We start from the raw sequence: 115343 nt of genomic DNA, 5'->3' as shown, positions 1-115343 counted from the left end.
CAGGTCCCGCAAGCTTCGCCGCCCACGTTTCTCTTTCTTCTCATCTTCAATTGTCAAATAACAGACCAGAAAAACCCAGTCGAAACAGAACTTCCTTCAATCCCAGGCCAAGCCCAGAACCAACAATCAGCATCGCAGCCAATCAAGGAAACACTAGAGCGAAGGACTTCGTCGCCAGCAGCGCCGCCGCCCTCGTCAGTGATCGGGCTTATAGACCCCCCACCCCGAACTAGTCAACACTCCAACTGTAAAAATTCTGACATTTTTGTAAGTAATTGATTTATAAGATTGTTTTGTCGGAGCCGCGGAAATGATGGAGAATTTTACCTCGAAAGGCCGCAATTTCAGGATTCATTTTACGCCGACCGCCGGAATCGTCCAGATAACCCCTTATAGAGAGGTCCTCGCGCCCCCGTTACAGCACCGGACCTGCCTCTCATTGCCAGCCGGACACCCAGGACCTAATAGAAATCGAGAGATTGAAGGGAGCGGACATGGTGCTTCTCGATAGAAAGCGGGCGCAGGCAGCGCCGACCCGGCAAATGCAGGTCTTCGCCTATGAACATATATGGGGCAGGCAGGCGTGACATATAGAGTGCCTCCATTGCCGGAGCTGCCGGTCTCGCATGTGCTTGCCGATATCGGCACCGCGCTCGCCAACAAACGACGCGCGGTGCTTTCCGCGCCACCCGGCGCAGGCAAGACCACGCTCGTGCCGCCTTATCTATTAGGCGAGGCCTGGCGCGGCGATGACAGGATCATCCTTCTGGAGCCGCGGCGGCTGGCGGCAAGGGCCGCTGCTGCCCGCATGGCCTCGCTGCTCGGCGAACAGGTGGGCGATACCGTGGGATACCGCATGCGGCTCGACAACCGTATCTCCTCCAAGACCCGTATAGAAGTGGTGACGGAAGGCGTGTTCGCGCGGATGATCCTCGACGATCCCGAACTCTCCGGCATCTCCACCGTCATCTTCGACGAATTCCATGAGCGCTCGCTGGATGCCGATTTCGGCCTGGCGCTGGCGCTCGATGTGCAATCGGCGCTCAGGGAGGATCTGCGCATCGTCGTCATGTCGGCGACGCTGGATGTAGAGCGTGTCGCGACCCTGCTTAATCATCCACCCGTCATCGAGAGCATGGGCCGCAGCTTCCCGATCGATATCCGCCATCAGGATCGGCCGGCGGGCGAGCGGGTCGAGGATACGGTGACGCGGGCGATCCTAGACACGCATGCGAGCGAAAAGGGCTCGATCCTTGCCTTCCTGCCTGGGCAGGCGGAAATTACGCGGACGGCGGAAAGGCTCGAAGGGCGGTTTGGGCCGGAGACGATGATCGCACCACTTTACGGCAATCTCAGCCAGAAGGAACAGGATGCGGCGATCCGGCCCGCGCCACAGGGCACACGCAAGATCGTACTGGCCACATCGATCGCCGAAACCTCGATCACCATCGACGGCGTGCGCATCGTCATCGATAGCGGGCTGCAGCGTCTGCCGGTCTTCGAGGCCTCGACCGGAATTACGCGGCTTGAGACCGTGCGCGTGTCGCGCGCCTCGGCTGACCAGCGGGCCGGGCGCGCCGGGCGAACCGAGCCGGGCATTGCCATCCGCCTGTGGCATCCGGGCCAGACGGCGGCGCTGCCTGCCTTCACGCCACCACAGATCCTTTCGAGTGATCTTTCCGGCCTGGCTCTCGATCTGGCCCATTGGGGTGTGCAGGATCCGGCAACGCTCGCCCTTGTTGACCAACCGCCGGCAACGACGCTTGCTGAAGCACGAGCTCTGCTGCGGCAGCTGGGAGCGCTCGACGCGGACAACGGGCTGACGGCGCGCGGCCGGCTGATGCGCGAGCTTGCCTTGCCGCCGCGGCTGGCGGCGATGGTCATCTCGGCTGGCGAATTCGGCCAGGCACGCGAAGCGGCATTGCTTGCCGTGCTGCTGACGGAACAGGGGCTCGGTGGATCGAGCATCGACCTGGAAGACCGGCTGCGGCGCTTCAAGACGGAGAAAGGCGAGCGGGCCGAGGCTGCGCGTCGTCTTGCGGGGCGCCTCGCTCAGGCTGCCGATGGTAATAACGGCACTCCCTCTTCTGCCCCTCCGCTCGCCGGCACGCTGCTGCTGCATGCCTTTCCCGATCGCATCGCCCTGCAACGCGGCGGTAGAGGCCGTTTCGTCATGGCGAATGGGCGCGGCGCGGAGCTGCCGGAGACCGAACGGCTTGCCGGTGCACCGATGCTCGTCATTGCCGATCTGACCGGACGTGCGGCGCAGGCGCGTATTCTGGCGGCGGCGGAGATTTCCCGCGCCGATGTCGAAGAACACCTGCCGGGCGAGATCCGCACCGAGGATCAGAGCTTCTTCGACAAAGCGAGCCGTCAGGTACGGGCGCGCCGCGCGACAAGGCTTGGCGCCATCATCTTCGAGGAGACGCCTCTGCCCCGGCCTTCCGGCGAGCAGGCGGCGAGGGCGCTCGCCGAAGGTATTCGCGAACTCGGGATCGACATCCTGCCTTTTTCCAAGGAGGCGGCGCAGCTGAGGGACAGAATCGGCTTCTTATACAGGACGATCGGCGAGCCCTGGCCCGACATGAGCGACGAGGCGCTGCTCACACGGCTCGACGAATGGTTCTCGCCGTTTCAGACCGAGGCGCGCGGCCTCTCCGACATCTCAGCCGGCGGGCTTTCCAACGGGTTGATCTCGCTGGTGCCGCACGAGCTGCAGCGTGATCTCTCTCGGATGGCGCCGACGCATTTCGAGGCGCCGACCGGCCAGCGCCATCCCATTCAATATGACGGCGAGGAACCACTTTTGACCATTCGCGTGCAGGAGCTGTTCGGATTGAAGCAGCATCCGGCCATTGGCGGCGGCAGGTTGCCGCTGGTGCTGGAATTGACATCGCCGGCGCATCGCCCCATCCAGACGACGCGCGACCTGCCGGGCTTCTGGGCCGGATCCTGGAAGGATGTGCGCGCCGATATGCGCGGGCGATACCCGCGGCATCCCTGGCCGGAAGATCCAGCCGAGGCCCTGCCGACGACACGCGCCAAGCCAAGGGGGACCTGACGATGGCACGCTTCTTTCGAGGGCTGGAAAAACTCTCCGAAGCCGAAATGAAGGCGCAGGAGGGCCATCATACCAGCCGGCGGCTGAGACTGCAGACGCTGGTGCGCCTGCGCTGGCTTGCCGTCGGCGGCCAGACAGTGACGGTCATGATCGTCGCCTTCTGGCTGAAATTTCCGATGCCGCTGCTGCCCTGCTGCGTGCTAATTGCCTGCCTTGCCTGGATCAATTTCTTCCTGACGCTGCGCTACCCGCCGACGCACCGGCTGGAGCCACCGGCGGCCTTCGCGCTGCTCAGCCTCGATCTCCTGCAGCTCTGCGGGCTGCTGCTGATCACCGGCGGGCTTGCCAACCCCTTCTCGGCGCTGGTCTGCGTACCCGTCATCATTTCCTTCGCCTCGCAACCGATCCGCTACAGTATGCCGCTGATCGTACTGGCGATGATCTGCATCACCGGCCTTGCCTTCTCGCCCTTCCCGCTGCCCTGGTACGAGGGTGTCGCGGTCAGCGTGCATAGTGTCATGCAGCTCGGCGTCTGGTGCTCCATCGCCTCCACCATGGCCTTTGCCGCCTTCTATGCCTATCGCGTCTCCATGGAAGCCTCGCAGCTTGCCGACGCCCTTTCGGCGACGGAACTGGTGCTGCAGCGGGAAAAGCACCTGTCGCAGCTGGATGGGCTGGCGGCGGCGGCGGCGCACGAGCTCGGCACGCCGCTGGCGACGATCAGCGTCGTCGCCAAGGAGATGGAGCGGGAGCTCAGGGAGGATGACCGGTTCCGCGAAGATGTGGCGCTGCTGCGCAGCCAGAGCGAACGTTGCCGCGATATCCTGCGGCGCCTAACGACGCTCTCTTCCGAGGACGAAGCACATATGCGGCGGCTGACGCTGTCGTCGATGATGGAGGAGATCATCGCGCCACATCGCGAGTTCGGCATCAACCTGGAATTCATCGAAAAGAGCCCGCGTTCCGGCGAACCTGTGCTGTCACGCAATGCCGGCATCATGTACGGCCTCGGCAACCTCATCGAAAATGCGGTCGACTACGCCCGCAAAACGGTGACCGTCACGGTGGAATACACGACCGAAACCCTGACCATCGTCATCGAGGATGATGGCAGCGGTTATTCGCCGGAAATACTGGCGCGGATCGGCGAGCCCTATGTCACCTCACGCCAGCGCGACGACACGGCAGGCGGCCTCGGGCTCGGGCTCTTCATCGCCAAGACGCTGCTCGAGCGCTCGGGGGCGGCACTTTCCTTCGGCAATCGCGATCCGGAGACGCCGGGTGCGCGCGTCCGCGTCGAATGGCCGCGCGTGTTAATCGACAGTAATTCGACAAAATGATTTTCGCGGCTTAAAACTGCGATCGTCAAAATCGGTTGAATATGCAGGCGGATGGTCGCCGGGATAGAAGATAAAATGACGGATAAGGAAAGCGTTGCCCCGCAGGCCGGGGCCAAGGATGCCGAGGGCCATATTGGCCCCGATGCCACATTGCTGATCGTCGATGACGACGGTCCCTTTCTGCGCCGGCTGGCGCGGGCGATGGAGGCACGCGGCTTTGCAGTCGAGACGGCGGAATCGGTGGCGGAAGGCGTTGCCAAATCCAAGGCGACCCCGCCGAAATATGCCGTGGTCGACCTTCGCCTTGGCGACGGCAACGGGCTCGACGTGATCGAAGCCATCCGCCAGCGGCGTGACGACACGCATATCGTAGTGCTGACGGGCTATGGCAACATCGCGACGGCGGTGACCGCCGTCAAGCTGGGCGCGCTCGACTATCTCGCCAAGCCCGCCGATGCCGACGACGTCTATGCCGCGCTGACGCAGCGCCCCGGCGAGAAGGCCGAAGTGCCCGAAAATCCGATGTCGGCGGATCGCGTGCGCTGGGAGCATATCCAGCGTGTCTATGAAATGTGCGAGCGCAATGTTTCCGAGACGGCCCGCCGGCTCAACATGCATCGCCGGACGCTGCAGCGCATCCTTGCCAAGCGGGCGCCGAAATAGAGCAATTCCAGGAAAAGTGTGCAGCGGTTTTCCGTCCGGAATTGCGCTGGAAAATGACCTATTCGGAAGCGAAAGACTTGCCAGTCGCCCATTCGGCCAATAGCAGGCGCTGGGCGGCAGCGCGCGAGAAATTGAGCGTCACCGACTTGCGCGTCGCTGGCGGCAGGCGATGCTCCGGCGCTTCGCGGATGATGTGAGCGCCATAACCATCCGATAGAAACAGCCCGCAATCCTCGGGGAAGATATCCAGCGGCACATCCTTGTGCGTCGCGAAGAACATCCGGTCGCAATGCTGCCGGTATTCGGGCCATTTGCGGTCGACGCGGAAATCCTCGATCGAAGTCTTGATCTCGATGATCCAGATCTCGCCCTTTTCCGAGAGGCTGATGAGGTCGGCGCGGCGGCCGCTGGCGAGCGGCAGCTCCGGTAGCACGGCGTGGCGCATGTCGTGCAGTAATAGTTGCACGCCTTTGCGTACAAGCATGGCGCGTTCCGACTGCCGGCCATCTATTAACGGATTGTTATTGTAAACGTTCAAAATCGTCATGAATTGTCTCGGGGACAGGCCTGGCGTTGTTGCAAAAAAACCATGTCCTTCTAATTTGCGCGCCGGCGCTATTTTTGTAGGGCCACAGCAGCTTGCAAAGCCAAGTTTAATGGAAAATAAACTTTAGACAAAGATGGTTGATAGCCATCCGTTTCCCGCCACGAAAATTCAAGAGACTTCCATGCGCATCCGTAATGCTATGACTGCACTCGGCCTTGTCGCAATGCTCGCATCGGCTGGCTATGCCACCACTGCCGCAGCAGCGCCGGCCGCTACCGCAAATTCGGCCACCGAGACCATCAAGACCTTCGATGGCGACTATGGTGTGACGACTGACAATGGCTTTCAGCTGCCAGCGATCCCGATCCAGAAGGTGAAGCCGCAGTTCCGCCGCCAGATCGTCGAGTACAAGACGGATGAGTCTGAAGGCACGATCATCGTCAATACGCGCGAGCGTCATCTGTACTACATCCTCGGCAATGGCGAAGCGATGCGCTACGGCATCGGCGTCGGCAAGCAGGGCTTCTCCTGGTCCGGCACGGCTTACGTCGCCTGGAAGCAGGAATGGCCGAATTGGCATCCGCCGAAGGAAATGGCTGTTCGTCGTCCGGAAATCGCAAAGTATGTCGATGGCGGCATGAACCCGGGCCTTTCCAACCCGCTCGGCGCACGCGCCATGTATCTCTATAACGAGAAGGGTCAGGACACGCTGTTCCGCCTGCACGGCACGCCGGAATGGGCTTCGATCGGCACCGCTGCCTCCTCGGGCTGCATCCGCCTGATCAATCAGGACGTGATCGATCTCTACAGCCGCGTCCTTCCGGGCCGCAGCACCAAGGTCATCGTGATCCAGTAATCACTAGACATTCGGATTGAGAAAGGCCGCCGGATAGCGATCCGGTGGCCTTTTTTGTTTGGGAAACTTGGGTCGATGCTATGCCACTCCAACCCGCCCTCGTCCTTCGAGGCTTCGCCTTTGGCTGCGCACCTCAGGATGAGGGCTGATCTCCTCCCCTCGCCGTAAGGCTCTCCCCACCTCATCCTGAGGTGCCTTGCCGTCAAAGCGTCAGCGCAGACGACAAGGCCTCGAAGGATCGAGGTGGCCTCTGACGGAGAGAAGGCTCACCCTGCCTGCTTTGCCTTCAGCTCGATGCGGCGGCGATGCAGGACCGGTTCGGTATAGCCGTTCGGCTGCTCGCGTCCCTTGAGGACGAGATCGAGGGCCGCCTGGAAGGCGATCGAGCCGTCGAAATTGCCTGACATGGCGATATAATGGGGATCATCGGCATTCTGCTGATCGACCACGGCGGCCATGCGCTTCATCGTCTCCAGAATCTGCGCTTGGGTGATGACCTTGTGATGCAGCCAGTTGGCCATGTGCTGTGCCGAGATGCGCAGGGTGGCACGGTCTTCCATGAGGCCGACATTGTTGATGTCCGGAACCTTTGAGCAGCCGACGCCCTGATCGACCCAGCGGACGACGTAGCCGAGGATGCCTTGGCTGTTGTTGTCGATCTCGCGCTGGATTTCTTCCGGCGTCCAGTTCGGCCGCGAGGCGACCGGCACGGAGAGGATATCGGAGAGCTTGGCGCGGGTACGGCTCTTCAGGCTCTTCTGCACGTCGGCGACGTTGACGCGGTGATAGTGCGTGGCATGCAAGGTCGCCGCCGTCGGCGACGGCACCCAGGCGGTGTTGGCGCCCGCCTTCGGGTGGGCGATCTTCTGTTCGAGCATCGCCGCCATGAGGTCCGGCATGGCCCACATGCCTTTGCCGATCTGCGCATGGCCGGAGAGGCCACATTCGAGGCCGATGTCGACGTTCCAGTTCTCATAGGCGCCGATCCAGGCCGCCTGCTTCATGTCGCCCTTGCGGATCATCGGGCCGGCTTCCATCGAGGTATGGATTTCATCGCCGGTGCGATCGAGGAAGCCGGTATTGATGAAGACGACGCGCTCGCGGGCGGCGCGGATCGCTTCCTTGAGGTTGACCGTGGTGCGGCGCTCCTCGTCCATGATGCCCATCTTCATGGTGTTTCTGGGCATGCCGAGCAGGTCTTCGACGCGCGTGAAGATATCGACCGCGAAGGCGACCTCTTCCGGGCCGTGCATCTTCGGCTTGACGACATACATCGAGCCGGTGCGCGAATTCTGGCGGCGGCCGTTCGGACCGATGTCGTAGAGCGCGATCAGGCCGGTGATGACGGCATCCATGATGCCTTCCGGCACCTCGTTGCCATCGCGATCGAGAATGGCCGGATTGGTCATCAGGTGGCCGACATTGCGCACCAGCATGAGGGAGCGGCAATGCAGATCGAATGTGCTGCCATCCGGCGCGGTATAGGTGACATCGGGGTTCAGCCGGCGCGTGAAGGTCTTGCCGCCCTTGGCGACTACTTCGGTGAGATCGCCCTTCATCAGGCCGAGCCAGTTGCGATAGACCTCGGCCTTGTCCTCGGCATCGACGGCAGCGATCGAATCCTCGCAATCCATGATGGTCGTGATCGCCGATTCCAGACGTACGTCGGAAATGCCGGCCGGATCGGCCTTGCCGATCGCGGTGCTCGGGTCAATGGCAACTTCGATATGGATGCCGTTCTGCTTCAGCAGGATATGCGACGGGTTGGCCGCATCGCCGAGATAGCCGGCGAAATGGCTGCGATCCGCGAGCGCCGCCGAGCCCGTCTTGGTGGTGATGGCCAGGGCACCGTCCTTGACGGCAAAATCGGTGACGTCCTTCCAGCTCGCGCCGGCAAGCGGCACGGCGGAATCGAGGAAGTCCCGAGCCCAGGCGATAACCTTCTCGCCGCGCTTGGGATTATAACCCCTGCCCTTTTCGGCGCCATCGGTCTCGGGAATGGCGTCCGTGCCGTAAAGCGCATCGTAGAGCGATCCCCAGCGGGCATTGGCGGCGTTAAGGGCATAGCGGGCGTTCATGACGGGAACGACCAGCTGCGGGCCGGCAATCTGCGAGATCTCGGGATCGACATTGGCGGTCGAAACGGCAAAGGCGGCACCTTCTGGTACGATATAGCCGATGTCGCGCAGGAAGGCTTCGTAGCCGGCGAGGTCAATCGGCGCGCCATTCTTGCGATACCAGTCGTCGAGCGCTGCCTGCATCCGGTCGCGCTTGGCGAGCAGCTCGCGGTTGCGCGGCGCCAGATCGTGGACGATGTCAGAGAAACCGGCGAAGAAAGCGTCGGCATCCACGCCAGAGCCCGGAAGGGCCTCCTTGACGAGGAAATCATAAAGGACCGATTCGATCTGCAGCCCGTTTTTCTCAATGCGGCTCATGCCTAATACTCCTAAAAGCCGTGTTACGGCCCACTATTTACATGCTGCCACTTTGCTTCCGGTTTCGCTCTCCGTCAATTTGGAGATAATTCGAAAGATTTATGCCTTTCGGGAAATAATCAATCCGTGGCGATTCGCGGACGGCCGGTGGCGGTCGCCATGAACCGGGCCTCGATCAGCTTGCGACTGCCTTCTACCTCCGGCGCGTCCACCTGCTCGTCCACGGAGACCACCAGATCCACGGCGCCATTGAGCCTTGCCTGCGCCATCGCCGCCTCGATAGCGCGTGAGCGGGCATCGGCAAAACTCCGCTCCTCGTCGGTGAAGCGCAGGCTTTCGCCCGCGCCGTTCAGCACATAGATGCCATCCTCCGGCATGGTGACGAAAACGGTGACGCTCGTGCGGACCTGACCGACGACGGCACCGACGGCATTCGCCACATCCGAATCATCGGGAATAGCACTTTCGCTCGCCAGCATCTCGGCAATGGCGGGATAATAGACCGGAGCGGAAGCACCGAGCCCGACAAGCGGGCGATCGAGCGAAATGGCGAACCGGGCAATCCCCGGCGCACGGCGAAGCGCGCGATCGATGGAGATGGATTTGGCGGGATTGAGATCGGCGACACCATCCTCGGCAAGACAGGCGGCGAGGATCACATCTGCGGATTGGCGAGTGAGGCGATCGACGATTTTTTCCGCCAATTCCTCGACAGATGCAGCTATGGGGCGCCCAGACCCATCCTTCAGCCGCATCGCCAGCGCCAGGCCGAGGCGGGCCGCCTCGGCGTTCCACTGGCCCTGTCCGCCAAGCACATGCATCGCGTCGGAGGGCGTAAGACCGCTCAAATGCACGAGGCCGCGTGCGACAAGCCGATCCAGCGTCGCCTTCTGCGACGTCATCGTCAGGAGCTTGTCGAGCGCCACGGGCACATTGCCGATGCGGTCGAACAGCGCCTGCTCCGGCGCCGTCAGGCCGCTTGCCAGATGATCCGGCACGCCGGTGCGCAGCGCGAAACGGCCGGCATTGCGGGCAAGATGCGTCGCCCGCAGCTGCTGCTCCAGCACCTCAAGCACGGCAGCTCCGTGCATATGGGCGGCGAGGCTGAGCGGCAGCAGGCGGCGCGGGCCAAGCTCGAAAGCGGCGACGAGGCCACGATCGTTGATCTTCACTTCGGAATCGCCGCCGAGACCGTAGGTGCGCATGGCAACGGCCTCGACCATGGTGCGATAGCCGCCGACCACGGCGCCATCGGCATCGAGCCGCGGCCGGCCATCGTCCATGACGGCGACGTCTGTCGTGGTGCCGCCAATGTCGGAGACGACGGCATTGTCGAGTCCGGTGAGATAACGCGCGCCGACGAGGCTCGCGGCGGGACCGGACAGAATGGTTTCGATCGGCCGCAGCTTGGCCTCGGCCGCGGAAATCAGAGCGCCGTCGCCGCGCACCACCATCATCGGCGCGGAAATTCCGCGCGTTTCCAGAAATCCCTCGCAGGCGCCAACGAGACGGTCGATCATCGAGACGAGGCGGGCATTGAGCAGCGTCGTCAAGGCGCGGCGCGGGCCGCCCAGCTTCGATGAAAGCTCATGGCTGCAGGTGACGGGCAGATGTGAGATCTCGCGGATGCAATCGCGCACCCTGATTTCATGAGCCGGATTCCGCACGGCGAAATAGCCGGCAACAGCGAAGGAAGAGACCGACTTCGCCAGATCCGGCAAAGCTTCCTGCAATGCCGCCAGATCGAGCGGGTTTTCATTGCCATGCACATTGTGGCCGCCGGGAAGATAGATCACCGGATCTGACCCCAGCGCCTCCGCCAAACCATCACGCTTGAGATCCTCGGGGCCGAAACCGATCATGACCAGTCCGGCGCGGCCGCCCTGCCCTTCGACCAATGCATTGGTGGCAAGTGTTGTCGAGAGCGACACGAGGCCGATCGCCGAGACCGGAATGTTGGCCTTGGCAATGACCGCATCGACGGCGCCCGCAATGCCGACAGCCAGATCATGCCGCGTGGTCAGCGATTTCGCCTTGGCGATCACGCCATCGGTTTCATGGAAGAGAACGGCATCGGTGTAGGTTCCACCCGTATCGATGCCGAGCAGGAAGTGAGACGTCACGCTGATATAAAACCTCTGGGCCGGGTAATGACTATAAACTTCCACAACGTCTATGGAGATATGAACGAAGCGGCGAGCGCAGAGCCTATCTCGCCCTTGGCGGGCGAGAAAGCAATTTCATTGGTTTAGGAATTGCGGCATCGGAAGTTCCACACGCCCAAAACTCGGCGCAATTTCTAAATCATTGAAATTGCAAGAGAGGGGGTCTTTTCTTGCTCGAATGATGTCTGGCACGGTGCGCCCCTGCCTACCCCCGCCCTTGCAATTTCTAAGAATTAGACGAGGGACGAGCCCTCGCCTAATCCCAAGAAATTGCTTTCCCGCCTGCCAGGGGCGGGATAAAGCGCGCGCCCTATCGTCTCGTCACCCGCATCGGCAGACCACCGCGCGGCTGCGTCGTCAGCTTCTGCACCGGCCAGGGATCGGTCTCGTCAGTCAGATCGAAGCGGAAGCGATGCATCATCACGGCAAGGGCGATGACGGCTTCCTGCAGCGCGAATGTCGCGCCGATGCAGACGCGGGGACCTGCTCCGAAAGGCAGATATTGGAAGCGGTTGATCTTGGCGCGGTTTTCCGGAAGAAAGCGCTCCGGCATGAAGGCGCGCGGCTTTTCCCAGTAGAGTTCGTGGCGATGCAGCGTCCAGGGCATGATGAGGACCGTGATCCCCTTTTCCATCGTCACGCGCTCGCCCTTGGCGTTCGTCCATTCGTCATCGGCGATGGCGGCACGATTGATCGACGGTGCCGGCGGATAGAGGCGCATCGCCTCCTCGAAGGCGGCGCGGACATGCGGCATCAGGTCGAGCCAGGCGACCGGCTCGGCATCCGTCGCCAGCACCCGGTCGATTTCCTCTTCCATGGCATCACGAATATGCGGACTGTTGGCGACGCAATAGAGCGTCCAGGCGAGTGCGCGCGCCGTCGTCTCGTGACCGGCGCCGATGAAGGTGAGGATATTGTCCTCGATCTCCTCCATCGTCAGCCCGTCGGGGCCGGCCTTTTCGAGCAGCAACGTCAGGAAATCATCGGGCGCGCTGGCGCGATCCCGGCGCATCTTGTCCAGGCGCTGGTCCATAGTGTTGCGGACGATGCCGCGGAATTTGTCGAGCATGCGCTGGCCGCCGATGCGAGTGAGGCGCGGCACCCAGGCCGGCGCGCGCAAGAGATCCATGGGATCGACCCGGCCCATGCGATGCAGAAGCTCGTTGACGTCATCCGAGAAATTTGCGCTTTCGGTGACGATTTCGCCGGAAAACAAGGTTTCCGCCAGGATGACGAAGGTTAGCTCGGTCATATCGGCGGCGATATCGAAAACCGTCCCTTCGCTGCCGACATCTTCGTATTTCTTCACATAGTCGAGGCTTTGGCTGAGCATCTGGCCAGCGAAGCCCTGGGCGTGGCGCGGCGTGAACACCGGCGCGACAGCCTTGCGCGAACGCTTCCAGACAGGCCCTTCCGCCGTCAGCAGCCCATCGCGCAGGATCGGCCTCAGCACAAGCTGGCGGATATCGGCCATGCGGTAGTTGGAGGCGTTGTCGACCAGAACATGCTTGATAAGCCCGGGATCATTGACGATCAGCGTCCGCTCGTTGAAGAACTTGGTCTTGATCCAGGGCAGCGTATAGGAGGGCTCGCCCCAGAGTTCGAGCGGATTGCGCAGGATGGTGCGGATGATCGTCAAGCGCGATGGCGGCACGGTGCGCGGGATCGGCGCCGGCGGGGAGAAGGCTTCCGGAATCATGTCCATCAGATCAATTCTCCTTAAAAAGCAGCCGTCGCTTAATCTAAGCCGCTGGAACGGCGCGCTTATCCGATATGGGAAACGCCGCCGGCAAAATCCAGACGATAAAACGCCGCGCCGCTATGCTCAGAGCAGCGACTTCAGGTCGCTGAGCTTATCATTGATGAGCCAGCCATAGTAATTCTCTTCTGGCCAGACCGGCTGCGAGGAGCCGCGGTTCTTGGCGGCAAGGGCGGCGGCGCGCTTGCGGGAATTGCCAAGATTATAGAGTGTAGCGGTGATGCCCGGATTGCCCGAAATATCCATGCCGGCAATCGAGCGGTAATCGTCGATCGACTTGCGGATAGAGGCTGCGACGAAGGCAAGCGACAGATCCGGATCCATGATCGCCTTGTAGACGCCGCCGGCATCCTTCTCGCTGAGCTTGGGAATGCCCGAGGTGCGGCTGACGAGATCCGATAACTCAAGCGCCGTCAGCGGATTGACCTGGCCGAGGCCAAACGTCTGGCCGGCATAGAAGGGCTGGAAGAAGACAGCGCTGAAGCGATTGTCGGGATAGGATTTGCCGCCGACCGTCTTGCCGCGGAAATCGTCTTCCCAGACATCCTCGCGACAGGTCCAGAGGCTGTAGGAATCGCCCTTGCCCTTGCAGGCATCGAATTGCGGTCGGGCGACGAAATCGTCGACGTTTTCGCCATTATAGGCGAAGCGGAAGCTCTGGCCGGCATAGGATGCCGCCTTGACGTAATAGGACTGCAGCCCGTCATAGGCGTCGACATTATAGGTATGCTCACCGACCAGTGCGCCGATAATATGGATCGGATCGATGCCATAGGCCCGCGCCGTCGACTTGATCTTCGACATCAGCTTCGTATCGGTCGCCAGCAGCTCCCGTACCTTCTGGTACTTGCGGTCGAAGGTGGAATTGGTGCCACGCGTGCGTCGCACCGAGGCGCCAGGCACCGGCGGCTGCTCGACATTGCGGTTGCCGGGAGGCACCGAGGTCGCGGCCTCCGCATAGGCGGGGATCCAGGAGAGGCTGACAACTGCCAGAAGAAGAGTGATCAGTATCCGTCGCAAGATGGCTGTCCCGTCGAAGTTTCCACCGATGTTTCCGTGCGGCTGCCTGAAGGATAATCTTGGCCGAATAAAGCCATGCGACACAAAGAAACGGGCCCCTAACTAAAAAGTTAACGGCCCGCTGTCGAGTGTTTACTATTCTAACCCGCCTTGGAACGCCTGCTCACAGGATGAAGCGCGACAAATCGGTGTTGGTTGCGAGGTCGCCGACATGCTCGCGGACATAGGTGGCATCGATGGTTACCGATACGCCGGCGCGATCCGAGGCATTATAGGAAATCTCGTCAAGCACCCGCTCCATCACCGTCTGCAGACGACGGGCGCCGATATTCTCGACGGTCGAGTTCAGATGCACGGCGACATCGGCGAGCGCATCGATCGCATCGTCGGTGAAGTCGAGCTTCAGGTCTTCCGTTTCCATCAATGCCTTGTACTGGCGGATGAGGCTTGCCTGCGGCTCGGTGAGGATGCGGCGGAAGTCTTCCTTGGTCAGAGGACGGAGTTCGACGCGGATCGGCAGACGGCCCTGCAATTCCGGCAGCAGATCCGACGGCTTCGAGACGTGGAATGCGCCGGATGCGATGAAGAGGATATGGTCGGTCTTGACCGGGCCATACTTCGTCGAAACCGTCGTGCCTTCGACCAGCGGCAGCAGGTCGCGCTGCACGCCTTCGCGGGAGACACCGGCACCCATGCCGCCATCGCGAGCCGCGATCTTGTCGATCTCGTCAAGGAAGACGATGCCGTCATTCTCGGCCGATTGCACGGCCTCGCGCTGGATCGCCTCATTGTCGATCAACTTGTCGGATTCGTCGCGCACGAGTTCCTTGTAGGAATCCTTGACCGTGGTGCGCACCTTCTTGGTGCGGCCGCCCATGGCCTTGCCGAACATTTCCGACAGGTTGAGCACGCCGATATTGGCGCCGGGCATGCCGGGGATTTCGAAACCGCCGGGCATGCCGGAGCCGGTATCGGCAACTTCGATATCGATTTCCTTATCATCAAGCTGGCCGTCGCGCAGCTTCTTGCGGAAGCTGTCGCGCGTCGCGGGCGATGCCGTGGCACCAACCAGCGCATCAAGGACGCGCTCTTCGGCGCTCATATGCGCCTTGGCCTGCACCTCGGCGCGCTTCTTTTCGCGCACCAGACCAATGCCGACTTCGACCAGATCGCGGACGATCTGCTCGACATCGCGGCCGACATAGCCGACTTCGGTAAACTTGGTGGCTTCGACCTTGATGAAAGGCGCGCCGGCAAGCTTCGCAAGGCGGCGGGAGATTTCCGTCTTACCGACACCGGTCGGGCCGATCATCAGGATGTTCTTCGGCATGACTTCGTCGCGCAGCTCGGGCTCGAGCTGCTGGCGGCGCCAGCGATTGCGCAAGGCAATCGCCACGGCGCGCTTGGCCTCATGCTGGCCGACAATATAGCGATCGAGTTCGGAAACGATCTCGCGGGGGGAAAAAGTGGTCATTTCGCGTGTTCCCTGTCAGGGCTAGAAACTATCAAGAGAGGAACGTCTTAGGCTTCGGCATCCAGCGTTTCGACCACCACGTTATGGTTGGTGTAAACGCAGATGTCGGCAGCGATATCGAGAGCGCGGCGGGCGACATCTTCGGCAGACTTGTCGCTATCCATCAACGCGCGAGCGGCGGCGAGCGCATAATTGCCGCCGGAACCGATGGCGAGTGCGCCGTGTTCTGGCTCAAGCACATCGCCGTTGCCGGTGATGGCGAGCGTGACGCTCTTATCGGCCACCAGCATCATGGCTTCGAGGTTGCGCAGATACTTGTCGGTGCGCCAGTCCTTGGCAAGCTCGACGGCGGCACGCATCAACTGGCCGGGATATTGTTCGAGCTTCTTCTCAAGACGTTCGAGCAGGGTGAAGGCATCGGCGGTCGCGCCGGCGAAACCGGCGATGACATCGCCCTTGCCGATGCGGCGAACCTTGCGCGCATTGCCCTTCATTACCGTCTGGCCAAGGCTCACCTGGCCATCACCAGCCATCACCACCTTGCCGTTCTTGCGAATAGTCACGATTGTCGTCATGTAACACCTGTTTGCCCCCGTTTCGGCGGGCTTTCTGCCGGGCCGCTTATCGGCCCCGTCAGCACCTATGTAAGAGGGGTTTTGGCGATTGCAAATGGTGACCGCGCCCGAATAATGGCGGCAAGCCGGCTAAACGCATAAGCCTCGTGCGTAACTTCTGGATATTTCCCGATACGCCTGATAAGGAACGGCCGTATTCCGATGGAGCAGCCCATGGCAGAGACCGCAGCGAGCCGCACGGCGAGCGTTTCCCGCAAGACCAACGAGACCTCGGTCTCCGTTTCCGTCAACATCGACGGCAGCGGAAAATCGACGATTTCGACAGGGGTCGGCTTCTTCGACCATATGCTGGAACAGCTGTCGCGACATTCGCTGATCGACATGGAAATCGACACCAAGGGCGACCTGCATGTCGACGATCATCATGCCGTGGAAGACACCGGCATCGCGATCGGCCAGGCCATTGCCAAGGCGCTGGGCGATCGGCGCGGCATTACCCGCTACGCCTCGATCGACCTCGCCATGGACGAGACGATGACGAAAGCCGCCGTCGACCTCTCCGGCCGGCCTTTCCTCGTCTGGAACGTTTCGTTCAGCGCCCCGAAGATCGGCACATTCGACACCGAGCTGGTGCGCGAATTCTTCCAGGCACTGGCGCAGAATGCCGGCATCACCCTGCATATCCTCAACCATTATGGCGCCAACAATCACCATATAGCCGAGACATGCTTCAAGGCCGTTGCGCGCGCTCTGCGCACCGCAACCGAGATCGATCCGCGGCAGGCAGGCCGGGTGCCCTCGACAAAAGGCACGCTCGCCTGAGCCCCGAACTGGGGAAGTGAAGAATGGCAAGCTATCTGATTTTGACTCCGCCAGGAGCGACGAACCGATCCGAAGTATCGAATCGGTATCGCGACGAAACGCGATTCATCCGCGACGGCTTCTCATGGAAGGCGTTCGTGTTTCCGACGCTCTGGATGCTGGTTAACCGCCTCTGGCTGCATGCGATCGCCACCTTTCTGCTGCAGGGCATTGCTCTGGAGCTGATGCGCCAGCCAGGCTTTATCGCTGCCGGTGCGGCACTTCTGCTTGGTGTTCATGTTCTCGCCGCTCTCGAAGGCCCGCATGCGATCAGCGATCGCCTCATCGGTCGCGGCTGGAAGGTTGAAAACCTCGTCTCGGCACACGATTTGGCGACTGCAGAGGAAATTCATTTTTCCCACCTGAGCCAGGAACCAAACCCGGATATCCATACGAAAAATTGGGATATCTCGGCCACCAACACGAATACCAGCCGCCCAGGCCCGAGCTTCGGCCTTCCCGGCTATGACGGAGGACGCTGACCATGCGGGTCGCGATTATCGATTATGGTTCCGGCAACCTACGCTCGGCCACCAAGGCTTTCGAGCGGGCTGCCCGCGAGGCAGGCATCGACGCTGAGATCGACCTGACTGACGACGCCGAGCGCGTTGCCAGCGCAGACCGCATCGTGCTTCCCGGCGTCGGCGCCTATGCCGATTGCCGGCGTGGCCTTGATGCCGTTTCCGGCATGGCGGAAGCGGTGATCGACGTCGTCGAACACAAGGCCCATCCCTTCCTCGGCATCTGCGTCGGCATGCAGCTGATGTCGTCGCGCGGGCTGGAAAAGACTGTTACTCAGGGCTTCGGCTGGATCAAGGGCGACGTCAAGGAAATGACGCCGAGCGACCCCAACCTGAAAATTCCGCAGATCGGCTGGAACACGCTGGATATCCGCCACCCGCACCCGCTCTTCGACGGGATAGAGACCGGGCCTGACGGCCTGCATGCCTATTTCGTCCATTCCTACCATCTGGCCGCCGACCACGGCGACGATGTCATCGCGACGACGAACTATGGCGGGCCGATGACTGCTTTTGTCGGCCGCGACAACATTGCCGGCGCCCAGTTCCATCCGGAAAAGAGCCAGAAGCTCGGCCTTGCCCTGATCGCCAATTTTCTGCGCTGGAAGCCGTAAGGCTCGCGCTCCAAGGACAGACATCATGATTCTTTTTCCCGCTATCGACCTCAAGGACGGCCAGTGCGTTCGCCTCAAGCTCGGCGACATGAGCCAAGCGACCGTTTACAACCCTGATCCGGGCGCCCAGGCAAAAGCCTTTGAAGACCAGGGCTTCGAATGGCTGCATGTCGTCGACCTCAACGGCGCCTTTGCCGGCGAGACCGTGAACGGCGCTGCCGTCGACGCCATCCTCAAGGCAACGAAGAACCCGGTGCAGCTCGGCGGCGGCATCCGCACGCTCGACCATATTGAAAACTGGCTGTCACGCGGGCTTGCCCGCGTCATCCTCGGCACCGTCGCCGTGCGCGATCCGGCGCTCGTCGTCGAAGCCTGCCGGCGGTATCCGGGCCACATCGCCGTCGGCATCGATGCCAAGGGCGGCAAGGTGGCGGTCGAGGGCTGGGCCGAGGCTTCCGAACTCGGCGTCATCGAGCTCGCCAAGAAATTCGAAGGCGTCGGAGTTGCCGCGATCATCTATACCGATATCGATCGCGACGGCATTCTCACGGGTATCAACTGGGACTCGACTTTGGAACTCGCCAATGCCGTTTCCATCCCCGTCATCGCCTCGGGCGGGCTTGCCTCGCTCGACGATATCAAGCGCATGATCCAGCCAGATGCCCGCAAACTGGAAGGTGCGATTTCCGGCCGCGCGCTTTATGATGGCCGGATCGATCCGAAAGAGGCACTGGCCCTGATCAAGCAGGCCAAGGAGGCAGCGCAATGACCCTGAAAGCCCGCGTCATCCCCTGCCTCGACGTCAAGGACGGCCGCGTCGTCAAGGGCGTCAACTTTCTCAATCTCGTCGATGCTGGCGATCCCGTCGAAGCCGCCAAGGCCTATGATGCGGCCGGCGCCGACGAGCTCTGCTTCCTCGACATCACCGCCTCCTCCGACAATCGCGACACCATCTTCGACGTCGTTGCGCGCACGGCCGAGCAATGCTTCATGCCCGTCACGGTCGGCGGCGGCGTGCGCACGATCGGCGATATCCGCAAGCTGCTGCTTTGCGGCGCCGACAAGGTTTCGATCAATTCGGCGGCCGTCAACAATCCGGATTTCGTGGCCGAGGCGGCCGACAAGTTCGGCAACCAGTGCATCGTCGTATCGATCGATGCCAAGCGGCGGCGCACCGAGGCGCTCGACGGCGACAATCTGAGTGCCTGGGAGATCTATACCCACGGCGGCCGCAATGCGACCGGCATCGATGCGGTCGATTTTGCTCGCAAGATGGTCGAGCGCGGCGCCGGCGAGCTGCTCGTCACCTCCATGGATCGCGACGGCACCAAGGTCGGCTATGATCTGGAGCTGACCCGGGCGATTGCCGACGCGGTGCGCGTGCCCGTCATCGCGTCGGGCGGCGTCGGCGATCTCGACGATCTCGTTGCCGGCGTCAAGGAAGGCCATGCGACGGCCGTGCTTGCCGCCTCGATCTTCCACTTCGGCACCTATTCGGTGGGCGAAGCCAAGCGCTACATGGCCGAGCGCGGCATTCCGATGCGGCTGGATTAGGAGACAGCGAGCGATGAGCGGATTTACCCTTTCCGACCTCGAGCGAATCGTCGAGGAGCGCTCCAAGGCCTCGCCGGACGAATCCTGGACGGCGAAGCTTGTTGCCGCCGGACAGCCGAAAGCGGCCAAGAAGCTGGGCGAAGAAGCGATCGAGGCCGTGATGGCTGCGGTTACCAACGATCGCGACAATCTCACCTACGAGGCGGCCGATCTGCTATATCACCTTATGGTCGTATTGAAGATTGCGGGCATTCCGTTAGAGAATGTGATGGGTGAGCTCGAAAGGCGCACCGCCCAATCCGGCCTTCAGGAAAAGGCCAGCCGGTAAGAACGCGATGACCATAGCGACCAAGACCCAGCCCGCGCCCGAGACGCTCGATATTTTCCAGGCGAAAGCCTATTCGCCCTACTATTTCTTCTCCTCGGAAGAATGGGCGAAATTCCGGGCCGACACGCCGCTGACGCTGACCGCCGACGAAGTGACGCGGCTGCGCTCGATGGGCGACCCGATCGATCTCGACGAAGTTCGACGCATCTATCTGTCGCTGTCACGGCTTTTGTCCTCGCATGTGGAATCCTCGCAGATCCTGTTCGAGCAGCGCAATCGCTTCCTCAGCCTCTCCGATATCGCCAAGACGCCCTTCGTCATCGGCATCGCCGGCTCGGTTGCCGTCGGCAAATCCACCACGGCGCGTATCCTGAAGGAATTGCTGGGCCGCTGGCCATCGAGCCCGAAGGTCGATCTGGTCACCACGGACGGCTTTCTTTATCCGAATGCCGAGCTGCAGCGCCGCAACCTGATGCAGCGCAAGGGTTTTCCGGAAAGCTACGATACGGCGGCGCTCCTGCGCTTCCTCTCGGCGATCAAGGCCGGCCAGCCGAATGTACAGGCGCCCTCCTATTCGCACCTCGTCTATGACGTGCTGCCGAACGAATTCAAGACGGTCGATCGCCCGGACATCCTGATCTTCGAAGGCATCAACGTGCTGCAATCACGGCATTTGCCGGCCGACGGCAAGATCGTGCCGATGGTTTCGGACTTCTTCGACTTCTCGATCTATATCGATGCCGACGAGGAACTCATCCACAATTGGTATGTCGCCCGTTTCATGCGGCTGCGCGAGACCGCCTTCCGCGATCCCAACTCCTTCTTCCACCGCTACGCCTCGATCAGCGAGGAGGAAGCGCTGGCGATCGCCGAGGGGCTCTGGAAGAACATCAACCTGAAGAACCTGCGCCAGAATATCCTGCCGACGCGACCCCGCGCCGACCTTATCTTGCAGAAGGGCAAGAATCATCTGATCGAACAGGTGGCGCTGCGGAAGCTCTAGCTCGCGATCTCAGCCGTCGTCGCCATGTCCACATCTGGTGAGCGTTGATCGCGCAGGATGCGGATGAGCATGCATATAGCAAGCCCAGCCGATATCAGAGCTCCGATCGGCACCATCAGCTCCGCGACATGTTGGTTGAACACGGGATAAAGCCAGGCTACGCCGAGAAAGAGCAGGAAACCCCGATAATTGAAGAAAAAGTATGCAACGGTGACGCTTATCGGGATTGTGTCGTAGACATAGCCGTAGGGCATAGCGACGAGTGTCAGGATTGCCGTCAGGCAGACCTTGCTGCGATGGTCGACCTTCGTCGCGCTACGCCAAAGCCATAGGGTCGCAGTAGTCGCGACGACGGAAGCGATCAATTGAAACGAGTAGGACGCGGCGAGATCGAGCCCCAATGATCGTGCCAGCATAAAAAACGTCACCGCATTCATCTGGTAGCCTTGCGGAAACGGTGCTTCCAGGATCGCCGTCATCAGAGGGCGCGTCTCAGTCCAAAACAACGACCAGACCTCGAAGCCAAACAATAGGCCTATGGCGATCACCAGGAGCAGCGCCGTCGCGCCAGCTGAAAGAATGGCGCGATAGTTCCCGGCAGCAAGCAGACAAAATGGCACGAGCACGCCCAATTGCGGCTTGACGGTCAGCAAGCCCAACAAAATGCCAGCGATGACCGGCCGGCTGGGAGCAAGAAGCAGCCCGGACAGCAACAGGGCCGTCGTCAGCGCACCATTTTGTCCGAAAACAGCGTCCATGATGGCTGCGGGCGAAACAACGATGAAAAGGCGCGCCCACCACACAAGATCGAGCTGCTTTGTTGCTAAAAGTAGTAGAAAGAGCGTCCCCAAGGTCCACAGGACATATGCAATGAAAATTGGCAATCCAGCAAAGGGAATACCAATCAGAAGCATGGAGGGCGGATAGCTCCATTCTTGATTTGGCAGTAAGGGCGATAGGAGCAGCCGAAGCTCTCGCCTATAGGCCTCAGCGTCGAACAGGTAGCCCACATTACCCTTCAAAGCCATCCGTGTGCCCGCCCAGAGATTGGTAAAATCCCAATAGGGGAGACGATCTGAGATGACGGAAAACCCATCGGCCGTCAGGGTCCACAGACACTTTTGGAGATAGAGACCGCACGCCAGTCCCAATACAACGATCAGAGACGCAAAAAATAGCTCAGCTCTCGGTCTTGTCACGATCACCCCAACCGCGTTTGTCCGCAATATTTATGCGGTCACTCGCCTTAAAGTCAGGTTTATCCGCCCGCGATTCTTCAGCAATGTCGACGTTGCCGGATAGATGCGGTCGACACCGTGAAAGCACAATCTTCCTTCGCCGCCCAGAACGACGATATCGCCGCTCGCGAGCTTGAAGGATAGCGTGCGGTCATTGCGGTTGAGCCCGCCGACCCGAAAGAGACAGGTATTGCCGAGCGAGACCGACAGGACGGGCGCCTTGAGATCCTGTTCGTCGCGATCCTGATGCAGGCCCATGCGAGCATCGTCGCTATAGAAATTGACGAGGCAGGCCTCCGGCGGTTTTTCATAGCCTGCTATGTCATTCCAGAGATCGAGCAGTTGCGGCGGTATGGCTGGCCAGGGACGGCCGGTGACCGGATGCGCCGGCTGGTAACGGTAGCCGCGCTGCTTGTCCGTTACCCAGCCGAGCGGGCCGCAATTGGTCATGCGTACCGACATTTCCTTACCAGTACCGGGCATGACCGGCATGAACAGCGGCGCCTCCGCCACGACTGCGCGGATGGCCTCAACCAGCGCTTCCTGGGCGGGGCGATCGAGATATCCGGGCAGATGGCGAATTCCGTTGGGGAGCTGCATCGATATTTCCTTTGAGCATTGCTGGTCAGGTCAGCGCGCCATTGCCGTACCTTCATGCATGGCCCCTCACCCCAGCCCTCTCCCCGCAAGCGGGGCGAGGGAGCCTAATCTGCCTCAAACCTGTTACTCAAGGGAAAGCCTGTGGTTCACACTGTCGTCCCTTCTCCCCGCATGCGGGGAGAAGGTTAGGATGAGGGCCAGGCACAGAGTTACGGCAACACCGAACTTGCCTGACAAGCCTCATTTTACCCGGCCAAATCAGAACCGCAGCCCGAAAACCAAACCTAGTCGCCACCGACCTTGCCTCGCATCTTCTTGACCTCGGAACGGCCGGATTTTTCCTTCAGCCGGCGCTCGATGGAGCCTTTTGTCGGCTTGGTCTTTCTGCGCGGCGGCGGCGGCGGGGCGGCTGCTTCGAGGATCAGCTCTTTCAGGCGCTCGCGCGCATCCTCGCGATTGCGATCCTGGCTGCGGAAGCGGCTGGCTTCGATCATCAGCACGCCTTCCTTTGAGACGCGGCGGCCGGCGAGCCTGACAGCATTGGCCTTGACGCGCTCCGTCAGCGAGGGGGAATTCTGTACGTTGAAGAAAAGTTGGACTGCAGTTGCGACCTTGTTGACGTTCTGGCCGCCGGGGCCGCCTGCCAGAACGAACTGTTCCGTCAGCTCCCAGCCGGCAATCGTGATCCGGTCGTTGATGTAAAGCGCTTCGCTGGCCATGATTTTCTCCGCGCCTGTCTATCCCACATCAGTGCGCGGTTGAAAATACGGTTGTGGCGAGTTTGGGACCGTCTCGTCCTTCGAGGCATTTCCGCGCGCAGCACTAAAATGCACCTCAAGGATGAGGACGGAGTTACTGCTGCCAGGGCAGAAAAGATCAGCCCTCATGGCGAGGAGGCCTAAAGGGCCGTCTCGAACCACGAGGGCGGGTGAGTTTCACGTGAGTCATTGCTCCCGTAAGGTTATTTACTCTGCAGCGACCGGCATCCCCGGTGCCGCATCGCGGACGTTGCCGTCCACATGATCCTCGAACTTCGCGAAGTTGGTGACGAACATCTGCACCAGCTTCCTGGCCTGCGCATCATAGGCCTCACCATCGGCCCAGGTGGAGCGTGGGTCGAGGATGGCGGTATCGACGCCGTCGACCGCGACCGGAACCGCAAAGCCGAAATTCGCATCGGTGCGGAATTCGACATTGTCGAGATCGCCCTTCAGGGCGGCGGCGAGCAATGCGCGGGTTGCCTTGATCGGCATGCGACGACCGGTCCCGTAGGCGCCGCCGGTCCAGCCGGTGTTGACCAGCCAGCAACGGGCACCGTGGCGGGCGATCAGCTCCTTGAGCAGGTTGCCGTATTCGGCCGGGTGGCGCGGCATGAAAGGAGCGCCGAAGCAGGTCGAGAAGGTCGCTTCCGGCTCGACGACGCCCTTTTCCGTGCCGGCGACCTTGGCGGTGTAGCCGGACAGGAAGTGGTACATCGCCTGATCCGGCGTCAGCTTGGCGATCGGCGGCATAACGCCGAAAGCGTCTGCCGTCAGCATGATGATCGTTTCGGGGTGGCCGGTGATACCGGATTCCGAGGCATTCGGGATGAAATGCAGCGGATAGGCGCTGCGGGTGTTTTCCGTCAGCGAGCCGTCATCGAGATCCGGCCGACCATGCTCGTCGAGCACGACATTCTCAAGCACGGTGCCAAAACGGCGGGTCGTGGCATAGATTTCCGGTTCGGCTTCGGCCGACAGGCGGATGGTCTTGGCGTAGCAGCCGCCTTCGAAATTGAAGATGCCGTTTTCGCCCCAGCCATGCTCGTCGTCACCGATGAGCGTGCGGGTGGGATCGGCCGAGAGTGTCGTCTTGCCCGTGCCCGACAGTCCGAAGAAGATAGCGGCATCGCCTTCGGGACCGACATTGGCCGAGCAATGCATCGGCATGACGCCACGCTCCGGCAGCATGTAGTTCAACGCCGTGAACACCGATTTCTTCATCTCGCCGGCATAGGAGGTGCCTCCGATCAGGACGATGCCGTTGACGAAGTCGCAGGCGATCACCGTTTCCGTGCGGCAGCCATGACGTTCCGGATCAGCGCGGAAGCTAGGCAGATCGATGATCGTCAGCTGCGGCACGAAGCTTTCGAGATCAGAGCGATCGGGGCGGATCAGCAGATTGCGGATGAACAGCGAGTGCCAGGCGAATTCGGTGACGACGCGCGTCGGCAAAGCATATTCGACATCGGCGCCGCCGATCAGATCCTGCACGAACAGGTCCTTGCCGCGCGCATGCGCCAGCATGTCCTCATGCAACAGCTCGAAATGCTCCGGCGACATCGGCTTGTTGTTATCCCACCAGATCTGGTCTTCGGTGGTGGCGTTACGCACCACGAACTTGTCCTTCGGGGAACGGCCGGTGTGCTGGCCGGTCAAGGCCCTGAGCGCGCCATCGGCGGTCAGATCGGCTTCATGACGGCGAATCGCCTCTTCATAGAGATGAGCTTCCATGAGGTTATAGCGCACACTGGCGGCGGCTCCCAGGCCGATCGATCCCAGTTCAGTCGCGGGATTGCGGACGCCGAATTGCTCCATCACTTTTTCCTCTACAAAGGGGCTTGGCCGTTAGAACTAACTAAAGCGTAGAGGGCTCTTTTTAAAAGCACAAGAGCCGGAAGAGAGAAATATTTAATGATATCAGTTATTTAATCGATTTAAATAAATTTCGATAATTTTAAATCGTTTGAATAAGGAGTGGCGGGACGTTTCGTCGCACAACTATTGCGCAAGGGTTTTTCTCCGCAACAATCCTCCCCTTTATCTTTGCCACAATTTGTTCCACCTTTATCCCCATAAGCGCGCCAGGTTACCGCCGACCGAGCTGGCAGACCGCCTGGGCTGGATTCCAAATCCGGGAGACGCGCACTGATGACGGAGACGAACACCATGTTGACAATCGCGCTCGTTGACGACGACCGCAATATCCTGACTTCCGTATCGATTGCCTTGGAAGCAGAAGGATATAAGGTAGAGACCTATACGGACGGAGCTTCGGCGCTGGACGGCCTGCTTGCCCGGCCGCCGCAACTGGCGATCTTCGATATCAAGATGCCCCGCATGGACGGCATGGAGCTCCTGCGCCGCCTGCGCCAGAAGTCCGACCTGCCCGTGATCTTCCTGACCTCGAAGGATGAAGAGATCGACGAGCTTTTCGGCCTGAAGATGGGCGCCGACGACTTCATCACCAAGCCCTTCTCACAGCGCCTGCTGGTCGAACGCGTCAAGGCCGTTCTCCGCCGTGCCTCCGCCCGCGAAGCCGCAAATGCTGCCGGTGGCAGCAATGCCGCTGCAAAGCCGGGTGCTGCGCAGCAGGCCCGTTCGCTGGAACGCGGACAGCTCGTCATGGACCAGGAACGCCATACCTGCACCTGGAAGGGCGAGCCGGTTACGCTCACCGTCACCGAATTTCTCATCCTGCATTCGCTGGCGCAGCGCCCCGGCGTGGTCAAGAGCCGCGATGCCCTGATGGACGCGGCCTACGACGAGCAGGTCTATGTCGACGACCGCACGATCGACAGCCACATCAAGCGGTTGCGCAAGAAATTCAAGATGGTCGACCTCGATTTTGATATGATCGAGACGCTGTATGGCGTGGGCTATCGTTTCCGCGAAGCTGCCTAATAGTTAACTGGACCATACGGCGCCCAATGGATTAAGAGCATGCGGACGGGGTCGCCGACCCCGTTCTTCGAAAGGGCCGTAGGCTTGGCACAGCTGGTGCAGAACAGGGATATGGACGACTCGGAAAGCCCGAGCGGCGCTCGAATCGCGCGCCGGCGCTGGACTCATCCCTTCGTTCTGATCCGCCGTATCTTCGGCAACGCCGTCTTTTCGAGCCTGACGCGCCGCATCCTGTTCTTCAATCTGGCGGCGCTGGTCGTCCTCGTCGGCGGCATTCTCTACCTCAACCAGTTCCGCGAGGGCCTGATCGACGCACGCGTCGAGAGCCTGCTGACGCAGGGCGAAATCATCGCCGGCGCCGTTTCCGCCTCGGCATCGGTCGACACGAACTCCATCACCATCGATCCGCAGAAGCTGCTGGAACTGCAGGCCGGCCAGAGCATTACGCCCGTTCCGAACGATGAGGATCTGGAATTCCCGATCGATCCGGAAAAAGTCGCGCCGGTGCTGACGCGGCTGATTTCGCCGACGCGCACCCGCGCCCGCATCTTCGATGCCGATGCCAACCTGCTGCTCGACAGCCGCCATCTCTATTCGCGCGGCCAGGTGCTGCGCTACGACCTGCCGCCTGTCGACGACGAGAAGCAGAGCTGGTCTGACTGGTTCAGCGGGCTGCTCAACAAGATGCTGCAGCCGGGCAACCTGCCTGTATATAAAGAAGCGCCCGGCGGCGACGGCTCGATCTATCCGGAAGTCATGAACGCATTGACCGGCGTGCGCGGTGCTGTTGTCCGCACCACGGAGAAGGGCGAGCTGATCGTCTCGGTTGCCGTGCCGATCCAGCGCTTCCGCGCCGTGCTCGGCGTCTTGCTGCTCTCGACCCAGGCCGGCGACATCGACAAGATCGTCCATGCCGAACGTCTCGCGATCATGCGCGTCTTCGGCGTCGCAACGCTCGTCAACGTCGTGCTGTCGCTGCTCTTGTCCTCCACCATCGCCAATCCGCTGCGCCGGCTTTCGGCTGCGGCCATTCGTGTGCGCCGCGGCGGGGCGAAGGAACGCGAGGAAATTCCGGACTTTTCCGCCCGCCAAGACGAGATCGGCAATCTGTCAATCGCGCTTCGCGACATGACTTCGGCGCTTTACGACCGCATCGATGCGATCGAAAGCTTCGCGGCCGACGTCAGCCACGAACTGAAAAACCCGCTGACATCGCTGCGCAGCGCCGTCGAAACGCTACCGCTTGCCAAGAGCGACGATTCCAAGAAGCGGCTGATGGATGTGATCCAGCACGATGTGCGCCGCCTGGATCGCCTGATCAGCGATATCTCAGACGCATCGCGCCTCGATGCCGAACTCGCCCGTTCGGATGCGAAGTCGCTCGATCTGGAAGTGCTGCTGCGCGACATGATCGAGATTTCCCGGCAGGTCGGACATAGCAAGAAGGCCGTCGAGATCGAATATGTCGTCGACCGCAAGCCGGGCAACAAAGCGAAATTCTCCATCGACGGCCACGACCTGCGCATTGGCCAGATCGTGACCAATCTCATCGAAAACGCACGTTCCTTCGTTCCGACGGAAACCGGCAAGATCACCGTCCGGCTGACGCGGACGCGGACACGCTGCGTCATCTATATCGAGGATAACGGTCCAGGCATTCAGGCCGAAAACATCGACCGCATCTTCGAACGTTTCTATACCGACCGGCCCGAATCCGAAGGTTTCGGGCAGAATTCCGGCCTCGGCCTTTCGATCAGCCGGCAGATCGCCGAGGCGCATGGCGGGTCGCTGCGCGCCGAAAATATCGTCGACGGCGATGGTGCGACGCTGCTCGGCGCCCGTTTCATCCTGTCGCTGCCCGCCCAGACGACGGCGTGAGCGGCCGCATGACCGGCGATGCGACCAATATCCACGCAACGGCGATCGTCATCGGCAGGACGGGGCTGCTGTTCCTTGGCCCTTCGGGCAGCGGCAAATCCGCCCTCGCCTTCTCCTGCCTTGCGGCCGCCAAGCCGCTCGGATTGACGGCAAGCCTGGTCGCAGACGACCGTGTGCTGATTGCCGAACAGAACGGCTCCATTATTGCGAAATGCCCATCCCCGATCGCAGGGCTTATGGAAATCCGCTACACCGGCATCGTTCGCATGCCTCATATTTCCGAGGCCGAAATGCACTTCGCCGTTCGCCCTGTCGACCCGGCAACAGCGGAGAGACTACCACCCGAGGATGAGCAGATCGATATTACCGCATCCGCGCGGTTGCCCTTGATCCGCGTGGCTGCAACCTTCGCGAATCCGCTCGCCATATTAATGGCGAAAATCGGCGCGAGTTTCGATGAATCGGCCATTTAGGCCCGCACAGGCGCGCGAATCCTGTATTTTAAGCTTGCACTTCGTCTTTTCATCGCCAAGATGTCCCCCCACTGGTGGACGACATTGCTGCATTGCGATATGGGCCACCTGTTTGCGTATGCGATGGGAGCAGTAATATCATGATTGGACTTGTGCTTGTCACTCATGGCAAGCTGGCTGAAGAGTTTCGGCATGCTGTCGAGCATGTCGTTGGTCCGCAGAAGTTCATAGAAACGGTATGCATTGGTCCCGAAGACGACATGGACAAGCGGCGGCAGGATATTCTGCAGGCCGTTGCCGGTGCCGACGACGGGCACGGCGTCATCATCCTCACCGACATGTTCGGCGGCACTCCTTCCAATCTCGCAATCTCCGTCATGAACAGCGGCCACACCGAGGTCATCGCCGGCGTCAACCTGCCGATGCTGATCAAGCTCGCAGGCGTGCGCGGCGACAACAACATGGAAAGGGCTTTGGTGGAAGCATCGGAGGCCGGCCGCAAATATATCAACGTGGCCAGCCGTGTGCTCAGTGGCAAATAACGAGGCAAACACCGCCCCCATGACCGAGCTTTCCCGGGAACTCCTGATTATCAACAAGCGGGGTCTGCATGCCCGTGCGTCGGCGAAATTCGTGCAGACCGTCGAAGCTTACGACGCTGCGATCACCGTCTCGAAGGACGGCACCACGGTCGGCGGCACCTCGATCATGGGCCTGATGATGCTCGCGGCCAGCCCCGGCTGCAGCGTGCTTGTCACGGCAAGCGGCAATCAGGCAGCCGAAGCGCTCGAGGCGCTCGACCAGCTGGTTGCCAACAAGTTCGGCGAGGAAATCTAGGCTTTCCTGCCTATCGTCGCCTTGGATATAAAGACATAAAGACTTCTTTATATCATCATTGATTTCCACCCTGAAGCCTGCTACACGGCATCATCCACACGCTGTCAGCGTGCAATTCTTGTTGCATTCGGCCGAGGCGTCTGCCCGCGGCGCGACTGCATCGTTCAGGCTGGAGACCTTCATGAGCACTGAAAAGGACTACATCGTCGCGGATATCGGCCTTGCCGACTTCGGCCGCAAGGAAATCACGATCGCCGAAACCGAGATGCCGGGCCTGATGGCTTGCCGCGCCGAATTCGGCGAAGCCCAGCCGCTGAAGGGTGCACGCATCACCGGCTCGCTGCACATGACGATCCAGACGGCCGTTCTCATCGAGACGCTGGTCGCACTCGGCGCCGAAGTGCGCTGGGCATCCTGCAACATCTTCTCGACGCAGGACCATGCCGCTGCCGCGATCGCCGCCTCCGGCGTTCCGGTCTTCGCCATCAAGGGCGAAAGCCTCGAGGACTACTGGACCTACACGGACAAGATCTTCCAGTGGACCGATGGCGGTCTCTCCAACATGATCCTCGACGACGGCGGCGACGCCACGATGTACATCCTGCTCGGCGCCCGCGCCGAAGCCGGTGAGGATGTGCTCTCCAATCCGCATTCGGAAGAAGAGGAAATCCTCTTCGCTCAGATCAAGAAGCGCCTTCAGGCAACGCCTGGCTGGTTCACCAAGCAGCGCGACGCCATCAAGGGCGTGACCGAAGAAACCACCACTGGCGTCAACCGTCTGTACCAGCTCAGCCAGAAGGGCCTGCTGCCCTTCCCGGCGATCAACGTCAACGACTCGGTCACCAAGTCGAAGTTCGACAACAAGTACGGCTGCAAGGAATCGCTGGTTGACGGTATCCGCCGCGCCACCGACGTCATGATGGCCGGCAAGGTTGCCGTCGTCTGCGGTTACGGCGACGTCGGCAAGGGTTCTGCCGCTTCGCTCTCCGGCGCCGGCGCCCGCGTCAAGGTCACGGAAGTCGACCCGATCTGCGCGCTGCAGGCCGCCATGGACGGCTATGAAGTCGTTCAGCTCGAGGACGTCGTTTCCTCGGCCGACATCTTCATCACCACGACCGGCAACAAGGACGTCATCCGCATCGACCATATGCGCGCGATGAAGGATATGGCGATCGTCGGCAACATCGGCCACTTCGACAACGAGATCCAGGTTGCCGCGCTGCGGAACCAGAAGTGGACCAACATCAAGCCGCAAGTCGACATGGTCGAGTTCTCCAAGGGCAACCGCATCATCCTGCTCTCGGAAGGCCGCCTCCTGAACCTCGGCAACGCCACCGGCCATCCGTCCTTCGTGATGTCGGCTTCCTTCACCAACCAGACGCTGGCGCAGATCGAGCTCTTCACCAAGCCCGGCCACTACAAGAGCGAAGTCTATGTTCTGCCGAAGCACCTCGACGAGAAGGTCGCCCGCCTGCATCTCGCGAAGCTCGGCGTGAAGCTGACGGAGCTTTCCGGCGAACAGGCAGCGTATATCGGCGTGACGCCGCAGGGTCCGTTCAAGTCCGACCACTACAGATACTGATTACAAAAACAGTATCCACAACATCTTGTGGCCCTGGCATTGACAAATGCCGGGGCTTATTTTTTAGCCAGCTCCCTTCCCGCAGATTCCCTTAGGCAGTATTGTTTTTACACTTGATTCGTGACGAACCGGGCGTGCCCGGAGCCATGAAAATGGGATGTCTTGTCAGAATGCGGCACAGTAGAGCCGGATGATTTCAGATCGGTTCGACCTGAAATCTGAATCCACTCTACAATTAAATAAGTAGAGCATGATGTCGTCCGAAAACCGCTTGCACTTTTCGGCATCACGCTCTGAAAGACGGAGACAGACCTCTTATGTTTGAAGGGGAAGACAACCTGCATCAGCCAGCGCTACGCCAAGCGGCGGCGCGGTTGCGGCAGGGCAGTGCATATCGGCTTTCGGCAAAAACGAAGCACGGCAAAGGTCGGCTGGCGCGCCTGAGCCGCTTGCTGCGGCTCAGCGTTTTCGGCGGTCTCATGACCGGCCTGGCAGGTCCCGTTCTCGCGCAGAGCAATGATGCCGCGCAGGCGAGCATGCGCCTCTTCACCTCATCCGAAATGGCCGTCTTCTCCGTCATCATCGGCGTCATTTCCGCCGCGCTCCTCTCGACCATGTGGATGGTCCGGCAGCGCGGCAACATGGAAAGCGAAAGCCGCGAGATCCGCACGGCTCTCTCCGACGCCAATCAACGCATTTCGCAATATCAGGCACTGATCGCCGACAAAAACCGCCGCATCGTCATCTGGGACGGCCAGAATGCGCGGCCGGAGCTGCTCGGCCAGCTGCCGGTCGAGACCGGCGCGCCCCAGGACAATGAATTCCTCGCCTTCGGACGCTGGCTGAGATCATGGTCGGCCGGCGAGCTCGACAAGGCGATCGACAAGCTGCGCGGCAGCGGCCAGAGTTTTGACATGGTGGTCGAAACCAACCGCGACGAAATCCTCGAAGCGCAGGGCCGCATTTCCGGTGGCCGCGCCTTCGTCCGCTTCATCGCGCTCAACAATCTGCGCGCGGAACTCGCCGAGCTGAAGATCGAGCGCGACCGGCTGATGACCTCGATCTCCACCTTCCAGAATCTGCTTGATGCCATCGACCTGCCGGTCTGGCAGCGCGATGCGGAAGGCACGCTGACCTGGGTCAACCAGGCCTATGGCGAGGCGGTGGAAGCAGTTTCGACCGATGAGGCCGTGCGAGAGGGGCGGGAATTCCTGACGACCGTGACCCGCGAGCGTATTCGCGCCGCCGCCACGCCGGAATCGCCCTTTCATGACAAGATCTCGACCGTCGTGCACGGCAACCGCACCTTCTTCGATGTCGTCGATGTGAAGGCTCCGAACGGTTCCGCCGGCATCGCCATCGACGTCTCCGAGGCGGAAGGCGTTCGGGCGGAACTTGCACGCACACTGAAGAGCCACGCCGAAACGCTCGATCATCTGGCAACGCCGGTTGCGATCTTCGACGGCGATCGGCGGCTGCAATTCTACAATCAGGCTTTCGTCCAGCTCTGGGAACTCGACATCGCATTCCTCGAAAAGCGGCCCGACAATAGCGAGCTGCTGGACAGGCTGCGCAGCGCCAAGAAGCTACCCGAGCAGCTGAACTGGAAGACGTGGAAGGACGGCGTCCTTTCGGTCTATCGCGCCCTCGATACGCAGACCGATCTCTGGCACCTGCCCAACGGCCAGATTCTCAGGGTCTTCGCCACAGCGCATCCTCAAGGGGGAGCTACCTGGGTGTTCGAGAACCTGACCGAGCAGGTCGATCTCGAAACCCGCTACAACACGCTGGTCAAGGTCCAGGGCGAAACCATCGATCATCTCTCCGAAGGCGTCGCCGTTTTCGGTCCCGATGGCCGTATCCGCCTGTCGAATCCGGCTTTCCGCATTCTCTGGAACATCACAGAGGCGCAGGCGAAGCCCGGCACGCATATCCAGGCGCTCGCCGAAGCCTGCGTTCCCTCATATGACCGGCCGGACGGCTGGAAGCGCTTCGCCGAGCAGATCACCAGCTTCGACGACGAGCGCCCATCCTCGCAGGGCACGCTAGAGCTCTATTCCAATCTGGTGCTCGACTACGCCGTCATTCCGCTGCCGAACGCGCAGACCATGCTGACCTTCGTCAACAAAACCGACAGCGTTCGCGCCGAACGCGCCCTGACCGAGAAGAACGAAGCACTGCTGAAGGCGGACGAGCTGAAGAACGATTTCGTCCAGCATGTTTCCTACGAGCTGCGCTCGCCGCTGACCAACATCATCGGCTTTACCGACCTTCTGAAGACGCCGGGCATCGGTTCTCTGAACGAGCGGCAGGCCGAATATATCGACCATATCTCAACCTCGTCTTCCGTGTTGCTGACGCTGGTCAACGACATTCTCGACCTCGCGACGCTCGACGCCGGTATCATGCGGCTGAACTATTCCGAGATCATGCTTTCCGACCTGCTCGACGAAGTCTCGATGCAGATCGCCGACCGACTTCAGGAAAGCGGTGTGACGCTCGAAATCACCGTGCCGGCTCACCTCGGCTCTATCGTTGCCGATCAGCAGCGATTGAAGCAGATCCTGCTCAAGCTCCTGACCAATGCCGCCAATTTCGCGCCAGAGGGATCGACAATTTCGCTGAAATGCGGACGCGAAGGCGCGGATTTCGTCTTCTCGGTCGCCGACAAGGGTCCTGGCATACCGGAAGAGCTGATCCAAAGCGTCTTTAACCGCTTTGCCTCCGGCGGCAAGGGTGGCAAGCGCAGCGGCGCAGGCCTCGGCCTTTCGATCGTCGAAAGCTTCGTCAGCCTGCATGAAGGCGAGGTTTCGATCGAAAGCCAGCCGGGCAAGGGAACGACGGTCACCTGCCGGATTCCTTCGGCTGAACTGCCTCACTCCGTCGCAGCAGAATGACAGCCTCCAACAACAGCATTTCCCTTTTCCTCGCAGACGACACCGCCACGGCCCAGCTCGGCGAGGATCTGGCGCTGGCCCTGAAGGTCGGCGACTGTCTGGCACTATCAGGCGATCTCGGCGCGGGCAAATCCTCGCTGGCACGCGCGTTGCTGCGCGCCATGGCCGACGATGCAGAACTGGATGTGCCGAGCCCGACCTTCACGCTCGTGCAATCCTATGAGTTGCGCATCCCTGTCTCGCATTTCGATCTCTATCGCCTCGGCGATCCCAGCGAATTGATGGAACTCGGCTTCGACGAGGTCCTGCAGACTGGCATCTGCCTGGTCGAATGGCCCGAAATGGCCGAGGGTGAACTGCCGAAGGAGCGCGTCGACCTCAAGCTCACGCATGAAGGCGAAGGGCGGCGGGCCATCATCACGGCACCGGCCAAGCAGATGGCGCGCATCGAGCGCGTGCTTGCTATCCGCGCCTTTCTCGATTCGCATGGTTATCGCGGCGCCGTCAGACGTTTCCTTACCGGCGACGCCTCGTTGCGGGCTTACGAGTCCATTTATCCCGCCGATGGCAGCAACCGCGTGATCCTGATGGACTGGCCGCGCCTGCCGGAAGGGCCGCCGGTGCTTGACGGCAAGCCCTATCCGAAAGTCGCGCATCTCGCCTGGGATACATATCCCTTCGTGGCGATCGCCAATGTCCTCAGCAAAAACGGCTTTGCCGCCCCGGAAATCTTCGCCGCCGACTATGATCTCGGCATTCTCATGATCGAGGATCTCGGCACCGATGGCGTGCTTGATGCAGAAGGCAGGCCGATTGCCGAGCGTTATCGCGCCAGCGTCGCCTGCCTTGCGCGTCTGCACGGCCTTTCCATTCCCCGTGACATTCCGGTCACGGCTGACCACACCCATCACATTCCAGATTTCGACCGGACCGCGATGAAGATGGAAGCGCGGCTGCTGCTCGACTGGCATCTGCCGTGGAAGCGCGGCACGCCAGCAAGCGAGATCGAACGCGACGAGTATCTGGCGATCTGGGATAGGCTGATCGATCAGCTCGACGACGCGGAAAAGAACCTGCTGCTGCGCGACATGCATTCGCCGAACATCATTTGGCGCGCACACGAAGAGGGCATAAAGCGCGTCGGCATCATCGATTTCCAGGATGCGATGATCGGGCCGACTTCCTATGACGTCGCTTCGCTGGTGCAGGATGCGCGCGTGACGATCGAGCGCGATCTGCATGACCAGCTGATGGCTGATTACCTCGCACTTCGGCACGCCCAGGGCGGTTTCGACGAGGCAAAGTTCCTGAAAAGCTGGGCGATCATGTCGGCGCAGCGCAACTGCAAGCTTGCCGGCCTCTGGGTGCGGCTCCTGCAGCGCGACGGCAAGCCGGGCTATCTGAAGCATATGCCGCGCACGCTCGCCTATCTCGCCATCGCCTTCGAGCATGAAGCGCTCGCGCCCTTGCGCGACTGGTGCGAGAAGGCCGGGATCGGCCGGGCATAACAGCCAGAGACCCGGCGACGGCTTTCCTCCCCTGTGTTAAGGAAAGCAGAGGCGAATCGAAAGTTCGAGACGAGATGACCATCAAGCAAGCCATGGTATTAGCCGCGGGGCTCGGAACCCGCATGCGCCCGATCACCGACACCACCCCGAAGCCGCTGGTGAAAATCGCCGGCAAGCCGATGATCGACTATGTGCTGGATGCGCTCGTGGAAGCCGGCGTCGAGCAGGCCGTGGTCAATGTACATCACCATGCGGATCAGATGGAGGAACATCTCCACAGCTATCGCGGCCTTGAAATCCTGATCTCGGATGAACGGGATGCGCTGATGAACAATGGCGGCGGTATCGTCAAGGGTCTGAAGCTGCTGAATCGCGATCCGATCTTCGTCATGAACGCCGATCTGTTCTGGATCGGCGAAACGCCAGGCCAGCCTACGAACCTGTATCGATTAGCCGGATTCTACGACGAGAACCACATGGATATCGCCATGCTCTGCGTCGAGCTGGAGCGAACCACGGGCCATAACGGCAAGAATGACTTCAGCATGGCCGAAGACGGCCAGCTCAGACGCTATCGCGATGCGCAATATAATGGCGTCGTCTATGCTGGGGCCTTTGTCATGAACCCGTCCCTTCTGGACGATGCGCCCGATGATGCTTTCAATATCAACATCTATTTCGACAAGGCCATCGCGCGCGGCCGGCTCTATGGCACCATGCTCGACGGCCATTGGCTGACCGTGGGCACGCCAGAAGCAGTTGGCGAGGCGGAGGAAGCGATCCGGACTTACCGGGCGTTTGCGTGAGCCTATGACGGGCGGACACCGGCAGCGCATCCTGACGATTCCGACGGGCCTGCCCTTCCTGAAGACACTTGCGGCCGCTCTCTGCGACGGGCGGCTGACCGAACATTTCCACCACGATCCGAGCGATCCGCTCTCGCTCGCCAAGGTCAGCATCTTCCTGCCGACGCGGCGCGCGGCGCGCGTGCTGCGCTCGGAATTCGTCGAGCTGCTCGGCGGCCGCTCCGCCATCCTGCCCGTCATCCGCCCGCTCGGCGAGACCGATGACGACAGCGGCTATTTCGAGGAAGCCTTGCCGGAAACGGCCGATCTGGCACAGCCGCTGGCCAATACCGCCCGGCTCCTGGAACTGGCGCGGCTGATCCTTGCCTGGCGCAACAAGCTGCCGCAGATCGTGCGCGACATTCACTCCGATTCGCCGCTGGTCGCACCCGCGAGCCCGGCGGATGCCATATGGCTCGCCCGCAATCTCGCCGAACTCATCGATTCCCTTGAGACCGAGGACCGCGAGTGGAGCGAGCTTGCCAATCTCAGCGCCGAAGATCATGCGCTCTGGTGGCAGCTGACGGCGGAATTTCTAGCGATTGCCAGCGCCTTCTGGCCTGCGCGCCTCGAAGAGCTCGGCAAATCATCGCCAGCCCGCAATCGCAACGCCATTCTGCGCGCCGAGGTGCAGCGGATTTCGACCATGCGGCACCCCGGCCCCGTCATCATTGCCGGATCGACCGGCTCGGTGCCGGCAACGGCGGAGTTGATCGCGGCCGTCGCGGCGCTGTCGCAGGGGGTGATCGTACTCCCCGGCCTCGATCTGACGATGCCGGACGAAGATTGGCAGCTGGTGGCGCCGGAAACGTCGATCGGCGAACGGGCCGATCCGACCACGCGCAGCCATCCGCAATATGGCCTGTCGCTGCTCCTGAAGCGGTTGCGCGTTACCCGTCGCGATGTCGAAACCGTCGCGGAAGCGGCTGACACGATGCAAATGCGGGCGCAGATCCTGTCGCGTGCGCTGGCGCCGGCGAAGGCGACGAGCGGTTGGGGAAGTTGGCGTAAGACGCTTTCTCCCGATGCCATCTCGGATGCTTTTGGCGATGTCGCGCTCATCGAAGCTGCCAACGAGCGCGAGGAAGCGACCGCAATCGCCATTGCCCTGCGGCTGGCGCTGGACAAGCCGGGACGCGACGGCGGCGAAAGCCAGGCGGCCTTGATCACGCCCGACCGCAATCTGGCGCGACGCGTCACCGCCGAACTCGCCCGCTTCGGCATCACCGCCGACGATTCCGCTGGCACGCCGCTAAACGCCACGCCGCAAGGCACGCTGCTGCAATTGCTGCTGGAAGCAACCCTTCGCCCGGGCGATCCCGTTGCGATCGTCTCGCTACTCAAGCATCCCCTCGCCCTGCTCGGGCTGCCCGCAAATATCCGTCAACCCGGTGTCGATGCGCTGGAAATCCTGGCGCTGCGGGGCGGCGTTGCCGATGTCGAACTCGGAACATTGGAAGCTTTGCTCGACGAGCGGGTCGCCGAGCAGGCCAATGATCGGCATGCGCCGCAATGGCGCAAATCCCTGCCTCCCGAAGCGATCGAGCATGCGCGGGCGCTGGCGCGGCGGGTGACGACCGCCTGCGAGCCGCTGGTATCGGCGCTTTCCCTGCCCGCCTCGGAAGGTCTGCTGACCCTTTCGGACTGGGCCGAGCGCACCGGGCGTGCCCTCGAAGCCGCAGCCGTCGACGAACGCGGCGACCTCGCCAACATCTGGTCCGGCGAGGCCGGCGACACGCTTGCCAGCCTGCTGCGGGATGTCATCGAGACCGATGGCCAGCTCGAAGCCGATGGGGTGCAGTGGATCGACATTGTGGCGGCGCTCTGCGTGGGACAGGCGGTGAAGCCACGCGCGCTCAGCCATCCCCGCCTCTTCATCTTCGGTACGCTGGAAGCGCGTCTGCAAAGCGTCGATACGCTGATCCTCGGCGGGTTGAACGAAGGGTCCTGGCCGGGGCAGACGGCAAACAATCCCTTCATCTCCCGCAGCATGAAGACCGAGATCGGCCTGGAGCCGCCGGAGCGCCGCATCGGCCAGCTCGCCCACGATTTCGAAATGGCGAACGGCACCCGCGATCTGATCTATTCCCGCGCGCTGCGTCAGGGGTCGACACCGACGGTCGCGTCGCGTTGGCTGCAACGGCTGATCGCGCTCGGCGGCGAGGAGTTGGAAGAGGCGATGAAGGCGCGCGGCGACCAGTACCGGCATTGGGCCGCAATGATCGACGAGGGTGAAAACCAGGCTCCGGCACTACGGCCTGCGCCAAAGCCGCCTGTAGAATTGCAGCCGAAGAGTTATTCCTTCAGTGAAGTCGGCCGGCTGCGGCGCGACCCCTATTCGATCTATGCACGGCGGGTGCTGCGGCTCGATCCTGTGGAGCCGTTCAATCGCGATCCCGGCCCGGCCGAGCGCGGCACACTCTACCACAAGATCATCGACCGTTTCGTCCGCGAAGGGCACGTGGCCGGCACGCCGGATGCGGCGCTCGCCATGGATCGCATCATCGCCGAACTTTTCGATGCCGAGCGGCTGCCTATTCATATCGATAGCGTCTGGCGGCCGCGCTTTCGCCAGGTGGCACGCGCCTTCCTTGAGTGGGAAGCGGAACGGCGGCCGGAAGTTCGTAAAACCGCGACGGAAGTGCCTGCCGGCGTCGAGATCGAACCGATCGGCGTTCGTCTCACCGGTGTTGCCGACCGTATCGACATCAAGAGCGACAAGGGCGCCGATCTCATCGATTACAAGACCGGCTACAATCCCTCGCCGCCACAGGCGCGCGCACTCCTCGACCCGCAGCTGGCGCTGGAAGCCTACGCGCTGAAGGCCGGCGCCTTCCGCAATATCGGCGCGCTGATTCCTGAAAACCTGCTTTATGTTCGCTTGCGGCCCGGCGATCGCTTTAAGGTTGATCAGGTCAACAACGAGCATTCCAGCCGGGGCGGCAAGACGGAAACGAAGTCGGCTATGGATCTCGCGCAGGAGTCGATGGACCAGCTGGTGAAATTCGTCTCGCTGCTGCAATCGGGGGAGAAAGGCTTTTCCTCGCGATTGATCCCGGCGCAGCAATTCGAATATGGCGGTGACTACGATCACCTCGCCCGCGTTTCGGAATGGTCGACGGCCGAGACCGAGCAGGAAGGCGGCGGCGATGAGTGAGTTTTCCGCCGACGATATCGCCATTCTGCCCGAAAGCGACGATCCCGGCGTCTGGATCGGCTGGACGACCATCCAGCAGTCCATCGCCTCCGATCCTGAACGCTCGGCCTGGGTTTCGGCCAATGCCGGTTCCGGCAAGACGCATGTGCTGACGCAGCGCGTCATCCGCCTGCTGCTGGCCGGGGCGCGACCTTCGGCGATCCTCTGCCTGACCTATACCAAGGCTGCCGCTTCCGAAATGTCGAACCGCGTCTTCGACCGGCTCGCTGCATGGGCGACGATGCCAGACGATGAACTAAAGAAGCGCATCGCGGATATCGAAGGCAGGGAGCCCGATTTTTTCAAGCTCGCCGAGGCACGGCGGCTGTTTGCCAAGGCGCTGGAAACACCGGGTGGACTGAAGATCCAGACGATCCATGCCTTTTGCGAGGCCTTGCTGCATCAATTCCCGCTCGAGGCCAACGTCGCCGGGCATTTCTCCGTTCTCGACGATCGCGCCGCCGAAGTGCTGCTCGACGATGCCCGCCGTGCGCTGCTGGCCTCGACCACGCCCTATGGCGATGCCGAACTGGCGCGCGCTTTCGACTATGTACTCGATCTCGGTGATGAGTCGGGACTTGAAACGCTGCTCGGCGATATCGTCGCCAATCGCAATGCGATCCGCCGTTTCACGGAGGCAGCCGAGCGCAAAGGCGGCATCGAAGCTGCATTGCTTGGCCGGCTTGGCCTGTCGTCCGGTGAGACGGAAACGAGCATAGCCGAGCAATACTGGCCACTGCCTGGCCTCTCCGGCGCGACGCTGGAGCTTTATCTCACGCTCGCCGACGAGAAGGGCGGCGCGAAGGCACAGGAGGTCGCCTATGCGCTGCGCCTTGCCAAGCGCGAGGCCAATCCGATCGCCCGCGCCGAGATCCTCGAAAAGGCAGTGCTGACCGCCAAGGGCGAACCAAAATCCGACAGCCAGTTCTTCGTCAAGGCGATGCTGGCTGACGCTCCGGCGCTCGCTGATGCCGTGGCTGTAGCGCGCTCCCATGTGGTTGCCTGCCGCGACCGGCTGAAGCTGATGCGAATGTATCGCGCCACCCATGCCGCCCTCATTCTCGCGGATCGCCTGAACCGCGATTATGAGGAGCTGAAGAAGCGGCGCAGCCAGCTCGACTTCGAGGATCTCATCACCCGCACGGCCGATCTTCTGACCAAAAAGGACGTCGGCCCCTGGATTCACTACAAGCTGGACCAGGGTATCGACCATATTCTGGTGGACGAGGCGCAGGATACCAGCCCGATCCAATGGAGCGTCATCCAGTCGCTGGCGGAGGATTTCTTTTCCGGCGACAGCGCCCGGCCGACGCTCAGGACCATCTTTGCCGTCGGCGACGAGAAGCAGTCGATCTATTCGTTCCAGGGCGCTCGTCCCGAACGCTTTTCCGAGGAGAGCGACCGTACGCGGCGGCGCGTGGCGGCCAGCGGCCAGCAATTCTCGTCGATCCGCTTACCCCTCTCCTTCCGCTCGACCGCCGATGTCCTTGGCGCCGTCGACCATGTCTTCACCAGCCCGGAGAATGCCCGCGGGCTCAGTGCCGTCGACGAGCCTGTCGTGCATCGCTCCAGCCGCATCGGCCACCTCGGCGCCGTCGATCTCTGGGAGATGATCGCGCCGGAACCGGCGGCCAAGGAGGAGGACTGGACGGCACCTTTCGATTCAACGCCGGAAAGCGCGCCGGCTGCGATCCTCGCGCGGCGGATGGCGCACACGATCGGCAATCTCGTCGGCCGGGAAAAGATCATCGAGAAGGGCAAGGCCCGGTTCATCGAGGCGGGTGACATTCTCGTGCTGGTGCGCAAGCGCGACAGCTTCGTCAATGCGTTGACGCGCGCCCTGAAGCGACGCGGCAACATTCCCGTCGCCGGCGCCGATCGTCTGGTGCTGACCAGCCATATCGCCATCCAGGACCTTCTGGCGCTCGGCCGCTTCCTGCTGCTGCCGGAGGACGATCTTTCGCTCTCAGCACTGATGAAGAGCCCGTTGTTCGACCTCAGCGAGGAGGATGTCTTTGCCGTTGCCGCCTATCGCGATGACGAGGAAAGCGTCTGGAGCCATCTGCAGAGATTTGCCGCGGACGGCCATGAGCGCTTCAGCCAGGTGGTCGAGCGGCTACGAACCTTCCTTGCCTTGTCGAAGAGCCTGCCCGTGCATGATTTCTATGCGCGCGTGCTCGGCAGCTTCGGCGGTCGGCGGAAGTTTCTGGCGCGGCTCGGCACCGAGGTCAGCGATATCCTCGACGAATTCCTGACCTTTACCCTCGATCACGAGACGAGCGGCCTGCCCGGCCTGCAATCCTTCATCTCGACGCTGGAGCTGGAGGCGCCGACGGTCAAGCGCGAGCAGGACAAGGGCCGCAATGAAGTGCGGATTATGACGGTGCATGCGTCGAAGGGCCTGGAGGCACCGATCGTCTTCCTCGTCGATGGCGGCGGCAAGGCCTTTACCCATACGCATCTGCCGAAGATGCGGCTGATCGAAACCAGTGGGGACGAGATGCCGCTGCCGGTCTGGGTGCCGGTCTCGGCGCTCGCCAATTCGCTGACGCAGGCCGATACCGCGCGGCTGCAGGCGCTAGCGGAAGAGGAATATCGCCGCCTCCTCTATGTCGGCATGACGCGCGCCGCCGACCGGCTTATCATCTGCGGCTATCGCGGCATCCGCGAAAATGCCGATACCTGGCACGCCATGATTTCCGCAGCGCTGCGCGGGGATGAGCTGCATTGCACGCAGAAGACCTTCACCGGACCTGACGGCGACTGGGAGGGGTTGAGCTGGCGGGTTGCCCAGGTTCAGCTCGAATTCGAGACCGCAAGAGAGCATGAGAAGCGCTCGGAGCGCGTCGGCCTGCCGGCGGGTCTCAGCCGGCCATTGCCGCCGCAGAAAAGCTTGCCGCGGCCACTCAGCCCCTCCGGCGTCGGCACCGTCATCGACGAGGAAGCCGATGATCTGCTGATGACGTCGGCGCTTTTCGGCGAAAAGACGAAATCCGACCGTGCGCTCCAGAAGGGCCGCTTCATTCACCGGATGCTGCAGACCTTGCCCGAAATCGTGCCCGAGGAGCGCGCCGATGCCGCCAGGCGCTATGCCGAACGGGCCGCGCGCTTCTGGCCGCAGGCCGAGCGGGATGGGTTGGTCGGTTCGGTCATGGCGCTGCTCTCCCATCCGGATCTGCAAGGCACCTTCAGCACGCATGCACAAGCCGAAGTCTCGATCATGGGTACGCTGAAACTCGGCAGCCAGTCCTACGCAGTTTCGGGCCGCATCGACCGTCTGGCCGTGCTGGACGATCGCGTCATCGTCCTCGACTACAAGACGAATCGCGTGCCGCCTGCCGAGGAAAGCGCCATTCCCTTCGCGCACAGGGCGCAGCTTGCCATCTACCGCGACATCCTTTCACCGCTTTACCCGGGAAAACGCATCGACTGCATGCTGGTCTATACCGAAAATGCCGCGATCTACACGCTGTCCGATAGGGTGCTCGCATCGGCGCTTGCGGAGCTCGAGACAAAGTGAAATACCAAATATTGACATCTGGGCACTGCATCATCACATATCTAGCAACCCGTAAATTCTGGTAAGGAGCAGCCTATGGCTACCGTTAAAGTCGATACCTCCAATTTCGCCACCGAAGTGCTGCAGTCTGCAGAGCCTGTCGTCGTTGATTTCTGGGCCGAATGGTGCGGTCCTTGCAAGATGATCGCCCCGGCTCTCGAAGAACTCGCCGTACAGTTTGAAGGCAAGGTCAAGGTTGCCAAGCTCAACATCGACGAAAACCCGGAACTGGCCGCCCAGTTCGGCGTTCGCTCGATCCCGACGCTTGCCATGTTCAAGGCCGGCGAAGTTGCTGACATCAAGGTCGGCGCCGCCCCCAAGACGGCCCTGCAGAACTGGATCTCCAGCGCAGCTTGATCCGTATCGATCGCATGAAACAAAAGCCCCGCTTCGGCGGGGTTTTTTTATGCCTATAAAAAGCCCCCTCTCCCCGCAGGCGGGGAGAGGGCTGGGGTGAGGGGCCACCACAGGCCATCCACCTGATGGAGGTCTATGATTTGTTTCGCGTGAGAAGAGCCGCAACTGACAGCATCATGATTAGAACAGTGACAGGTCGTGTAGTTATCGCTTTGGTGAACAGCCCCTCACCCTAACCCTCTCCCCGCGAGCGGGGAGAGGGAACGACCTCGCTGTTGCCGCCTGCCAAGAGCAGGGAGCGACAATCTTTGAAAAACAGGGGCAAACCCGTCTCGGTCGCGGCCATTCACGAAGTGACTATCATTTTCAACGTTAGAATGTGAAATCACTCACCGCGGCGGCGTGCCGTTTTCGGCAAGGACGTCGCCGACCAGATAAAGCGAACCGCCGATCAGGATGCGCGGGGCGGGCGAATTCGGCACAGCCAGAGCCTGGATCGCATCCAGCGCCTCAACAACGCTGGACATGGGCTCGGCAATGAGGCCGGCATCATAGGCAGCATTCGCCAGGATGACCGGATCGATCATCGCTTCGCTGCCGCGGATCGGTACGCAATAGACCTTCTCAGCAAGGCCGGCAAAGGCCTTGAAATAGCCGATCGGGTCCTTGGTATTGATCATGCCGATAATCAGGAACAGAGGCCGCGGCTGGCGTTCCTCGAAATTGGCCATAGCCTCGGCAATGACTTCGCCCGCGCCGGGATTATGACCGCCATCGACCCATATCTCGGCACGCTCAGGCGCATGCGCAACCAGCTCGCCTTCCGTCAACCGCTGCAGGCGGCCCGGCCATTCGACCGAGGTCATCGCCTTTTCCATCATCGCTTCCGTCACGACGAAACCGGCAGCCTTGACGGCGCGGATGGCGGCGGCGGCATTGCCATATTGATGGCGACCCGGAAGGCGCGGCAGCGGCAGATCGGCAAGGCCGAACTCGTCCTGATAGACCAGCTTGCCATATTCCTCGTGGGCGGAAAAATCCTGGCCGAAAACGGCGGTCGGGCAACGCAGCCGTTCGGCCGTCGATATCAGCACATCGAGCGCGGCATCATATTCCTGATGGCCGATGACAACCGGATGACCCGGTTTCATGATGCCGGCCTTTTCGGCTGCGATCAGTTCGACGCGGTCGCCGAGATAGGGTTGGTGATCGAGCGAAATCGGCATGATAACGGAGACGGCGGGATCGGAGAGGACATTGGTGGCGTCGAAGCGGCCGCCAAGGCCCACCTCGATGACGGCAACATCGGCCGGATGCTCGGCAAAGAGCAGAAAGGTCGCCGCCGTCAGAATTTCGAAAACCGTGACCTTCTGCCCGTCATTGGCCTTGGCGATGCGCTTGAGCACATCGGCAAACACGGCATCGTCGACGAGCTTGCCGCGGCCGCCCTGGACGCCGATGCGGTAGCGCTCGTGCCAGTTGACGAGATGCGGCGAGGTGTGGACGTGCACGCTGTAGCCGCCGGCTTCGAGCAGCGCGCGGCAAAAGGCCGTCACCGAACCCTTGCCGTTGGTGCCGGCGACATGGATCACCGGCGGCAATTTCTGATGAGGGTTGCCGAGAATGTCGAGCAATCGCGTTATTCTCTCCAGAGAAAGATCGAAGCCCTTGGGGTGCAACCCCATGAGCTTCTCGATTTCGCGTGCTGCCTCGCTCATTGCGGACTGATCCATAGACGTCATCCCGCACCTCCGCCCGTCGGCAATCTACAATGTCAGGCGCTCGCTGCTATCGCCAGTGCAGCGCCATTCTTGTTCTTGACCGATACGTCGTTTGCCGGCGCCTTGGTCAGGATCTTCAGAAGCGTCGCCAAGGTGTCGGGAATGTCGTGACGCTTGACGACCATGTCCACCATGCCGTGCTCCAGCAGATATTCCGAGGTCTGGAAGCCCTCGGGAAGCTTCTCGCGCAGGGTCTGTTCGATCACGCGCTTGCCGGCAAAGCCGATCTCGGCGCCGGGTTCGGCAAGGTGAATGTCGCCCAGCATGGCATAGGAGGCTGTGACGCCGCCGGTCGTCGGGTTGGTCAGAACCACGACATAAGGCTGGCCGGCTTCCTTCAGCATATCGACGGCAACCGTCGTACGCGGCAGCTGCATCAGCGAGAGAATGCCTTCCTGCATGCGGGCGCCGCCCGAAGCCGGGAACATCACCACGGGACATTTTTCAGCGATCGCGCGCTCGAAAGCCTTCACGATGGCTTCACCGGCAGCCATGCCGAGCGAACCGCCGATGAAGTTGAATTCGTGAACGATGGCGACAAGCTTCAAACCGCGAACCTTGCCAATGCCGGAAAGGATCGTATCCTCCTGCTCGGTCTTCAGGCGGCTGTCCTTCAGGCGGTCGGTATATTTCTTCGAGTCGCGGAACTTCAGCGGGTCCTGCGCCACCTTCGGCTGCGGCAGGGCTTCGTATTCGCCATTGTCGAAGAGATCGGCAAGACGGGCCTTGGCCGGCATCTTCATGTGGAAGCCGGACGCGGGGATGACCCACTTGTTGTCTTCCAGATCCTTGTGGAAGACCATCTCGCCCGTTTCCGGGCACTTGATCCAGAGATTCTCCGGAACCTCGCGACGGCCCAGCATGGAATTGATCCGCGGGCGGACGTAGTTCGTGATCCAGTTCAATTCGAAACTCCTAATCGACCGAATTAATCGATATCCTAGTCGTCACCAAATGCCCATAGGGCTTTTCCCTCAATCCGCAGGGGATTGCCGAGAGGCCTATATGGGGAAACTATTCGGCGGCAACAAGGCGGGCGGAACGCGTTCCCGTCGACAGGCCGCGCACCAGGGTGGCGACAGCCTGGATGGTGTCTGCTGTCGCCTTACCATCCTTGGTGAGGCTGGTGGCAATCTGGTTGACGATCGCGGTGCCGACAACGACGCCATCGGCGGCAGCGCCGATCAGCTTGGCATGCTCGGCCGTCTTGACGCCGAAGCCGACGCAGACCGGCAGCTCGGTGTGCTGCTTGATGCGCTTGACCGCACCCGAGACCAGCGACGGATCGGGCAAAGCCGAACCGGTGATGCCGTTCATCGAGACGTAGTAGACGAAGCCGGTCGTGTTCTGCAGAACCGTCGGCAGGCGCTTGTCATCGGTGGTCGGCGTCGCCAGGCGGATGAAGTTGATGCCCTTGCGGATCGCCGGAATGCAGAGCTCGTCATCCATTTCCGGCGGCAGGTCGACGACGATCAGGCCGTCGATCCCGGCGGCGATCGCATCGTCGAGGAACTTTTCGACGCCGTAGATATAGATCGGATTGTAGTAGCCCATCATCACGATCGGCGTATCGGCATCGACTTTACGGAAATCGGCGGCGAGCTGCAGCGTCTTCTTCAGCGTCTGGCCGGCCTTCAAAGCGCGCTGGCCGGCAAGCTGGATCGCCGGGCCGTCGGCCATGGGGTCCGAAAAGGGCATGCCGAGTTCGATGACGTCGGCGCCGGCTTCCGGCAGTGCCTTCATGATGCCGAGCGAGGTCTCGTAATCGGGATCGCCGCCCATGAAATAGGTGACGAGTGCCGGGCGGCCTTCAGCCTTCAGAGCGGCGAAGCGTTTGTCCATACGTGCGGTCATGGCGTCTAACTCACATTCCCAGAATCTTGCCGACGGTGAAGATGTCCTTGTCACCACGGCCGGAGAGGTTCATCAGGATGATCTGATCCTTGCCCATCTTCGGGGCGCGCTTGATCACTTCGGCGAGCGCATGGCTCGGCTCGAGCGCCGGAATGATGCCTTCGAGGCGCGTCAGCGTCTGGAAGGCTTCCAGCGCCTCATGGTCCATGATCGGCACATATTCGGCACGGCCGATATCGTTCAGCCAGGAATGTTCCGGGCCGATGCCGGGATAATCGAGGCCCGCCGAAATCGAATGACCTTCCTTGATCTGGCCGTCGCCATCCTGCAGCAGGTAGGTGCGGTTGCCATGCAGCACGCCGGGCGAACCGGCGGTGATGGAGGCGCAATGCTCGTCGCCCTGCAGGCCCTTGCCGCCGGCTTCGACGCCAACGATCTTGACGCCCTCGTCATCGAGGAAGGGATGGAAGATGCCGATGGCATTCGATCCGCCGCCGACGGCTGCAACGACGAGATCCGGCAGGCGGCCTTCGGCCTCCAGGATCTGCGCGCGGGCTTCGGTGCCGATCACGGCCTGAAAATCGCGAACCATTTCCGGATAGGGATGCGGGCCGGCTGCCGTGCCGATCAGGTAATAGGTGTCGTCGACATTGGTGACCCAGTCGCGAAGGGCTTCATTCATCGCATCCTTCAGCGTACCGCTGCCGGCCGTCACCGGAATGACCTCGGCGCCAAGCAGCTTCATGCGGAAGACGTTCGGCGCCTGGCGCTCAACGTCCGTTGCACCCATGTAGACGACACAGGGAAGGCCGAAGCGGGCGGCAACGGTCGCAGACGCCACGCCATGCTGGCCGGCGCCGGTTTCGGCGATGATGCGGGTCTTGCCCATGCGCTTGGCGAGCAGGATCTGGCCGATGCAATTGTTGATCTTGTGCGAGCCGGTGTGGTTCAGCTCTTCGCGCTTGAAGTAGATCTTCGCGCCACCAAGCTCGGCCGTGAGGCGCTCGGCGAAATAAAGCGGGCTCGGGCGGCCGATATAATGCGTGCCGAGAGACTTCAGCTCCGCCTGGAAGGCCGGATCATCCTTCGCCTTGTTCCATTCCTCCTGCAGATCCAGGATCAGCGGCATGAGCGTTTCGGCTACGAAACGACCGCCGTAAATGCCGAAACGGCCGTCCTCATCGGGGCCGGAGCGGAAGGAATTGGGTTTGGGCGTCTGGTTCACTTTCTACTCCCTGCTGCCGGTTCCGGCAGACATGCTTCTGCAAAAGCGTCGAAAAACTGGTCGATCTTGCCGAGATCCTTCACACCCGGCGCGCTTTCCAGCGCCGAGGAAAGGTCGATGCCGCTGGCCTTGGTGGAGGCCAAGGCTTCCGCAACATTGTCCTTGTTGACACCGCCGGAGAGCATGTAGTCGACCCGATCGTCGACCCAGCTCATCAGGCTCCAATCGAAGGATACGCCGTTTCCGCCCGGCAGCTCCGAGCCGACAGGCGGCTTGGCGTCGAACAGGAAGCGGTCGGCAATGCCGATATAGGATTCCACCCGCTTCAGATCGTCGGCGTCTCGCACCGACATGGCCTTCATGACGGGGACATTATAGACCGCTTTGATGGTCAAGACACGCTCGGGGCTTTCATTGCCGTGGAGCTGCAGCATGTCCGGCTTCACCAGCGAGATGATCTCGTCGAGATCGTCATTGGTCGGGTTGACCGTGACAGCAACGACCTTCGCCTTGCCGCGTGCGCGCTCGGCAAGCGCGCCGGCGAGATCCGGCTCGATATAGCGCGGGCTCTTTTCAAAGAAGATGAAGCCGATATGGGTGGCGCCGCGCTCAAGAGCACGATCCACCGCTTCCGGCGTCTTCAGACCACAAATTTTGATATCCGGGTTCATGGCAGCGGAGTGACACGAAATTTCGCAAGAGTCGAGCCTAAAGGCGACGTTGGCGGGATTTTTGCGTCGTGCAGAAAGACGGCCGACGGTGGTGCTTTAGCTCGGGATGTACACCACAGCCTTCATCGGACAAAGGTCCACATGTCACAGCGCGGCGATGACGACCTTGCCCCGGACACGACCTGTCTCGACGTAGGCCATCGCTTCATTGGTCTCCGCGAACGGGAAGACCCGATCCACGACGGGTCGCACAGCACCCGCCTCGACCAGCGAGGCGATTTGACCGAGCTGTCCACCGTCCGATTTCATGAAGAGGAAGGAATAGCTGACGCCGTGACGTTTCGATTTCCTTCGGATGCCGAGACTCAACAGGCGCATGATCTGCTGAAGCAGCCAGTTGGACCCGTTCTCCTTGGCGAATTCCGGGTCTGGCGGACCGGAGATCGAGATGAGTTTTCCGCCCGGCTTCAAAACCCGCAATGACTTCTCCAGTGTGTCCTTGCCAAGACTGTTCAACACGACGTCATATCCCTGCAGGAGATCTTCAAAGTCTTCCTTCCTATAATCGACGACAACATCTGCTCCCAGACTTTTGACAAGATCGACATTGGCCGTGCTTGTCGTGGTCGCCACGGTCGCGCCGATGTGTTTGGCAAGCTGGATCGCAATCGTCCCCACGCCACCCGAGCCGGCATGGATGAGAACCTTCTGTCCCTTCTTCAGGCTCGCCCGCTCGACAAGTGCCTGCCAGGCGGTAAGGGCGACGAGCGGCAACGAAGCTGCCTCTTCCATCGCCAGGTTCTTCGGCTTCATCGCCACATCGGCCTCGTTCATCGCGATAAACTCCGCGAATGTGCCAATGCGGTCTTTAGCCGGACGCGCATAGACTTCGTCGCCCGGCTTGAAATTTCGGACCTTGGGCCCGACGCGAACCACGACGCCTGCCACGTCATTACCGAGGATCAGCGGTAGGCGGTACGGCAGAATCAGCTTGAATTCACCATCCCTGATCTTGCCATCCAGCGGGTTAACACTGGTCGCATGAATCTGGACCAGCACGTCGTTCTCCCGCACCTCAGGTTCGGGGGCGTCGCCGAAGCGCAGAGCAGCACCTTTCGCATAGCGATCGATCACGAATGCTTTCATATGTACAGGCTTTCTTGGCGTTGTGACGGTAGGGCTCATGCCGGAAGTCGGTTGAATTTGCGCAAGTTCTTGTCGACGAAGGACTCGGGCAGGAAGCGGCGTATGAAGCGAACCTGGCCTGCAGCCTTGCCAGCGGTGTATCGCCGTCTCGGCGCCTTCACATTAGCCGCCTTGACCACCATGTCGGCTACGATCTCGGGTGCATCCCCCGTCTCGACCACCTCCCGCATCAGCGTTTCGGCATCGGCGCGAACGGTATCATATACCGGAAGCGGCTGATCCGGTCGTGTGAGATTCTCCTCGAAGGACGTGCGGGTGACGCCAGGCTCCACCAGCACGACGCGGATACCCTGCGTTCGCACCTCGTGGTCGAGGGATTCCGAATAACCCTCGATCGCATGCTTGGTCGATGCGTAAAGGGCATTGAAGGGAGCGGGGATGAGCCCCAGAATGGAGCTCAGATTTATGATCCTACCCTTTCGCTGGCGCCTCATCACGGGCAAAACCGCGTTCGTCAGGCGCGCGACGCCGAAAACATTCACGTCGAACAGCGCCTTTATCTGTGCAGTGGAGGACTCTTCGGCCCCTCCGAGCAACCCGATCCCCGCGTTGTTGACCAGGAGATCGATCCGCCCTGCGCGGCTGACGACATGGTCGACCGCACTCTGCACGGACCCATCGTCTGTGACGTCGCAGACCAGCATCTCCACCCCATCGGAGGTGTTGGCCATTTGCTTCCGGCTGGTTCCGAATACCCGGTAGCCATTGCGCCGCAGCGCGCGTGCCGTTGCCAGCCCAATGCCGGAAGAAGCGCCCGTAACCAGGGCGACGCTGCGTTCTGTCTTGCTCATCCGTGTCAGCTTTCATTTTGGCATGGAACTACGATGAAAACCAAGTTACTATCATTTCGAAACTAAGTCACTATCAAAAAGATACTAACATGCAGAATCTTTCAGACCAGCCGTGCCTAATCGCTCGCAGCCTAGCGCTGGTGGGGGACGCGTGGAGCATGCTGATCCTGCGGGACGCCCATGCTGGGCTCACTCGTTTCGATGAGTTCCGCAAAAGTCTCGGCATAGCTCCGACGATTCTGACCCGTCGGCTTGCAGCGCTTACAGAGGAAGGACTTCTGGAGAAGAGGCGCTACTCGGATCGTCCGCCGCGCGATGAATACGTGTTGGCCGAAGCGGGCCGCGACTTCCTGCCGGTCTTGTTTGCCATCGGCGCATGGGGACGAAAGCACCGTAATGCGGACGGCGTCACCCGGTTCTTCGACGCAGAGACTGGGACGGAGATTGATCCCCTCATGATCGACCGTGCAACCGGCGCTCCGATCGGTACACGGCCGATTCGCATCGCATCACCCGAATAAGTCGCATGACGCGGAGTAGCGTCGGAAACCTTTGTCTTATAAGCGGAGCGCAATCGGTTCAAAACTATCGGCGGCTATCCGAATTACGGACATGATTGGCGACAACTGCCATTCAAAAATAAAGGGTCTTAGCGGCCTTCCATCAGCTCGATTTACTCAATCAAAGTCGATTGCATGCAGCTGGCTGCCGTGGCGCTTCAGCCAGGCTTTCGCCTCGTCCATCTCTGGGCAGAGCTTGCGGCAGAGCGCCCAGAAGCGCGGACCGTGGTTCATTTCCTTGAGATGCGCGACCTCGTGGGCGGCGAGGTAATCGATAACAAGCGGTGGCGCCATGACGACGCGCCAGGAGAAGCTCAGATTTCCCTGGGAGGAGCAGGAGCCCCAGCGGCTGCGGGTATCCTTCATGGTGATGGAGGTGACGGTGGCACGGATAGTCCTGGCATGAACAGCCACGAGCTTTTCCAGATCGGCGCGGGCTTCCTTTTTCAGGAAGGTGGCGATGCGGCGGCCGGCATGTTCCGGCATGCCGCTGACGCGCAGCACCGGAATGCCGTCGATGACGATGGCTTCGGTGAGACCGCGCAGAGTTCCGGTGTGCTCTATCCGGTGGCGCACGCCACGCAGCAGGATTTCGCTGCCGCCGCGCAGGCTGTTGTCGACGGAGAATTTCGCGAGCTTGGTCAGCAGCCAGCCCTGATGCCGGTCGAGGAAGGCATTGACCTCGCGGGCCGCCAAACCACGCGGAATGGTCATCTTCAGCGAGCGTCCGCCGGGCTCGATCCTGAGCGTGATGCGCGTGGCGCGCTCGTGCTGGCGGATCGTCAGCGGCATCAGCCGGCCGGCGACATCAAGGGTACGTGTTTCCTGCGCAGGCGGCTTGGCTTGCGGTTTGCGGAATCTGGAGAGCAGCGGAAACATGAAGGCAGTTTTATATGATTCGCGAGCGTTTCTGGCAAAGAAAAACCGGCATCCGATGATGCCGGTTTCGATTCTATAATGTGGTCGTTCTCACACCCATCACGGCGTCTGGAATTCGGTCGGCGAGCCGCCATTGTCATTGCGCTTGACGCTGTTGCGCTCGCGCATGAAGCGGTCGAACTCTTCCTGATCCTTGGCGCGGCGCAGTTCGCGAGCGTAAGCGTCGAACTCGGCGCGCATTTCGTCCAGCTTGCGGCGCTCCTGTTCGAGGCGCTCAAGCTCTGCCCGGCGCCAGTCGTCAAAGGCGACGTTGCCGGTCGAGGAGAAGGAATGGCGATGACGATTGCGATAACGTCCGCAGCCAGCAAACATGCCGTCGGTCCTTTCGTTCACATCCCGTTTGAATTCCCGCAAACGTTCTCCAAAGAGAATATAGGCGAGCATGGCGAAGCCCAGCGGCCAGAAGACCACGAAGCCGAGCACCATCAGGGCAATAGTCGCCGGAGTCCAATCCGGGCGAAGCAATGCAGATTGGTTCATTGTCAGGTATCCTCGCACGGCGCATCGCCCCTTAACCGACATCGGTCAATAGTCAGGTTTCTGCGCGGTTTTTAAAGCTCTACCTGCATCTCAGCGCGTTCCAAGGACGCGCGGCGCGGTAAACGGCCCGATCATCTGCGGTACCGCTGGAATCGAGATGGTAACCTCTTCGTGAGGCTTCAATGGTATCCAGGGGCTGAATCGGGCAAGTGCTTGAATCCACCCGGATAATTCAACAAAAGCTAATAGTTTGCGCTGGCGAAAGCGGTTCGGCTCTCCAAAGAAGCTCCGAACCGATCTATCCTTTTGATTTTTCTTGTTCTCAGGCGGATTTTCCGCCCTTGATGACGCGCTTGACCACCGGCCGGCTGGCGCGGGCATGTTCGCGGGTGAAGGCTAGAATGCGCGGCGCGATCTCGCGGCGGAAGCGCGAGCCGTTGAAGACGCCGTAGTGGCCGACATCCGGCTGCAGATAGTGCATGCGCATATGGTCGGGGATGTTGGTGCAGATGGTCTGCGCCGCATGCGTCTGGCCGACGCCGGAGATATCGTCGTTTTCGCCTTCGACGGTCAGAAGCGCGACGTTGCGGATGGCCGAGGGATCGACGCGCTCGCCGCGATGCATGAGCTCACCCTTGGGCAGCGCATGCTTGATGAAGACCTGGTCGACGGTCTGCAGATAGAATTCCGCCGTCAGATCCATGACGGCCAGATACTCGTCATAGAAATCGCGATGCTTTTCCGCCGGCTCGCCGTCATTCTTGACGAGATGGACGAAGAAATCCTTGTGAGCGATCATATGGCGGTCGAGGTTCATCGACATGAAGCCGGAAAGCTGCAGGAAGCCGGGATAGACCGGCCGCATGAAGCCTGGCTGCGGCCAGGGCACGTTCATGACGACATTGTCGGCGAACCATTCCAGCGGCTTTTCCTTGGCGAGCTGGTTGACGGCGGTTGGATTGATGCGGGTATCGATCGGGCCGCCCATCAGCGTCATCGACGAAGGCGCCAGGCGATCACCCGCCGCTTCCATCACGGCAGCGGCCGCCAGCACCGGCACAGACGGCTGGCAGACGGCGACGACATGCGTATCCGGCCCGAGGTGGTGCAGCATCTCGATGACATAATCGATATAGTCGTCGAGATCGAAAGTGCCTTCGGTCATCGGCACCATGCGCGCATCGATCCAGTCGGTGATGTAGACATCGGCGCCGGGCAGCAGGGCTTCGACCGTGCCGCGCAGCAGCGTCGCATAATGGCCGGACATCGGCGCGACAATCAGGATGCGCGGATCGGCGCTGTGGCCGGCGGGCAGGCTGCGCTCGAAATGGATGAGATTGCAGAAGGGCTTCTTCCAGACGATTTTTTCATGCACCGATACCGACTTGCCGTCGATCGTCGTCTCCGGAAGGCCGAATTCCGGCTTGCCGTAGCGCCGGGTGGTGCGCTCGAAAACCTCGAGGCTTGCCGTCAAGGTGCGGCCGAATACCGTGTGCGAAAGGGGATTAAGCGGATTGGCATAGGCCAGGCGCATCATGTCCGCCGCGGCGCGAAAGGGTGCGAGAGCGGCGTGATTGAGTTCATAAAACTGATAAAACATGGGGGGCTTTACCTTTCGTGATGCGGTATGCGAACGCGCAAATCACCTAAATCATTGAAATGCATGCGCCTTGCGTGTCGCTACCTTAGCTGCGGCGCTTCTCCAGTCGCGCTATGCAGCAGGATGATCGCGGCTCCTCTGCGCACCTCATCCTTTAAGTCTTACTATTTAGCCTAGCAGCTTTTGCTGCAGAGCAACATAACCACTGCCGATTCTTCCTATAAAAAACGCCGGAGAATCGCTTCTCCGGCATCAACAATGATCTCAAAAAGTTAAAGTTCCTGAGCTTCGCACGCCTTACGCGTCGGCCAGGAAGGTCTGCTTCTGCGTGCCCAGGCCTTCCATGCCGAGCTCAACGATATCGCCCGGCTTCAGATACTGCGGCGGCTTCATGCCCATGCCGACGCCGGGAGGCGTGCCGGTGGAGATGACGTCGCCCGGATGCAGCGACATGAACTGGCTGAGATAGGAGACGAGGTAGGCAACGCCATAGACCATGGTCTTGGTCGAGCCGTTCTGCATCGTCTTGCCGTTGACCTTCAGCCACATACCGAGGTTCTGCGGATCAGCAACCTCATCCTTGGTGACGAGCCAGGGGCCGATCGGGCCGAAGGTGTCGCAGGACTTGCCCTTGGTCCACTGTCCGGAACGCTCGGTCTGGAAGGCGCGCTCGGAGACGTCGTGCGAGACGCAGTAACCGGCGACATAATCAAGCGCATCGGCTTCGCTGACATATTTTGCCGTCTTGCCGATGACGACGCCAAGCTCGACTTCCCAGTCGGTCTTTTCAGAGCCGCGCGGGATCAGCACGTTGTCGTTCGGGCCGACGATGGCCGAGCTTGCCTTCATGAAGATAATCGGCTCCGGCGGCACGGTGGCGCCGGTTTCGGCGGCGTGGTCCGAGAAGTTCAAACCGATGCAGATGAACTTGCCGGTGCCGGCAACGCAGGCGCCGAGGCGGCCTTCGGCCAGCTCGGGCAGGCTCTTCGGATCGAGGGCCGCGATCTTCGCAAGACCTGCGGGCGAAATCGCCTCGCCGCCGATATCGGCGACATGGGCGGAGAGATCGCGGATCTTGCCGTCGCTATCGAGAAGCGCCGGCTTTTCCTTGCCGACTTCGCCAACACGCAACAGTTTCATGGATTTTCCTTCCCTGCATTTTCAAAGATGAATTTGATATCACCACATATGAACGAGTTATTCACCAGTGTCACCAATCGATTTTAGGGAGCCTAGCATGGCTCGGTCCTCCGTGCCGGAAAAACAGCGTTTCTAACTCGGAGATAATGATCTCGCGATTTCGACGATGACGTCGAAGGCTGTATCGATATCATCAGCCGTCGCCTCGAACTGACCGGCCTGGAAGCGGATGACCAGCCGGCCGCCGACGCGGGTCTGCGTCAGATAGATGCGGCCGTCATTGTTGATCGCGGTCAGCAGGCGCTGGGTATGGCTTTCCTGATCGACACCCTCGGGCGCCTTGTGATCGAAGGAAAACAGCGACAGGAACGGCTCAGTGACAATTTCAAAATCGGGCTCTGCAGCCAGGCGCTTAGCCAGATTCTGCGACCAGACAACATGGTTGCGGATCATCGTGCGCAAGCCTTTCAACCCGTGATAGCGCAGCAGGAACCAGAGCTTCAGCGCGCGGAAGCGGCGGCCGAGCGGCACCGACCATTCCGAATAGTTGATGATGCCGTCATGCCCATGCGTGCGCAGATATTCGGGCTGGATCGCCAGCGTGCGCACCAGCATTTCCGGTTCACGAACGAACTGGACTGAGCAATCGAACTGCGCGCCGAGCCATTTATGCGGGTTGAAGACGACGGAATCGGCTTGCTCCACGCCTTTCCAGAGGTCGCGGAATTCCGGGCAGATCATCGCCGAGCCAGCCCAGGCAGCATCGACATGGACGTAGAGCCCGTGCGCATGCGCCACTTCGACAACAGCGGCGATATCGTCACAGGCGCCGACGCTGGTGCCGCCAACGCAGGCGATGACGCCGGCCGGCAGCAGCCCGGCAGCGCGATCACGCTCGATGGCGGCGGCAAGGGCCTGCGGGTCCATGGCCTTGTTGGGACTGGCAGAGGGAATGCGCACCAGATTCTCGTCGCCGACACCGGCGATCCAGATCGCGCGGTCGATGGAGGTGTGAACCTGGTCGGTCGAATAGATGCGCACCGCCTTGTTGACGGCAAGACCACGGCTGTTGCCCTGCCAGTCCAATGCTCTCTCGCGCATCACCAATACGGCGGCAAGAGTTGCGGTCGAGGCCGAGTCCTGGATGACGCCGCTGAATGTGTCCGGCAGGCCGAGCGCCTGGCGCAGCCAATCGACCACTTTCGTTTCAAGCTCGGTGGCAGACGGCGATGTCTGCCAGAGCATGCATTGGGCGGCGATGGCGCTGACCAGATATTCGGCGACCACCGAGACTGGGGCTGCATTGGCTGGGAAGTAAGCGAAGAAGCGGGGATGCTGCCAATGCGTCATACCGGGAACGAGGATATCCTCGAAATCCTTGAAGATATCCTCCATGGCTTCGCCCGATTCCGGTGGGGAGTCGGCAATATGCGCCGATATTTCGCCCGGCGCCATCTTCGCCCGTACCGGCCTGTCGCGAAGCGACGCGCGGTAATCCGCGCCCCAATTTGCCGCTTTCTCCGACCATTGCCGGAACTCTTCCCAGTTCATGATTATCCTCCCTGTTCCATCGAACGAGGCGGACCTTAGACCGGTTTCGGCATGTGGTCGAGTATCAGAACAGCTCGTCTAGCGCCGGTCCGAGCGGCACGATGCCAGTGGGGTTCAGCGACGAAATCGAGTAGTAGCCGCGCTTGATATGATCGAAGTTGACGGTTTCGGCAATACCTGGCCAATCGAGCATGCGGCGGCAAAAAGACTGAAGGTTGGCGTAATCTGACAACCGGCGGAGATTGCATTTGAACAGGCCGTGATAGGCGACGTCGAAACGGACGAGGGTGACGAACAGCCTGATATCGCTTTCCGTGGGATTGCTAGCAAAAAAGAAATCCTTGCCTTCCAGCTCCGTCTCAAGCCGATCGAGGCATTCGAACACCTCGTTGAAAGCTTCTTCGTAGGCGATCTGCGTCGTGGCAAAGCCGGTGCGATAGACACCATTGTTGAGAGCGGGATAGATCCGGGCATTGAAACTGTCGATATCGTCGCGCTTGCCCGCCGGATAAAGATCGATGTCGTTGCGGGCGAGATCGCCAAAGCCGTCATTCAGCATGCGCAGGATATCTGACGACTCGTTGTTGACGATCGTACTCTTCTGCTTGTCCCACAGAACCGGCACTGTGGCGCGGCCGGTGAAGTGAAGATCGGCCTTCGTGTAGATCTCGTGCATGTAGGCGGCGCCGTTGATCGGGTCGTTCGTGGCACCGGGATAATCGCCGAACCGCCAGCCCTGCTTGGAGAGCACGGGTTCGACGACGGAAACGGAAATGACCTCTTCCAAGCCCTTCAGCTTGCGGCCGATCAGCGTGCGCGACGCCCAGGGGCAGATCAGCGCGACATAGAGGTGATAGCGGCCGGCTTCCGCCTTGAACCCGCCCTCGCCCGTCGGCCCTGCCTTGCCATCCGGCGTCACCCAATTGCGGAAACTGGAAATCTGGCGAACAAAGCCGCCCTTTTCATCCTTGGCCTGGACCGGCTGCCAATCCTCAGTCCACTTTCCGTTCACCAGCAAGGCTCTGTCTCCGCTCGCACACGTTCCTATAGACTCTCAGCATAGCGGAACAGAATTTCACTGGAATAACGCAAACTTGAAACAGACTGTCTACCTGGCGAATGCGGATGCCTCTATGTATGCAATGATGCGTTTGCGATCAGCTTTATCGGACAAATCCCATGGCGACATCCGTTTCCAACGTTAAAACCGACCATGCCAGCCGCTATCTCCAGCAGCTCTGCAAGCACTGGAGCCATCGCTTCAGCGTGGAATTCGACGCGGCTGTCGGCAAGGTGCCCTTCAGCCCGGAAAACCTCCTCGATCTGGCGGCCGAGCCCGGCAACCTCGTCATGACGCTGACGGTCGAGAAGCCCGAAGACCTCGAGCGCATGCAGAACGTCGTCGCCGAACACCTCAAGCGCTTCGCTTTCCGCGAGGAACTCGATGTGAGCTGGACAGCCCGAGTTTAAGTTCGCATCCTCTATTTATAACCAGCCAACGGCCGGTTTCGACCGCCCGCGGCCGATCATCTCCAAGGAAAGAAGCCCTCATGACATCAAGCAACAGCCGCGAATCCCAATATCCGATCGACAAGCTCTTTCTCGACCGCTGGTCGCCGCGCGCCTTCTCCAACGAGACCATGCCGGAACAGGATCTGCTGACCATTCTGGAAGCGGCCCATTGGGCACCCTCCGCCTCGAACCTGCAGCCCTGGCGCTTCCTTTATACGCTGCGCGGCTCGGAACATTGGGACCGGTTCCTCAGCGTTCTGGTGGAGTTCAACCAAGGTTGGGTGAAATCCGCAGCTGCTCTGCTTTTCGTCATCTCCCGCACCCACAGTGGCGAGCTCGGCTCAGCCGAACAGAAGCCCAGCTACAGCCATTCCTTCGACGCCGGAACGGCCTGGGGTTTCCTGGCGATCCAGGCACATCTAGCCGGCTATGAAGCCCACGGCATGACCGGCTTTCATGTCGAGAAATCCTATGAAGTGCTCGGCATTCCCGACGGATTCCGCGTCGAGGCTGCCGTCGCGATCGGCAAGATCGGCGACAAGAACCAGCTTCCGGAAAAGCTGCGCGAGCGCGAAGTCCCGAGCCAGCGCAATCCGCTTTCCGGGCTCGCCTTCAACGGCACTTTCATCGCCAAGTAATTGATAAAAAAGAAGAGCCCGCCGAAACTATCCGGCGGGCCCTTTTTGTGTCTGCTTCGAGCAATCAGATGTCGAGATTGGCGACGTTCAGCGCATTGTCCTGAATGAACTCGCGCCGTGGCTCGACCTCGTCACCCATAAGCCGGGCAAACAGGCCGTCGGCATCGGTCGCGTCCGTAACCTTCACCTGCAGCAGCGTGCGGACGTTCGGATCGAGCGTCGTTTCCCAGAGCTGTTCGGCATTCATCTCGCCAAGGCCTTTGTAACGCTGCAGCGTCAGACCCTTGCGGCCGCCGGCAAAGATCGTATCCAGCAGCTGGCGTGGTCCCGAAATCTCCGTCTCGCCATCGCGGCGCGTGAGCTTCGGCGGCGTGACGTAGACTTCCTTCAGCCGCGCGCCGAGCTGATCGATGAGGCGGGCATCCTGCGAGCCGATGAGCGCCATGTCGAGGAAAACGACTTCCTTGACGCCACGCACGGTGCGCTCGAAGCGAAGGCCGCCTTCACCCGTCACGGCACCGCTCCAACCGCGTTCGGTTTCTTCGGCGATGACATCGAGCCGCTTGGCAACATCATTGGCGAGCGCTTCCGCACGCGTGGGATCGCTAACCATTTCGGCATTGAGCGCACCGGCGATCGCGGCCTGCTCGACAACTGCGCGATTGTAGCGGGAATGCAGATTGTCGATCAGCGTGCGCAGGCGGAGCGCGTCATAGATAGCCTCGCGCAGATCCTGGCTGACGCGCACTTCGCCATTGCCGAGACGCAAGCTCGCATCGTCGGTGCCCTGGCCGATCAGATATTCTTCCAGCGCCTTCTCATCCTTGACATATTGCACCGACTTGCCGCGTGTCACCTTATAGAGCGGCGGCTGGGCGATGTAGAGATGACCGCGCTCGATGAGATCGGGCATCTGGCGGAAGAAGAAGGTCAGAAGCAGGGTGCGGATATGCGCGCCGTCGACGTCTGCGTCCGTCATGATGATGATCTTGTGGTAGCGCAGCTTTTCGACGTTGAACTCGTCCTTGCCGATGCCGGTGCCGAGCGCGGTGATCAGAGTGCCGATTTCCTGGCTCGACAGCATCTTATCGAAGCGGGCGCGTTCGACGTTGAGGATCTTGCCGCGCAGCGGCAGGATGGCCTGGTTTTCGCGCGAGCGGCCCTGCTTGGCCGAACCGCCTGCCGAGTCACCCTCGACAAGGAAGACTTCGGACTTGGCGGGATCGCGCTCGGAGCAATCGGCAAGCTTGCCGGGCAGCGAGGCGATATCCAGCGCACCCTTGCGGCGGGTCAGTTCGCGCGCCTTGCGGGCGGCTTCGCGGGCGGCAGCAGCCTCGACGACCTTGCCGACCAGAACCTTGGCATCGGAGGGATGCTCTTCCAGCCATGTACCGAGCGCCTCGTTGACGAGACTTTCGACGACCGGCCGGACTTCCGAGGAAACCAGCTTGTCCTTGGTCTGCGACGAGAATTTCGGATCGGGAACCTTGACCGACAGCACGGCGGTCAGGCCTTCGCGGCAGTCGTCTCCGGTCAGCGTCACCTTTTCCTTCTTGGTGATGCCCGAGGTGTCAGCATAGGAGGTGATCTGACGCGTCAGAGCGGCACGGAAGCCAGCCATATGTGTGCCGCCGTCGCGCTGTGGAATGTTGTTGGTGAAGCAGAGCACATTTTCGTGGTAGCTGTCGTTCCACCACATCGCCACTTCGACCGTGATGCCGTCCTTTTCGCTGCGGATCGACACCGGCTTCTGGACCAGCGGCTTCTTGGCGCGGTCGAGATAGGAGACGAAGGCTTCCAGACCGCCGTCATAGAGCAACTCTTCCTGCTTCACGTCGGAATGACGCTTGTCGGTCAAAAGGATGCGGACGCCGGAATTCAGGAAGGCAAGCTCGCGCAGACGATGTTCCAGCGTTCCGTAATCGAACTCGATCATGGTGAAGGTCTCGGAGCTCGGCATGAAGCTGACCTCGGTGCCGGTCGCGTCGCCTGCCTCACCCGTTTCCCTCAGCGGCGCATCGGCCACACCATGGGTAAAGCTCATCTCATGGATCTTGCCGTGACGGCGGATCTTCAGGCGTAGCCAGACCGAAAGCGCGTTGACGACGGAAACACCGACACCATGCAGACCGCCGGACACCTTGTAGGAATTCTGATCGAACTTACCGCCGGCATGAAGCTGGGTCATGATAACCTCAGCCGCCGAAACACCTTCGCCGCTATGAATGGCAGTAGGAATGCCGCGGCCGTTATCCGTGACCGTAACGGAGCCGTCGGGATTGAGGGTCACCGTCACCAGGTCGGCATGGCCAGCCAAGGCTTCGTCAATGGCGTTGTCGACGACCTCATAGACCATGTGATGCAGGCCCGAGCCGTCGTCCGTGTCGCCGATATACATGCCGGGACGCTTGCGCACGGCATCAAGGCCTTTCAAAACCTTGATGCTATCTGCGCCATATTCGGCATTGCCGCCATTGTCGGTGATATCGGTCATTTTATTGAAGTCTTTCCAGCGTTTAGAGAATATCGCAGATTCCTGGCGAATCAGCGGTTTTTCCTAGCCTGAATATAGGATGTTTCACCCTGAACTTCCAAACGGAAGGCCCCGAAATCAGGTATAAAACAGGGGATTAAGGCGCTTTTCAGCCGGTTTTTCCGGCATTTTCGAGAACTCGGGATAGCTCGCGGACTGTTGCCGCGTCAAGGCTGCGGATCTTGACTGCCAAGTGGTTGACGAAGGCCGTATATTCCGGCGAAAGCCCAGAGGTATCAACGACGACGCGCGGGTCGGAAAACCGCGCCAGCAGGAACAATTCCTCGGCCTCATCCCAGATGATGTTGAAATAGCCGGCGATGCGCTGCAGGAGATCGAAGGTCGGCAGACCACGCTTTCCGTGTTCTAAGGCGGATAAATAAGCCGGAGTCACATTGAGGGCGGCCGCCATCTGCTTTTGCGAGACGCCCTTGCGCAATCGCAATTTTCGCACCGCTTCGCCGAACGGGGTCAAAGCCTCTCCCCCTTCAGCCGCGACAGGCGGATATAGAGCGCGCCCTCGCCGCCATGATGCTGCGCCGCCGTCTCGTAAGAAGAAATCAGAAAGCGGAACTCGGGCTTGGAGAACCAGAGCGGCACGGCGCGTTTCAAGGCTCCCTCGCTGCCCATCGAGCTGCCCTTGCCTGTTATGACGAGCACATGGCGAAGGCCGCGGCTATGGGCGCGCAACAGGAAATCCAGAAGCATGCCATGGGCCTCGCTCTGGATGAGGCCGTGAAGGTCAATCCTGGCCTCAAGCGCCAAATGGCCCTTGGCGATCTTGCGCTTGACGGGACGCTCCAGCGGATGATGACGGCCGGCGGGCTGCTTGACCGGCGCAGGGGGTTCCTGCGTTTCGGTCGAGGCAGGCACTGGCTTCGTCTTTGCGGCGCGGGCGCTTTCTTCAATTTCGGCTTCCGCCTGCAGTGCGGCTTCGAAAGCCTCGATATCGGCCATCCGGCCAGGCATGGGGCGCGTGCTCTTGGCGACCTTGCCCCAGAGGATGCGATCCTCCGCGCTGAGCTTTCGATCCTTATTCTGCCGTTCCGGGGCCATCAGCCGAACCTCTGCGCCGCCGCCTTTGGAATAAGTACATAAAAATCGGCGTCATTGCGCACGGTACCGGCGAGCTCACCTGCATCGTAACCCGAACCGGTAAAGATATCCCCGCGCGCCGGCCCGACGATGGCGGAGCCCGTATCGAGAGCTAGCATGAGCCGCGCAAAAGGCTTGCCGGCATCGAGATGCGTCAGGCTTTCCGACCGAATGAAGAAGGGGAAGCCGAAGGTGTGGATCAGCCGATCGACCGCAAGGGAGCGACCCGATACCAACGGCACCTTCGCGGCTGCAATCGGCCCCAGGGCCGGATCGCTGACGTCGGCCTCGCGGAAGAAGATATAGGACCGATTGTGTGAGAGGACTTCGTCGACCTGATCCGGGTTAGCGTAGAGCCAGTCACGGATCGTCTGCATGGAGATCGTCGCGCGATCCAGCAGCCCACGGTCGATCAGCAAACGCCCGACGGCCCAGAAGGGATGACCGGCCTTGGCGGCATAGGTGATGCGGCCGAGGCGCCCGTCCGGATAGCGCAGGCGCGCCGCACCCTGCACATGCACGAAGAAGACATCGACCTTGGATTTTGCCCAGGCGATCTCCAGCCCCTTGCCGTTGAGATAACCACGATCGATCTCGCCGCGATCGGGATAGGCGGAAATGACCCCGTCTTGCAGCCGTCCGAACATATAGGACGGGTCGAGTTCCGAGGGCCGATTGCCATCGTCGAGATCGATCAGATCGTCCGGACGGCGATAGAAGGGATAGCGATAGGTTTCGTCCGGCGCCGCAGAAACTTCGATTTCGGGCTCGAAGAAGGCGGTGACGAAACCGCTGGCATCCCCATCGCGGCGAATGAAGAAAGGTTGGCAGTGCTCTTCGAAGAAGGCGCGGGCTTCGGTCGCGTCCTGCGGCGCTCTTTCCTCTGCCGCATCGAGGAGCGTCAGAAGATCATCGGCGGTCAGTCCGACAGCGCCGGTCCGATAAGGCTTCACATCGCGGATATGATTTCGACAGTCCTTCATCGCGCGAAAAAGGCTGGAAGGATCGTCGTCCTCCCAGCCCTTCAGATCGGCGAAGGTTGCCGGCTCCAGCCTGAATTCCTGCGATGGGCTCGTCATTGTTCCGATTCGGTCGCCACGAGTTTCCAGTTCGGATCGCGCGAACGCGTGTCGCGGGAGAAGGTCCAGAGATCGCTGACCTCAGCCACGGCTTCCGCATCGCCATCAATCAAGGTGCCAGCCTTGTCATAGGTGGCGGAGATCATCTGGCTGACGATGCGCATGGAGACGAAGGCTTCAGTTCCCCTCATCTCGGCGGTGACGATATCGGCCTTGTCGATGCCGACGAAGGTCGACTTGACCTTCTCGCCCTTGGCTTCGCGATCGGCGATGGCGGCATCGAAGCCCTCATAGACCTCACGCGACAACAGCCCCTTCAACGACTTGCGATCGCCATCGGCAAAGGCCATGACGATCATCTCATAGGCCATGCGGGCACCGTTGACGAATTCCTTCGGGTTGAACGAAGGGTCGGCATTGTTCAGCTCGCGCAGCGAATCATTGAGTGGCGTGCCCGCCGGGGTGAACACATCGATGGCGGCAAAACGGTCTTCCTCTTCGGTGCCATCGCGCCGCGGCAGGGTCACCACCTTGCCGGCGTCCGGCGGCGTCGGGCCATTGGCCGGATCTGCGGAACCGTAGAGATCGCGCGGCGGCTTCTCATTCCCTGTGCGGCGGCCGAGAACGCTGCGCAACTGAAAGAAGATCAGCACCGCCGCCACCAGGAAAAAGATCGTCACAAAGTCGTTTGCACCCATCTCGTATCGGAACCACCGTTAAAATTAAAAGATCAATCCCCATATAGTCCGCATCGATCTATCATTCAAATAGCGGACCAGTTTCTTTATTATATGCGAGAAACCAACGCTTACGCGAAGAAACACGCTCTCAGGACCACCGTAACATGCGCCTATCACTTCTTCCTATCTTCGTTTTTCTGATGCCTCTGGCTGAAATCGCCGGATTCATCGTGGTCGGAAAGATGATCGGCGTCTGGGCGACATTGGGGCTTGTCATCCTCAGTGTGCTGCTTGGTGCCGCTCTCTTGAGAATTCAGGGCATCGGCATCCTTCAGCGCATCTCGGCCGAAAGCCGCAATGGTGGCGATCCCGGCCGCGAGATGGTGCATGGCGCCATGATCGTCGTTGCCGCCTTCTTCCTGATGCTGCCCGGCTTCATCTCCGACATCATCGGATTGCTACTCTTCATTCCGGCCGTGCGTGATCTCGCCTGGCAGGTCTTGCGCAAGCGTATCGTCGTCGTCGGCAATTCGCGGGCGTTCCGCCGTGGACAAGGCCCGGGCGCCGGACCGCAAGGCCGGCCGAACAAACCCGGAAACGTCGTCGATCTCGATGAAGGCGATTTCCATCGCGAGCCGAACCGCAAGTCGCCGTGGTCCGACCAAAAGCGGCTGGAAGACTAGCGATCAGCCGCGAGCACGCCGGAGCCATAAGGGTTGTGCGCCTCTGATCGAAATGCTAGATGGCGACACCCATCGAGACGTGAGAGGACACCCCCATGGCCAACGAGACCAACGGCAACGGTGCAGCCAGCCCGAGCCTCAGCATCCTTGCTCAGTACACCAAGGATCTTTCCTTTGAAAATCCGGGTGCTCCGCGCTCGCTCCAGGCCCGGGAAAATGCTCCTGACATCAATATCAATGTGAACGTCAACGCCAATCCGCTGTCGGATTCCGATTTCGACGTGGTGCTGACGCTGAGCGCTGAAGCCAAGGATGGCGAGCGCGTTCTCTTCCACACCGAGCTGGTCTATGGCGGCGTCTTCCGCGTCACCGGCTTCCCGCAGGAACACATGCTGCCGCTGCTCTTCATCGAGTGCCCGCGCCTGCTGTTCCCGTTCGCCCGCCAGATCATCGCCGACGTCACGCGCAATGGCGGCTTCCCGCCGCTGATGATCGACCCGATCGATTTTGCCCAGATGTTTACGCAGCGCATGGCCGAAGAACAGGCCCGCGCTCAGGTTTCGGCAGTTCCGAACTAAGCCTGAACCTTTCCATCCTTTGGAAACAGAAATGCCCGGATCTTGGTCCGGGCATTTTCTTTTGGTGCTTATTGGCGCTGTCTGGGAAAGCGCCTTATTCGGGGGCGCGGTATTTGGACCAGATTCCCTTCTCGCCGAGCTTGGCGACCAGTGCCGCATGGGCGGCCTGCTCCTCTTCGCTCAACCGGCTCGGTAGCGGATTGGGGCGTGCGAAGACATCGGCAACGACATCCGCGGTATCCTCACTCTGACGCGAACGGGCAGACGAACCATTGCTGCTGCCGAGGCCGAGCGCGGTCTGCCTCCCGCCGATCATCTCGATATAGACTTCGGCCAGCAGTTCGGAGTCGAGCAGCGCGCCGTGCTTGGTGCGGTGCGAGTTGTCGATGCCGTATCGCCGGCAGAGCGCATCGAGCGAATTCGGCCCCATCGGATGCTTGCGACGTGCCATGGCGAGCGTATCGATCACCATGTCAGGCAGGATCGGCGGCCGGCCCAATCTTGCGAACTCCGCATTGACGAAGCCCATGTCGAAGGTGGCGTTGTGCGCGATCCATTTGGCATCGCCGAAGAAGTCGAGGATCTGATCGGCAACCTCCTCGAAAGGCGGTTTGTCCTTCAGCGATTCATCGGTAATGCCATGCACGGCGAGCGCATCGGGGTGAACCTTGCGGTCGCCGGGATTGATGTAGAGATGCAGCGTCTTGCCAGTCGGGAAGTGATTAATGAGCTCGAGGCCGCCGATTTCGATGATGCGGTCAGCCCTGTTGTCGAGGCCGGTGGTTTCCGTATCGAAAATGATTTCGCGCATGTCGGGACTTCGCTTTCTATTTCTCGATCGATGGCTTGTGCCGCAGATCCGCAATGACATCTCTTACCTGCGTGCGTGCTGCATCGATGCTTCCGCCGGTGTCGATGACGTAATCGGCGCGCGCCCGCTTTTCAGCATCCGGCGTCTGCCGGGAGAGAATCATATTGAACTTTTCCTCCGTCATGCCCGGCCGGGCAAGCACCCTCTCCCGCTGAATCTGTGGATCGCAGCTGACGACAACGATCTTATCCACCCTCTTGTCGGCGCCGGTTTCGAAGAGCAGCGGGATATCCAGCACGACCATATCGACGCCAGCCTGGCGTTGATGCTCCAGAAACTGGCGCTCGCGCTCGCGCACGAGCGGATGGACGATGGCTTCGAGACGCTTGAAGCCGGAAGGATCGCCCGTCAGCCTTCGGCTAAGCTCCTGCCGGTCGACTTTGCCGTCAGCCATTGTCCCGGGGAAAGCAGCCTCGACCAAAGAAACGGCTTCGCCGCTATAAAGATCGTGCACGACCGCATCGGAATCGTTCACCGGGATTCCGGCTTCGGCGAAGAGTTTCGCCGAGGTCGACTTTCCCATGCCGATCGATCCCGTCAGTCCGATCCTGATCATGTCAGTGCTTTTCCATATCCGCGATGATTAGAGCTCTCAAGGTTTCATCGACCGCCGGACGCTGTCCGAACCATTTCTCAAAACCCGGCACAGCCTGGTGCAACAACATGCCGAGGCCGTCGACAATGGCAAAACCCTGTTCTTCGGCCTGGGCGAGAAGCGGCGTCTTCAACGGTATATAGACAATGTCGGTAACGACGGCCCCTCCTGCAAGAGGCGAGAAATCGATCCGGGGTGCTGCCTCGCCATCCATGCCGAGCGAGGTCGTATTGATAAAGAGACCGGCACCTCGCATGACCTCGCCGAGTGCAGCCATCGGATGGGCATGGACCCGTTCGCCGAACCGATCTGCCAGTTCCCGCGCGCGCTCGACGGTGCGGTTGACGACGTGAATTTCCTTGAAGCCGCGATCACGTAAGGCCTGGATGACGGCGCGGCTGGCGCCCCCTGCCCCGAGGATGACGGCGCGATCACTGTGATCCCAACCGGGATGACGCTCGTCGAGGTTTGCCGTGAAGCCGCGGCCATCGGTATTGGTCGCGTGCAGCAACCCTCCTTCCAGCCACAGGGTGTTGGAAGCACCGAGCTCTTCCGAAAGTTCATCCGGCCGATCTGCCAGCTTGAAGGCCAGCTCTTTGTGGGGAATCGTGACATTGCCGCCGACGAAGCCGCTGGAGCCATCTTTCAGGGACACGATGAAGGCAGCGAAATCCTCTACGGAAACTTCGTGTGCGCTATAGGTGCCGGCAAGACCGAGCTGCTTCAGCCAGTAACCATGGATCAACGGCGAGCGCGAATGCCTGACCGGATAACCTGTTACGAAAGCGTTTACGCCATGTGTTTCACGTGAATCATCCATCGATCGTCCCCAGCTCACGCAGTTTTTCCAGAAGCGGCAGCATCGGCAATCCGACGATCGTGAAGTAGTCGCCGTTGATTTTGGAGAACAATTGAATGCCCTCACCCTCTAGCTGATAGGCACCGACGCTCGACAATGCCTTTTGGCCAACGCGGCTCAGATGCCGGTGAATGAAGTCGCCCGGTAGCTCCCGCATGGTCAGATCGGCGTGGGACACATGTTCCCAGATAATGTCGCCGTTGCGAGCCAGAGCGATGGCACTGTTCAAGCGATGGGTTTTGCCCGATAGTGTCCGCAGATGGTTTTCCGCATCGGCCATCGACTTCGGCTTGTGAAAGACCTGGGCACCAAGCGACATGGTCTGATCCGAGCCGATAACAAGTGAACCGAGGAAGCGATCGCTCACCTCTTTCGCCTTCGCCTTTGCCAGCACAAGCGCGACCGCATCCGGGCCGGCACCACTCAGTTCCAGCGGTGCTTCGATCGCACGCTCATCGATATCGGCGGCAATAGCCTGAAAATGCAGTCCAGCGTTTTCCATCAGCATCCGCCGGAACGGGCTGGATGACGCAAGGATAAGGGGCGAGGTCATGACGGCTGCCTCCGAGATAATCATGGGGAGCGCTTAGCGCAGCTTGGGGCGCAGGGCAACAATAGCGGCGGCGGTCTCTTCGATCGACCGGCGGGTGACATCGATGATCGGCCAATTGTGCCGCGCGCAGAGAGAGCGGGCATATTTCAGCTCCTCGGAAATCGCTGCTCGATCCGTATAATCACCGCGATCAAAACCGGGTGTGGCGCCGAGAATGCGATTTTCACGAACCTGGGTGATCCGGTCGGTTGTCGCGACCAGCCCGACGATCAGCGGCTTCGTCGCCTTGCTCAGGCTTTCAGGCAAGGGCACGCCATGAACGATCGGAATATTGGCCGTCTTGATGCCACGGTTGGCCAGATAGATGCTCGTCGGCGTTTTCGAGGTGCGGCTGATGCCGATGATGACGACATCCGCATCATCATAATCATCGGGCATCTGGCCGTCGTCATGATCCATGGTGAAGTTCAGCGCCTCGATGCGCGCGAAATAATCCGCATTCATCACATGCTGGGCACCGACGCGACGGCGCGATGCCGTGCCGAGATAGGTCTGGAACACGTTCATGACCGGCTCGAGAACATTGACGCACGGTACACCCATCTCACGGCAGCGCTCGGCGATGAAATCGGCAAGCTCGCGATCGACAATCGTATAGAGCACAATACCGGGGCTGTGATCGATCGCTTCCAATACAGGCAGAAGCTGCTTGCGATTTCTGATCAGCGGATAGACGTGCTCGATCGGCTGGCTGGCATGGAATTGCACGGAAGCGGCGCGGCCGGCAGAAATAAGAGTCTCGCCCGTTGAGTCAGAAATCAGATGCAGATGAAAGAAGCTTGTTCGGTTTTCCACGCTACTTTCCAGCGCCTGTTGATATCTCGGGAGAAAAGAGAGGTACGGGAAGGGGGGCATCATGGGCAAGTGGAAAACGGCCGAGTTTTCCACATTTGGAATTTTCGAGAAAAGGCTCTCGGGGCGGCTGTGGGCAATGTGGACAAGATCAGCAACGCCTCGCCTATCCCCGACTTGTCCCCAGAAGGAGAAAAGCCGAATTTCTCTTCAAGCTCCTCAAAAGATTGAAAAATTATCTTTCTTTTCCACATATCGGCTTGTCTCCGCGAAATCTCTGCAAATTCATGCGCGAGGCGCGACAAATTGGACAGGCAAGGGATGAACTTTAATCCTTGCTACTCACCGACTCTAAGAAATAGAAACCTTTCTATATATCTTTGATTTTATGTAGGACGACGTCTGTGACCGATGAACGCCGGAAGATCATGCGGGTCTTGAGCGGAGAAACGCTGACCCCTCCCCCTCTCTGGCTGATGAGACAGGCAGGCCGTTATCTACCTGAGTATCGTGAAACGCGTGCGAAAGCCGGAAGCTTCCTCGATCTCTGTTATTCGCCGGATCATGCCGTTGAGGTGACGCTGCAGCCGATCCGCCGTTATGGCTTCGATGCTGCCATTCTCTTCTCCGATATTCTCGTCATTCCTGATGCACTGAAGCGCAACGTCCGCTATACCGAGGGTCATGGCCCGGAGATGGATCCGATCGACGAGGCGAACATCCTGGCTTTGAAAGCTGAGGGGGTCGTAGCCTATCTGGAACCCGTCATGGAGACAGTGCGGCGGCTCCGGCGGGACTTGCCCCAGGAAACTACGCTTCTGGGCTTCTGTGGCGCTCCCTGGACCGTTGCGACCTATATGATCGCTGGGCACGGCACGCCGGATCAGGCTCCTGCCCGGCTGTTTGCCTATCGCTATCCCAAGGCCTTCGAACATCTGCTGATGCTGCTTGCGGACATTTCAGCCGATTATCTCGTCGCGCAGATCGATGCCGGTGCCGATGCCGTGCAGATTTTCGATTCCTGGGCCGGCGTGCTTGGCGAGAAAGAATTCGAGGCCTTTGCCATCAGGCCGGTTGCGAAAATGATCGCATCGATCAAGGCGCGGCGGCCTCAGGCAAAAATCATAGCCTTCGCCAAGGGTGCGGGCTATCTGCTGAAAACCTATCGACAGAAGACGGGTGCCGATGCGATCGGCCTCGACTGGTCGGTGCCTTTGGCCTTTGCGCGGGAGCTTCAGAAGGATGGGCCGGTGCAGGGCAATCTCGATCCGATGCGCGTGGTTGCCGGTGGTAAGGCCTTGGATGACGGGATCGACGATATCCTGCAGCAGCTCGGAAATGGCCCGCTGATTTTCAATCTCGGACATGGCATCACGCCGCAGGCCGATCCGGCGAATGTGACAGCACTTGTCGAGCGCGTGCGGGGATGGAGGAACTGATGACGGTGGAAAAGCAGACGGATTCCGCGCCGGGCCAGAAGGCCGGACGACGGGCCTATTTCATGATCTTGATCTTTGCGGTGCTGGCGATCGGTCTTTTCGCCTGGCATCCGGCCGATCTCTATCTCTGGATCAAGGCGCTGCACATCATCGCAGTCATTTCATGGATGGCCGGCATGTTCTATCTGCCGCGGCTGTTCGTCTATCATATCGATGCCGAGCCTGGTTCGCAGCAATCCGAGACCTTCAAGGTGATGGAGCAGCGTCTGCTGCGCTACATCATCACGCCGGCGATGATCCTGACCTGGATCTTCGGGCTCTATCTCGCCTGGTCGGTCTATGATTTCCAGGGCGGCTGGCTGCATGCGAAGATCGGACTTGTCGTCATTCTCTCGGGCGTTCACGGCCATTTCGCCAGCGCGGTGCGCGCCTTTGCGAGAGATGAAAACAAGCATTCAGCGCGTTATTGGCGTATGATGAACGAGGCGCCGACGCTTCTGATGATCGCGATCGTCATTCTCGTCGTGGTGAAGCCGTTTGCGTGAGGTAGGGCTGTATTAGGGGCGACGTTAAATTTCTTTCATTTTGCGTGCCCCCCTTGCGGTTCAGAAAGTGAGTCGCTATTTTCCCGCCATCTTCTCTTCGTGGCATGTATCCATTCTGTCGCCCGCGAGCGCCCCTATCGCGGTTCTGAATACGAGCAACATTGCCTTTCCCCTCCTAAAAAATGAGTAATTCCCTTCATGGCTGAAATGAAGCTTCAGGAACTGAAAAATAAATCCCCGACCGATCTCCTGGCCTTTGCCGAATCGCTCGAGGTGGAAAACGCCAGCACGATGCGCAAACAGGAATTGATGTTTGCGATCCTGAAGGTGCTGGCGAGCCAGGACGTAGAAATCATCGGCGAGGGCGTCGTCGAGGTTCTGCAGGACGGCTTCGGTTTCTTGCGTTCCGCCAACGCAAACTATCTTCCCGGTCCGGACGATATCTATATCTCTCCCTCCCAGATCCGCCGCTTCTCGTTGAAGACCGGCGACACGGTCGAGGGGCCGATCCGCGGACCGAAGGAAGGCGAACGCTATTTTGCCCTCCTGAAAGTCAACACCATCAATTTCGACGATCCGGAAAAGATCCGTCACAAGGTCCACTTCGACAATCTGACGCCACTCTATCCGAACGAGCGGTTCCGTATGGAACTCGACGTTCCCACGTCAAAGGATCTGTCGCCCCGGGTGATCGATCTCGTGGCGCCGCTCGGCAAAGGCCAGCGTGGCCTGATCGTCGCGCCGCCACGCACCGGTAAGACCGTTCTTCTCCAGAACATCGCCCATTCCATCACCGCCAATCATCCGGACTGCTATCTGATCGTTCTTCTGATCGATGAGCGTCCGGAAGAAGTGACCGACATGCAGCGCTCCGTGCGCGGCGAAGTCATCTCGTCGACCTTCGACGAGCCGGCCGTGCGCCACGTCCAGGTCGCGGAAATGGTGATCGAGAAGGCCAAGCGCCTCGTCGAACATGGCCGCGACGTTGTCATCCTGCTCGATTCCATCACTCGCCTCGGCCGCGCCTACAACACCGTCGTTCCCTCCTCCGGCAAGGTTCTGACCGGCGGTGTCGACGCCAACGCTCTGCAGCGCCCGAAGCGTTTCTTCGGCGCCGCCCGTAACATCGAAGAAGGCGGTTCGCTGACGATTATCGCAACGGCGCTGATCGATACCGGCAGCCGCATGGACGAAGTGATCTTCGAAGAATTCAAGGGTACCGGTAACTCGGAAATCGTGCTCGACCGCAAGGTTGCCGATAAGCGCATCTTCCCGGCGATGGATATCCTCAAGTCCGGTACGCGTAAGGAAGACCTCCTCGTGCCGCGCCAGGATCTGCAGAAGATCTTCGTTCTTCGCCGTATCCTCGCGCCAATGGGGACGACCGACGCGATCGAATTCCTGATCGACAAGCTCAAGCAGACGAAGAACAACCCGGATTTCTTCGATTCGATGAATACGTAATCCTTAGCCGGATTCGTCAAATCGCCGCTTTGGCGGTGCTTCCATGGTGTTATGATCGGGCTGCGGATTGCAGCCCGATTTTGTTTTGTGGGATCGGAAGTCGAGATCGAGGGTCGCTCGGCAATCGATTCGGATGCGGATCAATCTTATGCTGACGATGAATGAGACGATCTATGCTTTATCCAGCGGTGGATTGCCAGCCGGCGTTGCCGTGATCCGCATTAGCGGAAATCTTGCGTTCCCTGTTGCTGAATCTCTTGCCGGCGCATTGCCACATCCTCGGAAAGCCGCGCTTAAAACGATTCGGACTCGTAACGATCTAGTGATCGACCGCGGCCTCGTGCTGGTTTTTCCCGGCCCGAGCTCTTTTACGGGTGAAGATTGTGTCGAGATTCATGTTCACGGCGGTAAAGCCGTGGTGAATGCGCTTCTGGAAGAGCTCTCCACCTTCAAGTATTGTCGTTTAGCGGAGCATGGCGAATTCTCGCGGCGTGCCCTTGAGAATGGAAAGATGGATCTGGTGGAGGTGGAAGGCCTTGCCGATCTCATCGGTGCTGAAACGGAGATGCAGCGTCGGCTCGCACTGGAGCATGCGGCCGGCGGCCTATCGGATATCTATAACGGTTGGGCCGACAGGCTGACGCGAGCACGTGCTCTGATCGAGGCAGAACTCGATTTCGCTGATGAAGACGATGTGCCCGGCTCCGTCTCGGAGATGGTATGGGCCGACATGAAGCGGCTGCGTCTTGAAATTTCCGCTCATCTCGCGGGCGCGGATCTCGGCGAGATTATTCGCGATGGCTTGAAGGTGGTGATTGCAGGCGCGCCCAATGCCGGCAAGTCCAGCCTCATGAATGCATTAGCAAAGCGCGAGGTGGCCATCGTCACCGATATAGCCGGAACGACCCGCGACGTGCTGCATGTCGATCTGAATATCGAAGGATATGCCGTCAAGCTTTATGATACGGCTGGCTTGCGGGAAACGGATGAGGTCGTCGAGCGTGAGGGCATTCGACGAGCGCTTCGGACAGTTGCTGATGCGGATCTTGTTCTGTCTCTTGCCGAGATCGGCGGTGAAGCGCAGCGGAATTTTCCGAATTTTGCCGGTAAGGTCCTGACCATCGGTACGAAAGCTGATATCCATGCGGGGAAAGCCAATCAGTATGATTTGCTGATCTCCTCGACCACTGGCTCAGGCCTGGCGGGATTGCATGAGCTTCTTCGACAGGATCTGCAAGCGCGTTCTGGGATGCTGTCGTTGGCTTTACCGAGCCGGCTGCGTCATCGAACATTGCTTGGTGAAAGCCTGCGAGCGGTTGAGGCGGCGCTTGCTTCGGAGAATAGCGGCCTCGATATCAGGGCGGAATATTTACGGCAGGCGGCAACAAGCCTTGGGCGCATCACCGGCCGTGTCGATGTGGAAGATCTGCTGGATGTGATCTTCTCGGAATTCTGCATAGGCAAATGATTCACGTGAAACGGAGGGCCCTAGGCTCTTGACGGACGTTTCACGTGAAACCTTCTTGACTCCTGAAATTGGTGTGCCAAACAAGCGGCACGACCGAGGACTTGATGATGTTCGATAAAGCGTATGATGTGATCGTTGTGGGTGGTGGCCATGCGGGCAGCGAAGCTGCAGCAGCGGCCGCGCGCCTCGGTGCGCGCACGGCATTGGTAACGCATAAGCGCGAGACGATCGGCATCATGTCCTGCAACCCCGCCATCGGTGGTCTCGGCAAAGGTCATCTGGTTCGGGAAATTGACGCGCTTGACGGCTTGATGGGTCGCGTTGCGGATGCGGCTGGCATCCAGTTCCGTATGCTCAATCGCAAGAAGGGTCCCGCGGTGCGCGGTCCACGCACCCAGGCGGACCGCAAGCTCTATCGTCTAGCCATGCAGGCCGAGATCAGCGCGATCGACAATCTTGAGATCATCGAGGGTGATGCTTTCGATCTCGCCTTCGAGCACGGCAGGGTGTCCGCGGTGATCTTGAAGGATGGCCGCGCCATTCGCTGCGGCGCCGTTGTTCTGACCACGGGCACTTTTCTTCGCGGCCTTATTCATATTGGCGACAAGAAGATCCCGGCTGGTCGCGTTGGGGAAGAGCCATCCCTTGGGCTTTCTGCTACATTGCTGCGGCATGGCCTTGCTTTGGGGCGATTGAAAACCGGAACGCCTGCTCGTCTCGACGGCACGACCATCGATTGGGACTCTGTCGGACGTCAGGGTGCGGACGAAGATCCGACCCCCTTCTCTTTCATGACCGATTCCATCGTGAATCCGCAGATCGAATGCGGGGTAACCCGTACGACGCCCGAAACCCACAGGATCATCGCCGAAAACCTGAAGCGTTCGGCGATGTATTCCGGTCAGATCGAAGGCGTGGGACCGCGCTATTGCCCGTCGATCGAAGATAAGATCGTCAAATTCGGCGAACGTGACGGTCATCAGATCTTCCTTGAGCCGGAGGGTTTGGATGACAGCACCGTCTATCCAAACGGCATATCGACCTCCCTGCCCGAGGAGGTCCAGGATGAATTCATCAAGACCATTCCGGGTCTGGAACGAGTCCGGATTCTCCAGCATGCCTATGCGATCGAGTATGATCATGTCGATCCGCGCGAATTGAAGCTATCCCTCGAAGTGGAAAAGATTCCCGGACTTTTCCTCGCTGGCCAGATCAACGGCACCACGGGCTACGAGGAGGCTGGTGCTCAGGGTCTCGTCGCCGGGTTGAATGCGGCACGTCTCGCCAGCGGCGGCAAAGCTATCGAGTTTAGCCGAACGGAATCCTATATCGGTGTGATGATCGACGATTTGACATCTCGGGGTGTGGCGGAACCGTATCGTATGTTCACGTCCCGCGCGGAATATCGCTTGTCGCTCCGCGCTGACAATGCGGATGTTCGTCTTACGCCGATCGGGCTTGCTCTAGGCTGTGTCGGTTTCAGCCGTGCGGCGCGTTTCGGCCAGTATATGAAGAGGCTTGAACAGACACGCGACCAGCTGAGAAGCTTGACCGTGACGCCGAACGAAGCTGAAAAGGCCGGGATGCATCTCAACAAGGACGGACAGCGGCGATCGGCCTATGAGCTTCTTTCTCATCCTGGTCAGTCCGTGGAAAACCTGTCACGGCTCTGGCCGGAGTTGCAATCCATCGAGCGTAACGTGGCCGAGGCCATTGAGATCGAGGCGGCCTATGCTGTCTATATGGATCGCCAGACAGCCGATATCGTTCAGGCTCGCAGGGAAGAAGAGCGCGTCATTCCGGCGGAATTCGATTTTTCCGTCCTTTCGGGATTGTCCAATGAGCTCAAGCAGAAGCTGGGAGCGGCGCGGCCGAGGAATATCGCCCAGGCCTCACGCATTGACGGGATGACGCCGGCGGCTATCTCTTTGCTGCTGGCTTATCTGAGGAAAATGAGCGTACCGGAAGAACAGAAGCTCGTTTCCTGACACCACCACAAGGTTAGAGAGTCCATAGTATGGAATTGAACGGTGTGCGTGTTTCACGTGAAACACAGGAACGGCTGCAGCATTTTGCGCAGCTTTTCCAGAAATGGGCGAAGACCATCAATCTTGTCGCGCCGTCCACGATCGACGATCTCTGGCGTCGCCATATCGCGGATAGTGCGCAGATTTTCCAGCTGCATCCGGCAACCGACCATTGGGTCGATTTGGGGAGCGGTGGCGGATTTCCGGGTGTGATAACGGCAATCCTGTTGGCGGAAAAGGGTGCGGGACACGTCGATCTGGTTGAAAGCAATCAGAAAAAGGCTGCTTTTCTGCGTGTCTGTCTGCGGGAGTGTGCGGCAAGGGGTGCTGTTCATGCTATTCGCATCGAAGAGGCACCGGCAGCGATCCAGACTTGCGACGTTATTTCGGCGCGGGCGCTTGCGGAGCTTGAAATGTTGCTGGATTACGCAGCTCCCTGGTTCGAGCGCAATAAAAATCTGCGCCTCTTTCTGCATAAAGGCCGGGATTACGAACGCGAGCTGCAGAAAGCCCGTGGTCGTTGGGAATTCGATCTGGTAAAACATCAGAGTGTCGTTGAGCGAGATTCCGTCATTCTGGAGCTAAGTCGCCTTCGACGCCTGATTTAACCATAATTGGATGTGCGGCAGATGATCGGCGAGCGAAACCGGATTATTACCATCGCAAATCAAAAGGGCGGCGTCGGCAAAACCACGACCGCGATCAATCTGGCGACGGCTCTTGCCGCCATCGGCGAGCGCGTCCTGATTGTCGATCTCGATCCGCAGGGCAATGCCAGCACGGGATTGGGCATCGAACGACGTGACCGCAAACTGTCTTCCTACGATCTGTTGGTTGGCAGCCACGGGATCATGGATACGGTTCAGGAAACGGCCGTTCCGAATCTCTTCATCGTGCCGTCGACGATGGATCTGCTTGGCGTCGAGATGGAAATCGCGCAGCAATCGGACCGCGTTTTCAAGCTGCGGCGCGCGCTGAATGCCTCGGATGCCCTCGCCTTTTCCTATATTCTGGTGGACTGCCCGCCTTCCTTTAATCTTCTGACGATGAATGCCATGGCCGCGGCCCATTCCGTTTTGGTGCCGTTACAGTGCGAATTTTTCGCCTTGGAAGGCCTCAGCCAGCTGCTGGAGACGGTCGATCAGGTTCGGCGCACGGTCAACCCATCCCTCGACATTCAGGGAATCGTCTTGACCATGTTCGATTCCCGCAACAATCTGGCGCAGCAGGTTGTCACCGATGTACGGACTCATCTTGGCGAGAAGGTCTACCATACGTTGATTCCGCGCAACGTTCGCGTGTCCGAGGCGCCGTCCTACGGCAAGCCCGCCATTCTTTACGATCTGAAGTGCGCAGGCAGCCAGGCCTATCTGCAGCTGGCTTCAGAAGTGATCCAAAGAGAGCGGCAGCGAAAAGCTGCCGCCTGAGATGACCTAGTATTTGTTCCAGAGTGAGTATCGGCGATGAATGATGATCTTTCGAAGCGGCGTCTCGGGCGCGGACTGGCAGCTCTCATCGGAGAGATGGATCAGCCGACGCCCGTGGATGCCGGCAGACCGGCCGTCAATCCCGATCGCCTGGTGCCGATAGAATTCATCAGCCGCAATCCTCGCAATCCTCGCCGCTATTTCGACGAGACCGAGCTGCATGATCTCGCCAGCTCCATTCGCCAGCATGGTATCGTCCAGCCGGTTGTGGTCCGCACGACCTCGTCCGATCGCTATGAGATCATCGCCGGTGAACGGCGCTGGCGGGCGGCGCAACTTGCCGGCCTGATCGAAATCCCAGTCATCGTTCGCGATGTCGATGACAAGACCGCGCTTGAGATCGCCATTGTCGAGAATGTGCAGCGCGCGGACCTCAATCCATTGGAAGAGGCGCTGGGTTACGAGCAGTTGATCGCTGAACATGGCTATACGCAAAACGATCTCGGCGAAATCATCGGCAAGAGCCGCAGCCATGTTGCCAATTCCTTGCGGCTATTGAAGCTTCCTGATCCGGTGCGTGATATGCTTGCTGCAGGCTCGCTTTCCGCCGGTCATGCCCGCGCCCTCGTTTCGACCTCCGATCCGACGGGACTGGCCAGAACTGTTGTTTCCAAGGGCATGTCGGTTCGCGATGCCGAACGTCTTGCGCAGAACGACATCAAGGCTCAGAACGACCCTCGCCCCGCCGGCGCGCGCCGGGATGAGAAGGATTCCGATACGCTGGCGCTCGAGCGCACGCTGTCGGACACGCTGGGGCTCGATGTTTCCATCAATCACCGCGGCAATGGCGGCCAGGTGAAGATCAGCTACAAGACGCTGGAGCAGCTCGAGGAAATCTGCCGGCTTCTGGAGCGCCGTTAGAACGGCTCAGCTCCTCATGGAACGTCAGATCGTTCCAGCTGCTTGCTTCTCCCGATTCCGGACGGAAACCGTGACACGCGTTTCCGGAATTGCGCCGAAGGTTCCTATAGTGCTGCAAAAACAAGGAGATAGGCTGCTACAGCTCCGCTGTGCGTATGCCTAGTCAATCCATTTTCCGTGAAACATCAGCCCCTGCGTGCCGACTGCAGGGTGGTCGCAAGCAGGGTTTGCGTTGCGATCGTGTCTTCGAGGCTCGCACGCTGGCGTGTCTGGAGAATGGCGGATTGCAGCCTGTTCATTTCGCGGGCGATGGCGGGGCCAGACCAGGTCTTGAGGGCCTGTTCTATGATCGGCTTGCGCCTGAAATGCAGATGGCGCCCGTGCGTCTGCATGACCTGTGCCGGGGCAACACGCTTTTCATCCATTTCGGCTCGCATCGTATCGAGCATCTGAAATTGCCGCAGACAGCCCTGCAGCACGAGAAACATCGGAGTCTTTGAGGAGGCGATCTTCTGCATGGCATGCAGAAAGGCCTCGGAGTCTCCCTTCAAGATGGCATCGACGGCATCGTCAGTGGAAATTGCACTGGCATCACCGATGATCTCCATGACATGGTTCTCTTCGATCGTGCCCTGCCCACGGCAGTAAAGCGCCAGCTTGCGCACCTCGTTACGGGAGGCGATCCGGTCGCCGCCCAGAAGCTCGAGCAATGTCTGACGGGCTGTCGGGGCGATGCGCAACCCTTCATTTGCCAGTTCCGTATCGATCAAACCATTCAGCGCTCTGGCATCGTCGGCATAGCAAGGAATGGTTGCGACAGAACGCGCCGGTTCTGCCACCTTGCGCAGACCCGCGCCCTTCTTCAGGTCGCCGGCTTCGATGATGACGAAGCTCGCTTCCGGCGGGTTTTCGGCAATGATCTGTAGCGAATCGACCAATGCTTTTTCATTGGCGGCGCCGCGAATCCAGACGAGCTTTTCGCCGCCGAACAGACCGATGGCGTTGACTTCGTCGAGCAGGCGTCCTGCATCGTTCTGCAGGTCACCGACGTCGAGTTTGATGAGGGAAAAGGCATCATTGAGATCGACGCCGGTTTTGGCGGCGATCTGTGCGGCCCGTTCGGAAACGAGGCCGCGATCCGGGCCATAGATCACGAAGACCCGATAATTGCGCGCGGCATTTTGCAGGAATCCATCAAATTCGTGAGACTTGATTTCCGCCATGCCGCGCTCTTTATCAGCGGCTGAGCGCGGCAGCGATGTCGGCTGCGACCATTTCGGCAACTTCGCGGGCCGCACGGTCTTCCGAATCACGGATTGCGCGCTGCTTGGCGAATTCCTGGGTCGGGAAGTCGACGAGAGACGTCACCGCACGGCTACCCGATTTGATAACCTTGCCGGTGCCAATTTCCTTCAAGGTGAAGGAGGCGGTCACAGTCGTGCGGCCTGCGCCCGACGTGCTCGAAGACGGAAGATAAAGCACACCGCCAGTGCCGGAACTGACGCTCAGATCGACATTATATTTCGGCGTCTTGGTCTCGCCTGCGCCGCGCCCCGCGATGAAGATCAGCTGGTTGCGCACCTGGAGACCGACGCGCGAGCCGACATCGGAGAAGGACACTTCCGATAGCTTCTGCGTGACACCGGTGCTGACGGCATAAAGCGGCCGAACCTGGCAAGCAGAGAGAAGGCCGGCAACGGCCACAAGCGACGCTACGCCGGCAATGCGGGCGAACTTGAAAAGACTATCAGACGACAATGTTTACGATCCTCTGTGGAACGACGATGATCTTCTTTGGCGCCTGACCATTCAATGCGCTTGTGACGGCGTCCAGGGCGAGCACGGCTTGCTGCACGGCATTCTGATCTGCATCGCGCGCGATTGTCAATTCGGCGCGCTTCTTGCCGTTGATCTGAACGGGATAGACGATCTCATTCTCGATAACGAGTGCTTCGTCGTAAACCGGCCACGGGCTGGTTGCGATCATATGCGTGTTGCCGAGTGCGGCAGAGCATTCTTCGGCCAGATGCGGCGTGATCGGCGCGACCAACGCAATCAGGATTTCCACGGCTTCGCGTACGGCAGAGCGATAGGTGCTATCCGCCTGGCCGGCTGCGACCTTGCCCAGTGGGGCGGCCAGCGCATTGACGAATTCATAGATGCGCGCCACGGCCTTGTTGAAGGCGAGCTTGTCGTAATCGCCCTGAACCGCCTTCAGCGTGCGATGCGCGATCTGCGAAATCGCCAGCGCTTCGCCTTCCTTAGCCGGAGTCGATTCAGCTGTTTTCAAGGCATCGGCCGCTTCGGAGACCAGGCGCCACATGCGCTGGGTGAAGCGATGCGCACCTTCGACACCGGCTTCCGACCAGATGACGTCGCGGTCTGGCGGCGAATCGGACAGCACGAAGAAGCGCGCGGTATCGGCGCCGTAGGACGCGATGATGTCATCGGGATCGACGACATTCTTCTTCGACTTCGACATCTTCTCGATCGAGCCGATGGCGATATCTTCGCCGGTCGAAAGCAAGGTGGCGCGACGCTGACCGTCCACCTCTTCGATGCTGATATCGGCCGGTGACACCCATTCGCGCGTCAGGCCCGAGCCGCGGCTATAGGTCTCGTGCACCACCATCCCTTGCGTGAACAGGCCCTTGAAGGGCTCCTTCACATCGAGATGGCCGGTTTCACGCATGGCGCGGGTGAAGAAGCGCGAATAGAGCAGATGCAGGATCGCATGCTCGATGCCGCCAATATACTGATCGACAGGCAGCCAGTGATTAGCGGCCTTCGGGTCCGTCGGCTGGTTTTCCCAAGGGGCGGTGAAGCGGGCATAATACCAGCTCGAATCGACGAAGGTATCCATCGTATCGGTTTCACGACGGGCGTCCTTGCCGCATTGCGGGCAGGCGACGTGGCGCCATGTGGCATGGCGATCAAGCGGATTGCCGGGCTGGTCGAAAGTGACGTCGTCGGGCAACCGGACCGGCAGGTCCTGTTTCGGCACCGGCAGCAAGCCGCAATCGTCGCAATGGATCACCGGGATCGGGCAGCCCCAATAGCGCTGGCGGGAAATGCCCCAGTCGCGCAGGCGGAAATTCACCTTGCGTTCGGCCTGTGGCGTATTGCCAAGGCTCGTCTCGGAGAGCTTCGTCGCCACGGTTTCGAAGGCTTCTTCGGTGCTCATGCCGTCGAGGAAGCGCGAATTGATCATGACGCCATCGCCGTCATAGGCGACATCGCCGACGGTGAAGCTTGCGGCATCGCCATCCCTAGGCATGACCACGGGAACGACGGGCAGGCCGTATTTACGGGCGAAATCCAGGTCGCGCTGGTCGCCGGACGGGCAGCCGAAGATGGCGCCGGTGCCATAGTCCATCAGTACGAAATTGGCGATGTAGACGGGCAGCTCCCAAGACGAATCAAAGGGGTGGCGAACACGGATGCCGGTGTCCATGCCCTTCTTCTCGGCTGTTTCGAGCGCGGCGAGCGAAGTGCCGGCGCGGCGGCATTCCTCACAGAAGGCCTCGATTGCCGGGTCCTTGGCAGCCGCTTCCTTGGCGAGTGGATGGTCGGCCGAGATCGCCAGGAAGGATGCGCCGAACAGCGTATCGGGACGGGTCGTGTAGACAGTGATCTCGCGGTCGCTGTTGGGAGCGGTTTCGGCCACGATTTCCCAGCGAACGGTCAAACCTTCTGAGCGGCCGATCCAGTTCTTCTGCATCAGCCGCACTTTTTCCGGCCAATGATCGAGCGTATCCAGGGCATCAAGCAGCTCCTGGCTGAATTCCGTGATCTTGAAGAACCACTGCGTCAGCTCGCGCTGCTCGACGAGAGCGCCGGAACGCCAGCCGCGGCCGTCGATGACCTGCTCGTTGGCGAGAACGGTGTTGTCGACCGGGTCCCAGTTGACCTTGGACTTCTTGCGATAGACCAGACCCTTCTCCATCATATCGATGAAGAGCATCTGCTGGCGGTGATAATAATCGACATCGCAGGTGGCGAACTCGCGGCTCCAGTCGAGCGACAGGCCCATGGCCTTCAGCTGGGTGCGCATCGAGGCGATGTTCTGGTAGGTCCATTCCTTTGGATGCACCTTGTTGTCGCGCGCAGCGTTTTCCGCCGGCATGCCAAAGGCGTCCCAGCCCATGGGATGCAGCACGTTGTAGCCGCGCGCGCGCTTATAGCGGGCGACGACATCGCCCATGGCGTAGTTGCGCACATGGCCCATGTGAATGCGGCCCGACGGATAGGGAAACATTTCTAGAACGTAGTATTTCTCACGCGGATCGGCGTTGTCGGTCACGAAGACTTCGTCTTCGTTCCATTTTTCCTGCCAGCGGGGCTCGGCGTCGCGCGGATTATAACGTTCGATAGTCATCTGATCTTGTATTCCGGAAAATCATGGGGATTAAGGCGTGACCTTCACCACGAAACCACCCAAGCGTCAAGTTTAGCAGGTGCGGCAAGTGCCTTATCTTGCAAAGCAAAGCCGGATTCGAGCGCATTCGCCCTTGGCAATGCCTGCAAGCCGCATTACTGCAAAGTTTGAGAAGCAAGCCAAATATCGAGGCGAAAAGATGGAACTTCAAGAGCGCCTGAACGAAGTCCGTTCCCATATCGCGGCGGCCGAGCGCCAGGCGAGCCGGCCAAGTGGGGCCGTGCAGCTCGTTGCCGTTTCCAAGACCTTCGATGCCGATCAGATCCGCTCGGCGATTTCCGCCGGCCAGCGCGTGTTCGGCGAGAACCGGGTGCAGGAAAGCCAGGGCAAGTGGCCGGAGCTGAAGGCGGAGACGCCCGGGATCGAACTGCACCTGATCGGGCCGCTGCAATCGAACAAGGCTGCCGACGCGGTGGCGCTGTTCGATATCATCGAAACCATCGATCGGGAAAAGATTGCGCGCGCCATCGCCGATGAAATGAAGCGGCAGGGCAAGGTTTTGCGGCTCTACGTGCAGGTCAACACCGGCTTGGAGCCGCAAAAGGCAGGCATTGCGCCCGATGATACCGTCGCTTTCGTCGAGCTGTGCCGCAACGAGCTTGGACTTTCGATCGAGGGCCTGATGTGCATTCCGCCGGCCGAGGAAAATCCGGGACCGCATTTTGCCTTGCTGGCAAAGCTCGCCAAGCAGGCCCGCGTCGAAAAGCTTTCGATGGGCATGTCCAGCGACTATGAAATTGCCGTCGCCTTTGGCGCGACAAGCGTTCGCGTTGGTTCTGCGATCTTTGGGGCGCGGTAGTTCTATCGATAATAAAAAGCCATGGCGTCATCGGGCGGGCGAAGATGTGTTTTGGTCAATCCACCACCCGTCCTCGTGGTTGTCTAATCGCATTCCATCCGTCAAGCTGGTTTTGGCATTTAACGACCTTGCCGGCTTGCGGGTTTAGGCAACGCGGCTGAACCGATTGAGTGGATCTGCCCTCTCCGGCCATGTCCTTCTGAGCTATCCAGTGCTGGGAGCAGGGTTGTCTCCGCGGTCGACAAATGCCGCCGCACAATGGTCTTCGCAGGTGGGATCTTCCTAATGTTCGAGGCGCAGTCTCAACGAGCTGCAGCCACTAGAAGCGGAATGATCCTGCCCACGTCCGCAGCAGGGACGCTCAGCACCAAAGTTAAGTGGCGCGCTGAGGGACGAAGGCTGAGCGTGCCTATAGAGTCGCGCCAGCCGATGCGTTGAACACTACTCCCGTCTTGAGCATGCTGTGCATGATGACCGCGAGTTTCCGGGCGACGGCCACAGCGGCCCGCTTGAAGCCAAGTCGCTCGCGCAGCTTAAGTCCCCAACGCTTGAGGCTGCTCTCGGTCCTGGCACTGGTTCTCGTCAGCAGCGTTGTCGCTGCTTCGTAAAGCAACCCACGTAAGCGATTGTCACCCCCGCGCGAGATATGGCCGTCATAATCGACCTCGCCTGATTGGTAGCGCCGGGTTGTCAACCCAAGCCAAGCGCCCACCGAGCGCGACGTTCGAAAGTTTTCCGGATTTTCAATTGCCGTAACGTAGGACACCGCGGTAACCGCGCCGATTCCCGGAATTGTCATCAATAGCTTCGTGGCGCCGCTCGTACGTGCCGCAATCAGCAGCTGGCGACCAAGATAGGCTGCACGTTTGCGGATATCGTGCCACGCCTCCAAAAGAGGCAAGATAATCTTCGCAAGCTCGTTGTTCCCATCCAAAAGCTTCCGTACATCACCATCAAATACTCGACCCTTCGCTTTCGGGACGATCAAACCGAAGGTTTTCATCAGACCGCGGATTTGATTGCCGAGTCGTGTTGAGATGTTCAGGAGCTGTTCGCGGGCAGCCACCAACGTGCGGGCCATCATGGCGTCAAACGACTTGACGCGAACCGTTTTGTAAAAGCCTGCTTCAGCGAGTTGAGCTAAGCCGTCCGCATCGTTGACATCAGTTTTGTTGAGCGTCTCGTTCAATACCTTTTGCGCGTGCCGCGCTTCAATGCAGATCGCAGGAACCCCCTCGGTCGTCAGCGCGTGATAGAACCACGTCGACAGCGGTCCCGTTTCGAATACGACGCGCCGAGCGCGCGGAGCATGCTTGCGGATCATCTCTGCCAGAAGTTTTGGATCCGAAGGGCACTTCCCCCGCCAGACCCGCTTGCCGTTCTCCCGGATCGATATCGCGGTATCTTTCAATGAAACATCAAGCCCAATATACTGGTTCATGGTTGCCTCCATCCGATGTTTGAGCCCGGTTCCAATCGAGAGCCCGTTTTTCCATCTTATCGGGGGCAACCACCCTCGCCAGCCCAAAAAGCCAGGGCGAGATCGCGCCGCGATTACTCCATGTTCGAGGCTTCGGCCTCATGGCCTACGCACCTCACCATGAGGACTAATCTCCTGCGCAAGACAGCAATACTAAGCTAGCTTCACAAGACGGGTGCGCCCCATCCTCACCCTGAGGAGCGAAGCCTCGAAGGGCGAGGATGGGGCGCTCTCTCCGACCAACAAAAAAGCCCCGGTTCGTCCGGGGCTTTGCATTCTTAACCGCTATGCCGGATCTTAGAACTGATCGTCGTCCTCGTCGTCGCGGCTGGTCGACTTCAGCGACTTGAGCTTGGCGAAAACGGCGTCGGCGTCGATTTCCTTTTCCTTCTCTTCTTCGCGCTCATAGCTGAAGCCGAGCTTCTCGGTTTCCTGAGCCGGCTGCAGGGTCGCGCCGAGTTCGGCAGCGGTCGGCAGCGGACGGCCCTTGGCGGCCTTTTCGACTTCCATGTCGAGATCGATCTGGCTGCAGAGGCCGAGCGTTACCGGGTCCATCGGCGCCAGGTTGGCCGAGTTCCAGTGCGTGCGGTCGCGTATCTGCTCAATGGTCGACTTGGTGGTGCCGACTAGGCGGGAAATCTGCGCATCCTTCAGTTCCGGATGGTTGCGCACCAGCCAGAGGATGGCGTTCGGGCGGTCCTGACGCTTGGAAACCGGGGTGTAGCGTGGGCCGCGGCGCTTTGATTCCGGCACGCGAACCTTTGGCTCGGAAAGCTTCAGCTTATGGTTCGGATTGGCTTCCGCACGGGCGATTTCATCGCGGGTCAGCTGGCCGGTCGAGATCGGGTCGAGGCCCTTGATGCCCTGCGCTGCTTCGCCATCGGCAATGGCCTTCACTTCGAGCGGATGCAACTTGCAGAACTGCGCGATCTGGTCGAATGACAAGGCCGTATTGTCGACAAGCCAGATGGCAGTTGCCTTCGGCATGAGCAATTGTTGAGCCATGGATATAGTCCTTCTGTCAGTCCGCGCCGGTGTCGCGGTCCGGGGTGTAACACCACATTGTCCGGGAAATACGGCCCTATATAGCGATAGTGTCGCGTAATTGCAATTCTTTGCGCATGAAATGCACTTTGTCCAATTGCTGTCGTAGTTTGACCTGCTATTTATTGCGCGGAAAGAGCACTCGCGGTTACAAATCGGAGTGCTAGGGATTTGAGGAGGAAACAATGTCGGAGAAGATCCATCCCGTGACGAAACCGGTCAAGGCGCATGCCCTGATCGACAAGGCGAAGTACCAGAAATGGTATGAGCAGAGCGTCGAGGATCCCGACAAATTCTGGGGCAAGCACGGCAAACGCATCGACTGGTTCAAGCCCTACACGAAGGTCAAGAACACGTCCTTTACCGGCAAGGTCTCGATCAAATGGTTCGAGGATGGCGTCACCAACGTCTCCTACAATTGCATCGACCGACATCTGAAGAAGCACGGTGATCGCGTCGCCTTCATCTGGGAAGGCGACAATCCCTATATCGACAAGAAGATCACTTATAACGAGCTCTACGAGCAGGTCTGCCGGCTGGCGAATGTTCTGAAGAAGCACGGTGTCAAGAAGGGCGACCGCGTTACCATCTATATGCCGATGATCCCCGAGGCAGCCTATGCGATGCTGGCCTGCGCCCGCATCGGTGCGGTGCATTCGGTCGTCTTCGGCGGCTTCTCGCCGGAAGCGCTCGCCGGCCGCATCGTCGACTGCGCCTCGACCGTCGTCATCACCTGCGATGAAGGTGTCCGCGGTGGCAAGTCCATTCCGCTGAAGGAAAATACCGATACGGCGATCAAGATCGCAGCCAAGCAGAAGGTCGCGGTCAAGACCGTGATCGCGGTGCGGCGTACCGGCGGCAAGGTTGCCTGGGAGCCGGGCCGCGACGTCTGGTATCACGAGGAAACCGCCAAGGTGAAGGCGGATTGCCCGCCAGCCAAGATGAAGGCGGAAGACCCGCTCTTCATTCTCTATACCTCCGGCTCGACCGGCAAGCCGAAGGGCGTGCTGCACACGACGGCCGGCTATCTCGTCTATGCGGCGATGACGCATGAATATACGTTCGACTATCATCCCGGCGATATCTATTGGTGCACGGCCGATGTCGGTTGGGTCACCGGGCATTCCTACATCGTCTACGGGCCGCTCGCGAACGCCGCGACCTCGCTGATGTTCGAAGGCGTGCCGAACTACCCGGACCAGGGCCGTTTCTGGGATGTGATCGACAAGCACAAGGTCAACATCTTCTACACGGCGCCGACTGCGATCCGTTCACTGATGGGTGCCGGCGATCAGTTCGTCAAGCGCGCCTCGCGCTCCAGCCTGCGCCTGCTTGGCACGGTTGGCGAACCCATCAATCCGGAAGCATGGGAATGGTATTACAAGGTGGTCGGCGACGGCCGCTGCCCGATCGTCGATACCTGGTGGCAGACCGAAACCGGCGGCCACATGATCACCCCGCTTCCGGGCGCGACCGATCTGAAGCCCGGCTCGGCCACCCTGCCCTTCTTCGGCGTCCAGCCGCAGCTGGTCGACAATGAAGGCAATGTGCTCGAAGGTGCTGCCGACGGCAATCTTGTCATCGCCGATAGCTGGCCCGGCCAGATGCGTACGGTCTACGGCGACCATGAGCGCTTCATCCAGACCTACTTCTCCACCTACAAGGGCAAGTATTTCACCGGCGACGGCTGCCGCCGCGACGAGGATGGCTATTACTGGATCACCGGCCGCGTCGACGACGTGCTCAACGTCTCGGGCCATCGTCTCGGCACGGCCGAGGTCGAATCAGCGCTGGTTTCGCACAAGCATGTGTCGGAAGCCGCCGTCGTCGGCTATCCGCATTCGATCAAGGGCCAGGGCATCTATTGCTATGTGACGCTAATGGTCGGCCTGGAAGGCTCGGATGCGCTGCGGCAGGAGCTGGTGAAACATGTTCGCACCGAAATCGGCCCGATCGCCTCGCCGGACAAGATCCAGTTCACCCCCGGCCTGCCGAAAACCCGCTCGGGCAAGATCATGCGCCGCATCCTGCGCAAGATCGCTGAAGACGATTTCGGCGCGCTTGGCGATACCTCGACGCTTGCCGACCCGGCTGTCGTCGATGATCTGATCGCCAACAGGCAGAACAAGGCGGATGCGGCGTAAGTCGAGCCAGAGGTATTAGGAATACGACGTTAGGCGAGAGCTTGGCTCTCGCCTAAATTTCCTCTTCTCGCAGCGGTGAAAAAAGCAACTGCGATTTGCGCCACATGATTGTGCACATTTTCCCGCACTACGCCTGCGGCGTCGGTAAAGACCGCCGGCGAGACCCTCAGGCCCAGCAGTGTGGGCTCGGGTAAAAAAGTATAGTGCCCCACCCCGCCACTCATGATTTCGAGGGAGCTGGAGCGCACATTTTCGTGGAGCCATGTGCAGCATTCGTGGGCCGGCGCTATGACATCTGCGTCGCCGCCAACGACCTGAACGGGCGTTGTTATTTCCTCGAGGCTTTCTCTGGCAAAGCCGAGAACCGACCGGCCCGGCGCGATCGCCAAGGCGGCTTTCAATCTGTCATCCCTGAAACTGTCTCGTCGTCGATTCCATGATTCCAAGAATATCTCGTCTTGGAGAAGCGAAGGAATGTGATCCGCCAAATCAGGGAATTCTCTCGGCCCTCGTATGGGGCTCTTTTGAGGATTGTCCGGCTCGAACTGAGAATAGGCAACGCGCGCGCCGACAAGCAACATCGCGGTATAGGCGCCTGCAGAGAAACCGGCGACGCAGGCATGGTTTTCGATGGTCCCGCCCAAAACCTCTCTCCAGTCATTGGCACCAAGCAAGGCAGTCAGATCGGCCGCTCGCTCCCAGAGGCAGAGGAACCCTTCGGCTCGGTACGGTTCTGAACCTGTATGGCCGTGATGATCGATGCCCAAGGCCACAAAGCCTGATTGCGCCAAGCGATGCCCGAGCCATTCTAGTCCGATGGCAAGGCCGCCCGATCCATGAGACAGCAACACCAGGGGGCGCGGATCGGTGGATTTCTTCATCGGCGCGTTGGGCGCGACCGGCTTTTGCTTGAACCAGGACGGCGAAGGTGCAATTTCGTCTGCATCATCATCAGCCGGATACCACGCGCACCAAGCCAAAGGGCGATAGCCCGTACGGCCCCAGTTTGTGCGCTTCCTATCAAAGGACAGACCTTGAGAGAAACCTACAGGCATTGTTCTCTCTTCGAATGGTGGCTAGTTCGCACTCTTCTCAAAAATCGATCGCCCTGCCATTAATTTCCCAGTCGCCGAAGCGTGCGGGATCGACGCCGCCGCGGCCGCCGATTTCGGGGGGAAGTTCGGCCTGTGCTTGAGCTTCCTGCGCCTTGCGGCGCTCCTCGGCCTCGGCAAGGGCGCGCTTGGCGGCGGGCGAGAGCGGCTTGCGCGCGTGTTCGCCGGTTTCGGTGTCGAGTTTATTGTCGTTATCGGCTGTCTGCATGATCTGATCGGTCCGGAACCGTTGAATTAGGCGGAGGAATAGCCAAATCATAGAGCATGATGCCGAAAAGTGTGAACGGTTTTCGGATGACATCATGCTCTGCTTTTTTAATTCCGGAGCGGATTCAGATTTCAGGTCGAAGAGACCTGAAATCATCCGGCTCCGGCGTGTCCGGCCGAAAAGAAAAAGGTTTGGACGACAGATGTGTTTTGGAGACCTCTCGATGAATCTCATGCGTACTGCCATGCTGCTTGCCTTCATGACTGCTTTGTTCATGGGCGTCGGCTATCTGATCGGCGGTCAATCGGGCATGTTGATCGCATTTGTCGTCGCCGCCGGCATGAATTTCTTTTCCTACTGGAATTCGGATCGCATGGTGCTCTCCACCTATGGTGCTCAGGAGGTGGATGAGCGCAGCGCGCCGGAATTCTACCGCATCGTCCGCGATCTCGCCCGCAATGCCGGCCTGCCGATGCCCAAGGTCTATCTCTACGACAGCCCGCAGCCGAACGCTTTTGCGACGGGCCGCAACCCCGAAAATGCCGCCGTTGCCGCCTCCACCGGTCTCCTGCATGCGCTGACGCCGGAGGAAGTCGCCGGCGTGATGGCCCACGAGCTTGCCCACGTGCAGAACCGCGACACGCTGACCATGACGATCACGGCGACGCTTGCCGGCGCCATTTCCATGCTCGGCAATTTCGCCTTCTTCTTCGGCGGGCGCCGCGACAGCAACAATCCGCTCGGCATGGTCGGCGTTCTCGTCGCCATGGTCGTCGCCCCTCTCGCGGCGATGCTGGTGCAGATGGCGATCAGCCGGACGCGCGAATATTCCGCCGACCGCCGCGGCGCGGAAATCTGCGGCAATCCGCTGTGGCTTGCCTCCGCACTCGGCAAGATCGCCCGCGGCGCGGCGCATATCCCGAATGAAGAGGCCGAGGGTCATCCGGCCACGGCTCATATGTTCATCATCAATCCGCTTTCCGGCGAGCGCATGGACAATCTGTTTTCCACCCATCCGAATACGGAAAACCGTATCGCCGCACTGCATGAAATGGCTCGTTATGGTGGCGGCAGCGGCTCGCCGATGGCATCGTCTTCTGGCCCATCTTCCGGCTTTGGCTCGACGGGACCGTCCTTGACTGCTAATCCGGGGCGCAAATCGCGCTCCGTGCCGAATACGGGTCGCGGTGGTTCGCAACCGCCGAAGGGTCCCTGGTCTTGAGTTCTGACACGAAAAACAACGCTTCCAACCGAGACGGAAAACGATCGGGCAAGCGGCCGCATCAGTCGCGGCAGCTCGATCAGTCTCCGCCCAAGCCCGGCCTTGCGGCCCGCGCGGCGGCGTCGAAGATCCTGGGAGCCGTGCTGGACCGCAAGACGCCACTCGACGGCATGCTAGACGCCGAGGGCGGCAGCGCCGCCTATACGACGCTCAGCGATGGCGACCGCGCGCTGGTTAGGGCGATCTTGAACAGTGCGCTCAGGCACCTGCCGCGCATCGAGGCGGCGATCTCGTCGCTGCTCGATTCGCCGCTGCCGGAGGGCGCGCGCGCCCTGCATCATGTCCTCGTCATTGGTGCTGCGCAGATCCTCTATCTCGACGTGCCGGATCATTCCGCTGTCGATCTTGCCGTGGAACAAGCCAACCGCGATCCCCGCAATCGCCGCTTCGCCAAGCTGGTGAACGCCATTCTCCGTCGTATTGGTCGGGAAAAGCAGGAAATCCTAGAGCAGGTTGCGAAAGTGCCGGCCATGCCGGAATGGTTCCTATCCCGCCTGGAAGCGGCCTATGGCGCGCCCGCGGCACTCAGAATTTCCGACACGCAGCTCGAGCCGGCGGCGATCGACCTCACCGTGAAATCCGATGCCGAGGGCTGGGCGAAGCGGCTGAACGGCACGGTGCTGCCGACCGGCGGCGTGCGGCTTGCCGCTTTCGAAGGTTCCATTCCCTCTCTCGAAGGTTTCGACGAAGGCGAGTGGTGGGTTCAGGATGCCGCCGCCAGCATTCCAGCAAAACTTTTCGGCTCGCTGGCGGGCAAGCGGGTGGTGGATCTCTGTGCAGCACCTGGCGGCAAGACGGCGCAGCTCATTCTCGCCGGCGCTGAGGTTACGGCCCTCGATCAATCCGCCAATCGGTTGAAGCGGCTGTCCGGCAATCTGGCGCGTCTGGGTTTCGAGGCCGAGACCGTGGTTGCCGACATGAGCAAATATCGGCCTGACAAACTCTTTGACGCGGCTCTTCTCGATGCCCCCTGCTCCTCGACGGGAACGACGCGCCGTCATCCGGACGTGCTGTGGACCAAGGGGCCTGAGGATATCGCCAAGCTGGCCGCCCTGCAGGAACGCCTGCTTCGTCACGCTTTGACGCTGGTCAAGCCGGGTGGCGTGGTGGTCTTTTCCAATTGCTCGCTCGACCCGGAAGAGGGCGAGGATCTCGTCGAACGCCTGCTTGTCGATACCGAAAATGTCGAACGCGTACCGATTACGGCTGGCGACTGGCCGGGCCTGGAAGCGGCGATTTCGCCGTTCGGTGCCTTCCGTACCACGCCGGACATGCTGCCGCTCGCCGATGGCTTCGCCTCCGGCCTCGACGGCTTCTTTGCCGTCGTGCTTCGCCGCACGCATTAGTCCCCACCTCGAATCGTTTTTACCGGACGGTTAAAAAACCGGTGAACATGTCTTTAATTGGTATATCTGTAACCTCTTTTTAACCACGGGTAATGAGAGTAAGCAGAAGCAAATATGCAGATCTGCGGCAGGGTTTAGTGAGTTCATACATGCGGGAAGCATGGCGGCGGATGTCGCGCCGCGCGGCGTTGACGCGATTGCGTCTCACCCGCCACACGATGCGTGTGCCGGAACGCCTGATCGTGGCGCCCACCGACCTGCGCAGCGTCGATCCCTTTTTCGTCGAAGAACTTCTGAACGGCCGCATCCTGCTCGCCGGGCGCGTTCTGGAAACACAAGGTGCATCGCCCTTCTCATTGGAGCTGCCGTCGCTGGCCTTCGCCGCCCGGCTGCATAATTTTCGCTGGCTGCGACATTTGCGGGCGGAAAAGAGCGACCAGGCTTCGGCCATGGCGCGATCGATCCTTACCGACTGGATCGCCGTTCACGGCCGCCGGCTGCATGGTCTTGCCTGGTCACCCGATATAGCCGCACAGCGGCTGATCGCGCTGCTATCGCATTCGCCCGTACTTTTGCAGGGCACGGATAGCGGTTTTTACCGCCGTTTCATGCGCATGCTCGTTTTCCATGTGCGCTTTCTGCGCCGGATCGTGGCGTCGTCTCCCGATGGCATCACCCGGTTCCGCGTGCGCATCGCGCTTGCCATGGCCTCGGTCGCCATGCCGAGCAGTTCGCTGACGCTGAAACGGGCGGGTCAGGCGCTCGACCGGGAGATCGACAGGCAGATTTTGCAGGATGGAGGCCACATCTCGCGCAATCCGCGGGCGTCGCTGGAGCTGCTGCTCGACCTGCTGCCGCTGCGCCAGACCTATGTCAATCTCGGTCATGACGTACCGATCCGGCTCATTCCCGGCATTGACCGCATGTATCCGGCACTGCGCTTCTTCCGCCATCAGGATGGCGATCTGGCGCTGTTCAACGGCGCGACATCGACGCTCGCCAACGAGCTGATGTCGGTGCTGCGCTATGATGAGACGGCCGGCCAGGCCTTCAAGGCGCTGCCGCATACCAAGTATCACCGTTTGGCCGCCGGTCAGGCTGTCGTCATCGTCGATGCCGGCTCCGCCGGTTCCGTGGATCTCAGCCGCACGGCGCATGCCGGCTGCCTTTCCTTCGAGATGTCCTCGGGCAAGACGCGTTTCATTATCAATTCCGGCGCGCCCGAATTTGGCGGCGACCGCTTCATGCAGGCGGCGCGGGCAACGGCGGCGCATTCGACCGTGACGCTCAACGACACTTCCTCGTGCCAGTTTTCCAAATCGAAATCGCTGGGGCCGATCATGGTCAGCGGCGTGAAGAAGGTCATCGTCGAACGCGCCGAGACCGAGGACGGGCGCGACTATGTCCGCGCGGCGCATGACGGCTATCTCTCCATCTTCGGCTACGTCCATGAGCGCGAGGTCAGCCTCAACGCGTCAGGCACGATCGTCGCCGGCCGCGACCGGTTCTTCGTGCCCGATGGCAAGAAGCATCAGCCGAAGGGTGAAGGCATTGCCTCGGCGCGCTTCCATATCCACCCCTCCATCAGTCTCCTGCAGACCGAGACGGATTCTGCGCTGCTGATCGCGCCCGACGGAGAGACCTGGGTCTTCTCCTCGCCCGGCAACGAGGTGCTGGTCGCAGAAGATATCTTCTTTGCCGATCCCTCGGGTATGCGCTCTTCCGATCAGCTCGAGATCGTTTTCCGGATCACCGAAAAGCCGGAAATCCGCTGGTTTTTATCGCATCGGCCATAGGCTAAGCGCGTCAGCTATGCTAACGGGGCGGCATTATTCGTCCCGCGCCATTTCCGCCGGACATCTCCTCATGCCAGAGCGTTTTTCGCTCTGTTTTTGTTATCTCGCAATTCCGGACGGAAAACCGCTGCGCAGTTTTCCTGGAATTGCTTCAGACCGGAGAAAGCCCATGGCCGTCGTTTCCAAGAAAATTCCCGCTCCCGATAAGGTAAAGGTTAAAACCGCGCTTCTGTCCGTCTTCGACAAGACCGGCATCGTCGAGCTGGCACGTGCGCTGAGCGAACAGGGCGTGCGTCTCCTGTCGACCGGCGGCACGCACAAGGCGATTGCCGCGGCCGGCCTTGCCGTGACGGACGTATCGGAAGTTACGAACTTTCCGGAGATCATGGACGGCCGCGTCAAGACGCTGCATCCGAAGGTGCATGGCGGCCTGCTCGCCATCCGCGACGATGCCGAGCATCAAGCTGCGATGAAGGAGCACGGCATCGAAGGCATCGATCTCGCTGTTATCAATCTCTATCCCTTTGAGGACGTGCGCAAGGCAGGTGGCGACTATCCGACGACGGTCGAGAATATCGATATCGGCGGCCCGGCGATGATACGCGCTTCGGCAAAGAACCATGCCTATGTGACGACGCTCACCGATCCCGCCGATTATGCCGAACTGCTGGCGCAGCTTGCCAGTGATGCCGGCCAGACGACTTATGGTTTCCGCAAGCACATGGCCGCCAAGGCTTTTGCCCGCACTGCGGCATACGACGCGATGATCTCCAACTGGTTTGCCGAAGCCCTTGATATCGCCACGCCACGCCACCGCGTCATCGGCGGCGTTCTGCGCGAGGAAATGCGCTACGGTGAAAATCCGCACCAGAAGGCCGCTTTCTACCTGACCGGCGAAAACCGCCCCGGCGTCTCGACAGCGGCGCTGCTGCAGGGCAAGCAGCTTTCCTACAACAATATCAACGACACCGACGCAGCCTATGAGCTCGTTGCCGAATTCCTGCCAGAAAACGGCCCGGCCTGCGCGATCATCAAGCATGCTAATCCCTGCGGCGTTGCCACCGGTCCGAGCCTGGTGGAAGCTTACAAGCGTGCTCTTGCCTGCGATTCCACCTCAGCCTTCGGCGGCATTATCGCCTTGAACAGCCTGCTCGATGCGGAAACGGCCGAAGAGATCGTCAAGCTCTTCACCGAGGTCATCATCGCGCCCGACGTGACCGAGGAAGCCAAGGCGATCATCGCGCGCAAGCCGAACCTCCGCCTGCTCTCCGTCGGCGCCCTGCCCGATCCGCGTGCTGCCGGTCTGACCGCCAAGACCGTCTCCGGCGGTCTGTTGGTGCAGAACCGCGACAACGCACTGGTCGAGGACATGGAGCTCAAGGTCGTGACCAAGCGCGCGCCGACGGCACAGGAGCTTGAGGACATGAAGTTCGCCTTCCGTGTCGCCAAGCATGTGAAGTCGAATGCTGTCGTTTACGCCAAGGATGGTCAGACGGCCGGTATCGGCGCCGGACAGATGAGCCGTGTCGATTCCGCTCGCATCGCGGCCATCAAGGCCGAGGAAGCCGCCAAGGCCATGGGTCTGGCCGAGCCGCTGACGCGCGGTTCCGCCGTTGCTTCCGAAGCTTTCCTGCCCTTTGCCGACGGGTTGCTCTCGGCGATTGCCGCTGGCGCCACAGCCGTTATCCAGCCCGGCGGCTCGATGCGCGACCAGGAAGTGATCGACGCAGCCAACGAGCACAATGTCGCGATGGTCTTCACTGGCGTTCGCCATTTTCGCCACTAAGCCGAGTGCTTGCTCCACCCTCATCCTGAGCCTGTCGAAGGACGAGGGTGGCCACGTAGCCAGCCAACCCGCCATCGTGGTTCGAGGCTTCGGCCCCTTCGACAGGCTCAGGAGCCTTCGCACCTCACCATGAGGGCTAACCCTTCGCTGGATATTCACAATCAAAGTTAAGGATATCCTACCTCGTCTTATCCGCCGGATAAGGCGTCGGCAGCAGAAGTAAGAGGCCACCGGCCAGGAAGATCACAAGCGTCGCCATGCCGAGCCGAGCCGAGCCGCTCCAATAGGTCACCAGCGAGAAGAACAGTGTCGCCATAAAACTCGTGGCGCGGCCTGACAGTGCGTAGATGCCGAAATAGCGGCCGGCTTCCGAAAGGCTGACGCTGCGGGCGAGATAGGAGCGCGAGGAGGCTTGCACCGGCCCGAAAGCGATACCGATCAGTAGGCCGTAGCCGATATAGGCCTTTTCCGCGGCGGTGCCGAACAGACCGCCAGAGCTGACGGTCGAGAGCGGCACGAGGCCGAAGAGCGTAAAGCCGGGGCCGGTCGAGATGATGCCGAAGGTGGCAATCAGCAGCAATGTCAGGCTGATGACGACAGTCGTCTTCGAGCCCAACCATCGATCGACATAGCCGGCGGCGAAGCAGCCGAAGATGGCGATAATGTTGAGGATGATGCCGTAGATGCCGATCTCGATCGTCGCCCAGCCGAACATCCCCGCCGCAAAGGTGCCGCCGAGGATCAGCAAGCCGTTGACGCCATCCTGATAGACCATGCGAGCGATGAGGAAGAGGCTGATGCCGCGGCGGCGTTTCAGCTCGCCAAGCGTGGTCGATAGCTCGCGCAGGCCGGAGCGAACGGCTGCACGCAGCGGCAGACCGCGGGCGGCATCCGGCGTGAAGAGAAACATAGGCAGGATGAAGACGAGATACCACGCAGCCGAAATCGGCCCGGTGATGCGGGCATCCTCGCCGAGCGTCGGATCGAGGCCGAAAAGCGGGGTCAGGCCGAGAATGGTTTTGCCGGTCTGCGGATTGCCGGCGAGCAGGGCCACGACGGTGATCAGGACGATCATGCCGCCGAGATAGCCGAGCCCCCAGGCAGTATTCGACAGCCTGCCGACATCATCCTTGCCAACCAGCCGCGGCATCATCGAATCGTTGAAGACGATGGAAAATTCGGCCGCGATCGAGGCCAGAATCATGAAGATCATTGGATAGATGACAGGTGACCCCGGGGCCGCTCCCCAAAGGCAGGCAAGACTGGCGATCTTGATGACGGCGAAGAAGGCGATCCAGGGTTTGCGGGCGCCTGATTGATCGGCGATCGAGCCGAGGACCGGCGAGAGGATGGCGATGATCACCGAAGAGATCGTCGCCATGTTGCTCCATGTCGTCTGGGCGGAGACGGGATCGGCCGTCAGCCGCGCGACGAAATAGGGGCCGAAAATGAAGGTGGTGACGACGGTGAAGAACGGCTGCGCCGCCCAGTCGAAAAACATCCAGCCCCAGATGCCGCGTGCCGGCACTTTGGCCGGCACGTCATTATCGATTTCGGTTGCCACCAGATCCTGCCCTCAATTCCTTACCCGTTTACCGGGTCGGGGCGGACTGTGTCACCTTGCCCGGCCGTTCGCAAGATCGCTGAGCAGGCCGGCGGCAACGGTGATGCGGGCGAGGTTCGGATCGCCGCTTTCGCTGAGGCCGCCAAGCTCCTCGGCGATGCGGTTGATGCGAATGCGGTCTTCCGCGTGCCATGCCTGAACTGGTTGCTTGTCCTTCGGATGGTTTGATAGCGCCGAGATGACGATATCGCGGCGGGCGCCGGCGATCTGGTCGAGGCTGCGCGCCAGAGCGAGGCTCTCATAGTGATCGCCTGTCACGATCCGGCTGCCGGCCAGCAGCAGGCGGCCGACGCGGAAGGTCTGCGACACGGTGAAGTAGCTTTCCGCTGCCCGGTTCAGCGTATCGCCGGTGCGCTCGGCAATTTGCATGATTTCCGGAACAAGCACGAGCGCGTAGATCATGGCGATCTCCGAAGCGAGCTTCTCGGGCAGGCCGGCCGCCTGATATTCCGCCTCGCGGGCGGCGATTTCGGCTGCGAAATCTGCCGGGATATGGGTCAGGAAGACGGGCCGCAGCTTTTTCAGGGCTGCACGAAGCCGGCTAACGGTCTCCTCGATATCGCCCTTGGCGGCTCCCGTCTTCAACAGCAGGCGGGTCAGCACGGTATAGACTTCGGTGATCTCGCCATAAACGCGGTTCTGCATCTGGCCGCCGACCTTGCCGTCAAGCGCATCCGTCTCGTTCCAGAGCCGGTCGAGGTCGAAACCATCGCGGGCGATGACGGCCGCCTTGACCACCTCGGCAGCTGACGCCGCCGTCGCATCCATCATGCTGACGGCAAAGCCCGGACCGCCGCGGTTGATCGCTTCGTTGGCAAGCGCCGTGCCGATGATTTCACGGCGCAGGCGATGGCTTTCGATATCGGTTGAATTCGAGCGCTGCATCTTGGCCGGGAAATAGCGGCTGAGCGTGGCAGCGAAATAGGGATCGTCAGGAAGGTCGCTAGCGACCAGCGCGTCGAAGAGGACGATCTTGGCATAGGAGAGCAGCACGCCGATTTCGGCGCGGGTCAGCGGCCGGCCGTTGGCGTAACGCTCGGCGAAGGTCTGATCGTCGGGCAGGGTCTCGACCTTGCGGTTGAGCTGCTTGGCCGCTTCCAGCACGCTCATGAAACGGCTGAGTTCGAGAGCGTTACCGGTGCCCTTGCGCTCCGTCAGCGAGATCGCCAGGGATTGCAGGTAGTTGTTGCGCAACACCAGTGCTCCGACTTCGTCGGTCATGGAGGCGAGCAGGACGTCGCGCTTGGCGCGGGTCAAGCGTTCGGCGTGCATGGCGTTGGCAAGCGCGATCTTGATGTTGACCTCGACGTCCGAGGTGTTGACGCCGGCGGAGTTGTCGATGGCGTCGGAGTTGCAGCGCCCGCCCTTCAGGCCGTAGGCAATGCGGCCCTTCTGCGTGACGCCGAGGTTGGCGCCTTCGCCGATCACCTTGGCGCGGACTTCTTCGGCCGTAATGCGGATCGGATCGTTGGCACGGTCGCCGACTTCCGAATCCGTTTCGGAAGGCGCCTTGACGTAGGTGCCGATACCGCCGAACCACAAGAGATCAACGGGCGCCTTGAGGATCGCCGTCATGATCTCGAAGGGCGTTGCGACCGACTTGTCGATGCCGATGGCGGCGACCGCTTCCGGCGTCAGCGTCACCGATTTGGCTGAGCGGGAGATGATCATCGCGCCCTTGGACAGGACGGACTTGTCGAAATCCTGCCAGCTGGAGCGCGGCAGGTCGAACAGGCGCTGACGCTCGGCGAGCGTCTTTGCCATGTTCGGATCGGGATCGATGAAGATGTCGCGATGGTCGAAGGCGGCAAGCAGGCGGATCTTCGGCGAGAGCAGCATGCCGTTGCCGAAGACGTCGCCGGACATGTCGCCGACGCCGACGACGTTGAAGGGCGTCGCCTGGATGTCGATGTCCATCTCGCGGAAGTGGCGCTTCACGGTTTCCCAAGCGCCACGGGCAGTGATGCCCATCTTCTTGTGGTCATAGCCGGCCGAGCCACCGGAGGCGAAGGCGTCGTCCAGCCAGAAGCCGGCTTCCTGCGCCAGCGCGTTGGCGGTGTCGGAGAAGGTGGCTGTGCCCTTGTCGGCAGCGACAACGAAATAAGGGTCGTCACCATCGAGCCGCACGGTGTCGGCAGGCGGGATGATATCGGCGCCGGAGATGTTGTCGGTGATCGACAGTAGCGTGCGGATATAGGTCTTGTAGGCCTCGCGGCCGGTGTTGAAGATCTCGTCGCGGCTGCCGCCGACCGGAAGCTTCTTCGGATAGAAGCCACCCTTGGCGCCGACAGGCACGATGACGGCGTTCTTCACCTGCTGCGCCTTTACGAGGCCCAGTACTTCGGTGCGGTAGTCTTCGGCGCGATCCGACCAGCGCAAGCCGCCACGCGCCACCTTGCCGAAGCGCAGGTGAACGCCTTCCACTTCGACGCCGTAGACGAAGATTTCGCGGAAGGGACGCGGCTCAGGCAGGCCGTCGAGCAGCTTCGGATCGAGCTTGAAGGCCAGCATCGCCTTCGGCGTGCCGTCGGCATTCTTCTGGAAGTAGTTGGTGCGCAGCGTCGCATCGATGGCGTTGACATAACGGCGGAGAATACGGTCGTCATCCAGGCTCGGAACGTCGGCGAGTTCGGCTTCGATGCTCGCATGCAGCTCGGAGAGCTTCTTCGTGCGGTTCTTGTCGCTGAGCTTCGGATCGAGCGTGTCGTGAAAGAGACGGAAGAGCGATGCGGCGATACGCGGATACTTGTCCAGCGTCGCAGAGATATAATCCTGCGAATAGGCGATGCCGGCCTGACGCAGATAGCGCGAGTAGGCGCGCAGCACGTTGGTTTCGCGGGCGGAAAGATCGGCCGACACGATCAGCCGGTTGAAGGCGTCGTTGTCGATCGTGCCGCCGAAGGCGGCGAGGAAGGCCTCCTCCAGCGCCGCACCATGGCGGGCGAGGTCGATGGTCAGGCCATTGCGAGCCTCGAGTTCCATGTCGTGCAGCACGACATGGCCGGTCGAGCCGTCCTTGTTCGTGACGTAGATATCGAAGGTACGCTCGCTGATGACGTTGAAGCCGAGATTTTCAAGCAGCGGCACGCGGCGTGATAGCGCGAGGTTGCCGTCTCCGTGGAAGATCTTCAGCGAGAGAATGTCACCCGCTTCGTCCTTGCGGATATAGAAGCCGATGCGGATCGGCTCGACGCCGGCCGTGGCGATGATATCGGGGAGATCGGCAAAGGCGTCTTCCGGCGAGAAGGCTTCCTGGAAAGCCTGGCTGACGGAAATGCTCGGTGCCTTCGGGCCTGCCAGCATGACGAAACGCTCGTCCCAGCGGGCGGTGATGGCGCGGATCGCCTCTTCGAGCTTCGCCTGCGGAACATGCGGCGTTTTGCCGGCGCTGCGGCCGATGATGAAGTGGACGCGCGCCACGCCGCCTTCCGGGAAAGCCGGGTAATAAGCAGAGACACGGCCGTCATAAACCGACTTCAGGTAGTTGCCGATCTTCTCGCGGACGACGGAATCATATTCCTCGCGCGGGACATAGACGATGACGGAGACGAAGCGGTCGAAATGGTCGATGCGCGGCAATGCACGCACGCGCGGCCGGTCGGTCAGGTCGTTGATCTGTTCGGCGAAGCTTGCCAGCAACGAGGTGTCGATCTGGAAGAGATCGTCGCGAGGATAGGATTCCAGCGTATTTTCGAGCATTCGGCCGGAATGGCTCGTGGGATCGAAGCCGAAATGATCCTTGACCTTCTGCACCTTCGAGCGCAGCAGCGGCACTTCGGCGGCAGCGCTGGTATAGGCGGTGGAGGTGAAGAGGCCGACGATACGCAGCTCGCCCGTCACGTTACCGTCCGTGTCGAAACGCTTGACGCCGACATAATCCATATAGGCGCGGCGATGGACGATCGACTTGACGTTGGCCTTGGTGACGATCAAGAAATCCGGCCCGTCGAGGAAAGCGAGGATTTCAGGCGTCGTGGTCACCTGGTCCTTGCCCTGTCGGAGGACCCGAACATCCGGATTGGAGAGGATGCCAAGGCCGGTGCCGCGGTCGCGCTCGACCTTCGCGTTGGCGCCCTTGCCGGAATAGACATATTCGCGCATGCCGAGGAAGGTGAAATTGCCGTCGCGTAGCCAGGCAAGGAAGGCGAGCGCCTCGTCGCGGTCATTCTTGCGGCGGCCGGCGGCCTCATAGGTTGACAGTTCCGATATCACGGTATCGAGGCGCGACAGCATCGGCTTCCAGTCGGAGACGGCAAGATGCGTCTGATCGAGCACGGTCTGTACCCGCTTGGTCAGATCGGTCGCCTGCGCCGTCGTCAGGGGCGAGAGATGAAGCTGGATATGGCTGACGCGATGGGCGGGATCGCTCGGTTGATCGGCGGAATAGAGGCTCGGCTGCTTGCCCTTCTCTATGACCAGGATCGGGTGGACGGCCATATAGAGATCGCGGTAGCTGCTGGTCACTTCGCCCATGATCGATTCGTAGAGGAAGGGCATGTTGTGGTCGGTAATCGAAAGGATCGACACCGCAACGCCACCGGGTTCGATACTGGCGACCTGCTCGATGCTCACACGCGGAGAGGTGCCGCCCCAGGCTGCCAGTTCCTTGGCCGCGTGCGTTGCGGCAAGGGCCAGCATTTCCGGGCTGTAAAGCTCTATGTCGTCATTGCTTGCCCGGCCGAACAGGATTTCGGGATCGAGATGCGCCTCGCCCGTCGCTGCCGCTATCTTGCGTGCCGCTTCAATCTGTTTTTCCCGTTTCGGATTGGTCTTGGGCGCCATGGAATTCCTCCCGATTTTCGAATTTTGACGACAGTAGCAGAAGGTTTAGCGAAAAAACTGGCAAAAAGAATGCGAATTTGGTTGCTTTCGGACTGATTTTGGCCGGTTTTTTTAAAAATCTTGCCGGAATGCGCGATCTCGGTGCAAAGCGGGCATCATTGGTGTGAAATTGGCGGAATCAACTCGTCAACAGAGGTTTTCATGACTCTGTGAAGTGTGGTTGACAGAGTGCCGGCAAAGGGATCATCAACGGCGCCATGGCAGTTTGAAGCCCTGAACTTGAAAGCTAGCATCATGTCGCAAGTGTCCGCCGGCGCCGTTATCGTCATCTCCAGCCACGTCGTCCGAGGATCAGTCGGCAATCGCGCCGCCGTTTTCGCGCTGGAGACGCTTGGCCATCCGGTGTGGGCGCTGCCGACGATCGTTCTGCCGTGGCATCCCGGTCATGGGCGCTCGACGCGGTTGACCTTCAGCGAGACCGATTTCGACCATGCGATCGACGATCTTATCGCCGCGCCTTGGCTTTCCGAGGTCAAGGCGGTTCTCTCGGGATATTTCGGCAATGCCGCGCAGGCCTTGTCCGTGGCGCGGCTCGTGACGGCCTTGCGGGAGAAGAACCCCGATCTCCTCTACGCCTGCGATCCCGTCATCGGCGATGCCGGCGGGCTTTATGTGCCCGAGGCAACGGCGGAAGCGATCCGCGACCACCTCATCCCGTTGGCATCGCTCGCAACGCCGAACCGCTACGAGCTTGCCTGGCTTGCCGGCGCGCCACTCGAAGATAACAACGCCATCATGGAGGCAGCTCTCGCGCTTGGCCCGTCGCGCATGTTGGTGACGTCTGCCGTGCCGATGATGGCCGGCGGCATCGGCAATCTCTATCTTAGCGGCCGAAATGCGCTGCTTGCCGAACATCGCAGCGTCGAAGGCGCGCCGAACGGCCTCGGCGATCTCTTGTCCGCCGTGTTCCTGTCGCGCCTGCTTTCCGGCATGGATGAGGAGCGGGCGCTGCAGCTGACGACGGCCAGCGTCTTTGAAGTGCTGGCACGCGCCGTCAAACGCGGCAGCAACGAGCTGACGCTTGCCGTCGATTCCGCAAGCCTGTCGACACCGATGGCGATGGTGCAACTGAGGCACCTCGTCCACCCGGCGCAGCGGAAGAAAAAATAACGGCGGGAAACGGCGGGAGCTTTTTGCAGCGCAGCAGTTGCCATCGGCCGAAGCGCGCTGTAATCCAATATCATGCAAAGCTTTCCCGACACCCTTCTGAACGGTTATCGTAACTTCATGAGCGGGCGTTACGTCGATGAGCGCGAACGCTATCGCACTCTCGCCGAGCTCGGCCAGAACCCGTCGACGCTCGTGATTGCCTGTTGTGACTCCCGTTCGGCGCCGGAGATCATCTTCGACGCTGGCCCGGGGGAGCTCTTCGTCATCCGAAACGTCGCCAACATGGTGCCGCCTTATGAGCCTGATGGTAATTTCCATTCGACTTCGTCGGCGCTTGAATTCGCGGTTCTATCGCTCAAGGTTTCCGATATCGTTGTCATGGGCCACGGCCGCTGCGGCGGTATTCGCGCCGCGCTCGATCCCGATGCCGAACCGCTGTCTCCGGGCGATTTCATCGGCCGATGGATGGCGCTGCTGAAGCCGGCGGCCGAACAGATCCAGAGCAACGACATCATGACGCAGACCGAGCGTCAGACCGCGCTGGAGCGCATCTCGATCCGCAATTCGCTCGACAATCTGCGCAGCTTTCCGGAAATCAAGGCGCGCGAGGAAGAGGGCAAACTGCATCTTCACGGCGCATGGTTCGATATTTCGACCGGCGAGTTATGGATCATGGACCCAGCAACGCGCGATTTCATCCGCCCTGAGATTTAAGGGACCTGGCGCCTGGCGGGGCGGCAGGTCGATCAAACGAAAAAGGCGTTGCGGACCATCTGGTCGCAGCGCCTTTTTTGATTCACGAGATCAGGCTTACTTGCCGTCGATCTGCTGGCCGATATAGGCGATCGCCTGCTGATAGACCTTTGCGTCGTTCCAGCCGGCAATGGCGGAGAAATTCGGCTCGCCGGGCTGATAACCGGCGCCGGGCTGCCAGCCGTGGCCGCGCAAGAAGTTGGCGGTCGAGGCCAGCGCATCCGCGCGCGAGCCGACAAGATCGACCCTGCCGTCGCCATCTTCGTCGACGCCGAAGGCAACGACGTTTTTCGGCATGAACTGCGTCTGGCCAATTTCGCCATGGGCCGCGCCGCGTGCCGACGGGCTGAGATAGCCTTCGCCGACGAGCTTCAGGGCGGCGTAGAGCTGTTCGGTAAAGAATGCGGAACGACGGCAATCATAAGCAAGCGTCGAGACGGCCGAAAGCGTATGCTGGTCGCCCATATAGCTGCCGAAGCCGGTTTCCATGCCCCAGATGGCGATGATCGGGCCTGGGGGAACGCCGAAGCGCTTCTGGATCTTGGCGAAGAGCGCGGCGTTGGCCTGCTTCATGCTCTTGCCGCGATTGATGATCGTCTGGCCGCCGCGCTTCTTCATGAATTCCTCGAAGGAAAGCTTGAAGCTCTTCTGGCCGCGGTCGGCGCGGATGGTGGGTTGGTTGTAATGGACGTTGGCGAAGGCCCTGTCGAGGGTAGAGGGGCTGACGCCCTGTCCCTGCGCTTCCCGTTTGAATTCCTGCACCCAGTTTTCGAATCCGGCGGAAGTGTTGCCGCAAGATGCGGCGTTTGCCGCAAGCGGCATTCCCAGCAGCAATCCGCCCGCCACGAGAGCTGCCATTCCAGACTTTGTGAAGCGCATTCAGTGTCCCCGAATTCTTACCGCGGTGCGAACGCGGTAACCGTTTTCAATGGCGCGCAAACCCTTGGAAGCCAGGGGATCACGCGCGTTTAGTCGCCACCGGACCATGCCAGCATCCGACCACCATGTCATCATATTTTAGCGACCGATATTTTCGTTTCATGTGAAACATCGCCGCCAAAAACATTCAGAAAAGCCCCGCCTTTCATCCGAAATGGCGAGGCTTTCATTCTATTCTGCTTAGCCAAGGAGGGTTGATAAACCGTAAATTGGTTTACAGATCCTTATGCAGCCTGCTTGCGCGGCTTGATGAGGCCGCGGTTTACGAGCAGTTCGGCAATCTGGATGGCATTCAGCGCGGCACCCTTGCGCAGATTGTCGGAGACAACCCAGAGGTTGAGGCCGTTCTCGACGGTCGCATCTTCGCGGATGCGCGAAATATAGGTCGCATCTTCGCCAGCGGATTCGTAAGGCGTGATGTAACCGCCGTTTTCGCGCTTATCGATGACGAGGCAGCCGGGCGCTTCGCGCAGAATGTCACGGGCCTGATCGGCAGTGATCTCGTTTTCGAACTCGATGTTGACCGATTCCGAATGGCCGATGAAGACCGGGACGCGGACAGCCGTGCAGGTGACCTTGATCTTCGGGTCGAGCATCTTCTTGGTCTCGGCCAGCACCTTCCACTCTTCCTTGGTATAGCCGTCTTCCATGAAGCTATCGATGTGCGGGATGACGTTGAAGGCGATGCGCTTGGTGAACTTCTTCGCCTCGATCGGGTCCGCGACGAAGACGGCGCGGGTCTGGTTGAACAGCTCGTCCATGCCGTCCTTGCCGGCGCCGGAAACGGATTGGTAGGTCGAGACGACGACGCGCTTGATCTTGGCAAAGTCATGCAGCGGTTTCAGCGCGACGACGAGCTGCGCGGTCGAGCAATTCGGGTTGGCGATGATGTTGCGCTTGGTGAACTGCGCGATGGCATCCGGGTTTACTTCCGGAACGATCAGCGGCACGTCGGCGTCGTAGCGCCAGGCGGAGGAGTTGTCGATGACGACGCAGCCCTGGGCGCCGATCTTTGGCGAGACCCTCTTGGAAACGTCACCGCCGGCCGACATCAGGCAGATGTCGGTGTCGGAGAAATCGTAGTTCTCCAGGTTGGAAACCTTCAGCGTCCGGTCGCCGAAGGAAACTTCGGTTCCCTGCGAGCGAGCCGATGCGAGCGCTATGACCTCATCGGCCGGGAAGCCGCGTTCGGCGAGGATATTGAGCATTTCGCGGCCGACATTCCCGGTCGCGCCCGCTACTGCAACTTTGAAACCCATTTCACAAGCTCTCTTTCTCTTCTCTCCTCTTGGGCGAGGGGGGAACCGCGGCCATGACGACCGGTTCCTGTCCCCGGCCGGGCCGGGGAGAGAGCGGCAGGCCAGAGACGTCAGACGGTTTTCGTCGTCGTTTTGGCCTTGGTTTTGGAAGAAACCGGAAAATAGACATCCAGCCCGGCGCGTTCGGCCAGGTGACTGAGGCTATCGAGCTGTTCGAAGCGAACCATGGAAGTCTTCCTTTTCCGTCGCCGGTTCTAAGATGTTTTCCACAGGAGTCAAGGATTTCCTCGCTTGCATCGTTGCCGGAGCGAGGAAATCGGAGCGTCGTTTCGGTGTCAGCGGTTGGATTTGCGCGTGATCTCAAACAGGAACCAGGTGCGGCGCTCGGTCTCATCCAGCCAGTTTTCGAGGAGGCTTGCGGTGGCGACATCGCCATATTCGTCGCAGACGTCGTGAACGGCGCGGATTTCGGCCGAGAGTTTGAGATTATCATCGGCGAGCTCGGCAAGCATGTCCTGCGGATCGACATATTCGGCGTCGTTGTCGGGGATGCGCTGCAGTTTGGCGATCTGGCCGATCGAGTGGAGGGTCGTTCCGCCGATCTTCCGGCAGCGCTCGGCCATTGGGTCGGTCATGGCGAAAATCTGATCGCCCTGATCGTCGAGAAGCAGGTGATAATCACGGAAATGCGGGCCGCTCATGTGCCAGTGAAAATTCTTGGTCTTCAGATAGAGAGCAAAGACATCCGCCAGCAGCGCGGTCAGTGCTGCGGAAATATCGCGCGTCGCGTCTTCGCTGAGATTGGTGCGAGTGCCCAATTTCGACTTGGTATTGGCGGTATTCATAAAGACGTCCTCCATTTGTTGTTCACGACAGCGATCGCCGGCGGATCTTAGGGGAGTTCGATGACATCAGCTGCTGCGTGAGATCGCATTGAAGACAGGATCTGGTTTTGAAATTTCGCGGCCGATATGTCGCCTCCCGGCACGGTCGACTGCGGCACTATACGGAAAACCCGAGCACACTTACTAAATAGGAAAATGAGGCGGTTTGGCAATCGTCTGCTAATGTATTGATAATGTATTGGCGCGGCGTGCGGTCATGCCGCGCCGCCGATGCCGCCCTTTTGTCGGAGGGCGGCATCGGCATGGGTGACTACTTCAGGCCACCGCCGACATAGATGGTTTCGCCGGTCACCCAGGCGGCGTCCTGCGATGCGAGGAAGACCGCGACGGGGGCGATATCCGTCGGCTGGCCGAGGCGGCCGAGGGGCGTCTGGGAGACGAGATGTTTCTCGAAATCGCTGCCTATGACGCCTGCGGCAACGACGCCTTCGGTCTCGACCCCGCCCGGTGCCAGATTATTGACCCGGATGTTCCGTGGACCGAGCTCCTTGGCGAGGATCTGGGTGATGGAGTTCACGGCAGCCTTCGTTGCCGTATAAACCGAGGCGGTCGGCAGGTTCATGCTGACGGCGTTGGAACCGATGTTGATGACATTTCCGCCTTCCGGGCCGAAATACTTGACAGCCTCCCGCGTGGTCAGCAGCGTGCCGAGCACGTTGATATTGAATTCACGATGGAATTCTTCCTCGGTGAATTCCTCGATCGGCGCGAATTGATAGACGCCGGCATTGTTGACGAGGATATCGACGCGGCCGAAGGCCTGTTTCGTTTCTGCGAAGAGGCGCTTGACGTCTTCGGATTTGGAAACGTCGCCGTGCACGGCGAGTGCCTTGCCGCCCTTGGCGGTGATTTCGGCCACCACCCGGTTGGCGCCTTCGCGGCTCGAGGCATAGTTGACGACGACGGCCGCGCCCGCCTCGCCCATCGCCTTGGCGATGCCGGCGCCGATGCCCTTGGATGCTCCGGTCACGATTGCGACCTTGCCTGTCAGCTTGCTCATGTCATTTTCCTTCGGAAATTGTTAGACAGTTTTACAATCATCAAATCATTTGGCGCATGCGACCCGAAAACCGATCACATCGTCACTTTGATATTTAGATAACCATCTAAGTGATACAAGAGCAGTGGCAAGAAATGCTGATGGTATGAGATCGAATCGTCAGATCTTGGAAAGTTCCGCCATATAGGCGTTCAGCGTATCGCGGCGCAGCACGAGGTTGGCGAACTTGCCCTCGCGCTGGATCTCGATGAGCCCGGCATTTTCAAGTTCCTTGATGTGATGAGACATCGTCGCGGCGCTGACGGCGTGACATTCGTTCAGGAGGCTGCAGGGCGTGGGTCCGGTTCGCGTGCCGATCTCCTTCAAGATCTGCACGCGTCGCGGCTCGGCAAGTGCCCGGGAAATCAATCCCATCTGCCTTTCGCTTAAACGTATCGGCCCGGCATCCATGGTGTTCATCGCAAACGGAAACGAAATCGGGTTGACCGCCTTCGATCATCCCTAGACTGCCAGATATATGAATAGGTGAGGGCCTTGGCAACCTTTGGGCTGCAGTCGTGACCGGCTCAGGAATCGGTCTGTCGCGGCTTGCCGCTTTTGAAGAGCGGCCAACGCGGCGTCGGCCAGCCGGCAGCGTTGATGCGGAAGAGCAGGCCGTAGCGCGAATAGACGATCGCCACCATGAAGGAGAACCAGCCGCCGAGCGCCAGGCCGGCTATGACGTCGCTCGGATAGTGGGCGCCGACCATGACGCGGGTGGTCGCCAGCCACAGGGCGCAGGCAGCGAAGATGTAGCGATAGCGCGGAAACATAAGGGCTAGCGCCACGAACAGGGCGCCGATGGTGGTTGCGTGCCCAGACGGGAAGCTTTCGAAACTGGCACGGCCATTGAAGGGCGAGAAGCCAAAAGGCCCCCAATCGGCAAAATGCGTCGGGCGGGCACGGCCGATGGCGCGTTTCAGCAAATTGGCAAGGAGGCCCGAAAGCGCAATGGTCGTCAGTAGGTAGCCGCCGATCTGGCAGATGCGCAGCGCCTGACAGCGACAGCGCTGCGAATGCAGCAGCCTGCTGCCGGCCCAGCCTTCGAAGAGCAGGAAGGCGCTGATAAGGAGAATCCAGCCGGATTCGCCGAAATTGGTCAGCATTCCGCCGACGAAGCGAATGGATGGCGACAGGTCCTTGAGGGTCGCGCCGACGGGCCAATCGAACAGGAGAGCCGAAAGAAGGACGACATTGGCGGTCAGAAAAAGGCAAACTTTCCAGTGGGATGGTGCAAATGCCACATCGCTTCGCCGCCAACGCCTGTCGAGAGACGTCAAGATCGCCTGCATGATCATTGCCTATTGTCGATTTCCAATCAGATCGACAAATAACATGCTGTTGTTACAGTTTTTCTAATTTTCTAAAAATTAATGACACGAGCCGAAGCGGTGATCGTGAACTCAGACAAGCCCACCCTGCTTGCAATGAAAAAGCCCCGTTCAGGCGAAGAACGGGGCTTTCGTGTTTCACGTGAAATATATCAGGCGACTTATGCCGAGAGGGCCTTGAATTCGGCGAGGATGGCGTCGCCCATTTCTGTTGTGCCGACCTGGCGGCTGCCAGGCGACATGATGTCGCCGGTGCGGATGCCGCTGTCGAGCACGTTGGCAATCGCCTTTTCCAGCGCATCGGCATCGGCAATCAGGCCGAAGGAGTAGCGCAGGCACATGGCGAAGGAGGCGATCATGGCGATCGGGTTGGCAATGCCCTTGCCGGCGATATCGGGCGCCGAACCGTGCACGGGCTCGTAGAGCGCTTTGCGCTTGCCGGTCTTGGCGTCCGGTGCGCCGAGCGAAGCGGACGGCAGCATGCCGAGCGAGCCGGTGAGCATGGCGGCAACGTCGGACAGCATGTCGCCGAACAGGTTGTCCGTGACGATGACGTCGAACTGCTTCGGCTGGCGGACGAGCTGCATGCCGCCGGCGTCGGCGAGCATATGCTCGAGCTGCACGTCGGCATATTTTTCCTTATGCGTCGCGGTGACGACCTGGTTCCAGAGCACGCCCGACTTCATGACGTTGCGCTTTTCCATCGAGCAGACGCGGTTGTTGCGGGTGCGCGCCAGTTCGAAGGCGACGCCGGCAATACGCTCGATTTCGTAGGTGTCGTAGATCTGTGTGTCGATGCCGCGCTTCTGGCCGTTACCGAGGTCGATGATTTCCTTCGGCTCGCCGAAATAGACGCCGCCGGTGAGCTCGCGGATGATGAGGATGTCGAGGCCGTCGACCAGTTCCGGCTTCAGCGAGGAAGCCGATGCGAGAGCCGGGTAGCAGATGGCCGGGCGCAGGTTGGCGAACAGCTGCAGATCCTTGCGCAGGCGCAGCAGACCGGCTTCCGGGCGCACTTCGTAGGGTACGGCGTCCCACTTCGGACCGCCGACGGCGCCGAAGAGAACCGCATCGGCCGCCATCGCCTTTGCCATATCGACGTCGGAGATCGCTGCGCCATGCGCATCATAGGCGCTGCCGCCGACAAGGCCTTCATCGGTCACGAAGCCGGCATTCTTCGCCTCGTTCATATAGGCGATGATCTTGCGAACTTCGCCCATGGCCTCGGGACCGATACCGTCGCCTGGCAGGAGGAAAAGATTGCGAACTGTCATGGGAAAGCCTCCGCGAAAGAAAAAGTTGCGGGGTTTTTAGACCTGCAAATGCGGCTTTTCAAGCGAAGAAGAGGTCGAAACGGTACGGTTTTCGGGCACGTCGGGGCCGAGTAGATAGATTGTCGTCGCTACCCTCATCTGCATGGTGACCAGGAGCAAGGCTGTCGGTGGTCTGAGAGTATACCCTCGCCCCGTCGGGGAGAGGGTCGCGCGGAACGCGCGGGGTGAGGAGGCGTTACCGGGAATTTCACTTTTAGGTAACTTGGTAGAAGCTGCTTCGTGCCACCCCCTCATCCGCCCTTCGGGCACCTTCTCCCCGAGGGGAGAAGGGATGTCAAACCTTACTCGGCCAGCCCGAGCGAAGCGAGGTAAGCTGCCGATGCCGGGATCTTCGACTTGTCCTTGATCTCGATGATCAGGCGCGGATTGCTGTCGAGCTTGGCAAGGGCGGCAAAGACGGCGCGCCAGTGGATGTTGCCTTCGCCGAGGCTCCAGTGGCGGTCCGCATAGCCGTCAGCATCCTGCAGATGGACATGCTGCAGGCGGTTGCTGGCGGCGTGGACGTAATAATCCACCGGCGGAGCGCCGGTATAGCCATGGGCGTAGTGGGCATGGCCGGTGTCGATCGAAACGGCGACGGCGGAGGAATTGAAGCTGTCGGCGAGGCCGACGCGGATATGGGGATCCTTGTCCTCGATATTCTCGATGACCATGGTAAGCCCGATGTCTTCGGCGCGCTTCACTGCATCCTTGAGCGTCAGGTGCGTATATTCGATGATTTTTTCGCGCTCGCCCTTGTTGTTATCGAGGTTGTTGTAGGACCACGACGTGTAGGGGCTGTGGATGACCATCTGCGTGGCGCCGATATTGCCGCAGACGTCGAGGGCCTGCAGCAGGCGCCTGGAAACGATGGCGCGAATATCGGGGTCCTGCGAAGCGATGACGAAGCCCCAGAACGGGCCGTGGATGCCGAGGCGGCCCTGATGGCCGTCGAGCAGCTTGCGGGCGCGCTCGGCGAGCGGCTGCCAGTCGCCGTTCAGCACTTCGGCTTCGACGAAGCTCTGCAGTTCCAGATCACGCGGCTTTTCGAGCAGCCAGTTGCGATGGGTTTCGACGTCGTCGAGCATCATGGCGGCGCCGACAATGGGAAGGGAGGTCATGGAGAGGCTCCATTGCGTGGAGAAAATTAAGGGCGGGAGAGAGGCCGCAAGGGTCTCGGCTGGTCTGTATGGACCCCCTTCTTGTCGATCATATTACAGCGGGTGGAAAAGATGATGCCCGGCCTGTTTAAGTGCGGCAGTTGCGGAATGGTCCCCTCTCCCCGCAAGCGGAGAGAGGGTTAGGGTGAGGGGCTGTTCGCGAAGGCCGTAACGGCGCGGTCTTGTAGCCGTAGCAGTGGCGCTGTGCGTTCTGGAGACCTTGTCGCTATTTGCGATGGATGATTAGCTCGCAGAGGTGAGAGAGGCCGACCTTCGGGGGATCTGGCCGAAACAATCATAGATCTCCATCAAATCGATGGCCCGCTGCCCCTCCCCCCAGCCCTCTCCCCGTTTTGACGGGGAGAGGGAGTCCTTTTCGGCATGAAAAAAGCCGGGCGCAGGGCCCGGCTTCGAAACATGCGATAATGATAAAATCGATCAGGCAGCCCAGGGGCGCGATGCGGCGTTCGACTTTTCGAAATTGTCGATCGCGGAGGATTTTTCCAGCGTCAGGCCGATATCGTCGAGGCCGTTCAGCAGGCAGTGACGCTTGAACTCGTCGAGTTCGAACTTCAGCGAGCCGCCGTCCGGGCCGGTGATTTCGAGGTTTTCCAGATCGATGGTCAGGATGGCGTTGGAGCCGCGCGAGGCGTCATCCATCAGCTTGTCGAGATCTTCCTGGCTGACCTTGATCGGCAGGATGCCGTTCTTGAAGCAGTTATTGTAGAAGATGTCGGCGAAGCTCGTCGAGATGACACAGCGAATGCCGAAATCGAGCAGCGCCCAGGGCGCATGTTCGCGCGAGGAGCCGCAGCCGAAATTGTCGCCGGCAACGAGGATCTTGGCGTTCTGATAGGCCGGCTTGTTCAGCACGAACTCTTCGTTCGGCGTGCCGTCTTCGTTGTAACGAGCTTCGGCGAAGAGGCCCTTGCCGAGACCGGTGCGCTTGATGGTCTTCAGATAATCCTTCGGGATGATCATGTCGGTATCGACATTGACGACCGGGAGGGGCGCCGCGACGCCGGTCAACTTCACGAACTTGTCCATGGGGTCCTGCCTTCATTCTCGTCTAAGCACGAATTATCCTGCCAATAGAGCAAATCCGGCCCGAAATGAAGGAGAATCTTGGAAATGCTCTAAAAGGTGGCGCTTTGGTCGCATTCTACCTGTCGGGCACGTTCGAGCTTAGGCGAATGCGTTCGGCAGCCCGCAAGAGACTGCCCTCACCTGTTTCGACCTTAGAGGTCGATGATCGTGCCACGACCATCGTTCCAGATGCGCATTTCGCGTTGGCCGTTCGCCTTCGCCTTGGCGCGCACCGGTGCCGGCTTCATGCGCAGCGAAATCGCGCGGGCCGCCATCAATACGGTCAGGATAGCGCCGACGGCGAGCGTGACCGAAACGGTAAACAACGCCATGGCTGCAAACACGGTGATACCGGCAAGCGCGATGAACAGGGAACGGATATTCTGCATGGTCGAGACCTCTCTACGACAAGCAATGTGGCCCTCTTCATTCCCCTCTGCAAGAGGAGCATGGCTTTTTGTTGACTTGCCTGGCGGCTAAAACCGCGGCAAAACGGCACAATGAGCCAATCTGAGAGCCAAACTTCCCCTTCCCGCCCTGCCCGGGTGCGCCGCTCGGTCTTGAGCGTTCCCGCCATCAACCGCCGCGCGCTGGATAAGCTTTCGAGCCTCGATTGCGACGCCGTCATCTTCGATCTTGAGGATTCGGTCTCGCTGGAGAAGAAGGCCGAGGCGCGGGAGAATTTGCGCACCTTCTTTTCGGCCGCGCCGTTGCCAGGCAAGGAGCGGATCATCCGCATCAATGCGCTTTCCTCCAATTTCGGTGCCGAGGACATGGCGCTGGTCGCGGAGCTGGAGCCGGATGCGGTGTTGCTGCCAAAGGTGAATGAGCCGCAGGACGTGACTGGCGTCAGCGACCGACTTGCCGAGGCCGATGCGCCGGAAACCCTGCGCATATGGGCGATGATCGAGACGCCGCGCGGCATCCTGAATACAGCCGCGATCGCTGAGGCCGGGCGCACGGCCGGCAGCCGGCTCGATTGCTTTGTCGTCGGTCTCAACGATCTCAGGAAGGAAACGGGTGTCCTGCCGCAACCCGGCCGCACCTATCTCGTGCCCTGGCTGATGCAGGTGGTGCTTGCCGTCAGCGCCTATGGGCTCGAGGCCATCGACAGCGTCTTCAACGATTTCAGGGATGTTGAGGCGCTCGAGGCCGAATGCGCTGAGGGTGTCGCGATGGGCTTTGCCGGCAAGATGCTGATCCATCCGGGCCAGATCGAAGCGGCTAACCGGCATTTCGGTCCTACTGAGGCCGCCATTGCCGAGGCCGAGGCCATCATCGCTGCCTTCGCTGCGCCGGATGCCGCTACCCTCAATGTCGTGAACCTTGGCGGGCGGATGGTGGAGCGGCTGCATCTTGTCCAGGCGGAGAGACTCGTCCATAAAGCTCGCCTGATCGAGCAGCGCTCTTCGGGCGCCGCCGCAACGCCCCTCGCCGATATCTGATTGCCAAATACAAGAAAGATGCTTTGATGAAACTCTACCGTTTCCTCACCGGTCCCGATGACGCTTCCTTCTGCCAC

At 60.4% G+C, this 115343-nt stretch carries 99 protein-coding genes (1 of these 99 only partly in view); 46 read left to right on the top strand and 53 right to left on the bottom strand.

All coding sequences use genetic code 11. The features are described from left to right. Positions 1–568 precede the first annotated feature (568 nt). The 3 genes from hrpB (at position 569) to GA0061103_RS31295 (ending at position 5064) form a co-directional block, all read left to right on the top strand. Positions 569–3061 carry an ATP-dependent helicase HrpB gene (gene hrpB, locus GA0061103_RS31305; protein ID WP_092718867.1) on the top strand — a complete coding sequence of 831 codons (2493 nt, stop codon included), beginning with the start codon at positions 569–571 and terminating at the stop codon, positions 3059–3061. 47 nt (positions 3062–3108) lie between these two features. After that, a complete protein-coding gene (locus GA0061103_RS31300) occupies positions 3109–4401 on the top strand; it encodes an ActS/PrrB/RegB family redox-sensitive histidine kinase (RefSeq protein ID WP_208603598.1) in 1293 nt (430 codons plus the stop codon). Between the two features lie 75 nt (positions 4402–4476). Beyond that, positions 4477–5064: an ActR/PrrA/RegA family redox response regulator transcription factor gene (locus GA0061103_RS31295; protein WP_092718861.1), complete on the top strand. Its 588-nt coding sequence runs from the start codon at positions 4477–4479 to the stop codon at positions 5062–5064. 58 nt (positions 5065–5122) lie between these two features. On the opposite strand, the gene GA0061103_RS31290 is transcribed toward GA0061103_RS31295, so the two are convergent. Further along, positions 5123–5611 carry an MmcB family DNA repair protein gene (locus GA0061103_RS31290; protein WP_092718857.1) on the bottom strand — a complete coding sequence of 163 codons (489 nt, stop codon included), beginning with the start codon at positions 5609–5611 and terminating at the stop codon, positions 5123–5125. A gap of 181 nt (positions 5612–5792) precedes the next feature. Here GA0061103_RS31290 and GA0061103_RS31285 point away from each other — a divergent pair, with 181 nt between their 5' ends. Then, a complete protein-coding gene (locus GA0061103_RS31285; RefSeq protein ID WP_092718919.1) occupies positions 5793–6467 on the top strand; it encodes a L,D-transpeptidase in 675 nt (224 codons plus the stop codon). Positions 6468–6733: 266 nt separating this feature from the next. On the opposite strand, the gene GA0061103_RS31280 is transcribed toward GA0061103_RS31285, so the two are convergent. From GA0061103_RS31280 to hslV, 6 genes are all read right to left on the bottom strand, one after another. Continuing rightward, positions 6734–8902: a malate synthase G gene (locus tag GA0061103_RS31280; RefSeq protein WP_092718853.1), complete on the bottom strand. Its 2169-nt coding sequence runs from the start codon at positions 8900–8902 to the stop codon at positions 6734–6736. 119 nt (positions 8903–9021) lie between these two features. Further along, complete coding sequence (locus tag GA0061103_RS31275; RefSeq protein WP_092718914.1) at positions 9022–11025, bottom strand: hydantoinase/oxoprolinase N-terminal domain-containing protein; 2004 nt, start codon at positions 11023–11025, stop codon at positions 9022–9024. Positions 11026–11377: 352 nt separating this feature from the next. Beyond that, positions 11378–12772, bottom strand: a complete 1395-nt coding sequence (locus GA0061103_RS31270) for a cytochrome P450 (RefSeq protein ID WP_092718848.1) — start codon at positions 12770–12772, stop codon at positions 11378–11380. A 120-nt stretch (positions 12773–12892) separates the two neighbouring features. Beyond that, a complete protein-coding gene (locus GA0061103_RS31265) occupies positions 12893–13846 on the bottom strand; it encodes a DUF1402 family protein (protein WP_092718843.1) in 954 nt (317 codons plus the stop codon). Positions 13847–14009: 163 nt separating this feature from the next. Next, a complete protein-coding gene (gene hslU / locus GA0061103_RS31260) occupies positions 14010–15320 on the bottom strand; it encodes an ATP-dependent protease ATPase subunit HslU (protein ID WP_092718839.1) in 1311 nt (436 codons plus the stop codon). A 47-nt stretch (positions 15321–15367) separates the two neighbouring features. Beyond that, positions 15368–15895: an ATP-dependent protease subunit HslV gene (gene hslV / locus GA0061103_RS31255; protein ID WP_092718835.1), complete on the bottom strand. Its 528-nt coding sequence runs from the start codon at positions 15893–15895 to the stop codon at positions 15368–15370. Between the two features lie 213 nt (positions 15896–16108). On the opposite strand from hslV, the gene hisB reads away from it, so the two are divergent. Genes hisB through coaA form a run of 7 tightly spaced genes read left to right on the top strand, consistent with a single transcriptional unit; the run spans position 16109 to position 20776 of the window. Next, positions 16109–16717 (top strand): imidazoleglycerol-phosphate dehydratase HisB, encoded by a 609-nt coding sequence (hisB, locus tag GA0061103_RS31250; RefSeq protein ID WP_015338215.1) that lies wholly within the window; start codon positions 16109–16111, stop codon positions 16715–16717. Between the two features lie 23 nt (positions 16718–16740). Continuing rightward, the gene (locus tag GA0061103_RS31245) at positions 16741–17238 is read left to right on the top strand and encodes a DUF2628 domain-containing protein (protein ID WP_092718832.1); all 498 of its coding nucleotides are present in this window, start codon (positions 16741–16743) and stop codon (positions 17236–17238) included. A gap of 2 nt (positions 17239–17240) precedes the next feature. Further along, positions 17241–17891, top strand: a complete 651-nt coding sequence (gene hisH, locus GA0061103_RS31240; RefSeq protein ID WP_092718828.1) for an imidazole glycerol phosphate synthase subunit HisH — start codon at positions 17241–17243, stop codon at positions 17889–17891. 25 nt (positions 17892–17916) lie between these two features. Next, positions 17917–18660, top strand: coding sequence for a 1-(5-phosphoribosyl)-5-[(5-phosphoribosylamino)methylideneamino]imidazole-4-carboxamide isomerase (hisA, locus tag GA0061103_RS31235; protein ID WP_092718824.1), 744 nt, complete (start codon positions 17917–17919; stop codon positions 18658–18660). Beyond that, the gene (gene hisF, locus GA0061103_RS31230; protein ID WP_092718821.1) at positions 18657–19445 is read left to right on the top strand and encodes an imidazole glycerol phosphate synthase subunit HisF; all 789 of its coding nucleotides are present in this window, start codon (positions 18657–18659) and stop codon (positions 19443–19445) included. The genes hisA and hisF overlap by 4 nt, the downstream gene beginning before the upstream one ends. 13 nt (positions 19446–19458) lie before the next feature. Continuing rightward, positions 19459–19773: a phosphoribosyl-ATP diphosphatase gene (locus GA0061103_RS31225; RefSeq protein WP_092718818.1), complete on the top strand. Its 315-nt coding sequence runs from the start codon at positions 19459–19461 to the stop codon at positions 19771–19773. 7 nt (positions 19774–19780) lie between these two features. Then, positions 19781–20776: a type I pantothenate kinase gene (gene coaA / locus GA0061103_RS31220; protein WP_075853308.1), complete on the top strand. Its 996-nt coding sequence runs from the start codon at positions 19781–19783 to the stop codon at positions 20774–20776. On the opposite strand, the gene GA0061103_RS31215 is transcribed toward coaA, so the two are convergent. The 4 genes from GA0061103_RS31215 to GA0061103_RS31200 form a co-directional block, all read right to left on the bottom strand. Beyond that, positions 20773–21804, bottom strand: a complete 1032-nt coding sequence (locus tag GA0061103_RS31215; protein WP_245304923.1) for a glycosyltransferase family 87 protein — start codon at positions 21802–21804, stop codon at positions 20773–20775. The genes coaA and GA0061103_RS31215 overlap by 4 nt on opposite strands. 201 nt (positions 21805–22005) lie before the next feature. Then, the gene (locus GA0061103_RS31210) at positions 22006–22614 is read right to left on the bottom strand and encodes an alpha-ketoglutarate-dependent dioxygenase AlkB family protein (RefSeq protein ID WP_092718815.1); all 609 of its coding nucleotides are present in this window, start codon (positions 22612–22614) and stop codon (positions 22006–22008) included. A gap of 284 nt (positions 22615–22898) precedes the next feature. Then, positions 22899–23333 (bottom strand): alternative ribosome rescue aminoacyl-tRNA hydrolase ArfB, encoded by a 435-nt coding sequence (arfB, locus tag GA0061103_RS31205; protein ID WP_092718812.1) that lies wholly within the window; start codon positions 23331–23333, stop codon positions 22899–22901. Between the two features lie 246 nt (positions 23334–23579). Continuing rightward, positions 23580–25190: a phosphoenolpyruvate carboxykinase gene (locus tag GA0061103_RS31200; RefSeq protein WP_092718808.1), complete on the bottom strand. Its 1611-nt coding sequence runs from the start codon at positions 25188–25190 to the stop codon at positions 23580–23582. A 351-nt stretch (positions 25191–25541) separates the two neighbouring features. On the opposite strand from GA0061103_RS31200, the gene GA0061103_RS31195 reads away from it, so the two are divergent. The 12 genes from GA0061103_RS31195 to trxA all read left to right on the top strand — a co-directional run bounded on the left by GA0061103_RS31195 (position 25542) and on the right by trxA (position 43408). Next, positions 25542–26276 (top strand): response regulator transcription factor, encoded by a 735-nt coding sequence (locus GA0061103_RS31195; RefSeq protein ID WP_208603597.1) that lies wholly within the window; start codon positions 25542–25544, stop codon positions 26274–26276. An 84-nt stretch (positions 26277–26360) separates the two neighbouring features. Continuing rightward, complete coding sequence (locus tag GA0061103_RS31190) at positions 26361–28154, top strand: sensor histidine kinase (RefSeq protein ID WP_208603596.1); 1794 nt, start codon at positions 26361–26363, stop codon at positions 28152–28154. 8 nt (positions 28155–28162) lie between these two features. Next, a complete protein-coding gene (locus GA0061103_RS31185) occupies positions 28163–28627 on the top strand; it encodes an HPr kinase/phosphorylase (RefSeq protein WP_092718798.1) in 465 nt (154 codons plus the stop codon). 140 nt (positions 28628–28767) lie between these two features. Beyond that, on the top strand, positions 28768–29169 hold the full coding sequence (locus tag GA0061103_RS31180) for a PTS sugar transporter subunit IIA (RefSeq protein WP_015338202.1): 402 nt from the start codon (positions 28768–28770) through the stop codon (positions 29167–29169). 19 nt (positions 29170–29188) lie between these two features. Beyond that, positions 29189–29464, top strand: a complete 276-nt coding sequence (locus tag GA0061103_RS31175; RefSeq protein ID WP_069613940.1) for an HPr family phosphocarrier protein — start codon at positions 29189–29191, stop codon at positions 29462–29464. A 181-nt stretch (positions 29465–29645) separates the two neighbouring features. Continuing rightward, complete coding sequence (ahcY, locus tag GA0061103_RS31170; RefSeq protein WP_092718795.1) at positions 29646–31046, top strand: adenosylhomocysteinase; 1401 nt, start codon at positions 29646–29648, stop codon at positions 31044–31046. Between the two features lie 479 nt (positions 31047–31525). Beyond that, positions 31526–33943 (top strand): PAS domain-containing sensor histidine kinase, encoded by a 2418-nt coding sequence (locus GA0061103_RS31165; RefSeq protein WP_245304931.1) that lies wholly within the window; start codon positions 31526–31528, stop codon positions 33941–33943. After that, the gene (gene tsaE / locus GA0061103_RS31160; protein WP_092718790.1) at positions 33940–35451 is read left to right on the top strand and encodes a tRNA (adenosine(37)-N6)-threonylcarbamoyltransferase complex ATPase subunit type 1 TsaE; all 1512 of its coding nucleotides are present in this window, start codon (positions 33940–33942) and stop codon (positions 35449–35451) included. The genes GA0061103_RS31165 and tsaE overlap by 4 nt, the downstream gene beginning before the upstream one ends. Before the next feature lie 74 nt (positions 35452–35525). After that, entirely contained in the window at positions 35526–36257 is a 732-nt protein-coding gene (locus tag GA0061103_RS31155) for a nucleotidyltransferase family protein (RefSeq protein ID WP_092718786.1), read from the top strand. 4 nt (positions 36258–36261) lie between these two features. Beyond that, positions 36262–39453 (top strand): double-strand break repair protein AddB, encoded by a 3192-nt coding sequence (gene addB, locus GA0061103_RS31150; RefSeq protein ID WP_092718783.1) that lies wholly within the window; start codon positions 36262–36264, stop codon positions 39451–39453. After that, positions 39446–43012, top strand: coding sequence for a double-strand break repair helicase AddA (gene addA, locus GA0061103_RS31145; protein ID WP_092718780.1), 3567 nt, complete (start codon positions 39446–39448; stop codon positions 43010–43012). Before addB ends, addA begins: the two co-directional genes overlap by 8 nt. Before the next feature lie 75 nt (positions 43013–43087). Beyond that, entirely contained in the window at positions 43088–43408 is a 321-nt protein-coding gene (trxA, locus tag GA0061103_RS31140; protein ID WP_015338194.1) for a thioredoxin, read from the top strand. 389 nt (positions 43409–43797) lie between these two features. Here trxA and GA0061103_RS31135 read toward each other — a convergent pair whose 3' ends face one another. The 7 genes from GA0061103_RS31135 to GA0061103_RS31105 form a co-directional block, all read right to left on the bottom strand. Beyond that, positions 43798–45150, bottom strand: coding sequence for a bifunctional folylpolyglutamate synthase/dihydrofolate synthase (locus tag GA0061103_RS31135; protein ID WP_245304922.1), 1353 nt, complete (start codon positions 45148–45150; stop codon positions 43798–43800). 32 nt (positions 45151–45182) lie between these two features. Beyond that, the gene (gene accD / locus GA0061103_RS31130; RefSeq protein WP_092718776.1) at positions 45183–46094 is read right to left on the bottom strand and encodes an acetyl-CoA carboxylase, carboxyltransferase subunit beta; all 912 of its coding nucleotides are present in this window, start codon (positions 46092–46094) and stop codon (positions 45183–45185) included. A 109-nt stretch (positions 46095–46203) separates the two neighbouring features. Beyond that, the gene (gene trpA, locus GA0061103_RS31125) at positions 46204–47043 is read right to left on the bottom strand and encodes a tryptophan synthase subunit alpha (protein WP_092718770.1); all 840 of its coding nucleotides are present in this window, start codon (positions 47041–47043) and stop codon (positions 46204–46206) included. A 10-nt stretch (positions 47044–47053) separates the two neighbouring features. Beyond that, complete coding sequence (trpB, locus tag GA0061103_RS31120) at positions 47054–48268, bottom strand: tryptophan synthase subunit beta (RefSeq protein WP_092718763.1); 1215 nt, start codon at positions 48266–48268, stop codon at positions 47054–47056. After that, on the bottom strand, positions 48265–48939 hold the full coding sequence (locus GA0061103_RS31115) for a phosphoribosylanthranilate isomerase (RefSeq protein ID WP_092718759.1): 675 nt from the start codon (positions 48937–48939) through the stop codon (positions 48265–48267). The genes trpB and GA0061103_RS31115 overlap by 4 nt, the downstream gene beginning before the upstream one ends. A 144-nt stretch (positions 48940–49083) precedes the next feature. After that, on the bottom strand, positions 49084–50085 hold the full coding sequence (locus GA0061103_RS31110) for an NADP-dependent oxidoreductase (RefSeq protein WP_092718755.1): 1002 nt from the start codon (positions 50083–50085) through the stop codon (positions 49084–49086). A gap of 35 nt (positions 50086–50120) precedes the next feature. Next, positions 50121–50936 (bottom strand): oxidoreductase, encoded by an 816-nt coding sequence (locus tag GA0061103_RS31105; RefSeq protein WP_092718750.1) that lies wholly within the window; start codon positions 50934–50936, stop codon positions 50121–50123. Positions 50937–51025: 89 nt separating this feature from the next. On the opposite strand from GA0061103_RS31105, the gene GA0061103_RS31100 reads away from it, so the two are divergent. Continuing rightward, positions 51026–51457, top strand: a complete 432-nt coding sequence (locus tag GA0061103_RS31100) for a winged helix-turn-helix transcriptional regulator (protein ID WP_092718745.1) — start codon at positions 51026–51028, stop codon at positions 51455–51457. A gap of 156 nt (positions 51458–51613) precedes the next feature. On the opposite strand, the gene GA0061103_RS31095 is transcribed toward GA0061103_RS31100, so the two are convergent. The 6 genes from GA0061103_RS31095 to GA0061103_RS31070 form a co-directional block, all read right to left on the bottom strand. Next, complete coding sequence (locus GA0061103_RS31095) at positions 51614–52375, bottom strand: M48 family metallopeptidase (protein ID WP_092718741.1); 762 nt, start codon at positions 52373–52375, stop codon at positions 51614–51616. Positions 52376–52474: 99 nt separating this feature from the next. After that, positions 52475–52915 carry a DUF2852 domain-containing protein gene (locus GA0061103_RS31090; RefSeq protein ID WP_092718739.1) on the bottom strand — a complete coding sequence of 147 codons (441 nt, stop codon included), beginning with the start codon at positions 52913–52915 and terminating at the stop codon, positions 52475–52477. Between the two features lie 322 nt (positions 52916–53237). Beyond that, entirely contained in the window at positions 53238–54515 is a 1278-nt protein-coding gene (phaZ, locus tag GA0061103_RS31085; RefSeq protein WP_092718736.1) for a polyhydroxyalkanoate depolymerase, read from the bottom strand. 297 nt (positions 54516–54812) lie between these two features. Further along, positions 54813–55655, bottom strand: a complete 843-nt coding sequence (locus GA0061103_RS31080) for a fumarylacetoacetate hydrolase family protein (RefSeq protein WP_092718733.1) — start codon at positions 55653–55655, stop codon at positions 54813–54815. Positions 55656–55787: 132 nt separating this feature from the next. Then, on the bottom strand, positions 55788–57206 hold the full coding sequence (locus GA0061103_RS31075; RefSeq protein ID WP_092718730.1) for a pyridoxal phosphate-dependent decarboxylase family protein: 1419 nt from the start codon (positions 57204–57206) through the stop codon (positions 55788–55790). Between the two features lie 64 nt (positions 57207–57270). Next, positions 57271–58224: a glutathione S-transferase family protein gene (locus tag GA0061103_RS31070; protein ID WP_092718727.1), complete on the bottom strand. Its 954-nt coding sequence runs from the start codon at positions 58222–58224 to the stop codon at positions 57271–57273. 161 nt (positions 58225–58385) lie between these two features. Between GA0061103_RS31070 and GA0061103_RS31065 the strand changes: the two genes are divergently transcribed. Then, complete coding sequence (locus GA0061103_RS31065) at positions 58386–58676, top strand: DUF2218 domain-containing protein (RefSeq protein WP_092718724.1); 291 nt, start codon at positions 58386–58388, stop codon at positions 58674–58676. A gap of 80 nt (positions 58677–58756) precedes the next feature. Beyond that, positions 58757–59356: a nitroreductase family protein gene (locus GA0061103_RS31060; protein WP_092718722.1), complete on the top strand. Its 600-nt coding sequence runs from the start codon at positions 58757–58759 to the stop codon at positions 59354–59356. A gap of 64 nt (positions 59357–59420) precedes the next feature. Here GA0061103_RS31060 and gyrB read toward each other — a convergent pair whose 3' ends face one another. The 5 genes from gyrB to GA0061103_RS31035 all read right to left on the bottom strand — a co-directional run bounded on the left by gyrB (position 59421) and on the right by GA0061103_RS31035 (position 64761). Next, the gene (gyrB, locus tag GA0061103_RS31055; protein WP_092718717.1) at positions 59421–61850 is read right to left on the bottom strand and encodes a DNA topoisomerase (ATP-hydrolyzing) subunit B; all 2430 of its coding nucleotides are present in this window, start codon (positions 61848–61850) and stop codon (positions 59421–59423) included. A 148-nt stretch (positions 61851–61998) separates the two neighbouring features. Further along, on the bottom strand, positions 61999–62364 hold the full coding sequence (locus tag GA0061103_RS31050) for a helix-turn-helix domain-containing protein (RefSeq protein WP_092718711.1): 366 nt from the start codon (positions 62362–62364) through the stop codon (positions 61999–62001). Beyond that, positions 62361–62945: a Smr/MutS family protein gene (locus GA0061103_RS31045; RefSeq protein ID WP_092718707.1), complete on the bottom strand. Its 585-nt coding sequence runs from the start codon at positions 62943–62945 to the stop codon at positions 62361–62363. The genes GA0061103_RS31050 and GA0061103_RS31045 overlap by 4 nt, the downstream gene beginning before the upstream one ends. Then, positions 62945–64063, bottom strand: coding sequence for a murein transglycosylase A (gene mltA, locus GA0061103_RS31040; protein WP_092718703.1), 1119 nt, complete (start codon positions 64061–64063; stop codon positions 62945–62947). Before mltA ends, GA0061103_RS31045 begins: the two co-directional genes overlap by 1 nt. Next, positions 64060–64761, bottom strand: coding sequence for a Tim44/TimA family putative adaptor protein (locus tag GA0061103_RS31035; RefSeq protein ID WP_092718697.1), 702 nt, complete (start codon positions 64759–64761; stop codon positions 64060–64062). The genes mltA and GA0061103_RS31035 overlap by 4 nt, the downstream gene beginning before the upstream one ends. Before the next feature lie 146 nt (positions 64762–64907). Here GA0061103_RS31035 and GA0061103_RS31030 point away from each other — a divergent pair, with 146 nt between their 5' ends. Both GA0061103_RS31030 and secB read left to right on the top strand, forming a co-directional pair. Further along, complete coding sequence (locus tag GA0061103_RS31030) at positions 64908–65426, top strand: FxsA family protein (protein WP_092718692.1); 519 nt, start codon at positions 64908–64910, stop codon at positions 65424–65426. A 95-nt stretch (positions 65427–65521) separates the two neighbouring features. After that, positions 65522–66004: a protein-export chaperone SecB gene (secB, locus tag GA0061103_RS31025; RefSeq protein WP_069613913.1), complete on the top strand. Its 483-nt coding sequence runs from the start codon at positions 65522–65524 to the stop codon at positions 66002–66004. 94 nt (positions 66005–66098) lie between these two features. Here secB and dnaQ read toward each other — a convergent pair whose 3' ends face one another. The 5 genes from dnaQ to GA0061103_RS31000 are packed head-to-tail and all read right to left on the bottom strand — an operon-like array spanning position 66099 to position 69737. After that, on the bottom strand, positions 66099–66815 hold the full coding sequence (gene dnaQ, locus GA0061103_RS31020; RefSeq protein WP_092718688.1) for a DNA polymerase III subunit epsilon: 717 nt from the start codon (positions 66813–66815) through the stop codon (positions 66099–66101). Between the two features lie 16 nt (positions 66816–66831). Then, complete coding sequence (gene coaE, locus GA0061103_RS31015; RefSeq protein ID WP_092718685.1) at positions 66832–67431, bottom strand: dephospho-CoA kinase; 600 nt, start codon at positions 67429–67431, stop codon at positions 66832–66834. A gap of 1 nt (position 67432) precedes the next feature. Then, a complete protein-coding gene (locus tag GA0061103_RS31010) occupies positions 67433–68290 on the bottom strand; it encodes a shikimate dehydrogenase (RefSeq protein ID WP_092718680.1) in 858 nt (285 codons plus the stop codon). Then, positions 68283–68882 carry a Maf-like protein gene (locus GA0061103_RS31005; RefSeq protein WP_092718902.1) on the bottom strand — a complete coding sequence of 200 codons (600 nt, stop codon included), beginning with the start codon at positions 68880–68882 and terminating at the stop codon, positions 68283–68285. Before GA0061103_RS31005 ends, GA0061103_RS31010 begins: the two co-directional genes overlap by 8 nt. A gap of 33 nt (positions 68883–68915) precedes the next feature. Beyond that, entirely contained in the window at positions 68916–69737 is an 822-nt protein-coding gene (locus tag GA0061103_RS31000; RefSeq protein ID WP_092718676.1) for a pyruvate, water dikinase regulatory protein, read from the bottom strand. Between the two features lie 401 nt (positions 69738–70138). On the opposite strand from GA0061103_RS31000, the gene hemE reads away from it, so the two are divergent. The 8 genes from hemE (at position 70139) to GA0061103_RS30960 (ending at position 79025) form a co-directional block, all read left to right on the top strand. Further along, positions 70139–71173 (top strand): uroporphyrinogen decarboxylase, encoded by a 1035-nt coding sequence (gene hemE, locus GA0061103_RS30995; RefSeq protein ID WP_092718673.1) that lies wholly within the window; start codon positions 70139–70141, stop codon positions 71171–71173. After that, the gene (hemJ, locus tag GA0061103_RS30990) at positions 71173–71718 is read left to right on the top strand and encodes a protoporphyrinogen oxidase HemJ (RefSeq protein ID WP_208603593.1); all 546 of its coding nucleotides are present in this window, start codon (positions 71173–71175) and stop codon (positions 71716–71718) included. Before hemE ends, hemJ begins: the two co-directional genes overlap by 1 nt. 198 nt (positions 71719–71916) lie before the next feature. Then, positions 71917–73182: a transcription termination factor Rho gene (rho, locus tag GA0061103_RS30985; RefSeq protein ID WP_004127423.1), complete on the top strand. Its 1266-nt coding sequence runs from the start codon at positions 71917–71919 to the stop codon at positions 73180–73182. Positions 73183–73330: 148 nt separating this feature from the next. Beyond that, positions 73331–74650: a tRNA uridine-5-carboxymethylaminomethyl(34) synthesis GTPase MnmE gene (gene mnmE / locus GA0061103_RS30980; RefSeq protein ID WP_245304921.1), complete on the top strand. Its 1320-nt coding sequence runs from the start codon at positions 73331–73333 to the stop codon at positions 74648–74650. A gap of 107 nt (positions 74651–74757) precedes the next feature. Next, on the top strand, positions 74758–76638 hold the full coding sequence (gene mnmG / locus GA0061103_RS30975) for a tRNA uridine-5-carboxymethylaminomethyl(34) synthesis enzyme MnmG (protein ID WP_092718895.1): 1881 nt from the start codon (positions 74758–74760) through the stop codon (positions 76636–76638). A gap of 29 nt (positions 76639–76667) precedes the next feature. Continuing rightward, positions 76668–77285 (top strand): 16S rRNA (guanine(527)-N(7))-methyltransferase RsmG, encoded by a 618-nt coding sequence (gene rsmG, locus GA0061103_RS30970; RefSeq protein WP_092718667.1) that lies wholly within the window; start codon positions 76668–76670, stop codon positions 77283–77285. Positions 77286–77306: 21 nt separating this feature from the next. Further along, positions 77307–78104: a ParA family protein gene (locus GA0061103_RS30965; protein ID WP_092718664.1), complete on the top strand. Its 798-nt coding sequence runs from the start codon at positions 77307–77309 to the stop codon at positions 78102–78104. Between the two features lie 36 nt (positions 78105–78140). Then, positions 78141–79025, top strand: a complete 885-nt coding sequence (locus tag GA0061103_RS30960; protein ID WP_092718661.1) for a ParB/RepB/Spo0J family partition protein — start codon at positions 78141–78143, stop codon at positions 79023–79025. A 185-nt stretch (positions 79026–79210) separates the two neighbouring features. Here the strand turns inward: GA0061103_RS30960 and holA are convergent, their stop codons facing one another. From holA to leuS, 3 genes are read right to left on the bottom strand one after another with little or no spacing between them, the layout of a single operon-like run. Next, positions 79211–80248: a DNA polymerase III subunit delta gene (gene holA, locus GA0061103_RS30955; RefSeq protein ID WP_092718658.1), complete on the bottom strand. Its 1038-nt coding sequence runs from the start codon at positions 80246–80248 to the stop codon at positions 79211–79213. Between the two features lie 13 nt (positions 80249–80261). Beyond that, positions 80262–80783, bottom strand: coding sequence for an LPS assembly lipoprotein LptE (locus GA0061103_RS30950; protein ID WP_092718655.1), 522 nt, complete (start codon positions 80781–80783; stop codon positions 80262–80264). Beyond that, a complete protein-coding gene (gene leuS, locus GA0061103_RS30945) occupies positions 80773–83403 on the bottom strand; it encodes a leucine--tRNA ligase (protein WP_092718651.1) in 2631 nt (876 codons plus the stop codon). The genes GA0061103_RS30950 and leuS overlap by 11 nt, the downstream gene beginning before the upstream one ends. Positions 83404–83602: 199 nt before the next feature. Between leuS and GA0061103_RS30940 the strand changes: the two genes are divergently transcribed. Beyond that, positions 83603–84262, top strand: coding sequence for a YggS family pyridoxal phosphate-dependent enzyme (locus tag GA0061103_RS30940; protein ID WP_092718892.1), 660 nt, complete (start codon positions 83603–83605; stop codon positions 84260–84262). A gap of 409 nt (positions 84263–84671) precedes the next feature. Here GA0061103_RS30940 and GA0061103_RS30935 read toward each other — a convergent pair whose 3' ends face one another. After that, the gene (locus tag GA0061103_RS30935) at positions 84672–85703 is read right to left on the bottom strand and encodes an IS110 family RNA-guided transposase (protein ID WP_092718888.1); all 1032 of its coding nucleotides are present in this window, start codon (positions 85701–85703) and stop codon (positions 84672–84674) included. Between the two features lie 336 nt (positions 85704–86039). Continuing rightward, positions 86040–86747 carry a DUF1013 domain-containing protein gene (locus tag GA0061103_RS30930; protein ID WP_075853359.1) on the bottom strand — a complete coding sequence of 236 codons (708 nt, stop codon included), beginning with the start codon at positions 86745–86747 and terminating at the stop codon, positions 86040–86042. Positions 86748–86971: 224 nt separating this feature from the next. Between GA0061103_RS30930 and acs the strand changes: the two genes are divergently transcribed. Continuing rightward, complete coding sequence (gene acs / locus GA0061103_RS30925; RefSeq protein WP_092718647.1) at positions 86972–88930, top strand: acetate--CoA ligase; 1959 nt, start codon at positions 86972–86974, stop codon at positions 88928–88930. Between the two features lie 29 nt (positions 88931–88959). On the opposite strand, the gene GA0061103_RS30920 is transcribed toward acs, so the two are convergent. Next, on the bottom strand, positions 88960–89985 hold the full coding sequence (locus GA0061103_RS30920; protein WP_092718643.1) for an alpha/beta hydrolase family protein: 1026 nt from the start codon (positions 89983–89985) through the stop codon (positions 88960–88962). 37 nt (positions 89986–90022) lie between these two features. Beyond that, entirely contained in the window at positions 90023–90250 is a 228-nt protein-coding gene (locus GA0061103_RS30915; RefSeq protein ID WP_092718884.1) for a DUF1674 domain-containing protein, read from the bottom strand. A gap of 223 nt (positions 90251–90473) precedes the next feature. On the opposite strand from GA0061103_RS30915, the gene htpX reads away from it, so the two are divergent. The 4 genes from htpX to purH all read left to right on the top strand — a co-directional run bounded on the left by htpX (position 90474) and on the right by purH (position 96460). Further along, complete coding sequence (gene htpX, locus GA0061103_RS30910; protein ID WP_092718640.1) at positions 90474–91472, top strand: zinc metalloprotease HtpX; 999 nt, start codon at positions 90474–90476, stop codon at positions 91470–91472. Then, positions 91469–92878, top strand: coding sequence for an RsmB/NOP family class I SAM-dependent RNA methyltransferase (locus GA0061103_RS30905; RefSeq protein ID WP_092718636.1), 1410 nt, complete (start codon positions 91469–91471; stop codon positions 92876–92878). The genes htpX and GA0061103_RS30905 overlap by 4 nt, the downstream gene beginning before the upstream one ends. 149 nt (positions 92879–93027) lie before the next feature. Beyond that, complete coding sequence (locus tag GA0061103_RS30900; protein ID WP_245304920.1) at positions 93028–94674, top strand: heparinase II/III family protein; 1647 nt, start codon at positions 93028–93030, stop codon at positions 94672–94674. Between the two features lie 169 nt (positions 94675–94843). Further along, positions 94844–96460 carry a bifunctional phosphoribosylaminoimidazolecarboxamide formyltransferase/IMP cyclohydrolase gene (purH, locus tag GA0061103_RS30895; protein ID WP_092718630.1) on the top strand — a complete coding sequence of 539 codons (1617 nt, stop codon included), beginning with the start codon at positions 94844–94846 and terminating at the stop codon, positions 96458–96460. Positions 96461–96638: 178 nt separating this feature from the next. Here purH and GA0061103_RS30890 read toward each other — a convergent pair whose 3' ends face one another. Next, the gene (locus GA0061103_RS30890; protein ID WP_092718626.1) at positions 96639–98027 is read right to left on the bottom strand and encodes an MFS transporter; all 1389 of its coding nucleotides are present in this window, start codon (positions 98025–98027) and stop codon (positions 96639–96641) included. Positions 98028–98075: 48 nt separating this feature from the next. Next, entirely contained in the window at positions 98076–102866 is a 4791-nt protein-coding gene (locus tag GA0061103_RS30885) for an NAD-glutamate dehydrogenase (protein WP_092718622.1), read from the bottom strand. A gap of 294 nt (positions 102867–103160) precedes the next feature. Here GA0061103_RS30885 and pdxY point away from each other — a divergent pair, with 294 nt between their 5' ends. Beyond that, on the top strand, positions 103161–104036 hold the full coding sequence (gene pdxY / locus GA0061103_RS30880; protein WP_092718618.1) for a pyridoxal kinase PdxY: 876 nt from the start codon (positions 103161–103163) through the stop codon (positions 104034–104036). Positions 104037–104108: 72 nt separating this feature from the next. Beyond that, a complete protein-coding gene (locus GA0061103_RS30875) occupies positions 104109–104750 on the top strand; it encodes a carbonic anhydrase (protein ID WP_092718615.1) in 642 nt (213 codons plus the stop codon). Between the two features lie 96 nt (positions 104751–104846). On the opposite strand, the gene GA0061103_RS30870 is transcribed toward GA0061103_RS30875, so the two are convergent. The 10 genes from GA0061103_RS30870 to GA0061103_RS30825 all read right to left on the bottom strand — a co-directional run bounded on the left by GA0061103_RS30870 (position 104847) and on the right by GA0061103_RS30825 (position 114210). After that, positions 104847–105668 (bottom strand): lytic murein transglycosylase, encoded by an 822-nt coding sequence (locus GA0061103_RS30870; RefSeq protein ID WP_092718611.1) that lies wholly within the window; start codon positions 105666–105668, stop codon positions 104847–104849. A gap of 284 nt (positions 105669–105952) precedes the next feature. Continuing rightward, positions 105953–106987, bottom strand: coding sequence for an aspartate-semialdehyde dehydrogenase (locus tag GA0061103_RS30865; RefSeq protein WP_092718608.1), 1035 nt, complete (start codon positions 106985–106987; stop codon positions 105953–105955). A 335-nt stretch (positions 106988–107322) separates the two neighbouring features. Further along, on the bottom strand, positions 107323–107832 hold the full coding sequence (locus GA0061103_RS30860) for a Dps family protein (RefSeq protein ID WP_092718881.1): 510 nt from the start codon (positions 107830–107832) through the stop codon (positions 107323–107325). Between the two features lie 310 nt (positions 107833–108142). Beyond that, a complete protein-coding gene (locus GA0061103_RS30855) occupies positions 108143–108892 on the bottom strand; it encodes an SDR family NAD(P)-dependent oxidoreductase (RefSeq protein WP_092718604.1) in 750 nt (249 codons plus the stop codon). A 159-nt stretch (positions 108893–109051) separates the two neighbouring features. After that, positions 109052–109306 carry an ArsR/SmtB family transcription factor gene (locus GA0061103_RS30850; RefSeq protein WP_092718601.1) on the bottom strand — a complete coding sequence of 85 codons (255 nt, stop codon included), beginning with the start codon at positions 109304–109306 and terminating at the stop codon, positions 109052–109054. 152 nt (positions 109307–109458) lie between these two features. Next, positions 109459–110223, bottom strand: coding sequence for a lipid A 1-phosphatase LpxE (lpxE, locus tag GA0061103_RS30845; RefSeq protein ID WP_092718878.1), 765 nt, complete (start codon positions 110221–110223; stop codon positions 109459–109461). A gap of 200 nt (positions 110224–110423) precedes the next feature. After that, positions 110424–111536 carry a 3-isopropylmalate dehydrogenase gene (gene leuB, locus GA0061103_RS30840; RefSeq protein WP_092718598.1) on the bottom strand — a complete coding sequence of 371 codons (1113 nt, stop codon included), beginning with the start codon at positions 111534–111536 and terminating at the stop codon, positions 110424–110426. Positions 111537–111877: 341 nt separating this feature from the next. Continuing rightward, positions 111878–112696: a sugar phosphate isomerase/epimerase family protein gene (locus GA0061103_RS30835; RefSeq protein WP_092718596.1), complete on the bottom strand. Its 819-nt coding sequence runs from the start codon at positions 112694–112696 to the stop codon at positions 111878–111880. A gap of 477 nt (positions 112697–113173) precedes the next feature. Further along, the gene (leuD, locus tag GA0061103_RS30830) at positions 113174–113782 is read right to left on the bottom strand and encodes a 3-isopropylmalate dehydratase small subunit (RefSeq protein WP_092718593.1); all 609 of its coding nucleotides are present in this window, start codon (positions 113780–113782) and stop codon (positions 113174–113176) included. 191 nt (positions 113783–113973) lie between these two features. Further along, entirely contained in the window at positions 113974–114210 is a 237-nt protein-coding gene (locus GA0061103_RS30825; RefSeq protein ID WP_092718589.1) for a hypothetical protein, read from the bottom strand. A 111-nt stretch (positions 114211–114321) separates the two neighbouring features. Here GA0061103_RS30825 and GA0061103_RS30820 point away from each other — a divergent pair, with 111 nt between their 5' ends. Together GA0061103_RS30820 and GA0061103_RS30815 are read left to right on the top strand one after the other, a co-directional pair. Next, on the top strand, positions 114322–115266 hold the full coding sequence (locus tag GA0061103_RS30820; RefSeq protein WP_092718586.1) for an HpcH/HpaI aldolase/citrate lyase family protein: 945 nt from the start codon (positions 114322–114324) through the stop codon (positions 115264–115266). A 26-nt stretch (positions 115267–115292) separates the two neighbouring features. Next, on the top strand, positions 115293–115343 hold the 5' portion of the coding sequence (locus GA0061103_RS30815) for a DUF1737 domain-containing protein (RefSeq protein ID WP_092718583.1). It continues 156 nt past the right edge of the window; only the first 51 of its 207 coding nucleotides appear in the window; the start codon lies at positions 115293–115295; the stop codon falls past the right edge of the window.

It is taken from the genome of Martinezella multihospitum (assembly GCF_900094585.1).
GTDB classification, from domain to species: domain Bacteria; phylum Pseudomonadota; class Alphaproteobacteria; order Rhizobiales; family Rhizobiaceae; genus Rhizobium; species Rhizobium multihospitium.
This window is presented reverse-complemented; position numbering and strand designations above follow the sequence as displayed.

Excerpts from the sequence above, each read along its gene's own strand:
- GA0061103_RS30835 (WP_092718596.1), bottom strand. The coding sequence starts at position 112,696 with ATGACCTCCCTTCCCATTGTCGGCGCCGCCATGATGCTCGACGACGTC.
- GA0061103_RS30860 (WP_092718881.1), bottom strand. The coding sequence starts at position 107,832 with ATGAATACCGCCAATACCAAGTCGAAATTGGGCACTCGCACCAATCTC.
- GA0061103_RS31075 (WP_092718730.1), bottom strand. The coding sequence starts at position 57,206 with ATGAACTGGGAAGAGTTCCGGCAATGGTCGGAGAAAGCGGCAAATTGG.
- hemJ (WP_208603593.1), top strand. The coding sequence starts at position 71,173 with ATGACGGTGGAAAAGCAGACGGATTCCGCGCCGGGCCAGAAGGCCGGA.
- hrpB (WP_092718867.1), top strand. The coding sequence starts at position 569 with ATGGGGCAGGCAGGCGTGACATATAGAGTGCCTCCATTGCCGGAGCTG.
- GA0061103_RS30820 (WP_092718586.1), top strand. The coding sequence starts at position 114,322 with ATGAGCCAATCTGAGAGCCAAACTTCCCCTTCCCGCCCTGCCCGGGTG.
- GA0061103_RS31005 (WP_092718902.1), bottom strand. The coding sequence starts at position 68,882 with ATGACCTCGCCCCTTATCCTTGCGTCATCCAGCCCGTTCCGGCGGATG.
- GA0061103_RS31065 (WP_092718724.1), top strand. The coding sequence starts at position 58,386 with ATGGCGACATCCGTTTCCAACGTTAAAACCGACCATGCCAGCCGCTAT.
- GA0061103_RS31135 (WP_245304922.1), bottom strand. The coding sequence starts at position 45,150 with ATGACGTCTATGGATCAGTCCGCAATGAGCGAGGCAGCACGCGAAATC.
- coaA (WP_075853308.1), top strand. The coding sequence starts at position 19,781 with ATGACCATAGCGACCAAGACCCAGCCCGCGCCCGAGACGCTCGATATT.
- lpxE (WP_092718878.1), bottom strand. The coding sequence starts at position 110,223 with ATGCAGGCGATCTTGACGTCTCTCGACAGGCGTTGGCGGCGAAGCGAT.
- GA0061103_RS31210 (WP_092718815.1), bottom strand. The coding sequence starts at position 22,614 with ATGCAGCTCCCCAACGGAATTCGCCATCTGCCCGGATATCTCGATCGC.
- GA0061103_RS30965 (WP_092718664.1), top strand. The coding sequence starts at position 77,307 with ATGATCGGCGAGCGAAACCGGATTATTACCATCGCAAATCAAAAGGGC.
- GA0061103_RS31030 (WP_092718692.1), top strand. The coding sequence starts at position 64,908 with ATGCGCCTATCACTTCTTCCTATCTTCGTTTTTCTGATGCCTCTGGCT.
- hisF (WP_092718821.1), top strand. The coding sequence starts at position 18,657 with ATGACCCTGAAAGCCCGCGTCATCCCCTGCCTCGACGTCAAGGACGGC.
- GA0061103_RS31270 (WP_092718848.1), bottom strand. The coding sequence starts at position 12,772 with ATGGACATGATTCCGGAAGCCTTCTCCCCGCCGGCGCCGATCCCGCGC.
- trxA (WP_015338194.1), top strand. The coding sequence starts at position 43,088 with ATGGCTACCGTTAAAGTCGATACCTCCAATTTCGCCACCGAAGTGCTG.
- GA0061103_RS30825 (WP_092718589.1), bottom strand. The coding sequence starts at position 114,210 with ATGCAGAATATCCGTTCCCTGTTCATCGCGCTTGCCGGTATCACCGTG.
- rho (WP_004127423.1), top strand. The coding sequence starts at position 71,917 with ATGGCTGAAATGAAGCTTCAGGAACTGAAAAATAAATCCCCGACCGAT.
- GA0061103_RS31095 (WP_092718741.1), bottom strand. The coding sequence starts at position 52,375 with ATGTTTCCGCTGCTCTCCAGATTCCGCAAACCGCAAGCCAAGCCGCCT.
- leuB (WP_092718598.1), bottom strand. The coding sequence starts at position 111,536 with ATGACAGTTCGCAATCTTTTCCTCCTGCCAGGCGACGGTATCGGTCCC.
- hslV (WP_092718835.1), bottom strand. The coding sequence starts at position 15,895 with ATGACGACAATCGTGACTATTCGCAAGAACGGCAAGGTGGTGATGGCT.
- GA0061103_RS31245 (WP_092718832.1), top strand. The coding sequence starts at position 16,741 with ATGGCAAGCTATCTGATTTTGACTCCGCCAGGAGCGACGAACCGATCC.
- GA0061103_RS31155 (WP_092718786.1), top strand. The coding sequence starts at position 35,526 with ATGACCATCAAGCAAGCCATGGTATTAGCCGCGGGGCTCGGAACCCGC.
- GA0061103_RS31180 (WP_015338202.1), top strand. The coding sequence starts at position 28,768 with ATGATTGGACTTGTGCTTGTCACTCATGGCAAGCTGGCTGAAGAGTTT.
- GA0061103_RS31285 (WP_092718919.1), top strand. The coding sequence starts at position 5,793 with ATGCGCATCCGTAATGCTATGACTGCACTCGGCCTTGTCGCAATGCTC.
- GA0061103_RS31105 (WP_092718750.1), bottom strand. The coding sequence starts at position 50,936 with ATGAGCAAGACAGAACGCAGCGTCGCCCTGGTTACGGGCGCTTCTTCC.
- GA0061103_RS30870 (WP_092718611.1), bottom strand. The coding sequence starts at position 105,668 with ATGCGCTTCACAAAGTCTGGAATGGCAGCTCTCGTGGCGGGCGGATTG.
- GA0061103_RS31280 (WP_092718853.1), bottom strand. The coding sequence starts at position 8,902 with ATGAGCCGCATTGAGAAAAACGGGCTGCAGATCGAATCGGTCCTTTAT.
- GA0061103_RS30885 (WP_092718622.1), bottom strand. The coding sequence starts at position 102,866 with ATGGCGCCCAAGACCAATCCGAAACGGGAAAAACAGATTGAAGCGGCA.
- addA (WP_092718780.1), top strand. The coding sequence starts at position 39,446 with ATGAGTGAGTTTTCCGCCGACGATATCGCCATTCTGCCCGAAAGCGAC.
- mnmE (WP_245304921.1), top strand. The coding sequence starts at position 73,331 with ATGCTGACGATGAATGAGACGATCTATGCTTTATCCAGCGGTGGATTG.
- coaE (WP_092718685.1), bottom strand. The coding sequence starts at position 67,431 with ATGATCAGGATCGGACTGACGGGATCGATCGGCATGGGAAAGTCGACC.
- leuD (WP_092718593.1), bottom strand. The coding sequence starts at position 113,782 with ATGGACAAGTTCGTGAAGTTGACCGGCGTCGCGGCGCCCCTCCCGGTC.
- GA0061103_RS31115 (WP_092718759.1), bottom strand. The coding sequence starts at position 48,939 with ATGAACCCGGATATCAAAATTTGTGGTCTGAAGACGCCGGAAGCGGTG.
- mnmG (WP_092718895.1), top strand. The coding sequence starts at position 74,758 with ATGTTCGATAAAGCGTATGATGTGATCGTTGTGGGTGGTGGCCATGCG.
- mltA (WP_092718703.1), bottom strand. The coding sequence starts at position 64,063 with ATGACGAGCCCATCGCAGGAATTCAGGCTGGAGCCGGCAACCTTCGCC.
- hslU (WP_092718839.1), bottom strand. The coding sequence starts at position 15,320 with ATGACCACTTTTTCCCCCCGCGAGATCGTTTCCGAACTCGATCGCTAT.
- GA0061103_RS30915 (WP_092718884.1), bottom strand. The coding sequence starts at position 90,250 with ATGCAGACAGCCGATAACGACAATAAACTCGACACCGAAACCGGCGAA.
- GA0061103_RS31165 (WP_245304931.1), top strand. The coding sequence starts at position 31,526 with ATGACCGGCCTGGCAGGTCCCGTTCTCGCGCAGAGCAATGATGCCGCG.
- pdxY (WP_092718618.1), top strand. The coding sequence starts at position 103,161 with ATGTCGCAAGTGTCCGCCGGCGCCGTTATCGTCATCTCCAGCCACGTC.
- GA0061103_RS31100 (WP_092718745.1), top strand. The coding sequence starts at position 51,026 with ATGCAGAATCTTTCAGACCAGCCGTGCCTAATCGCTCGCAGCCTAGCG.
- GA0061103_RS31090 (WP_092718739.1), bottom strand. The coding sequence starts at position 52,915 with ATGAACCAATCTGCATTGCTTCGCCCGGATTGGACTCCGGCGACTATT.
- hisH (WP_092718828.1), top strand. The coding sequence starts at position 17,241 with ATGCGGGTCGCGATTATCGATTATGGTTCCGGCAACCTACGCTCGGCC.
- phaZ (WP_092718736.1), bottom strand. The coding sequence starts at position 54,515 with ATGTTTTATCAGTTTTATGAACTCAATCACGCCGCTCTCGCACCCTTT.
- GA0061103_RS30935 (WP_092718888.1), bottom strand. The coding sequence starts at position 85,703 with ATGAACCAGTATATTGGGCTTGATGTTTCATTGAAAGATACCGCGATA.
- GA0061103_RS30900 (WP_245304920.1), top strand. The coding sequence starts at position 93,028 with ATGCGGGAAGCATGGCGGCGGATGTCGCGCCGCGCGGCGTTGACGCGA.
- GA0061103_RS30850 (WP_092718601.1), bottom strand. The coding sequence starts at position 109,306 with ATGGGATTGATTTCCCGGGCACTTGCCGAGCCGCGACGCGTGCAGATC.
- tsaE (WP_092718790.1), top strand. The coding sequence starts at position 33,940 with ATGACAGCCTCCAACAACAGCATTTCCCTTTTCCTCGCAGACGACACC.
- gyrB (WP_092718717.1), bottom strand. The coding sequence starts at position 61,850 with ATGACCGATATCACCGACAATGGCGGCAATGCCGAATATGGCGCAGAT.
- hisB (WP_015338215.1), top strand. The coding sequence starts at position 16,109 with ATGGCAGAGACCGCAGCGAGCCGCACGGCGAGCGTTTCCCGCAAGACC.
- arfB (WP_092718812.1), bottom strand. The coding sequence starts at position 23,333 with ATGGCCAGCGAAGCGCTTTACATCAACGACCGGATCACGATTGCCGGC.
- GA0061103_RS31080 (WP_092718733.1), bottom strand. The coding sequence starts at position 55,655 with ATGAAACTGTTGCGTGTTGGCGAAGTCGGCAAGGAAAAGCCGGCGCTT.
- dnaQ (WP_092718688.1), bottom strand. The coding sequence starts at position 66,815 with ATGCGCGAAATCATTTTCGATACGGAAACCACCGGCCTCGACAACAGG.
- GA0061103_RS31045 (WP_092718707.1), bottom strand. The coding sequence starts at position 62,945 with ATGGCCCCGGAACGGCAGAATAAGGATCGAAAGCTCAGCGCGGAGGAT.
- GA0061103_RS31195 (WP_208603597.1), top strand. The coding sequence starts at position 25,542 with ATGTTGACAATCGCGCTCGTTGACGACGACCGCAATATCCTGACTTCC.
- leuS (WP_092718651.1), bottom strand. The coding sequence starts at position 83,403 with ATGACTATCGAACGTTATAATCCGCGCGACGCCGAGCCCCGCTGGCAG.
- GA0061103_RS30875 (WP_092718615.1), top strand. The coding sequence starts at position 104,109 with ATGCAAAGCTTTCCCGACACCCTTCTGAACGGTTATCGTAACTTCATG.
- secB (WP_069613913.1), top strand. The coding sequence starts at position 65,522 with ATGGCCAACGAGACCAACGGCAACGGTGCAGCCAGCCCGAGCCTCAGC.
- GA0061103_RS31295 (WP_092718861.1), top strand. The coding sequence starts at position 4,477 with ATGACGGATAAGGAAAGCGTTGCCCCGCAGGCCGGGGCCAAGGATGCC.
- purH (WP_092718630.1), top strand. The coding sequence starts at position 94,844 with ATGGCCGTCGTTTCCAAGAAAATTCCCGCTCCCGATAAGGTAAAGGTT.
- GA0061103_RS30920 (WP_092718643.1), bottom strand. The coding sequence starts at position 89,985 with ATGCCTGTAGGTTTCTCTCAAGGTCTGTCCTTTGATAGGAAGCGCACA.
- htpX (WP_092718640.1), top strand. The coding sequence starts at position 90,474 with ATGAATCTCATGCGTACTGCCATGCTGCTTGCCTTCATGACTGCTTTG.
- GA0061103_RS31010 (WP_092718680.1), bottom strand. The coding sequence starts at position 68,290 with ATGGATGATTCACGTGAAACACATGGCGTAAACGCTTTCGTAACAGGT.
- GA0061103_RS31300 (WP_208603598.1), top strand. The coding sequence starts at position 3,109 with ATGAAGGCGCAGGAGGGCCATCATACCAGCCGGCGGCTGAGACTGCAG.
- GA0061103_RS31185 (WP_092718798.1), top strand. The coding sequence starts at position 28,163 with ATGACCGGCGATGCGACCAATATCCACGCAACGGCGATCGTCATCGGC.
- addB (WP_092718783.1), top strand. The coding sequence starts at position 36,262 with ATGACGGGCGGACACCGGCAGCGCATCCTGACGATTCCGACGGGCCTG.
- holA (WP_092718658.1), bottom strand. The coding sequence starts at position 80,248 with ATGGCGGAAATCAAGTCTCACGAATTTGATGGATTCCTGCAAAATGCC.
- rsmG (WP_092718667.1), top strand. The coding sequence starts at position 76,668 with ATGGAATTGAACGGTGTGCGTGTTTCACGTGAAACACAGGAACGGCTG.
- GA0061103_RS31215 (WP_245304923.1), bottom strand. The coding sequence starts at position 21,804 with ATGGCTTTGAAGGGTAATGTGGGCTACCTGTTCGACGCTGAGGCCTAT.
- GA0061103_RS31290 (WP_092718857.1), bottom strand. The coding sequence starts at position 5,611 with ATGACGATTTTGAACGTTTACAATAACAATCCGTTAATAGATGGCCGG.
- GA0061103_RS31200 (WP_092718808.1), bottom strand. The coding sequence starts at position 25,190 with ATGGAGCAATTCGGCGTCCGCAATCCCGCGACTGAACTGGGATCGATC.
- GA0061103_RS31035 (WP_092718697.1), bottom strand. The coding sequence starts at position 64,761 with ATGGGTGCAAACGACTTTGTGACGATCTTTTTCCTGGTGGCGGCGGTG.
- GA0061103_RS31060 (WP_092718722.1), top strand. The coding sequence starts at position 58,757 with ATGACATCAAGCAACAGCCGCGAATCCCAATATCCGATCGACAAGCTC.
- GA0061103_RS31175 (WP_069613940.1), top strand. The coding sequence starts at position 29,189 with ATGACCGAGCTTTCCCGGGAACTCCTGATTATCAACAAGCGGGGTCTG.
- GA0061103_RS31225 (WP_092718818.1), top strand. The coding sequence starts at position 19,459 with ATGAGCGGATTTACCCTTTCCGACCTCGAGCGAATCGTCGAGGAGCGC.
- acs (WP_092718647.1), top strand. The coding sequence starts at position 86,972 with ATGTCGGAGAAGATCCATCCCGTGACGAAACCGGTCAAGGCGCATGCC.
- GA0061103_RS30930 (WP_075853359.1), bottom strand. The coding sequence starts at position 86,747 with ATGGCTCAACAATTGCTCATGCCGAAGGCAACTGCCATCTGGCTTGTC.
- GA0061103_RS30865 (WP_092718608.1), bottom strand. The coding sequence starts at position 106,987 with ATGGGTTTCAAAGTTGCAGTAGCGGGCGCGACCGGGAATGTCGGCCGC.
- GA0061103_RS30855 (WP_092718604.1), bottom strand. The coding sequence starts at position 108,892 with ATGAGCAAGCTGACAGGCAAGGTCGCAATCGTGACCGGAGCATCCAAG.
- trpA (WP_092718770.1), bottom strand. The coding sequence starts at position 47,043 with ATGACCGCACGTATGGACAAACGCTTCGCCGCTCTGAAGGCTGAAGGC.
- GA0061103_RS30940 (WP_092718892.1), top strand. The coding sequence starts at position 83,603 with ATGGAACTTCAAGAGCGCCTGAACGAAGTCCGTTCCCATATCGCGGCG.
- GA0061103_RS30960 (WP_092718661.1), top strand. The coding sequence starts at position 78,141 with ATGAATGATGATCTTTCGAAGCGGCGTCTCGGGCGCGGACTGGCAGCT.
- GA0061103_RS31110 (WP_092718755.1), bottom strand. The coding sequence starts at position 50,085 with ATGAAAGCATTCGTGATCGATCGCTATGCGAAAGGTGCTGCTCTGCGC.
- ahcY (WP_092718795.1), top strand. The coding sequence starts at position 29,646 with ATGAGCACTGAAAAGGACTACATCGTCGCGGATATCGGCCTTGCCGAC.
- hisA (WP_092718824.1), top strand. The coding sequence starts at position 17,917 with ATGATTCTTTTTCCCGCTATCGACCTCAAGGACGGCCAGTGCGTTCGC.